The 113,072-nt window shown below is 68.3% G+C and carries 110 protein-coding genes and 2 pseudogenes (2 of these 112 cut by a window edge); 59 read left to right on the top strand and 53 right to left on the bottom strand.

Annotated elements, in window-relative coordinates:
- Positions 1 to 4: the end of an iron chaperone gene (locus tag GVY39_RS05480; RefSeq protein ID WP_159920534.1), read on the top strand. The gene continues 488 nt to the left of window position 1, outside the view; only the last 4 of its 492 coding nucleotides appear in the window; its start codon lies off the left edge, out of view; the stop codon is at positions 2 to 4.
- 28 nt (positions 5 to 32) lie between these two features.
- Here GVY39_RS05480 and GVY39_RS05475 read toward each other — a convergent pair whose 3' ends face one another.
- The 4 genes from GVY39_RS05475 to GVY39_RS05460 all read right to left on the bottom strand — a co-directional run bounded on the left by GVY39_RS05475 (position 33) and on the right by GVY39_RS05460 (position 7,681).
- A complete protein-coding gene (locus GVY39_RS05475) occupies positions 33 to 1,190 on the bottom strand; it encodes a VWA domain-containing protein (RefSeq protein WP_159920536.1) in 1,158 nt (385 codons plus the stop codon).
- Positions 1,191 to 1,389: 199 nt separating this feature from the next.
- Complete coding sequence (locus GVY39_RS05470) at positions 1,390 to 3,717, bottom strand: DUF5682 family protein (RefSeq protein WP_159920538.1); 2,328 nt, start codon at positions 3,715 to 3,717, stop codon at positions 1,390 to 1,392.
- On the bottom strand, positions 3,714 to 4,814 hold the full coding sequence (locus GVY39_RS05465; RefSeq protein WP_159920540.1) for an AAA family ATPase: 1,101 nt from the start codon (positions 4,812 to 4,814) through the stop codon (positions 3,714 to 3,716). The genes GVY39_RS05470 and GVY39_RS05465 overlap by 4 nt, the downstream gene beginning before the upstream one ends.
- The gene (locus GVY39_RS05460) at positions 4,811 to 7,681 is read right to left on the bottom strand and encodes an SWIM zinc finger family protein (protein ID WP_159920542.1); all 2,871 of its coding nucleotides are present in this window, start codon (positions 7,679 to 7,681) and stop codon (positions 4,811 to 4,813) included. The genes GVY39_RS05465 and GVY39_RS05460 overlap by 4 nt, the downstream gene beginning before the upstream one ends.
- Positions 7,682 to 8,116: 435 nt before the next feature.
- Here GVY39_RS05460 and GVY39_RS35105 point away from each other — a divergent pair, with 435 nt between their 5' ends.
- The 4 genes from GVY39_RS35105 to GVY39_RS05440 all read left to right on the top strand — a co-directional run bounded on the left by GVY39_RS35105 (position 8,117) and on the right by GVY39_RS05440 (position 12,020).
- Positions 8,117 to 10,561 (top strand): AAA family ATPase, encoded by a 2,445-nt coding sequence (locus GVY39_RS35105; RefSeq protein ID WP_159920544.1) that lies wholly within the window; start codon positions 8,117 to 8,119, stop codon positions 10,559 to 10,561.
- Positions 10,562 to 10,568: 7 nt separating this feature from the next.
- Positions 10,569 to 11,057: a hypothetical protein gene (locus tag GVY39_RS05450; protein WP_159920546.1), complete on the top strand. Its 489-nt coding sequence runs from the start codon at positions 10,569 to 10,571 to the stop codon at positions 11,055 to 11,057.
- A 279-nt stretch (positions 11,058 to 11,336) separates the two neighbouring features.
- Positions 11,337 to 11,726: a YchJ family protein gene (locus GVY39_RS05445; protein WP_159920548.1), complete on the top strand. Its 390-nt coding sequence runs from the start codon at positions 11,337 to 11,339 to the stop codon at positions 11,724 to 11,726.
- Positions 11,727 to 11,744: 18 nt separating this feature from the next.
- The gene (locus GVY39_RS05440) at positions 11,745 to 12,020 is read left to right on the top strand and encodes a SelT/SelW/SelH family protein (protein WP_159920550.1); all 276 of its coding nucleotides are present in this window, start codon (positions 11,745 to 11,747) and stop codon (positions 12,018 to 12,020) included.
- A 22-nt stretch (positions 12,021 to 12,042) separates the two neighbouring features.
- Here the strand turns inward: GVY39_RS05440 and GVY39_RS05435 are convergent, their stop codons facing one another.
- Complete coding sequence (locus tag GVY39_RS05435) at positions 12,043 to 12,270, bottom strand: zinc ribbon domain-containing protein (RefSeq protein ID WP_159920552.1); 228 nt, start codon at positions 12,268 to 12,270, stop codon at positions 12,043 to 12,045.
- Positions 12,271 to 12,688: 418 nt separating this feature from the next.
- Between GVY39_RS05435 and GVY39_RS05430 the strand changes: the two genes are divergently transcribed.
- Entirely contained in the window at positions 12,689 to 14,284 is a 1,596-nt protein-coding gene (locus tag GVY39_RS05430) for a carboxylesterase/lipase family protein (protein ID WP_159920554.1), read from the top strand.
- 149 nt (positions 14,285 to 14,433) lie between these two features.
- Here GVY39_RS05430 and GVY39_RS05425 read toward each other — a convergent pair whose 3' ends face one another.
- From GVY39_RS05425 to rfbD, 3 genes are read right to left on the bottom strand one after another with little or no spacing between them, the layout of a single operon-like run.
- Positions 14,434 to 15,513 carry a sugar phosphate nucleotidyltransferase gene (locus GVY39_RS05425; RefSeq protein ID WP_159920556.1) on the bottom strand — a complete coding sequence of 360 codons (1,080 nt, stop codon included), beginning with the start codon at positions 15,511 to 15,513 and terminating at the stop codon, positions 14,434 to 14,436.
- A 46-nt stretch (positions 15,514 to 15,559) separates the two neighbouring features.
- Positions 15,560 to 16,456: a glycosyltransferase family 2 protein gene (locus GVY39_RS05420; protein ID WP_159920558.1), complete on the bottom strand. Its 897-nt coding sequence runs from the start codon at positions 16,454 to 16,456 to the stop codon at positions 15,560 to 15,562.
- An 11-nt stretch (positions 16,457 to 16,467) separates the two neighbouring features.
- The gene (gene rfbD, locus GVY39_RS05415; protein WP_223521058.1) at positions 16,468 to 17,337 is read right to left on the bottom strand and encodes a dTDP-4-dehydrorhamnose reductase; all 870 of its coding nucleotides are present in this window, start codon (positions 17,335 to 17,337) and stop codon (positions 16,468 to 16,470) included.
- 175 nt (positions 17,338 to 17,512) lie between these two features.
- Here rfbD and GVY39_RS05410 point away from each other — a divergent pair, with 175 nt between their 5' ends.
- The 3 genes from GVY39_RS05410 to GVY39_RS05400 all read left to right on the top strand — a co-directional run bounded on the left by GVY39_RS05410 (position 17,513) and on the right by GVY39_RS05400 (position 21,169).
- On the top strand, positions 17,513 to 19,006 hold the full coding sequence (locus tag GVY39_RS05410; protein ID WP_159920562.1) for an LCP family protein: 1,494 nt from the start codon (positions 17,513 to 17,515) through the stop codon (positions 19,004 to 19,006).
- Positions 19,007 to 19,009: 3 nt separating this feature from the next.
- Positions 19,010 to 19,732, top strand: a complete 723-nt coding sequence (locus GVY39_RS05405; protein WP_159920564.1) for a TIGR03089 family protein — start codon at positions 19,010 to 19,012, stop codon at positions 19,730 to 19,732.
- Between the two features lie 135 nt (positions 19,733 to 19,867).
- Positions 19,868 to 21,169, top strand: a complete 1,302-nt coding sequence (locus GVY39_RS05400) for a cytochrome P450 (protein WP_159920566.1) — start codon at positions 19,868 to 19,870, stop codon at positions 21,167 to 21,169.
- Here GVY39_RS05400 and GVY39_RS05395 read toward each other — a convergent pair whose 3' ends face one another.
- Together GVY39_RS05395 and GVY39_RS05390 are read right to left on the bottom strand one after the other, a co-directional pair.
- Positions 21,170 to 21,874, bottom strand: a complete 705-nt coding sequence (locus tag GVY39_RS05395; protein ID WP_159920568.1) for a response regulator — start codon at positions 21,872 to 21,874, stop codon at positions 21,170 to 21,172. It lies immediately after the preceding gene.
- Positions 21,871 to 23,442, bottom strand: a complete 1,572-nt coding sequence (locus tag GVY39_RS05390; RefSeq protein ID WP_321210095.1) for an ATP-binding protein — start codon at positions 23,440 to 23,442, stop codon at positions 21,871 to 21,873. Before GVY39_RS05390 ends, GVY39_RS05395 begins: the two co-directional genes overlap by 4 nt.
- 122 nt (positions 23,443 to 23,564) lie before the next feature.
- On the opposite strand from GVY39_RS05390, the pseudogene GVY39_RS05385 reads away from it, so the two are divergent.
- Positions 23,565 to 24,930, top strand: a pseudogene (locus GVY39_RS05385) (cation:dicarboxylate symporter family transporter).
- A 114-nt stretch (positions 24,931 to 25,044) separates the two neighbouring features.
- Here GVY39_RS05385 and GVY39_RS05380 read toward each other — a convergent pair.
- Positions 25,045 to 25,260 carry a DUF4287 domain-containing protein gene (locus GVY39_RS05380; RefSeq protein WP_159920572.1) on the bottom strand — a complete coding sequence of 72 codons (216 nt, stop codon included), beginning with the start codon at positions 25,258 to 25,260 and terminating at the stop codon, positions 25,045 to 25,047.
- A gap of 192 nt (positions 25,261 to 25,452) precedes the next feature.
- Here GVY39_RS05380 and GVY39_RS05375 point away from each other — a divergent pair, with 192 nt between their 5' ends.
- A complete protein-coding gene (locus GVY39_RS05375) occupies positions 25,453 to 26,922 on the top strand; it encodes an NAD(P)/FAD-dependent oxidoreductase (RefSeq protein ID WP_159920574.1) in 1,470 nt (489 codons plus the stop codon).
- Positions 26,923 to 26,969: 47 nt separating this feature from the next.
- Here the strand turns inward: GVY39_RS05375 and GVY39_RS05370 are convergent, their stop codons facing one another.
- The 7 genes from GVY39_RS05370 to GVY39_RS05340 form a co-directional block, all read right to left on the bottom strand.
- Complete coding sequence (locus GVY39_RS05370; RefSeq protein WP_159920576.1) at positions 26,970 to 27,896, bottom strand: cation diffusion facilitator family transporter; 927 nt, start codon at positions 27,894 to 27,896, stop codon at positions 26,970 to 26,972.
- Positions 27,897 to 27,971: 75 nt separating this feature from the next.
- Positions 27,972 to 29,192 (bottom strand): mannose-6-phosphate isomerase, class I, encoded by a 1,221-nt coding sequence (gene manA, locus GVY39_RS05365; RefSeq protein ID WP_159920578.1) that lies wholly within the window; start codon positions 29,190 to 29,192, stop codon positions 27,972 to 27,974.
- Positions 29,192 to 30,394: a tobH protein gene (locus GVY39_RS05360; RefSeq protein WP_159920580.1), complete on the bottom strand. Its 1,203-nt coding sequence runs from the start codon at positions 30,392 to 30,394 to the stop codon at positions 29,192 to 29,194. Before GVY39_RS05360 ends, manA begins: the two co-directional genes overlap by 1 nt.
- 118 nt (positions 30,395 to 30,512) lie before the next feature.
- Entirely contained in the window at positions 30,513 to 31,889 is a 1,377-nt protein-coding gene (locus tag GVY39_RS05355; protein WP_159920582.1) for a phosphomannomutase/phosphoglucomutase, read from the bottom strand.
- Between the two features lie 51 nt (positions 31,890 to 31,940).
- Positions 31,941 to 32,321, bottom strand: coding sequence for a DUF3499 domain-containing protein (locus GVY39_RS05350; protein WP_159921259.1), 381 nt, complete (start codon positions 32,319 to 32,321; stop codon positions 31,941 to 31,943).
- 322 nt (positions 32,322 to 32,643) lie between these two features.
- Positions 32,644 to 33,123 carry a metallopeptidase family protein gene (locus tag GVY39_RS05345; protein ID WP_167477524.1) on the bottom strand — a complete coding sequence of 160 codons (480 nt, stop codon included), beginning with the start codon at positions 33,121 to 33,123 and terminating at the stop codon, positions 32,644 to 32,646.
- Between the two features lie 140 nt (positions 33,124 to 33,263).
- Positions 33,264 to 33,497: a WhiB family transcriptional regulator gene (locus tag GVY39_RS05340; protein WP_195069580.1), complete on the bottom strand. Its 234-nt coding sequence runs from the start codon at positions 33,495 to 33,497 to the stop codon at positions 33,264 to 33,266.
- Between the two features lie 491 nt (positions 33,498 to 33,988).
- On the opposite strand from GVY39_RS05340, the gene cofD reads away from it, so the two are divergent.
- The 13 genes from cofD (at position 33,989) to lpqB (ending at position 47,600) form a co-directional block, all read left to right on the top strand.
- Complete coding sequence (gene cofD, locus GVY39_RS05335; protein WP_159920584.1) at positions 33,989 to 34,987, top strand: 2-phospho-L-lactate transferase; 999 nt, start codon at positions 33,989 to 33,991, stop codon at positions 34,985 to 34,987.
- Positions 34,984 to 36,330: a coenzyme F420-0:L-glutamate ligase gene (locus GVY39_RS05330; protein WP_159920586.1), complete on the top strand. Its 1,347-nt coding sequence runs from the start codon at positions 34,984 to 34,986 to the stop codon at positions 36,328 to 36,330. Before cofD ends, GVY39_RS05330 begins: the two co-directional genes overlap by 4 nt.
- A gap of 37 nt (positions 36,331 to 36,367) precedes the next feature.
- Positions 36,368 to 36,886, top strand: coding sequence for an NUDIX hydrolase (locus tag GVY39_RS05325; protein WP_159920588.1), 519 nt, complete (start codon positions 36,368 to 36,370; stop codon positions 36,884 to 36,886).
- 195 nt (positions 36,887 to 37,081) lie between these two features.
- The gene (locus tag GVY39_RS05320) at positions 37,082 to 38,329 is read left to right on the top strand and encodes an alkane 1-monooxygenase (RefSeq protein ID WP_159921263.1); all 1,248 of its coding nucleotides are present in this window, start codon (positions 37,082 to 37,084) and stop codon (positions 38,327 to 38,329) included.
- On the top strand, positions 38,326 to 38,499 hold the full coding sequence (locus tag GVY39_RS05315) for a rubredoxin (RefSeq protein ID WP_159920590.1): 174 nt from the start codon (positions 38,326 to 38,328) through the stop codon (positions 38,497 to 38,499). Before GVY39_RS05320 ends, GVY39_RS05315 begins: the two co-directional genes overlap by 4 nt.
- Positions 38,496 to 38,678 (top strand): rubredoxin, encoded by a 183-nt coding sequence (locus tag GVY39_RS05310; protein ID WP_043730863.1) that lies wholly within the window; start codon positions 38,496 to 38,498, stop codon positions 38,676 to 38,678. The genes GVY39_RS05315 and GVY39_RS05310 overlap by 4 nt, the downstream gene beginning before the upstream one ends.
- Positions 38,679 to 38,718: 40 nt before the next feature.
- Complete coding sequence (locus tag GVY39_RS05305) at positions 38,719 to 39,339, top strand: TetR/AcrR family transcriptional regulator (protein ID WP_159920592.1); 621 nt, start codon at positions 38,719 to 38,721, stop codon at positions 39,337 to 39,339.
- Positions 39,340 to 39,611: 272 nt separating this feature from the next.
- A complete protein-coding gene (locus GVY39_RS05300) occupies positions 39,612 to 40,667 on the top strand; it encodes an alkane 1-monooxygenase (protein WP_236565303.1) in 1,056 nt (351 codons plus the stop codon).
- A gap of 55 nt (positions 40,668 to 40,722) precedes the next feature.
- Entirely contained in the window at positions 40,723 to 42,207 is a 1,485-nt protein-coding gene (gene ahcY / locus GVY39_RS05295; protein ID WP_159920596.1) for an adenosylhomocysteinase, read from the top strand.
- 145 nt (positions 42,208 to 42,352) lie between these two features.
- The gene (locus GVY39_RS05290) at positions 42,353 to 43,000 is read left to right on the top strand and encodes a dTMP kinase (RefSeq protein ID WP_159920598.1); all 648 of its coding nucleotides are present in this window, start codon (positions 42,353 to 42,355) and stop codon (positions 42,998 to 43,000) included.
- Positions 43,001 to 43,078: 78 nt separating this feature from the next.
- Complete coding sequence (mtrA, locus tag GVY39_RS05285) at positions 43,079 to 43,756, top strand: MtrAB system response regulator MtrA (protein ID WP_159920600.1); 678 nt, start codon at positions 43,079 to 43,081, stop codon at positions 43,754 to 43,756.
- A complete protein-coding gene (gene mtrB / locus GVY39_RS05280; RefSeq protein WP_321210097.1) occupies positions 43,753 to 45,780 on the top strand; it encodes an MtrAB system histidine kinase MtrB in 2,028 nt (675 codons plus the stop codon). The genes mtrA and mtrB overlap by 4 nt, the downstream gene beginning before the upstream one ends.
- A complete protein-coding gene (gene lpqB / locus GVY39_RS05275) occupies positions 45,777 to 47,600 on the top strand; it encodes an MtrAB system accessory lipoprotein LpqB (RefSeq protein ID WP_159920602.1) in 1,824 nt (607 codons plus the stop codon). Before mtrB ends, lpqB begins: the two co-directional genes overlap by 4 nt.
- Before the next feature lie 108 nt (positions 47,601 to 47,708).
- On the opposite strand, the gene GVY39_RS05270 is transcribed toward lpqB, so the two are convergent.
- Positions 47,709 to 48,095 carry a VOC family protein gene (locus tag GVY39_RS05270; RefSeq protein ID WP_195069577.1) on the bottom strand — a complete coding sequence of 129 codons (387 nt, stop codon included), beginning with the start codon at positions 48,093 to 48,095 and terminating at the stop codon, positions 47,709 to 47,711.
- Positions 48,095 to 48,391 (bottom strand): helix-turn-helix transcriptional regulator, encoded by a 297-nt coding sequence (locus GVY39_RS05265; RefSeq protein ID WP_159920606.1) that lies wholly within the window; start codon positions 48,389 to 48,391, stop codon positions 48,095 to 48,097. Before GVY39_RS05265 ends, GVY39_RS05270 begins: the two co-directional genes overlap by 1 nt.
- 163 nt (positions 48,392 to 48,554) lie before the next feature.
- Between GVY39_RS05265 and GVY39_RS05260 the strand changes: the two genes are divergently transcribed.
- A complete protein-coding gene (locus GVY39_RS05260; RefSeq protein WP_201295149.1) occupies positions 48,555 to 49,199 on the top strand; it encodes a ComF family protein in 645 nt (214 codons plus the stop codon).
- A gap of 182 nt (positions 49,200 to 49,381) precedes the next feature.
- Positions 49,382 to 50,113 carry a ribosome hibernation-promoting factor, HPF/YfiA family gene (gene hpf / locus GVY39_RS05255; protein ID WP_370523772.1) on the top strand — a complete coding sequence of 244 codons (732 nt, stop codon included), beginning with the start codon at positions 49,382 to 49,384 and terminating at the stop codon, positions 50,111 to 50,113.
- A 163-nt stretch (positions 50,114 to 50,276) separates the two neighbouring features.
- Here hpf and GVY39_RS05250 read toward each other — a convergent pair whose 3' ends face one another.
- From GVY39_RS05250 to GVY39_RS05240, 3 genes are read right to left on the bottom strand one after another with little or no spacing between them, the layout of a single operon-like run.
- Positions 50,277 to 50,801 carry a hypothetical protein gene (locus GVY39_RS05250; protein WP_159920610.1) on the bottom strand — a complete coding sequence of 175 codons (525 nt, stop codon included), beginning with the start codon at positions 50,799 to 50,801 and terminating at the stop codon, positions 50,277 to 50,279.
- Between the two features lie 47 nt (positions 50,802 to 50,848).
- On the bottom strand, positions 50,849 to 51,286 hold the full coding sequence (locus GVY39_RS05245; RefSeq protein ID WP_159920612.1) for a hypothetical protein: 438 nt from the start codon (positions 51,284 to 51,286) through the stop codon (positions 50,849 to 50,851).
- A gap of 10 nt (positions 51,287 to 51,296) precedes the next feature.
- Entirely contained in the window at positions 51,297 to 51,998 is a 702-nt protein-coding gene (locus GVY39_RS05240; RefSeq protein WP_159920614.1) for a helix-turn-helix transcriptional regulator, read from the bottom strand.
- A gap of 307 nt (positions 51,999 to 52,305) precedes the next feature.
- Here GVY39_RS05240 and GVY39_RS05235 point away from each other — a divergent pair, with 307 nt between their 5' ends.
- Positions 52,306 to 53,598 carry an acetyl-CoA C-acyltransferase gene (locus GVY39_RS05235; protein ID WP_159920616.1) on the top strand — a complete coding sequence of 431 codons (1,293 nt, stop codon included), beginning with the start codon at positions 52,306 to 52,308 and terminating at the stop codon, positions 53,596 to 53,598.
- A gap of 64 nt (positions 53,599 to 53,662) precedes the next feature.
- Here GVY39_RS05235 and GVY39_RS05230 read toward each other — a convergent pair whose 3' ends face one another.
- The 7 genes from GVY39_RS05230 to GVY39_RS05200 all read right to left on the bottom strand — a co-directional run bounded on the left by GVY39_RS05230 (position 53,663) and on the right by GVY39_RS05200 (position 60,833).
- The gene (locus GVY39_RS05230; RefSeq protein WP_159920618.1) at positions 53,663 to 53,833 is read right to left on the bottom strand and encodes a hypothetical protein; all 171 of its coding nucleotides are present in this window, start codon (positions 53,831 to 53,833) and stop codon (positions 53,663 to 53,665) included.
- Positions 53,834 to 53,978: 145 nt separating this feature from the next.
- On the bottom strand, positions 53,979 to 54,599 hold the full coding sequence (gene bluB, locus GVY39_RS05225; RefSeq protein ID WP_201295161.1) for a 5,6-dimethylbenzimidazole synthase: 621 nt from the start codon (positions 54,597 to 54,599) through the stop codon (positions 53,979 to 53,981).
- Between the two features lie 115 nt (positions 54,600 to 54,714).
- The gene (locus tag GVY39_RS05220; RefSeq protein WP_159920622.1) at positions 54,715 to 55,971 is read right to left on the bottom strand and encodes a fatty acid desaturase; all 1,257 of its coding nucleotides are present in this window, start codon (positions 55,969 to 55,971) and stop codon (positions 54,715 to 54,717) included.
- Between the two features lie 99 nt (positions 55,972 to 56,070).
- Positions 56,071 to 57,507 carry a fatty acid desaturase gene (locus GVY39_RS05215; protein ID WP_159920624.1) on the bottom strand — a complete coding sequence of 479 codons (1,437 nt, stop codon included), beginning with the start codon at positions 57,505 to 57,507 and terminating at the stop codon, positions 56,071 to 56,073.
- A gap of 45 nt (positions 57,508 to 57,552) precedes the next feature.
- Positions 57,553 to 58,710, bottom strand: coding sequence for a ferredoxin reductase (locus GVY39_RS05210; RefSeq protein ID WP_159920626.1), 1,158 nt, complete (start codon positions 58,708 to 58,710; stop codon positions 57,553 to 57,555).
- A 124-nt stretch (positions 58,711 to 58,834) separates the two neighbouring features.
- Positions 58,835 to 59,374, bottom strand: coding sequence for a hypothetical protein (locus GVY39_RS05205; protein WP_201295162.1), 540 nt, complete (start codon positions 59,372 to 59,374; stop codon positions 58,835 to 58,837).
- 40 nt (positions 59,375 to 59,414) lie between these two features.
- The gene (locus GVY39_RS05200) at positions 59,415 to 60,833 is read right to left on the bottom strand and encodes a wax ester/triacylglycerol synthase family O-acyltransferase (protein WP_159920629.1); all 1,419 of its coding nucleotides are present in this window, start codon (positions 60,831 to 60,833) and stop codon (positions 59,415 to 59,417) included.
- A 953-nt stretch (positions 60,834 to 61,786) separates the two neighbouring features.
- Here GVY39_RS05200 and secA point away from each other — a divergent pair.
- Together secA and GVY39_RS05190 are read left to right on the top strand one after the other, a co-directional pair.
- Positions 61,787 to 64,651: a preprotein translocase subunit SecA gene (gene secA, locus GVY39_RS05195; RefSeq protein ID WP_159920631.1), complete on the top strand. Its 2,865-nt coding sequence runs from the start codon at positions 61,787 to 61,789 to the stop codon at positions 64,649 to 64,651.
- 115 nt (positions 64,652 to 64,766) lie between these two features.
- Complete coding sequence (locus GVY39_RS05190) at positions 64,767 to 65,144, top strand: nuclear transport factor 2 family protein (protein WP_159920633.1); 378 nt, start codon at positions 64,767 to 64,769, stop codon at positions 65,142 to 65,144.
- 6 nt (positions 65,145 to 65,150) lie between these two features.
- On the opposite strand, the gene rsgA is transcribed toward GVY39_RS05190, so the two are convergent.
- The 3 genes from rsgA to GVY39_RS05175 form a co-directional block, all read right to left on the bottom strand.
- Positions 65,151 to 66,032: a ribosome small subunit-dependent GTPase A gene (gene rsgA, locus GVY39_RS05185; protein ID WP_195069498.1), complete on the bottom strand. Its 882-nt coding sequence runs from the start codon at positions 66,030 to 66,032 to the stop codon at positions 65,151 to 65,153.
- A 116-nt stretch (positions 66,033 to 66,148) separates the two neighbouring features.
- Positions 66,149 to 67,441: a 3-phosphoshikimate 1-carboxyvinyltransferase gene (gene aroA, locus GVY39_RS05180; protein WP_159920635.1), complete on the bottom strand. Its 1,293-nt coding sequence runs from the start codon at positions 67,439 to 67,441 to the stop codon at positions 66,149 to 66,151.
- Positions 67,442 to 67,659: 218 nt separating this feature from the next.
- Positions 67,660 to 69,168, bottom strand: a complete 1,509-nt coding sequence (locus GVY39_RS05175; RefSeq protein ID WP_159920637.1) for an aldehyde dehydrogenase family protein — start codon at positions 69,166 to 69,168, stop codon at positions 67,660 to 67,662.
- A gap of 166 nt (positions 69,169 to 69,334) precedes the next feature.
- On the opposite strand from GVY39_RS05175, the gene GVY39_RS05170 reads away from it, so the two are divergent.
- Positions 69,335 to 70,135, top strand: a complete 801-nt coding sequence (locus tag GVY39_RS05170) for an SOS response-associated peptidase (RefSeq protein ID WP_159920639.1) — start codon at positions 69,335 to 69,337, stop codon at positions 70,133 to 70,135.
- Positions 70,136 to 70,306: 171 nt separating this feature from the next.
- Here GVY39_RS05170 and GVY39_RS05165 read toward each other — a convergent pair whose 3' ends face one another.
- Entirely contained in the window at positions 70,307 to 70,621 is a 315-nt protein-coding gene (locus GVY39_RS05165) for a hypothetical protein (RefSeq protein WP_159920641.1), read from the bottom strand.
- Between the two features lie 73 nt (positions 70,622 to 70,694).
- Entirely contained in the window at positions 70,695 to 71,189 is a 495-nt protein-coding gene (ybaK, locus tag GVY39_RS05160; protein WP_159920643.1) for a Cys-tRNA(Pro) deacylase, read from the bottom strand.
- Positions 71,190 to 71,485: 296 nt separating this feature from the next.
- Here ybaK and GVY39_RS05155 point away from each other — a divergent pair, with 296 nt between their 5' ends.
- Both GVY39_RS05155 and rsrA read left to right on the top strand, forming a co-directional pair.
- Complete coding sequence (locus tag GVY39_RS05155) at positions 71,486 to 72,118, top strand: sigma-70 family RNA polymerase sigma factor (protein WP_195069574.1); 633 nt, start codon at positions 71,486 to 71,488, stop codon at positions 72,116 to 72,118.
- A 20-nt stretch (positions 72,119 to 72,138) separates the two neighbouring features.
- Positions 72,139 to 72,405: a mycothiol system anti-sigma-R factor gene (gene rsrA / locus GVY39_RS05150; protein WP_159921271.1), complete on the top strand. Its 267-nt coding sequence runs from the start codon at positions 72,139 to 72,141 to the stop codon at positions 72,403 to 72,405.
- A 77-nt stretch (positions 72,406 to 72,482) separates the two neighbouring features.
- Here the strand turns inward: rsrA and GVY39_RS35200 are convergent, their stop codons facing one another.
- Positions 72,483 to 72,557 carry a 50S ribosomal protein bL37 gene (locus GVY39_RS35200; protein ID WP_022597109.1) on the bottom strand — a complete coding sequence of 25 codons (75 nt, stop codon included), beginning with the start codon at positions 72,555 to 72,557 and terminating at the stop codon, positions 72,483 to 72,485.
- A gap of 90 nt (positions 72,558 to 72,647) precedes the next feature.
- Between GVY39_RS35200 and GVY39_RS05140 the strand changes: the two genes are divergently transcribed.
- Positions 72,648 to 72,863: a biotin/lipoyl-binding carrier protein gene (locus tag GVY39_RS05140; RefSeq protein WP_159920645.1), complete on the top strand. Its 216-nt coding sequence runs from the start codon at positions 72,648 to 72,650 to the stop codon at positions 72,861 to 72,863.
- Between the two features lie 22 nt (positions 72,864 to 72,885).
- Positions 72,886 to 74,400 carry a sensor histidine kinase gene (locus GVY39_RS05135; protein ID WP_159920647.1) on the top strand — a complete coding sequence of 505 codons (1,515 nt, stop codon included), beginning with the start codon at positions 72,886 to 72,888 and terminating at the stop codon, positions 74,398 to 74,400.
- Between the two features lie 554 nt (positions 74,401 to 74,954).
- On the opposite strand, the gene GVY39_RS05130 is transcribed toward GVY39_RS05135, so the two are convergent.
- Both GVY39_RS05130 and GVY39_RS05125 read right to left on the bottom strand, forming a co-directional pair.
- On the bottom strand, positions 74,955 to 75,209 hold the full coding sequence (locus GVY39_RS05130; protein ID WP_011211115.1) for a WhiB family transcriptional regulator: 255 nt from the start codon (positions 75,207 to 75,209) through the stop codon (positions 74,955 to 74,957).
- A gap of 253 nt (positions 75,210 to 75,462) precedes the next feature.
- Positions 75,463 to 76,407, bottom strand: coding sequence for a diacylglycerol kinase family protein (locus GVY39_RS05125; protein ID WP_159920649.1), 945 nt, complete (start codon positions 76,405 to 76,407; stop codon positions 75,463 to 75,465).
- Positions 76,408 to 76,629: 222 nt separating this feature from the next.
- Between GVY39_RS05125 and GVY39_RS05120 the strand changes: the two genes are divergently transcribed.
- On the top strand, positions 76,630 to 77,022 hold the full coding sequence (locus GVY39_RS05120) for a hypothetical protein (RefSeq protein WP_159921275.1): 393 nt from the start codon (positions 76,630 to 76,632) through the stop codon (positions 77,020 to 77,022).
- Here GVY39_RS05120 and GVY39_RS05115 read toward each other — a convergent pair.
- The 6 genes from GVY39_RS05115 to GVY39_RS05090 are packed head-to-tail and all read right to left on the bottom strand — an operon-like array spanning position 77,001 to position 82,477.
- Positions 77,001 to 77,708 (bottom strand): endonuclease V, encoded by a 708-nt coding sequence (locus tag GVY39_RS05115; RefSeq protein WP_236565279.1) that lies wholly within the window; start codon positions 77,706 to 77,708, stop codon positions 77,001 to 77,003. The genes GVY39_RS05120 and GVY39_RS05115 overlap by 22 nt on opposite strands.
- 5 nt (positions 77,709 to 77,713) lie before the next feature.
- Positions 77,714 to 78,232, bottom strand: a complete 519-nt coding sequence (locus GVY39_RS05110) for a GNAT family N-acetyltransferase (RefSeq protein ID WP_159920653.1) — start codon at positions 78,230 to 78,232, stop codon at positions 77,714 to 77,716.
- Positions 78,229 to 78,834, bottom strand: coding sequence for an acid phosphatase (locus tag GVY39_RS05105; RefSeq protein WP_159920655.1), 606 nt, complete (start codon positions 78,832 to 78,834; stop codon positions 78,229 to 78,231). The genes GVY39_RS05110 and GVY39_RS05105 overlap by 4 nt, the downstream gene beginning before the upstream one ends.
- A gap of 48 nt (positions 78,835 to 78,882) precedes the next feature.
- A complete protein-coding gene (locus tag GVY39_RS05100; protein ID WP_159920657.1) occupies positions 78,883 to 79,419 on the bottom strand; it encodes a nitroreductase/quinone reductase family protein in 537 nt (178 codons plus the stop codon).
- 40 nt (positions 79,420 to 79,459) lie between these two features.
- A complete protein-coding gene (locus tag GVY39_RS05095; protein ID WP_159920659.1) occupies positions 79,460 to 80,689 on the bottom strand; it encodes a PQQ-binding-like beta-propeller repeat protein in 1,230 nt (409 codons plus the stop codon).
- A 27-nt stretch (positions 80,690 to 80,716) separates the two neighbouring features.
- Positions 80,717 to 82,477 carry a DEAD/DEAH box helicase gene (locus GVY39_RS05090; protein ID WP_159921277.1) on the bottom strand — a complete coding sequence of 587 codons (1,761 nt, stop codon included), beginning with the start codon at positions 82,475 to 82,477 and terminating at the stop codon, positions 80,717 to 80,719.
- 461 nt (positions 82,478 to 82,938) lie between these two features.
- Between GVY39_RS05090 and GVY39_RS05085 the strand changes: the two genes are divergently transcribed.
- The 3 genes and pseudogenes from GVY39_RS05085 (at position 82,939) to GVY39_RS05075 (ending at position 85,637) form a co-directional block, all read left to right on the top strand.
- Positions 82,939 to 83,796 (top strand): hypothetical protein, encoded by an 858-nt coding sequence (locus GVY39_RS05085; RefSeq protein WP_159920661.1) that lies wholly within the window; start codon positions 82,939 to 82,941, stop codon positions 83,794 to 83,796.
- A 57-nt stretch (positions 83,797 to 83,853) separates the two neighbouring features.
- Positions 83,854 to 84,908, top strand: a pseudogene (locus GVY39_RS05080) (alpha/beta hydrolase).
- A 27-nt stretch (positions 84,909 to 84,935) separates the two neighbouring features.
- The gene (locus tag GVY39_RS05075; protein ID WP_159920663.1) at positions 84,936 to 85,637 is read left to right on the top strand and encodes a ferritin-like fold-containing protein; all 702 of its coding nucleotides are present in this window, start codon (positions 84,936 to 84,938) and stop codon (positions 85,635 to 85,637) included.
- Between the two features lie 6 nt (positions 85,638 to 85,643).
- Here GVY39_RS05075 and GVY39_RS05070 read toward each other — a convergent pair whose 3' ends face one another.
- Complete coding sequence (locus GVY39_RS05070) at positions 85,644 to 86,480, bottom strand: helix-turn-helix domain-containing protein (protein ID WP_159920665.1); 837 nt, start codon at positions 86,478 to 86,480, stop codon at positions 85,644 to 85,646.
- Between the two features lie 102 nt (positions 86,481 to 86,582).
- Between GVY39_RS05070 and GVY39_RS05065 the strand changes: the two genes are divergently transcribed.
- Together GVY39_RS05065 and GVY39_RS05060 are read left to right on the top strand one after the other, a co-directional pair.
- Complete coding sequence (locus GVY39_RS05065) at positions 86,583 to 87,122, top strand: YceI family protein (RefSeq protein WP_159920667.1); 540 nt, start codon at positions 86,583 to 86,585, stop codon at positions 87,120 to 87,122.
- Between the two features lie 275 nt (positions 87,123 to 87,397).
- Entirely contained in the window at positions 87,398 to 87,625 is a 228-nt protein-coding gene (locus GVY39_RS05060) for a DUF3107 domain-containing protein (protein ID WP_159920669.1), read from the top strand.
- 79 nt (positions 87,626 to 87,704) lie between these two features.
- Here the strand turns inward: GVY39_RS05060 and GVY39_RS05055 are convergent, their stop codons facing one another.
- Complete coding sequence (locus GVY39_RS05055; protein WP_159920671.1) at positions 87,705 to 88,370, bottom strand: TetR/AcrR family transcriptional regulator; 666 nt, start codon at positions 88,368 to 88,370, stop codon at positions 87,705 to 87,707.
- Between the two features lie 464 nt (positions 88,371 to 88,834).
- Here GVY39_RS05055 and GVY39_RS05050 point away from each other — a divergent pair, with 464 nt between their 5' ends.
- The 4 genes from GVY39_RS05050 to GVY39_RS05035 all read left to right on the top strand — a co-directional run bounded on the left by GVY39_RS05050 (position 88,835) and on the right by GVY39_RS05035 (position 93,686).
- A complete protein-coding gene (locus GVY39_RS05050) occupies positions 88,835 to 89,824 on the top strand; it encodes a DUF3152 domain-containing protein (protein ID WP_236565305.1) in 990 nt (329 codons plus the stop codon).
- A 226-nt stretch (positions 89,825 to 90,050) separates the two neighbouring features.
- Complete coding sequence (gene moeZ, locus GVY39_RS05045; RefSeq protein ID WP_159920675.1) at positions 90,051 to 91,235, top strand: adenylyltransferase/sulfurtransferase MoeZ; 1,185 nt, start codon at positions 90,051 to 90,053, stop codon at positions 91,233 to 91,235.
- A gap of 91 nt (positions 91,236 to 91,326) precedes the next feature.
- Positions 91,327 to 92,178 (top strand): TIGR02569 family protein, encoded by an 852-nt coding sequence (locus GVY39_RS05040; protein WP_159920677.1) that lies wholly within the window; start codon positions 91,327 to 91,329, stop codon positions 92,176 to 92,178.
- Positions 92,179 to 92,519: 341 nt separating this feature from the next.
- Entirely contained in the window at positions 92,520 to 93,686 is a 1,167-nt protein-coding gene (locus tag GVY39_RS05035) for a CHAP domain-containing protein (protein ID WP_159920679.1), read from the top strand.
- Between the two features lie 290 nt (positions 93,687 to 93,976).
- Here GVY39_RS05035 and GVY39_RS05030 read toward each other — a convergent pair whose 3' ends face one another.
- From GVY39_RS05030 to GVY39_RS05015, 4 genes are all read right to left on the bottom strand, one after another.
- A complete protein-coding gene (locus GVY39_RS05030) occupies positions 93,977 to 95,176 on the bottom strand; it encodes a Cmx/CmrA family chloramphenicol efflux MFS transporter (RefSeq protein ID WP_159920681.1) in 1,200 nt (399 codons plus the stop codon).
- A 279-nt stretch (positions 95,177 to 95,455) separates the two neighbouring features.
- Complete coding sequence (locus GVY39_RS05025) at positions 95,456 to 95,998, bottom strand: hypothetical protein (protein WP_159920683.1); 543 nt, start codon at positions 95,996 to 95,998, stop codon at positions 95,456 to 95,458.
- A gap of 152 nt (positions 95,999 to 96,150) precedes the next feature.
- Complete coding sequence (locus GVY39_RS05020; RefSeq protein ID WP_159920685.1) at positions 96,151 to 96,480, bottom strand: hypothetical protein; 330 nt, start codon at positions 96,478 to 96,480, stop codon at positions 96,151 to 96,153.
- A gap of 5 nt (positions 96,481 to 96,485) precedes the next feature.
- On the bottom strand, positions 96,486 to 96,902 hold the full coding sequence (locus tag GVY39_RS05015) for a hypothetical protein (RefSeq protein WP_159920687.1): 417 nt from the start codon (positions 96,900 to 96,902) through the stop codon (positions 96,486 to 96,488).
- A 163-nt stretch (positions 96,903 to 97,065) separates the two neighbouring features.
- On the opposite strand from GVY39_RS05015, the gene GVY39_RS05010 reads away from it, so the two are divergent.
- Together GVY39_RS05010 and GVY39_RS05005 are read left to right on the top strand one after the other, a co-directional pair.
- Positions 97,066 to 97,941, top strand: coding sequence for a helix-turn-helix transcriptional regulator (locus GVY39_RS05010; protein ID WP_159920689.1), 876 nt, complete (start codon positions 97,066 to 97,068; stop codon positions 97,939 to 97,941).
- Positions 97,938 to 98,144, top strand: coding sequence for a DUF397 domain-containing protein (locus GVY39_RS05005; protein ID WP_159920691.1), 207 nt, complete (start codon positions 97,938 to 97,940; stop codon positions 98,142 to 98,144). The genes GVY39_RS05010 and GVY39_RS05005 overlap by 4 nt, the downstream gene beginning before the upstream one ends.
- Before the next feature lie 123 nt (positions 98,145 to 98,267).
- Here GVY39_RS05005 and GVY39_RS05000 read toward each other — a convergent pair whose 3' ends face one another.
- Positions 98,268 to 98,687 carry a hypothetical protein gene (locus GVY39_RS05000; protein WP_159920693.1) on the bottom strand — a complete coding sequence of 140 codons (420 nt, stop codon included), beginning with the start codon at positions 98,685 to 98,687 and terminating at the stop codon, positions 98,268 to 98,270.
- A 145-nt stretch (positions 98,688 to 98,832) separates the two neighbouring features.
- Here GVY39_RS05000 and GVY39_RS04995 point away from each other — a divergent pair, with 145 nt between their 5' ends.
- The 10 genes from GVY39_RS04995 to GVY39_RS04950 all read left to right on the top strand — a co-directional run bounded on the left by GVY39_RS04995 (position 98,833) and on the right by GVY39_RS04950 (position 105,471).
- Positions 98,833 to 99,432: a DUF3558 domain-containing protein gene (locus GVY39_RS04995; RefSeq protein ID WP_370523771.1), complete on the top strand. Its 600-nt coding sequence runs from the start codon at positions 98,833 to 98,835 to the stop codon at positions 99,430 to 99,432.
- A gap of 15 nt (positions 99,433 to 99,447) precedes the next feature.
- Entirely contained in the window at positions 99,448 to 99,831 is a 384-nt protein-coding gene (locus GVY39_RS04990) for a hypothetical protein (protein ID WP_159920695.1), read from the top strand.
- Between the two features lie 51 nt (positions 99,832 to 99,882).
- Complete coding sequence (locus tag GVY39_RS04985; RefSeq protein ID WP_159920697.1) at positions 99,883 to 100,611, top strand: hypothetical protein; 729 nt, start codon at positions 99,883 to 99,885, stop codon at positions 100,609 to 100,611.
- Entirely contained in the window at positions 100,608 to 100,913 is a 306-nt protein-coding gene (locus GVY39_RS04980; protein ID WP_159920699.1) for a hypothetical protein, read from the top strand. The genes GVY39_RS04985 and GVY39_RS04980 overlap by 4 nt, the downstream gene beginning before the upstream one ends.
- 15 nt (positions 100,914 to 100,928) lie before the next feature.
- Positions 100,929 to 101,723 carry a hypothetical protein gene (locus GVY39_RS04975; RefSeq protein WP_159920701.1) on the top strand — a complete coding sequence of 265 codons (795 nt, stop codon included), beginning with the start codon at positions 100,929 to 100,931 and terminating at the stop codon, positions 101,721 to 101,723.
- Entirely contained in the window at positions 101,708 to 102,190 is a 483-nt protein-coding gene (locus tag GVY39_RS04970; RefSeq protein WP_159920703.1) for a hypothetical protein, read from the top strand. Before GVY39_RS04975 ends, GVY39_RS04970 begins: the two co-directional genes overlap by 16 nt.
- A 259-nt stretch (positions 102,191 to 102,449) precedes the next feature.
- On the top strand, positions 102,450 to 102,977 hold the full coding sequence (locus GVY39_RS04965; protein WP_159921281.1) for a DUF3558 domain-containing protein: 528 nt from the start codon (positions 102,450 to 102,452) through the stop codon (positions 102,975 to 102,977).
- Positions 102,978 to 102,989: 12 nt separating this feature from the next.
- Positions 102,990 to 103,373 (top strand): hypothetical protein, encoded by a 384-nt coding sequence (locus tag GVY39_RS04960; RefSeq protein ID WP_159920705.1) that lies wholly within the window; start codon positions 102,990 to 102,992, stop codon positions 103,371 to 103,373.
- Positions 103,373 to 104,692, top strand: coding sequence for a hypothetical protein (locus tag GVY39_RS04955; protein ID WP_159920707.1), 1,320 nt, complete (start codon positions 103,373 to 103,375; stop codon positions 104,690 to 104,692). The genes GVY39_RS04960 and GVY39_RS04955 overlap by 1 nt, the downstream gene beginning before the upstream one ends.
- A gap of 11 nt (positions 104,693 to 104,703) precedes the next feature.
- Positions 104,704 to 105,471 (top strand): ESX secretion-associated protein EspG, encoded by a 768-nt coding sequence (locus GVY39_RS04950; protein WP_159920709.1) that lies wholly within the window; start codon positions 104,704 to 104,706, stop codon positions 105,469 to 105,471.
- Between the two features lie 163 nt (positions 105,472 to 105,634).
- Here GVY39_RS04950 and GVY39_RS04945 read toward each other — a convergent pair whose 3' ends face one another.
- Both GVY39_RS04945 and GVY39_RS04940 read right to left on the bottom strand, forming a co-directional pair.
- Positions 105,635 to 107,116 carry an MFS transporter gene (locus GVY39_RS04945; RefSeq protein WP_159920711.1) on the bottom strand — a complete coding sequence of 494 codons (1,482 nt, stop codon included), beginning with the start codon at positions 107,114 to 107,116 and terminating at the stop codon, positions 105,635 to 105,637.
- A 179-nt stretch (positions 107,117 to 107,295) separates the two neighbouring features.
- A complete protein-coding gene (locus GVY39_RS04940) occupies positions 107,296 to 107,967 on the bottom strand; it encodes a FadR/GntR family transcriptional regulator (RefSeq protein ID WP_159920713.1) in 672 nt (223 codons plus the stop codon).
- A gap of 65 nt (positions 107,968 to 108,032) precedes the next feature.
- On the opposite strand from GVY39_RS04940, the gene GVY39_RS04935 reads away from it, so the two are divergent.
- The 3 genes from GVY39_RS04935 to nirB all read left to right on the top strand — a co-directional run.
- Positions 108,033 to 109,286: an MFS transporter gene (locus GVY39_RS04935; RefSeq protein WP_236565282.1), complete on the top strand. Its 1,254-nt coding sequence runs from the start codon at positions 108,033 to 108,035 to the stop codon at positions 109,284 to 109,286.
- A gap of 353 nt (positions 109,287 to 109,639) precedes the next feature.
- Positions 109,640 to 111,103 (top strand): NarK/NasA family nitrate transporter, encoded by a 1,464-nt coding sequence (locus GVY39_RS04930; RefSeq protein WP_159921285.1) that lies wholly within the window; start codon positions 109,640 to 109,642, stop codon positions 111,101 to 111,103.
- Positions 111,104 to 111,131: 28 nt separating this feature from the next.
- Positions 111,132 to 113,072, top strand: partial view of a nitrite reductase large subunit NirB gene (gene nirB / locus GVY39_RS04925; protein ID WP_159920715.1) — the 5' portion only. It continues 585 nt past the right edge of the window; 1,941 of the gene's 2,526 nt are visible here — the first part of the coding sequence; its start codon is at positions 111,132 to 111,134; the stop codon falls past the right edge of the window.

The following is a 113,072-nucleotide window of genomic DNA, read 5'->3' as shown; positions in this document are numbered from 1 at the left end:
GTGACCTGGGAACGCGGCATGGGGCAACGCCACTAGTGGTGTGCGGCGTTGGCGTTTGCCCAGGATTGGACGTCGCCGCGATCGAGTGCCACGGCCAACAGGGTGGGGAACTTGTCGGGGGTGCAGGCGAAAGCCGGTATGCCCAACGCGGCGAGGGCCGCGGCGTTTTCGTGGTCGAAGGCGGGGGCGCCGTCGTCGGACAGGGCGAGCAGCACGACGACCTGCACACCGGACTCCTGCATCGAGCGGACGCGGCGCAGCATCTCGTCGCGGATGCCGCCCTCGTAGAGGTCGGAGATCAGGACGAACAGCGTGTCGGCCGGGCGGGTGACCAGGGACTGACAGTAGGCGAGGGCGCGGTTGATGTCGGTGCCGCCGCCGAGCTGCGTGCCGAACAGCACGTCCACCGGGTCGTCGAGTTTGTCGGTCAGGTCGACGATCTCGGTGTCGAACACCACCAGCGAGGTGCGCAGCGACCGCATCGAGGCCAGCACCGCGCCGAACACCGACGCGTACACCACGCTGGCGGCCATCGAACCCGACTGGTCGATGGCCAGCACCACGTCGCGCCGCACCGCCTGGGCCTTGCGGCCGTAGCCGACCAGGCGTTCCGGTACCACCGTGCGATGCTCGGGCAGGTAGTTGGCGAGATTCTTGCGAATAGTGCGGTCCCAGTCGATATCGCGCGATCTCGGCCGCGTGACGCGCGCGGCGCGGTTCAGCGCACCGGAGACCGCGGCGACGGTTTGCGCCGCGATGCGCTGCTCGATCTCCCGCACCACCTTCTCCACCACCATCCGCGCGGTCGCCTTGGTCGTCTCGGGCATCACCCGGTTCAGGCTCAGCAAGGTGCCGACCAGGTGGACGTCCGGCTCCACCGCTTCGAGCAGTTCCGGCTCCAGCAGCAACTGGGTGAGATCGAGGCGCTCCACGGCATCGCGCTGCATGACCTCGACGACGGTGGCGGGGAAGTAGCCGCGAATATCGCCGAGCCAGCGGGCCACGCGCGGCGCCGAACCTTGCAAACCGCCGGTGCGCTTGCCCGGCGACGTCTCGTCACCGGTGTTGTACAGCGCCGACAGCGCCCGGTCCATGGCCGCGTCCGAGCCGGAGCCCAGCGCGCCGAGCCCGTCCTCCGCGGCCGCGCCGAGCACCAGTCGCCAACGCCGGGACTGTGCTTCGTCGGTCATGCCGTGTCCTCCCCGGAACGAGCGAGAGTCTCGCCCGTGGCCTGATCGCTCGTGCTGTGTTTGATTTCGGTATGAGCGGGGCCCTGCGTGGTCACGCTGCGCTGCCGCCTCCGGGCCTGACCGCTCGTGCTGTGTTTGATTTCGGTATGAGCGGGGCCCTGCGTGGTCACGCTGCGCTGCCGCCTCCGGGCCTGACCGCTCATACCGTGACCCCCAGGATCTCGGCCGCGGTGCGCACGGCGGTCGTCGCTCGGTCCGCGTCGATGCCCGCGATCGCTGATGTGGCGGAGACGGACCCGCCGTCGCGGACCGCCTGCCCGATCGCGCGGCGCTCACCCGATTCGAACGCGCCGAAGGTCCGGCGCAGCAGCGGCAGCGTCTCGACGAACGTGTCGTCGCCGAGCCCGCGCAACCAATCGTCGATGAGCCGCAACAACTCTCGATCGTGGACCAGCAGCAGGCCGCGGCCGCCGAGGAACCCGTCGATCCACGCCGCCTTGGCCGCGGCGGTGGCGCCCACCGACAGGGCCGCGGACAGTCTGCGCGCGGATTCGGTGTCGTCGATGCGGCCCGCGTCGGCGAGCAGGCGGACGGCTCGCCCCACCAGCGCGCCGTGCACGTCGTCGCGGTCGGCGACGCGGCGCAGGGCGGCCAGCCACTCGCCGGTCGCCCAGCCGTCGTCCCTGGTGTGGATGGCGGTGTGCGCCGCGTCCAGCAGACCGCGCAGCTCGGTGGCGGCGTCGGTGTCCAAGCCGGTGACCGCCGCGGGCAGGCCCGCGCAGATGCGCACCAGCAAGCCGTCGGCGACGTGGGCCAGCGCTTTGGTGTCGGTGCCGCGCACGTCGCCGTAGCGCAGCGTCCGGATCAGGCCGGGCAGCGCGGCGAGCAGGTGGGTGACGTCGTGGTCGAGGGCGGCGGTGGATTCCAGCCGGGCGATCAATCCATCGGTGGCGCCACCGAGATCGGCGAGCAGGGCGACCTCCAGCGCGGCGGTCAATTCGCCGACGGTGCGGTCGGTGCGGTTGGCGGTGTCGAGGATCTTCGCCTCCGCCGCGGTGCGGATGGTGGTGCCCCAGCGCGAGGCCTCGATGATCGAGATGGCGTACTCGGGATGCCACCGCAGCGTCCACGTTTCCCGGAAGGTGCCGGTGCTGCGGACGTCGCTGGTGGTGAGCGTGCCCCAGTCGACCCCGAGCACCCGCAGCCGGTGCAGCAGGCGCGAGCGCTCGACCTCGCGCTCCTTGCGCAGATCCAGGTCGACGGTGCGGGCCGAGGGCTCCTGCTTCATCCGCAGCGATCGGATGGTGGCGCGCAGGTCGGCGTCCAGCGGCACGGTCGGCGTCTGCTCCGGAACGGCGCCGAGCGCCTCACCGACGACGAGTTCGCCGATCACCAATTGCAGCATCGTCTCGTCTCCGCCGCACAGGACCGACCGCGTGGCCTCGGTGACCTCCGACAAACCGGCGAGCGGTCGGCCGCGCAGCGCGGCGAGTGCGTCGGCGAGCCGAACGGCTTCGATGACGTGCGCGCTGGAAACGGGTAGGTCGTGGGCGCGCAGCACACCGGCCACCTTGGTCAGCCAGCGCGCGATCGGTCGCTCGGTCGCGGTGAACAGATGGTGATACCAACCGGGTGAGGTGACGCCCGCGCCGTAGCCGGAGGACGTGGACAGCCGCGAATGCGTCCACGGAACCCAGGTGAGCCGGGCCTTGGTCTTCGGCAGCCCCTTGAGCAACCGGGCGTCCGGAGCGGCAGGCCCGAGCGCGCCGGTGAGCGCGGGTGCATGCCAAGCACCACACACCACCGCGAGCCGTGTCGCTCCGTCCTTCAGCGCTTTGCGCATGGTCTGACGCATATAGGCTTCGCGCCGCAGGGTGTGGGCATCGATCACGAGTGGCTCGGGTGGTAATTCGCGCACGGGAGTTTCATCGACCGCCTCCGCGACCGAATCGACCTCCGGCGCCGGGTCGTCCGCAGATGGGTCGATGGCCGGCGTCGTGTGGCCTCGCCGCGCGGTGTGCTCGGCTGATTCCCGCAGCGCGCCCATCGCCTCGGTGATCGGGTCGAACGCGTCGGCGTCGGGCACGGATTCGACGACGGCGTCCCACCAGCGTTCGGCGTCGTCGTATCCGCCCGCCTCGGCCAGCGCGGCGAGAGGATCGAATCGGTCGCCGGGTTCGTCCTCCGTCGCCAGCGCGATCGTGGCGGGCAGATCGCAGAACCGCACGGGCACGTCGTTGTCCACGGCGTAGCGCAGCGCCTGCCATTCGGGGGAGAACACCGCGTAGGGCCAGAACGCGGCCTTGGCGGGCGCGTCGGGAACGTACGCCAGCAGCGCGACCGGCGGAGTCATCCCCTCGGCCGCGACGAGACCCACCAGCGGGTCGGCGTCCGCGGGCCCCTCGATGAGGATCATGTCGGGCCGGAACGCCGCCAGGGCCAGCCACAGCGAGCGCGCCGAACCGGGACCATGGTGGCGGATGCCGAAAACCTTGGTCGTGGGCGTCGTTCCGGCGCCGGAGGTCACCCGGTGACCTCGCGGCAGGCGCGGTAGAAATCCGCCCAGTCGGGCCGCTCGCGGACCACGGCCTCCAGGTACTCCGTCCACACCACCGCATCGGCCACCGGATCCTTGATCACCGAGCCGAGCACCGCGCCGGCGATGTCGGATGCGCGCAGCACGCCGTCTCCGAAGTGTGCCGAGAGCGCGATTCCGTTGGTGATCACCGAGATCGCCTCGGCGGTGGACAGCGTTCCGGACGGCGACTTGAGCTTGGTGCGGCCGTCGGCGGTGCTACCGGAGCGCAGCTCGCGGAAGACCCGCACCACCCGCCGCACCTCCTCGGCCGCCGCGGGCACGGTGGGCAGTTCCAGTGCGGAGCCGAGCTGCTCGACCCGCCTGGTGACGATGGCGACCTCCTCGTCCTCGCTGGCGGGCAGCGGCAGCACGACCGTGTTGAACCGGCGGCGCAAGGCGGAGGACAGCTCGTTCACACCGCGGTCGCGGTCGTTGGCGGTGGCGATGACGTTGAAGCCCTTGGCCGCTTGCACCTCGGTGCCCAGTTCGGGTACCGGCAACGTCTTCTCGGACAGGATGGTGATCAGCGCGTCCTGCACGTCGGAGGGGATGCGGGTGAGCTCTTCGATCCGGGCGATGGAGCCGGCTCGCATGGCGGTGAGCACCGGTGACGGCACCAGCGCCGCGTCGCTCGGTCCTTCCGCGAGCAACCGCGCGTAGTTCCAGCCATAGCGGATCGCCTCCTCGGCCGTGCCCGAGGTGCCCTGTACCAGAAGGGTCGACGCACCGCTGATGGCGGCGGAAAGATGTTCCGACACCCAGGTTTTCGCGGTGCCGGGCACACCGAGCAGCAGCAGCGCCCGGTCGGTGGCAAGCGTCGCGACCGCCACTTCCACGAGCCTGCGCGGGCCGACGTACTTCGGGGTGATCACGGTGCCGTCCGGGAGGGCGCCGCCGAGCAGGTAGGTGACCACCGCCCAGGGCGACAACCGCCAGGACGGCGGGCGGGGCCGGTCGTCGGCGGCGGCGAGGGCGCGCAACTCGTCGGCGTATGCCTGTTCGGCGTGCGGGCGCAGCAGAGCCGGTGTCGGGTCGGTGGTGGTCACTGCAACTCCTCGAGCATCATCGAGCGGTGGTTGAGGTCGTGGGCGAGCTGGTCGAAGGCACGCTCCCAGGCGGGGTCGTCGCATCGGCGGGCCATCGCGGACAGCGTGCCCGCGGCGGTGACGGGGAGGTGGACGGCCGCCGCGGCCAGCAGTGACCGGTGCGCGTTCGGCGACGCGCCGTGCGCCTCCGGGCGCCGCGCCGCGGCCCGCGCCCGCTCGAACAGCAGCCCGACCACGTGCTGGGCCAGCGCTTCCGGCCACGGATGCCCCATCGCGGGCAGCAGGGCCTCGATCTCCGAGAGCCACGAGCCGTCCAGCCGCACCAGGTGCGCGGTCCGATCCGGTAGCGGTAGCAGCGCGAACAGCTCGCGCCTGCGCAACATCGCCAAGTCGGTGGGCACACCCGCTTCGAAAAGCGCTCGCGCCCAAGCCGAATCACGTTGAGCCAGAGCGGCGTCCACCCAACCGTCGAAGACCGGCTGCCGGAACCGGTCCTCGATCGTGGCGCGCACCGCCTGCTGCGGTGTGCCGAGCACACCGGCCCAATGGGTCAGCGGCGTCGCGGCGACCACTTGCCGGAGCCGGGCGGCGTGCACGTCGGGCGCGCCGTTCCAGCGGTAGGCGAATTCGACGGTGCGGTCGGTGATCCCGTCGCGCTGTGCGGCAGCGTCGAGCGTATCCGGAAGTGTGAGAACCACGTTCGTGTGCAGCATCCGATGCTCGGCGCGGATCCACGCGCGGGCCCGGTCGCGCATCCGCCGCGTGAACGCCGATTCCGGCAGCAGCGCGAGCAGTCCTGCGGCGGTGCGGCGCACGTCCGCGCGCCGGTCGTCCAGCGCCGTCTCCAGCAGGGGCTCGTCTTCGGGGCCGAGGCCCTCGGCGAGCAGGGCCAGCAGTTCTGCCTTCAGCGGCCCGGATTCCTTCGGCCATGCCGCGGTGAGCGCCGCCCTGGCCGCGTCGGCGTCGCTGCGCCGGAGTTCGGCGAGCCAGTCGCGCCGCTCGGTCGGTCGGCCGAACAACCAGGTGTCCGTGGAGCGTTCGGATGGGCCGGACGGCTGCCGTACCAGGTCGTGCCAATCCGGATGCCGGGCCGCCAGCCAGCTGCCCCGGGCGCCCGCCAGGCGCAACAGCGGCTCACGCAAGGCGGCATTGATCTTCGCGTGCTCGAGCAGTTGCTCGCAGAGCGCATCCGGTGCCCGGTAGTCGTGCGGCTGCGCCGCGTCGATCCATTCGGGCAGGAAAGCCGAGCGCTCCCGCAGCATGCGCGCCAGGCGTGCCGCCGCGGGGCGCGGCAGCGACAGGCGGGGATCGTCCGCTGCGGGCTCGGGCGCCTCGGCGGTGGCGGGTACGACACCGCCGCGCGTGAAAAGGTCTTGTAGCGCGGCCGATTCGAGCAGCCGCGTCGCTGGGTCGCTCGGCAGCCGGCCGGCGGCACGCGCGATGGGGGGCGCCAGCACGGCGAGATCCGGCGCGCGGCGGGCGGTGCCCAGCAGTGCGACCGACGTGAGGTCCGCGCCGGCTACCGGCCCGGTGGACGGACGAGGCGCGTCCCGGGCGAAGGTTTCCGTGCGCACCAGATCGATCACCTCGCCCGCGGTGAACACCGAGATCGGCGTCAGCCCGTCGGCGCTCCACTCGCCGACCACCGTCACCGGATGACCACCGGAGACGGCCAGCAGCGTCCACGGTTGCTCACCCGGCCGGATCGGCAGCGCCGTGCCGTCGGATTCGGTGACATACCAGCCTTGTTCGGTGCGGGAGGGCGCCACGTCGACCAGCAGCATCGGCCACGAACGCAACCACGGATCGGCGCCGAGCGCGCAGGCGTGCGCAGCCAGCGCCGCGGTGATAGTGGCGGGCCTGCCTGCGTCCTCGGGTAGCGTGGTGAAGGGTTCGGAGGCGCTGTGCTGTTCGCCCCAGAGCGCGCGCAGCGGCGCCGCGCCCGGATAGAAATGCAACTGTGCGTCGGCCAGTCGCCCGAGCGCGGGAACGTCGGCGGGGAAGCCGGGGGAACCGAAGGAATGGTCGACCACCAGCGCCCAGCGCCCGGTTTCCCGTCCGTACAGCCAGGTTCGCCGGGTGTAGAGGCGCTCCTCCTCGGTGATCTGCGAACCGAACACCATCCAGCGATCCCGGACCGGAGGTTCGGCGCGCACCGTCTCGGCCGGGGTGGGGTAGCCGACATGGGTCCGGATGCTGGCGCCCAGCGCGTGCGGCACCGCGTCGAGCTGCCGGTGCGCGGCGACCAGCAGGTGCATCCGCGCGTACTCGCGCAGCACCACGTCGGGCCAGTCGGTCCGCGTGGCCACGGCGGCCGGGAGCCGGCGCAGGCTAGCGGCGATGCCGGGGGCCTGCGCGTCGACCATGCGCGCGGCCACGGCCTCGAACGCGCGATACGAGCGATCGGCCTGCGCGAGCCCGGTGCGTACCTGGTCGCCGAGCCAGACGTCGAGTTCTTCCAGCCCCGCCGTCACCCGCAGCCGCCGCTGCTCGGCGGTGACCGGGTTCGCGGTGCGGGCCCGGTCCGTGCTCGCGGCGGCGCGGGCCGCACGGCCGCCGATCCACGAGGCCGCGTAGTCTGCGGTCTCCGCGACGGCGGCGACCTCGCCCGCCGCCCAGCGCAGCAGCAGTGACAGCGCGTGTTTGCAGGGGAATTTGCGGCTCGGGCAGGAGCACCGGTACGCCGGACCGGACAGGTCGACGATCGTCTGGTACGGCGTGGCGCCGCTGCCCTGGCACCGCCCCCACAATGCCGTGCCGTGGTGCCCGCACTCATGCCAGCGGCCCATCAGCTTGCGCGCCGCGGACAGCGAATTAGCGTCCGGCGCCAACGTCGTGACCTGGTCTTCGGTCCACGGCGTCGTCATCGGGCGGCTCCAGCTCGGTGCTGCCTCATCGCCTTCCTTCGTTCCTCGGTTGAGGACGATTTCTACCCCAGCGCACCGACAAGTGCCGCCACCGGTGCCACCCCGCATACGGAACCGCTTGTCTCGGTGCCGTATTCGCCATCCGGCAAATGTTGCGCCGATCGGGGTGCTCTGGCATTCTGTCCTGTTCGGCTCGACCGAGCCACCCGAAACGGGTGTTGACACCATCGAGCTGCCCGCCGGGGTTGGCACGAGGGGTGGACATCGAGACGCGGCGCAGGCTTTCGATGACCATATCCATCCCCGCGGGCAGATTCGCATGGGAGCGGTGGGCGATTCCGGCGCCATCGGGTAGCGTTTCGCACAGCTTCGACAAGTCGCCGCGCACGGGGTCGGAGGACGTGTGGCGGCTCGATGGTGGAGGGGATTTTTCGCATGCGCCTGGATCCCGACGCTGTCCAGGCCGCCGGTTCCACGGACGCCGCGCCCCGGCTCTCGGAGGTGGTGACCAGGCGCCTCGCCGAGGACCCGGCGGTAACGCCCTCGGTCACGCGGACCGTGTTGCGCGCTCTCGGCGCCGCCGAATCGAACGACGCCGCAACGGCATTCGATCACTCCGGGATCTTCCTGAGCGCCATCCGGGTGCGCGGTTTCCGAGGCATCGGCCCGGAGACGACGCTCCAGCTGCCGCCCGGCCCCGGTCTCACGCTCGTGGCCGGGCGGAACGGTAGCGGCAAATCCAGTTTCGCCGAAGCCGCCGAAATGGCCCTGACCGGCGGGAACCGCCGGTGGGACGGTCGATCGGCGGCGTGGCGGGAAGGCTGGCGCAACCTGCACGACGGCACGGCCGCCCGTATCGAGTTGGAGTTGCTCACCGCGGGTGACGCCCCCCGGCTCACCATCACCAAGGAGTGGGCGGCTGAGGCGGATTTGCCGGACGCGCACTGGACCCAGCGGTATCCGCCCGCGCCGCCGACGGAGTTCGACATGGACCGGTGGGCGGCCCAGCTCGAGCTCTACCGCCCCTTCCTGTCCTACAGCGAACTCGGCGCGCTGGTGGACGGCAAGCCCAGCGACCTGTTCGACGCGCTGCACCAGCTGCTGGGGCTCGACGAGCTCACTCTGGCGCAGGAGCGGATCCGGATGCGCCGCCTGGAGCTGGAACGCGCCGTGCGGGATTCCCGTCAGGAGCGCCTGGAACTGCTGGACCTGCTGGCGTCGGTGGCCGACGACCGCGCGGTCCGGGTCGCCGGGTTGCTGCGGCCCGCCCAGCCGGATCTCGCCGCCGTGGGCCGTGAAGTGCTGGGCGTGGTGGACGACCCGGCCGGACCGGACGGCTTGCGCGCCATCGTGCGGCTCGCGCTGCCCGATGACACCGAAGTGGAAGCCGTGGCCGGCCGCCTCGAATCGTGGGGCGCGGCCCTCGCGGAGGGCTCCACCGCCGACGCCGAAGCCGATCTGCGCGTGCTCGAGTTACTGCGCAAGGCGCGCGAGCATCAGGCGGCGAGCGGGAGTTGCCCGTGTCCGGTGTGCGGCCGCGGCGCCTTGGACGAGGACTGGGTGCGCGAGACCGACGCCGCCATCGAGCGGCTGTCCGCCCGGGTGAACGCGCTCACCACCGCCCGCATGGAGTTCGGCAACGCCGTGCGGGCCGCGCGGGCGCTTCCCGACCTCGTTCCCGCCGAACTGGATTTCGATCCGCGCAACCCCCCGTCGGTGGACACCACGGCGGTGCGCGAGGCATGGGCCGACTGGGCGGCGCTGACCACCACCGAATACACCCCGGACCTGCCCGACCGGCTGCGCAGCGCGCACGCGCGACTGGTCGACGAACTGGACCTGTTGCAGAAGGGCACCCGCAAGGAGCTCGACCGCTTGGACGAGGTGTGGACGCCCCTGGTGCCGCGTATCGTGGCCTGGCTGGACGGCGCGCGCGAGGTGGCCGCGCACGCGGCGGAACTGCGGACGGTGAAGAAGGCCGAGGACTGGTTGAAGTCGGCCACCGCGGGCCTGCGGGGCGAGCGGATGACGCCGCTGGAGACGACGGCTCGCTGGGTGTGGCGCACGCTGCGGCAGCAGAGCAACGTCGAGCTGGGCGCGATCCGCTTGCAGGGCAACGCGGGCACCGCGCGCCGCGTGCTGCTCGACGTGACCGTCGACGAGGTCGACGGGGCCGCTCTGGGCGTGATGAGCCAAGGGGAGTTGCACGCGCTCGGTCTCTCGCTGTTCCTGCCGCGAGCCACGGTGGAGGACAGTCCCTTCCGGTTCGTCATGATCGATGACCCGGTGCAGGCGATGGACCCGGCCAAAGTGGACGGCCTGGCCCAAGTGCTCGCCACGGTCGCCTGGACCCGTCAGGTGGTGGTCTTCACCCATGACGAGCGCCTCGCAGAAGCGGTGCGGCGGATGCAGCTCGACGCGACCGTGCTCGAGGTCCAGCGCCGCGACCGCTCGGTGGTCGAGGTGCGAGTGTCCAGCGACCCGATCCGCCGCTACCTCGACGACGCCCGCGCTCTGGTGCGCACCCCGCAGTTGCCCGCGGCGATCGCCGACGAACTGGTGGCCACCTGCTGCCGTTCCGCGGTGGAGGCGGCCAGTCTGGCCAGAGCGCGCCGTACCCTGCTCGCCGCGGGCATGAACCACCGCGAGATGGAACGCCACATCGATGCCGCGCAATCCACCAGGGCGAAGGTGGCGCTGGCGGTGTTCGGGGCCGGCAGCAAGGTCGACGACCTGAACAAGAACCTCATCGCGTTGGAAGGACGGTGGGTGGTGGACGCACTGCGCGACGCGACGGCGGGCGCGCACGTGCCGATCGGGCGTGACATGCGCGAGCTGATCGGTGAGACCGAGAGATTCGTCGCGTGGCTGGCCCGGTGAAGCGCCGATGAGCGGGCGGCGCCGGCCGGTCGGCGCACGCCGCGGGCCCCAGGGTGGCGAGGGCGCGCCCCGGCACGGGCAACACGGGCGCAAGAACGGCGCGCACCGCTCACGAGCGAATCGGCCGTCGGTCGCCGAACGGCTGGAAACCGTCGACCTGCTGCTCGCCGGATCGGTGACCGACGCGGGCGGGTTGTGGTCCAGAGCGACCGCCTGGATTCTACGGATCGCCCTGGAACAGGCCGTGGACGAGTTGTGGCTGCGACTGGCGCCCGCGCTGGTCCGCTGTCCGATGCGGGCGCAGCTGATCGCGCTGCGCGCGTTCGCGGGACCGGAGGAGGCGGCTCGGGTGGCTGTGCTCTGGGCGGCGCTGTCGCGCGCCGCTCACCACCACGACTACGAACTCGCGCCGAGCGTCACCGATCTGCGGCGCTGGCGGGAGCAGACCGTCGCCCTGGCCGCGGACTTGGCGGCGGTGGCCGCGCACCGGGAATGACGCCAAGCGATCGGCGGCACCTGGCCCCTCGATCTACTCGATGACGGGAGGGCGCTGCATGAGCGACCAGGACTCTGCGGCGCGGCGTGACCACGGCGGGCTGCGCTCCGGGCCGAAGCCGTGACGGCGTGAGTTCTCGGGTTTGCCGGAGGCACTGCGACACGGCGATCATGAGGGACCCGGCCGAGCACGGACGGGAGATGGCATGACCGGCTCCCACCGAGGTGGTCGCACCGGCACGACCACGACGGGTCGCGCTCGTACCGGAGAGGAGACAGCGTGAGCGGAGCACAGCGGTGCCCGTGCGGGCGCGGTGACGCATACGACGAGTGCTGTGGTCCGGTGCTGCGCGGTGAGCGCCCGGCGGCGACCGCCGAAGCGCTGATGCGGTCGCGCTACACCGCGTTCGCGGTGGGTGACGCCGAGTATCTGCTGCGTTCCTGGCATCCGCGCACCCGCCCGCGCGAGGTGGTCCTGGATCCGGCGCAACGTTGGCTGTTCCTCGAGATCACCCGCACCGAGCGCGGTGGACCGTTCGACGACACCGGCACGGTGGCGTTCGTCGCGCACTACCGGGACACGGATGGTCGCGGCGCGCTGCACGAGATCAGCAGGTTCGCCCGGTCCGACGGCGCGTGGGTCTACCTGGACGGCGCGCACGACGCCTGACCGGTAGCGTCAGCGGGCATGGCACGCGTCGCGATCGAGTACTGCACCCAATGTCGCTGGCTGCTGCGGGCGGGCTGGATGGCGCAGGAATTGCTCAGCACGTTCGCCACCGATCTGGATGAAGTCGCGCTCATCCCGGGTTCGGGCGGGGTCTTCCGAATCACCGTCGACGGCGAACAGATCTGGGAGCGCAAGGCCGACGGCGGATTCCCCGACATCGCGGTGCTGAAGCAGCGCGTGCGCGACCGGGTCGCACCGGAGCGTGACCTCGGTCACGTCGACCGGCGCGACTGAACCGCACCGGCCGGACCCGCAGTCATCCGCAGCAGCCGCCACCGCAGCAGCCGCCGCCCGCCGGGGGCGCGGCGGGGCTCGGCGCGGGAGCCTTCCCGCCGCCCCGGGAGACGGTGGCGAAGGTGGTCAGCAGTTTGACCGTGTCGTCGTGGCCGATCGGGCAGGTCGCCGGCGCCGACGACTCCGCCATCGGACGGGAAACCTCGAACGTGTCGCCGCAGCTGCGGCACCGATAGCTGTAACTCGGCATCCGCTCAGTTTAGGGCCTCCGCCGCCGAAGTGTCCGCATCGGACTCCGGCGAGATGTCGCGGCCCGTCAGGTTGGCGCGGCGATGAAGGGCAACGGGCACGCACGTCGATGCTCGCCCAGGGTCGGCCGTACTCCGAGTCGCGGGCCGCGTAGCTCGGCGGGGACCGGCTCCGGTCGCGGAGCGGTATCGGGATCGCGACCTGGCGAACGGCCCTTGTCCGGGCCGCGGCGGCACCCTTTCGGCAATCGGGGCAGCAAAGGGCTGGTCGCGGCCACCGTGACCGATTCGACACCGCACCCGTGGGCACGGGCCTGAACAGCGGATGAACAGCGTCCGACGCAGCAATGTCTCGGCATCGAAACGTTGCCGTACTGATCTTCGACGTACTCTCGAAAAAGAAGTATGAGGAGGTCTGCGATGCGCGCTCAGTTCTCCGAGGCGGTGCCCGGTCCCGACGGTTTCGCCGAGCCCATCGCGCGGACGGCGCACGGCGACGTGCGGGGCGTGCGCGAGGGTTCGATTTCCGTCTGGCGCAGCATTCCCTACGCGGCCGCCCCCGCAGGCCCGGCCCGATTCGCCCCGCCGGAGCCCCCGCAGCCTTGGGAGGGAGTGCGCGACTGCACCTCTTTCGGGCAGATCGCGCCGCAGACGATGGGCACCATGGTCCCCATCGACTCCGGCCTGACCATGGGCGAGGACTGTCTTTGGCTCAACGTGTGGTCACCTCGGCCCGAGCGCGCCGATGCCGCCCGCGCCTCGGGAACCGAACCCCGCCCGGTGCTGGTCTGGCTGCACGGCGGCGCGTACTGCCTCGGCACCGCCGCGCAGCAGATCTACGACGGGCGCAGGCTGGCCGCGGCCGGTGACGTCGTGGTCGTCGGGGTCAATTATCGGCTCGGCGCACTGGGCTTTCTCGACCTCTCCTCGCTCGGCGACGACTTCGCGCCGAATCTCGGCCTGCACGATCAGATCGCCGCGCTGGAGTGGGTGCGCGACAACATCGCCGCGTTCGGCGGCGATCCCGGCAACGTCACGCTGTTCGGCGAGTCCTCCGGCGCGGGTTGCGTCACCGCGCTGCTCACCGCACCGCGCGCCGCGGGCCTGTTTCATCAGGCGATCGCGCAGAGCCCGCCCGCGACCACGGTGTTCGGACCGGAACGGGCGGCCACGGTGGCGCAGCGGTTCCTCGAGCTGATCGAACTGCCCGCGACCCGGGCGAAAGAACTGCTGGAATGTCCCATCGAGCGGATCGTCGCGGCGGCGGGCGTCCTGCTCGACGAGATCCCGCTGAAGGAGCCGGGCAGGCTGGCGGCCGCGCCGGTGGTCGACGGGGACCTGCTGCCGACCTACCCGATCGACCGGTTCCAGCGCGGGGGATCGCACCGGGTGCCGTTGATCATCGGCACCAACAAGGACGAGGCGTCGCTGTTCCGGCTGCTGCGCTCGCCGATCATGCCGGTGACGCCGGACGCGGTGAACGCGATGCTGCGCGACGTCGCGGCCGGCCACCCGGAGATGTCGGCGGAGCGGATCGCCGAGATCACCTCGGCTTACCCGGATCTGAACAAGCCCCGCGGTGCGTTGGCGATGTCCACCGACGCGGCGTTCCGGATGCCGGCGCACTGGGTGGCCAACGGTCACGCCCAGCACTCGCCGACCTGGATGTACCGCTTCGACTACGCCACCCCGATGCTGCGGGCGGCCCGGGTCGGCGCGGGGCACGCCACCGAACTGCCCTATGTCTTCGGCAATTTCGGCACGCTCAACCTCGACCCCACCTTCTGGCTCGGCGGTCGCAAAGCGGCGATGGAGGTCTCCGGCCGCATGATGCGCCGCTGGCTGGCCTTCGCCGCCCACGGCGTTCCCGCCGCACTCGACGGCTCCAAACACTGGCCGCCGTATCGCCTCGCGGCCCGCGCCACGCTGCTCATCGACAGCGTCGATCGGGTGGTCGACGACCCGGACCGGGACCTGCACACCGCCTGGGGCCAGCAAGCCGTCGGCTTCTCCTAGGGGCGCAGTTCGACCCGCCGGTGCCGCCACCGACTTGAACGCTGGTGACGGCGCGGTCGGTGGCGCCGGAACCAAGTTCCCCCACGCCGACCCTGCGGATTTGTCGATGACCTCCGGATCTTCGTGCGCGGGGGCGAGCGGAACGCGCCTCAGACGTCGGTCGAGAAGCGAATGCCGCCGTCGGGGATCTCCACGCCCGGCCACACCCGCGCCCCGCGCAGGAGTTCGCAGCGGGCGCCGATGTGCGCGCCGTCGCCGATGACGCCGTCGCGGACGAGTGCGCGCGGGCCGATGCGCGCGCCGAAGCCGATGATGGTGCGCTCGACCGTGGCGCCTGCCTCGATCACCGCGCCGTCGAAGACGACCGCGCCGTCCAGCCGCGCGCCCGCGCCGATCTCGGCGCCGCGCCCGACGACCGTACCGCCGATGAGCACCGCTCCCGGGGCGACGCCCGCGCCGGGGTGCACCAGCGATTCACCGCGCTGACCGGGCAGTGCGGGGGAGGGGGCGATACCGCGGACCAGGTCGGCGGAGCCGCGGACGAAGTCCTCGGGAGTGCCCATGTCGCGCCAGTAGGAAGCGTCGACGTGCCCCTGGAGGCGGGCGCCCTCGGTCAGCAGCGCGGGGAACACCTCGCGCTCCACCGAGACCGGACGACCGGCCGGAATCTTCTCGATGTACTCGCGGCGGAAGACGTAGCATCCGGCGTTGATCTGGTCGGTCGGCGGGTCCTGGGTCTTCTCCAGGAACGCCGTGACCCGGCCGTCCTCGTCGGTGGGCACACAACCGAACGCGCGCGGGTCGCTGACCCGGACCAGATGCAGCGTCACGTCGGCGCGGGTCGACTCGTGGGTGTCGAGCACCGCGCCGAGGTCGGTGCCGCCGAGCACGTCGCCGTTGAACACCATCACGTTGTCCGCGCGCAGCTTGGGCAGCACGTTGCGGATGGCGCCGCCGGTGCCCAGCGGCTCGGTCTCGGTGACGTACTCGATCTCCAGGCCGAGGTCGGAGCCGTCGCCGAAGTGCTCCTCGAACACTTCGGCCTTGAACGACGTGCCCAGCACCACATGGGTGATCCCAGCCTCCGCGATGCGGGCGAGCAGGTGGGTCAGGAACGGCAGTCCGGCCGTCGGCAGCATCGGCTTGGGCGCCGAAAGGGTCAGCGGACGCAACCGCGTGCCCTGTCCGCCGACCAGGATCACCGCGTCGGTGCCTGCATTTCCTGCCATCAAGCTCCCCTGTTCACAAGGTTCGTTTCTCGCCTTGCGCCGCCGGCTACCCGGCGTCGCGCGCCTGTCGGCGCAGGGCAGATCGAACCGCAATCCGCGAGCGGACCGCAAGTCCGGCCCGCAACGCCAGCCGCAGCGGAGCCTGCCACCAGTGCGGATGCCGGTCGGCCTGGAACCGGTAGGCGCTGGCGTGATGGGCGGGCAGCATCACTTCGGGGTGGCGGCCTGCCGCGTGTCCCTTGGCATGGGTCACCTCGGCGTCGGGGACGAACACGTTGTGCCAGCCCGCCTTGCCCATCCGGTCGCCGAAGTCGACGTCCTCCATGTACATGAAGTACCGCGAGTCGAAACCGTCGATCGAGTCGAACGCCGCGCGCCGCACCAGCAGGCACGACCCCGACAGCCAGCCGACGGCCCGCTCGGAGATCTCCTCGTTCTCCTGCCGGTACCGGCGGGTCCACGGGTTGGACTTCCACACCGTGCCCAGGACCGCGTGCCCGGCGCCGTCGAGGAGGCCGGGGACCCGGCGGGCCGACGGGTACACGCTGCCGTCCGGTTCGAGCACCAGGGGCCCGAGCGCACCGGCGCGCGGCCAGCGCTTGGCCGCGGCGAGCAGTTTGTCGATGGAATCGGTGCCCCAGCGGATGTCCGGGTTGGCGATCACGACGAACTCGATGCCCGGATCGAGCTCCGCGACCGCCCGGTTGATCGCGCCGCCGTAGCCGATGTTGCCGCCGGTGCGTAGCAGCCGCACGTGCGAATCGGCCTCGGCGACCAGCTCGGGCACACCGTCCACCGACCCGTTGTCGGCGAGGATCACCCGCGGTTTCTCCGCGGTGGCCCCGGCGAGGGTGGAGATGAAGTGCTCGAGGTGCTCACCCGGCGAGTAGGTCACCGTGACGACGGCCAGGCCCGCGGGCGCGGCGGAATCGGAATCACTCACGGCAGTCAACCCTAGTCGGACCGCCGAGCCAGCGCGTCCCCCAGTGCGGTCCGCCAATCCCGCAGCGGTCTCAGCCCGGCGTCGTTCCAGGCCCGCGGCGACAACACCGAATATCCCGGTCGCCGTGCGGGTCTGGGAAACGCCGACGAGTCACACGGCCGGACGCGCCCGGGATCCGCCCCGACACCCGCGAACACCGCGCGCGCGAGCTCGAACCGACTGGCCCGGCCCGCATTGGTGACGTGCAGCAGCCGCGGCGCGTCCGGCCGTCCCGCGAGTTCCAGCAACGCGGCGGCCAGATCGGCGGCGTAGGTGGGCGAGCCGACCTCGTCCTCGACCACGTCCACGGTGTCGCGTTCCCGCTCCAGCCGCAGCATCGTCGCGACGAAATCGCCACCGCGCCCGGTATATACCCATGCGGTGCGCACCACGTGCGCGTCCGGGCAGCGGCTGAGCACCGCCTGCTCGCCCGCGAGCTTGGACTCGCCGTAGACGGACGTCGGCCCGGTCACATCGGTGGTGTCGTACGGCCGATCCTGGGTACCTGGAAAGACGTAATCGGTGGACAGATGGATCAGCCGGGCACCGATGTCAGCGCAGACTTCGGCGAGCACGGCCGGTCCTGTGGCGTTGCCCGCGTATGCCGCCTCGGTCTCGGCTTCGGCCTGGTCCACGGCGGTATAGGCGGCGCAGTTGAGCACCACGTCGCCGGGTGCGAGTACCGCGCGCACGGCGAGGGGGTCGGTGATGTCGAGTTCGGCGCGCCCGTAGCCGCTGGCGGCCGGAGCGAGACGCCGCAGTTCCCGGCCCACCTGTCCGTGCGCCCCGGTGACGACGAGGCGGGCGGGCGCGGTGGGTTCGGGCGCGGTGGGGTCGGTCACGGGCGCAAGTCTGGCACGCCGCCACATCCACGGTTGCGGCCGTTCGCAATAACCGTTCGTTAGCCTTGAGTCATCGGGGGATCCCGAAACCGGGCGGGGCGAGCAGGAACCGTGGTGGCGGATCGGTTGCGCACGTGTCGCCAGGAGAGGCGAGTTTCGGCGAGAGGATGCACACTTGTCGCGTTGGAGGGGCACATCGGCGTCGCCGCGTCCGGCCGGGTCCGGCGACCGGTCGTTCGGGCCGCTGCGTTCGCTGGCCGCGGCCGCCGCCGTGATCGTGCTGGCGCTCACCGGTTTCGCCTGGCACAGCGTCGACTCGCTGGTCGCCGACATCGAGCGCATCGGCGATCTCGGTCTCGGCGGCAGCCGGGACGGCGCGGTGGACATCCTGCTGGTCGGTGTGGACAGCCGCACCGACGCGCACGGCAATCCCCTGTCGAACGCCGAGCGAGCCATGTTGCACGCCGGCGACGAGATCGGCACCAACACCGACACCATCGTGCTGCTGCGCGTGCCCAACGACGGACGCTCCGCGACCGCGATCTCGATCCCGCGCGACTCCTACGTCAGCATTCCCGGCCTGGGCATGGGCAAGATCAACTCGGCCTACGGCGCGACGAAGGCCAACCAGTTCCAGAAACTCGTCGACCAAGGCGTCGCGCACGCCGACGCGGAGCGGCAGTCCACCCAAGCGGGCAGGCAGGCGCTGATCAAGACGGTCGCCAACCTCACCGGCCTCACCGTCGACCACTACGCCGAGGTGAGCCTGCTCGGCTTCGCGCTGCTCACCGATGCCGTCGGCGGGGTCGAGGTGTGCCTGAAGAATCCGGTCGACGAGTGGATGTCCGGCGCCCGGTTTCCCGCGGGCCGCCAACGCCTGGACGGGCCGCGCGCGCTGAGTTTCGTCCGTCAGCGCCATGATCTGCCCCGCGGCGACCTCGACCGCATCGTGCGCCAGCAGGTGTTCATGGCGCAACTGGTGCAGCAGCTGCTCAGCGCGAAGACGCTGGCCAATCCGGCCAAGTTGCAACAGCTCAGCGAGGCGGTCGGGCGGACGGTCGTGCTCGACGAGGACTGGGACGCGCTGGCGTTCCTGCAACGGCTGAAGGACCTGTCCGGTGGCCAGGTGAAGTTCGAGACCATTCCGGTCGCCGACCTCAACGGTGAGACCAGCAGCGGGGAATCCGTGGTCGAGGTCGAGCCGAAGGCCGTCAAGTCCTATATCGCCTCGCTGGTGGGCGACGCGACGGTCACGCGGAACGCCGAGCCGGGCTTCGATCCGGCGACGGTCACCGTCAGCGTCTACAACGCAGGCGGCATCGGCGGACTCGCGGCCGAGGTGGCGCAGACGCTGAGCGCCAAGGGATTCCGGCAGGGCGTGGTGACCAACTACACCGGCAACCGCGTCACCAGCAGTCGCGTGCTCGCCGCGGACACCTCGAGCCCGAAGGCGCAGGCGGTGGCCAAGGCGCTGGGCGGGCTGTCGGTACTCGCGGATCCGGCGCTGTCCCCGGATTCGGTGAGCGTCGTGCTGGCGAGCGACTATTCTGGTCCGGGCTCGTCGGCGAGCCGGGTGTTCGCCCTGTCCGGAACGTCGACTTCCGCCACACCAGTCCCACCCGCTCCACCGATCGACGCAGGCCAGAACGGACCGAAATGCGTGAACTGAACCATGCGTGACATCGACCAGGTACACACTCTCACCGAATCGGTACTCGATCCCATCCTCGCCCGCGAACCCGCGGGTCCGCGCGTCACCTATTACGACGACGCCACCGGGGCGCGGATCGAACTGTCCGGCGCGACGCTGGCGAACTGGGCGGCCAAGACCGCCAATCTGATTCGCGACGAGTTCGGTCTGAGTCCCGGCGCCCGTGTCGCCGTCCTGCTCCCGGCGCACTGGCAGACCGCCGCTGTGCTGCTGGGCTGCTGGTGGGCGGGCACCGAGGTGGTGCTGCACCCGGACGAGGACGCCGATCTGGCGCTGGTGACCCCGGATCGCCTGGACGACGCCGACGGCGGGGGTGAGATCGCCGCGCTGTCGCTGGACGCCATGGGCGCCCCGGTGCGCGACCTGCCGGTGGGCGTCACCGATTTCGCCACCTCGGTGCGCGTGCACGGCGACCAGTTCCTGCCCCGCGGCGCCGGTGTCGCGCTGGATGGCATGCCGGTCGCCGAAGTGCTCGCCGAGGCGCGGAAATCGGCTATGCGCCAGGGCTTCGCCGAGGGTGACCGGGTGCTGTCCAGCACGCCGTGGGACACGCCTGCCGAACTGATCGACGGATATCTCGCGGTGCTCGCCGCGGGCGCCTCGCTGGTGCAGGTGGTCAACCCCGATCCGGCGCTGCGCGACCGGCGCATCGCGTCGGAACGGGTGACCGCGCAGCGCGGATGAGGGATGTCCGAAAGCCGCGGCCACCATTCGGAGGGGCTCCTACCACGGTATAAGCGCCGCATCCGACCTGAGGACGTTCCAGAAGCCCGCGGCGTTCCGTACGGTGGTGTCATCGCACGACGACGGGGTTGCACTATGAAGCCGCATTATTGGTTCCGCTGGTTGTCGGTGCAGGGCGCGCCTCGTCTCGCCCTGCGTCTGCAGGCACGCCGCGGTGACCCGTTCGCCGAATTGATGGGCGGTCCCGCAGGCTTCGACGATCCCTACCCGCTGATCGAGCGGTTGCGCGGGCAGGGCAGGCTGCTGCGCACCTCGATCGCCTGGGCGACCTTCGATCACGAGCTGTGCCGTTCCATCCTGCGCGACAGCCGTTTCGGCGTGCGCACCACCGAGAGCTTCAACATCCCCAAGCCGCTGCAGAAGCTGGCCGAGCGGTTTCCGTTGCCGCCGAATCCGGTCGAGCCGCCGTCGATGCTGGTGATCGATCCGCCCGAACACACGCGGATGCGCAAACCGGTCGCCTCGGCGTTCACCCCGCGCGCGATCCGCAGACTGCGCGACCGCGTCGAGTCGGTCACCGAGGAACTGCTGGTCGCCCTGCCCGCCCACGGTTCGGCGGATCTGATCGAGCAGTTCGCCGCCCAGGTGCCGATCGCGATCATCTCCGAGATGCTCGGCTTCCCCGACGAGGACAAGGCGATGTTCCTCGACTGGGGCGATCAGATGACACCGCTGCTCGACGTCGGCATCCCTTGGCGCGCACACCGTAGGGCACTGCTCGCGATGGAGCTGATGAACGACTATCTCGGGCGGCACATCGAGCGGTTGCGCCGCGAACCGGGCGAGGACATTCTCAGCAGCCTGGTCACCGCGGGCGAACTGGACACCGACGCGCTCAAGGCCACCGCGAGCCTGCTCATGGGGGCGGGCTTCGAGACGACCGTCAACCTGATCGGCAACGGCGTCGCGCAACTACTGGCCCATCCGGATCAGCTGGAGCGGCTGCGCGAGGAGCCGCAGCTGTGGCCCAACGCCGTCGAGGAGATCCTGCGCTTCGACTCCCCGGTGCAGACCACCGCGCGGACCGCGCTCACCGATGTGGAGATCGACGGCATCCGGTTGCGCCAGGGCAGCACGGTGGTGCTGTCGCTGGCAGGCGCGAACCGCGACCCCGCCGTGTTCGCCGATCCACAACGGTTCGACATCGGCCGCGACAACGCCAAGGACCATCTGTCCTTCAGCAGCGGCGTGCACGTCTGCCTCGGAGCCAGCCTGGCCAGGATGGAAGGCGTCTACGCGCTGCAGGCCCTGTTCGAGCGGTTCCCCGGTCTGCGGCTGGACGGTACGCCGAAGCGGCGCGCGCTGTTCACCCTGCACGGCTACGAGCGGATGCCGGTGCGCCTCGATCAGCGCGCGCCCGCGCCGGAGCCGGTCTGATCAGCTGGTCGTGGACTTCCACACATAGCGGGTCTTCGGCCGCCCTGCCCTGCCGTAGTCCGAGCGCCGCAGGACCAAACCGTCGTCGGCCAGTTTCTCCAGATAGCGCCAGGCGGTGATACGCGAGACGCCGATCGAGGTCGCGGTGTCCGCGGCCGTCACGCCCTCGGCCTCGGCGGCGCGCACGGCGCGGGAGATCTCGTCGAGGGTTTGCGGCGCGACGCCCTTGGGTGTCGCGGCGCGCTGGTCGGGAGTGCGCAGCGCGCTCAACGCACGGTCGATGTCGTGCTGGGAGATGGCGCTTTCGCCGGCGGGAAGCGCGGTGCGGAACTCGCGGTACCGGTCCAGCTTGTCGCGGAACGCCGCGAAGGTGAACGGCTTCAGTAGATACAACACCACGCCGTGCGACACGGCGGTGCGCACCATGGCCAGATCCCGCGCGGAGGTGATGGCGATGACGTCCGGGCGCGGCGCCAACCCGGTCAGCGCGGCGGCGACGTCGAGGCCGCTCGCGTCGGGCAGGCCGATGTCCATCAGCACCAGGTCGATCGGCGTGCCCTCCGCCGCGGCGTCGGCCGCCGCGCGCATCGCCTCACGTCCGGTATGGGCGACACCGACGGGCGTGAATCCGGCGATGCGCTCCACGTAGGCGCGGTGCGCCTCGGCGATCAGCGGCTCGTCCTCGACGATAAGCACACGGATCATCGTGCTTCCTTTCGTGGAATCGTCACGGTCACCGCGCTTTCGGGATCCCGTTGCGTGCGGATGCTTCCCCCGTGGCGGGCCACCAGACGGTGGACCAGTGCGAGACCCAGCCCGTGGTGGTCGGCTTTGGTCGAATAGCCGCGCTGGGACGCGCGCGCGAACATCTCCGCCGACATGCCCGGGCCGCTGTCGGCGATCCGGATGTAGAGCACCGACTCCTCCCGGGCGTCCACCCGCTGGTGGCGCAGGGTGACTTCCACCCAGCCGGACACGCTGCCCGCCGCGGCATCGATCGCGTTGTCGACGAGATTGCCGACGAGCGTGACCGTTTCGTGCGGAGACAGCGGGTCCACCGAGTCCAGCGCGGTGTCGTCGGTGATCGTCAGCTCGATGCCGCGTTCGGCCGCCTGGTTCACCTTGCCCAGCAGCAAGGCGGCCAGGGCGGGCGCGCCCACCGCGGCGAACAGCCGATCGATCAGCGCCTGCGACAGCTCGAGCTCCGCCGTGGCGAACTCGACGGCCTCCTGGTGGCGGCCCAGTTCGACCATGGTGACCACGGTGTGCAGCCGGTTGGCGGACTCGTGCGCGTGTGCCTGCAACGACTCGGCGAAGCCGCGCACGGAATCGAGTTCGCCCATCACCGACTGCAATTCGGTGTGATCGCGGATGGTCATCACCGTGCCGATCGGCCGGCCCTCCCACTCCACGGTGTCCTGGTTGACCAGCAGGATCCGGTCGGTGGTCACGTGCATCTCGTCGCGCACGGTGCCCCAGCTCATCCGCTGCAGCGACAGCGGGAGGTCGCTGCGGCGCACCTCGCCGGGGGGCAGGTCGAGCAGGCGGCGCGCTTCGTCGTTGACCACCTCGGCATCCTCGCCGGAGGCCCCGAACACGACCAGTCCCTCGCGCACCGAGTGCAGCACGGCGTCGTGATGTTCGTACATCGCGCGCAGCTCGTCGGGCGCCAAGCCGTGGGTCTGCCGTCGCAGTCTGCGGCTGAGCAGGAACGATCCTCCGGCGGCAAGCAGGAGACCGGCTCCCGCGACGCCGAAGATCACCGAGAGCTGAGTGGCCACCTGGTCACTGATCTTCGCGCGGGTCACGCCCGCGGAGACCAGAGCCACGATCCGTCCGTTGTCGTGGACGGGGGTGACCGCCCGGATGGAGGGGCCGAGGGTGCCGGTGAAGGTCTCGGTGAAGGTCTCACCGGCCAGCGCGCGATCGATGGTGCCGCTGAACGGCCGCCCGATCATCGCCGGATTGGGGTGGGTGTAGCGCGTCCGGTCCGGCGCCATCACCACGATGAAATCCATGCCGGTCTCGAGCCGGATCTCCTCGGTCACCGGCTGCAACAGCGCCGTCGGGTCCGCGCTGCGGACCGCCTCGATGGTGGAGGGCGCGTCGGCCACGCTCACCGCGACGTCGGTGACCTCCCTGGTGGTGGTGACGTCGCTGTCGTGCCTGGCGTCCAGCACCGCGAGCACCACGCCGATCGCGATCATCACCGCGAGTACGACCAACTGGAAGACGAATGCCTGACCGGCGAGGGAGAGCCGACCGCGTCTCACAAGCTCTTCCTCCGCTGAACGTAATGCACCAAACAGTGACCGGCATCACCCGGCCGACCATCATTCTGCCTGGGGTGCGTGAGCCACCTCACTTCGGTACCTCTCGAAGGGAAATCCTCGCAATGAGCGACTCGACTCGAACGCGGCGCGACCGCACCCATTGGCTGTATCTGGCCGTCATCGTGGCGGTGGTCGCGGGCGTCCTCGTCGGCTGGCTGGCGCCCGGCGTCGCGCAGTCGTTCGCCCCATTGGGGACCATCTTCGTCAACCTCATCAAGATGATGATCGCTCCCGTCATCTTCTGCACCATCGTGCTCGGGATCGGCTCGGTGCGCGCGGCGGCCACCGTCGGCAAGGTCGGCGGGCTGGCCATCGGCTACTTCCTGGTCATGTCGACGATCGCGCTCGGGATCGGCCTCGTCGTCGGCAATCTGCTGCAACCGGGCACGGGACTGAACATCGCCAAGTCGACCAAAGCCGGTCACGACCTGGCCGACACCGCGCACAGCGCGGGCGGCACCTGGGAATTCCTCCAGAACATCGTCCCGTCGACGCTGCTGTCCTCGCTCACCACCGGCAATGTGCTGCAGGCGCTGTTCGTCGCGCTGCTGGTCGGTTTCGCGGTCCAGGCCATGGGCACGGCGGGTGAGCCGATCGTGCGCGGCGTGGCGCTGCTGCAGAAACTGGTGTTCCGGATCCTGGTGATGATCCTGTGGCTGGCGCCGATCGGCGCGTTCGGCGCGATCGCGAACGTGGTCGGCAAGACCGGCCTGGACGCGGTGGTGAAGCTGGGCACGCTGATGCTCGCGTTCTACCTCACCTGCCTGGTGTTCGTTTTCGGCGTGCTCGGCGTGCTGCTGTGGAGCGTCTCACGCGTGTCGATCTTCAAGCTGGTCCGCTACCTGGCGCGGGAGTACCTGCTGATCGTCGCGACCTCGTCGTCGGAATCGGCGCTGCCACGGCTGATCGCCAAGATGGACCATCTGGGCGTGGAGCGCACCACCGTGGGCGTCGTCGTGCCGACCGGATACTCGTTCAACCTCGACGGCACCGCCATCTACCTGACCATGGCGTCGTTGTTCATCGCCGAGGCCATGGGCAAGCCGCTGTCCATCGGCGAACAGCTGGGACTGCTGCTGTTCATGATCGTCGCGTCCAAGGGCGCGGCGGGCGTCACCGGCGCGGGCCTGGCCACCCTGGCGGGCGGGTTGCAGAGCCATCGGCCCCGAACTCCTCGACGGCGTCGGCTTGATCGTCGGCATCGACCGCTTCATGTCCGAGGCGCGGGCGCTGACCAATTTCTCCGGCAACGCGGTCGCCACGGTGCTGATCGGCACCTGGACCAAGACGGTCGACGTGGACCGGGTGCGCGAGGTGCTCGATCGCGAGTTGCCCTTCGACGAGCGGACCATGGTCGACGACGACCATGGGACGCAGGGCGTACCGCTGACGCAGGAGGCCGAGACCATAGACCTGGTCAAGGCATAAAGCGCAGCCGGACGAAGCCCGTCCGCGCCGGGCGGAACTCCGCCTGGGGCAGCGGGCCGGACGGTGAACGACGAAGGGCCCGCAAGATCTGCGGGCCCTTCGTGGCGCCCGGGCTCAGGCTGCCCACTTCTCCGGGTGGAGGTGGTGCTGGGTGAGGGCGGTCGCGTGGCCGTGCCCGAAGCCGTGCTCGGTCTTCAGCCACTCGACGAGTTCTTTGTGCGAGGTCAGTCCGCTGTCGCGCATGGCGGTTTTCCACTCCTCGATTGCGCGGCCGTACTTGGCCTCGATGGAGGGGAAGTAGGACGCGGGGCCGTGCGGCTTGGTCGCCATGGTCGATCTCCTTGCTGGTCGTGCGTTCCATGGAGATGACGAAGCGAACCTCCGAAACTCGTCGGCGGTCCCGCCCATGGGTTCCGGATCACCGATCGGCCGGGTTCCGGTACGGCTCCGCTCGGCGTGTCGGCGGCGCGGTGGTGGTGTCGGCGAGCAAGTCGGAGGTCGGTCGGGCGGTAGCGTGGGGATATGGCTGATGTGGTGGTGGTCGGCTCCGGACCGAACGGGCTCGCCGCAGCGGTGATCCTGGCAAGGGCAGGGCTCGCGGTGGAGGTCTACGAGGCCGAGGCGACGGCTGGGGGTGGGTCTCGCACGGCCGAGCTGACCTTGCCCGGCTACCGGCACGACGTGTGCGCTGGCGCGCATCCGATGGCGGTGGCCTCACCGTTGTTCCGGGCGTTCGACCTGTCCGCGCACGGCGTGGAACTGCTCGCGCCGGAGGTCTCCTACGCACATCCGCTCGACGGGGGTGTGGCCGGACTGGCCTGGCGGGACCTGGAACGGACGGTCGAATCCCTCGGTCCCGACGGCCGGGCGTGGCGCAAGTTGTTCGCGCCGCTGGTGCGGCACTGGGCGGACGTGGTCGACGTCGCGATGTCGGATCTGCGGCGCATCCCCTCCGGGCTCGCGACCGCGATCCGTTTCGGCATGCGCACCTTGGAGCAGGGCTCGCCGCTGTGGGATATCAGGTTTCGCGAACAGGTCGCGCCGGCCCTGCTGACCGGCATCGCCACCCATGCGATCATCCCGCCGCGCGCCATCACGGCCGCGGGCGCTGCGTTGATGCTCGGCACGCTGGCCCATGTCGACGGCTGGGTGATTCCGCGCGGCGGCAGTCAGGCGATTCCCGACGCGCTCATCGCCGAACTCGAACGTCTCGGCGGCCGGGTGCACACCGGGCGCCGGATCGACTCGCTCGAGGAGTTCACAGGCGCTCGCGCCGTTCTGCTCGACCTCGCCCCTGCCGAACTGCTGCGTATCGCCGAGCACCGGTTGCCCGCGCGATACGCGAAGCGGCTGCGCCGTTTCCGTTACGGCGGCGCGGCCTGCAAGATCGACTTCGCGCTCTCCGGACCGGTGCCGTGGCAGGCCCAGGGCTGCGCGCTGGCCGGGACGGTGCACGTCATCGGCACCCGCGCCGAGGCCATGGCGGCCGAGCACGCCGTGGCCATGGGGCGGCACGCCGAACGGCCCTACGTGTTGTCCATCCAGCCCGGCGTGGTCGACCCCACCCGCGCGCCCGCGGGCGGCCACACCTTCTACACCTACGCCCACGTGCCCAACGGCTCCACCCGCGACGTCAGCGCGGAAGTGATCGCTCAGGTGGAGCGATTCGCACCGGGCTTCCGGGATCTGATCGTCGCCGAGAACGTGATCACCGCCGCCGAAATGCCCGCGCACAACGCCAACTACATCGGCGGCGACATCTCCGCGGGCGCGATGACGCTGCGCCAGTTCGCCTTCCGTCCCGCACCGCGCTGGAATCCCTACGCCACACCGATTCCCGGTGTCTATCTGTGCTCGTCGGCCACCCCGCCCGGCCCCGGTGTGCACGGCATGAGCGGGCTGCACGCGGCCCGCCACGTCTTGCGCGACCGCTTCGACATCCGCACCGATCCCCTCGACCTCCTACGCACCCCCGCTGTCCAGCGCCGCTGAGTACGTGCGCCTCGCACGGCTCGCGAGCCGTGCGAGGCAACGCCGGACTAGCCCTTGGCGGGTTCGGTGCGGTAGAGGTCGGGTTCGAGGTAGATGACGCGCGCCGCCGGGACCGCCGCGCGGACGCGGGACTCGGCGTCATCGATGGCGCCCGCGATCGCCGCGAGGTCCAGACCGGGAACTACGCCGATCTTTGCCGCCACGAGCAGTTCCTCCGGGCCTAGGTACTGGGTCTTCAGATGGATCACTCGGTCGATGCGGGTGTCATCGACCAGGTTGGCGCGGATCTTCCGGTTCTCCTCCGGAGTGGCACCCTCACCGATCAAAAGGCTTTGCATCTCGATGATCAACACGACGGCGATGACGCCGAGCAGCCCACCGATGGCCAGCGTGCCGACGCCGTCCCAGATCGGGTCGTGGGTGATCATGGTCAGGCCGACGCCCGAGAGCGCCAGGATCAGGCCGACCAGCGCGCCGGTGTCCTCCAGCAGCACCACCGGAAGTTCCGGGCTGCGCGAATTGCGGATGAACTGCCACCAGCTTGCGTCACCTTTCAGCGGCGTGGACTCGCGCACCGCCGTGGTGAAGCTGTAGACCTCCAAGGCGATCGCGATCACCAGGATGACGACCGCCACGATCGGCGAGGTCAGCTCCTCCGGGTGCTGGATCTTGTGGATGCCCTCGTAGATGGCGTAACCGGAGCCGAGGGTGAACAGCACCAGCGCCACGATGAACGAGTAGAAGTAGCGGTTGCGTGCGTACCCGAACGGGTGCAGCTCGGTCGCTTCCTTCGCGGCGCGGCGCTGCCCCAGCAGCAGCAGTCCCTGGTTGCCCGTGTCGGCCACGGAGTGCACGGCCTCGGCGAGCATCGACCCCGAGCCGGTGATCGCCGCACCGACGAACTTCGCCGCGGCGATCCCCGCATTCGCGGTCAACGCCGCGATGATCGCCTTCTTGCCACCGCCAGCAGACATGGAAGCATGTCCTCTCTGTTTTCAGTGATACTCGCGAACAGCCTAGGGCACCTACGGCCGGGTGTTCCGGATCGGTCAGCAGCCGGCGCCCACGCACGCGCAGAACAGCTGGACCTGCCCGTCCACCGCCTGCGCGCGGATATCGGTGTCGGCGGCGGAAATCCACGCCGCGCCACCCCGGCCGAGTTCCAGCGACGAGCCGTTCTGGAACAGGCGCACCGTACCCGCCGTGCACAGCACGATCCCGGGCCCCGCCGCGGTCAGCGGCACTCGCGCGGAACCGGCGACCAAGTCGAATCGGCGCAGCGCGAACTCGGGGGCGGGCGTGCGATAGCGCACCGATCCGTCGCCGCCGGGTTCCGGCAGCACGACGGGCAGGTCGATCGGCTCGAAATCCAGTACGCGCAACAGTTCCGGCACGTCGACGTGTTTGGGGGTGAGACCGCCGCGCAGCACGTTGTCGGAGTTGGCCATGATCTCCACGCCCAGCCCGCGCAGGTAGGCGTGCAGATTCCCGGCCGCGAGGAACAACCCCTGACCCGGCTCCAAGGTCACCCGGTTCAGCAGCAGCGCCGCCAGCACGCCCGCGTCGCCGGGGTATGCCTCGGCCAGTTCGAGGGTGGTGCGCGCCTCGTTCGTGAACTCGCGTGTGCCTTTGCCGGACAGGTACCGCACGCAGCCGTCGAGCACCGCGGGCAGCAACGTGTGCAGCACGTGCTGCGGCAGCGTGATCCAGGTGGTGAACAAGGTGCGCAGGCCCGCCGAATCCGGCTGGGCGGCGAGGAGTTCGCAGTAGGAGCGCAACTCCTCCACCGCGAGCGCGCGCAGCAACGCGACCGTGCGGTGCGGCTCGCGGAAGCCGGCCAGCGCCTCGAACCGCTCCAGCGCGACGACCAGCTCGGGCTTGTGGCTCTCGTCGCGGTAGTTGCGCAGCGGGGAGTCCAAGGGCACCTTCGCCCGGTTCTCCCGGTCGAAGCCCGCGCGCGCCTGCTCCGTACTCGGGTGCGCCTGCAGCGACAGCGGCTCCTCGGCGGCGAGGATCTTGAGCAGGAACGGCAGCCGTCCGTCGAAATCCGCGGCGGCGGAGCCCAGTTCCCGGTCCGGGTCGGCGGCGACCAGCTCCAGCAGCGAGGTGCTGCGGTCACCGATCTTCACGTACGCCGGGTCGGCGGGGTGGGCGCCGAACCACAATTCGGCCTCCGGATGCGCCGAGGGGACCGGTCTTCCGCACAGCTGAGCCAGCGCGGTGCGCGAGCCCCAGGCATACGAGCGCAGCGCACCAACGAGTTCGTGCACTAGAAGCTTCCCCCGTACTGCCCCTGGCTGTCGGAAGCGGTGGTGCGCGAACCGATCAGCCGCAGGTAGGCGGCGGCCATCTCCAGTCGCAGCGCGAGCACCGCGAGCTGTTCGAGTTCGGTGCTGTCGGCCTGCGCGGATTCTTCGGCCCTCGACTGCGCGGGCGCGGCGGGATCGGTCATGCCGGTGTGCAGCAGGTCGACGTCGGCGTTCACCAGATCGGCGTCCACCAGGTTCGATCCCTCGGCGCCGAAGACCGCGATGCGGCGGCGCGCTGCCGCTCGATCGCGATCGGCGCTGAGCACGAACACCCGGATGCGTTCCACCGGCGCGGGGCCGTCGAGTTCCTCGTCGTGGAACAGTGGATCGAAGTCTGGCGCGGATTCGCCTGCCGCCTCGGCCATCCGGGTCCGCGCGGCGACGGCCTCGGCCAGATCCACCGCGGTGGCCACCTTGCCCGCGGATTGCAGCAGCACTTCGGCGCCGTGCTCGGCCAGCTCGGCGGCGGCCGGTGAATCGCCCGCGAGCACGATTCCCCGCTGCTGCATGCGCGCGGCCAGCGTCTTGGCGGGGTTGTGGAAGACCTCGTTGTGCGGGCCGTCGCGCAGCGCCTCCGCGTCCAGCACGTCGGCAAGGTGGGTGAGCTCGGGTACGGCGGCGCCGGTGCGCTGGGGGTCGACCGCGCGCAGCACCGCGATTCCGGCGGCCAGGAAGCGCAGCAGGCGGTTGTGCCCGAGGACTTGGACCCTGGGCTCCAGCACGGCGGCGCGTCCGGCGGCGGCGGCGCGCAGCGGCCCTTCGTGCGGCGCGGCGACGACCACCTCGGCGCCGCGGCGCAGGGCTCGATCGACGGCGTCGGTGAGGCGCGGATCACCCGCGTCGTCGCCGGAGACCAGGACGACGTCCAGCGGCCCCACCCACGGGGGAAGGGCGGCGGCAGGCACGACGGGTAGGCCCGCACGGTCGCCGAGCGCGGCCACGAGCAGTCCGGCGGCCCGTGCGGCACGTCCGGCGCCGGCTACCAGCACCACGCTGCGTGGTCGCAGATCGGCTAGTCGAGCGAGCGCCTCCTCACCGACGGCCGCCGCGGTAGCGCGCACCTGGGCGCCGCCGGAAGCGGCCGAGCGAAGGGCGCCGCCTGCGTCGGCGGCCTCGAGTGAAGCGGCATCGTCGAGGTCGAGCACCGGTGTTCCAGCGATCATCGGGCGTCCCACCTCCCCTCATCGCGCTGTGTCTTTTCCGCCCCCGCGCCCATTCGGTCCAGCTGCCACACCGAGACCGAGTCGGGCGAATCCAAGGCCTGTGATTCCACTATTCCAGTCAGGAGCGCACGATGCTCAGGATCTCGGTCACGAGTGCGTCTACTTCCTCCGCCGACCGGGCCTCCACGTTCAGCCGGAGCAATGGCTCGGTATTCGACGCGCGCAGGTTGAACCAGGCGTTGTCGGCCAGCTGCACGGTCACCCCGTCCAGCCGGTCCACCGAGTGCGCCCGGCCCGCGAAGGCCTCTACCACGGCCATCGTGCGCTCCTTCGCGTCGGCGACGGTGGAATTGATCTCGCCGGAGGCCGCGTAACTGGCGTACGAGGCCATCAGATCCGACATCGGCCGGTCTTTCTCGCCGAGCGCGGCCAGCACGTGCAGCGCCGCGAGCATCCCGGAGTCGGCGCCCCAGAAGTCGCGGAAGTAGTAGTGCGCGGAGTGCTCGCCGCCGAATACCGCTCCGGTGGCGGCCATCTCCTGCTTGATGAACGAGTGACCGACCCGGGTGCGCACCGGCGTTCCGCCCAGCTCGTGCACCAGTTCCGGCACCGCGCGGGAGGTGATCAGGTTGTGGATGATCACCGCGCCCGGCTCTTTGGCCAGCTCGCGCTCGGCGACCAGGGCGGTGATCGCCGACGGCGACACCGGGTCGCCGTGCTCGTCGACCACGAAGCAGCGATCGGCGTCGCCGTCGAAGGCCAGGCCGATGTCCGCGCCGGATTCGCGGACCAGCTTCTGCAGGTCCACCACGTTCGCGGGGTCGAGCGGGTTGGCCTCGTGGTTCGGGAAGCTGCCGTCCAGCTCGAAATACAGCGGCACGACCGTCACCTGGGGCAGGGTGCCCAGCACCGCGGGCACCGTGTGCCCGCCCATGCCGTTGCCCGCGTCCACCGCGATCGTGAGCGGGCGCATGCCACCGAGATCGACCAACCCGCGCAAGAAGTCCGCGTACTCGGCGAGCAGGTCCAGTTCGGTCGCCGCTCCGCGCGAGCCTCCGTACACGGGCACGCCCTCGATCAGCTCGCTCTTGATGGTGGCCAGACCGGTGTCCTGCCCGACCGGAAGGGCTTTGGCGCGGCACAGCTTGATGCCGTTGTAGCGGGCCGGGTTGTGGCTGGCGGTGAACATGGCGCCCGGGCAGTCCAGGTGGCCGGAGGCGAAGTACAGCTGGTCGGTCGAGGCCAAGCCGATGTGCACCACGTCGAGGCCCTGGCCGAGCGCGCCGTCGGCGAAGGCGGCCGACAGCTCGGGCGAGGAGTCCCGCATGTCGTGTCCGATGACGATCCGGCTCGCGCCCTCGGCGCGCATCAGCCGGGCGAAGGACGCGCCGACATCCCTGACGAATTCCGCGTCGATCTGATCACCGACCACGCCGCGAACGTCGTAAGCCTTGATCACCGCGTTCACGAATTCGGCAGAGCGGGCGACTGTCATGCCCAACACCCTAGTGGTTGTGCCGGACGGGTCCGACATCGTCCCGGTCGATCAGGACGGTGGGTCGGGCAGGACGCGCAGATGGCCCCGGCGGCCCGTTCGCGTGGTTCGCGGCGGCGGGGGAGCGTAGTCGTGGTAGCCGCGCTGCTCGCGCTCCGGGGGGCGGCGGCGCAGCCCGGCTTCCCGCACCGCCTCGGCGAGCGCGGTCAGATCATCGTCGTCCGGTGTGCTGGAGGAGAATCCACCTTCGTGGCGAACCAGCTCCCAGCCCTTCGGAGCGGTGATTCGTGAGCCGTGCGTTTCGCAGAGATCCCAGGAGTGCGGTTCGGCGACCGTCGCGAGTGGCCCGACCACCGCCGTGGAGTCCGAGTACACATAGGTGAGCGTCGCGACGGCCGGATTCTTGCAGCCTGGTCGGCAGCAACGACGCATGGGAATCACGCCGATGAGAGTAACCCCCCTGGCGCGCCGATGGGGACAGACACGCTTGAAGAATCTCGGTCCGTGCGTCGCGAAACGAGGGCAGCACGCGATGCCGCCGGGTGCGCGGAGCCTCCGGCGGTGTTCTGGACGACCTACCCGGACGCGCGGACAACGGTCTCCCACGGGCAGGCCCGGGGGACGTGTGCGGCGCGAACGGTTCGTCGCGAAGTGGGAGTAGCGGGATACCCAGCCGGGAGCGACCTACACGCGCTCTCCGGCGTCCTGCCCCGCAACGGCATTCGAGGACCGCCGCCGCGTGGATGGGTGCGACTTACTCGGCTTCCGGATCGATCACGTCCGGGTCGACGCCGAGATAGGTCGCGACCTGTTGGACCAGCACTTCGCGTAGGAGATCCACCAGATCGTCGGGATCGCTGGCGCGCAGCTCGAGCGGCTTGCGGAACAGCACCACCCGCGCCCGGGTCGCCGCGCCGTGCCGGTCAACGCCCGCCGGGATGAGCCTGGAGAGGGGAACCGGGCCGTCGGCGACCACCTCGTCCGGCCAGGTGACCGAATCCGGGTGCAGCGGACGGATCTTCGGGACGTCGTCGACCGCGATGTCGAGTTTGGTGAGCCGGTCGTGCCAGCGGGTGTCCAGTGGTGCGAACGCCTCCAGCACCAGCCGGTCGAATTTCTGACCTCGGGTCCGCCAGGCGGGCACGGTGGGCGGCAGCATCGGCCCGCGGACCCCGCGGCCGCGGCGTATCACCGACCGTGCGGTCGGCGGTCGACGCTTACGGGAACGTGCCATGACACAAAATCTAGGCCAGCCGGCTCCGGCGGTCCGCATCGAGGCGGTGGAGAACTGTCCGGTCGTGTCGCGCGTGCCCGGAGCGCCCTGGTGGCGGGCCGCTCCGGGCACGGCTGGGTCTATCAGGTCTATCGGGTCTGTCAGCCGATGCCGCGCTTGAGGCGGCGGCGCTCCCGCTCGGAGAGGCCGCCCCAGATGCCGAAGCGCTCATCGTGCGCGAGCGCGTAATCCAAGCACTCGTCACGTACCTCGCAGCCCATGCAGATCCGTTTGGCCTCACGGGTGGAGCCGCCCTTCTCGGGGAAGAACGCCTCCGGATCGGTTTGCGCGCACAGTGCGCGCTCCTGCCACTGCTCCTCGATGGACTCGAACATCTCGTCGAAGCCGGTCACGACCAGGTTGAGCCGGGGCGCCGTGACTCCGTCACCCCCCTCTTGGTCGTTCCAGCCGCCGTTGTCTGCGCAGACGCCACGTGCTGCGCCTGCTGTGGAATCGGTCGGCGAGACCATCTCGTTGGCCACGCTCCGCCTCCTCACTGTGTGTTAGCGCAGAATGATTCTTTCCGTCGGACCAACACTCGCACCGACGGCCATACCCCGCGACGTTGTCCCGCGGACGTCCCCGAGCTTGTCATACCGATGCGAACATCTGTTCGAAAAGCGGTTCGCGCGTGGAACTCTCGCGCGAACCCGGAATGACATGTCTGTGATTAGACACGCCGGACGCGGCGATGGTCAAGCCGCCGTCGCTATTCCGTTACTATCCGCAGCCCCATTCCGAGCTGATCTTGTGATGTGCAATAGCAAATAAACAGCAAATTTGCCGCGAACGGGAGCCGCCACGCCAGCGCATAGGCTGTGCGGATGTGACTGGACAACAAGCGGACGCCACGCCCGCCAACGGGCCCCGCATCGCCGTGCTGGTCGGCGGGGTCGGTGGCGCGCGTTTCCTACAGGGCGTCCGGGAACTGCTGCCCGAGGCGGACGTTTCCGCGATCGTGAACGTCGGTGACGACGTGTGGATGCACGGCCTCCGGATCTGCCCCGACCTCGATACCTGCATGTATACCCTCGGCGGCGGAATCGATACCGAGCGGGGGTGGGGCCGGGTCGGCGAAACCTGGCACGCCAAGGAGGAGCTCGCGAAATATCACGCACAGCCGGACTGGTTCGGCTTGGGTGACCGGGATATCGCCACGCATCTGATCCGCACCGAAATGTTGCGTGCCGGGTACCGGCTCTCGGCGGTCACCGAGGCGCTGTGCAACCGGTGGCAGCCGGGCGTGAAACTGATCCCGGCAACCGACGATCGCTGTGAAACGCATGTCGTTGTGACCGATCCGGACAACCCTGGCGAACGGCGCGCGATCCATTTTCAAGAGTGGTGGGTTCGCTACCGGGCGAACATCGACACCCACGGATTCGCCACAATTGGCGCCGATGAAGCCAAACCGGCGCCAAATGTGATCGATCTCATAGAATCCGCCGATGTGGTTCTCCTCGCGCCGTCGAACCCCGTTGTGAGCATCGGCGCCATCCTGGCCGTGCCCGGAATCCGCGGCGCGCTGCGCACCACCGCGGCCAAGGTGATCGGCGTTTCCGGCGTGATCGACGGCAAGCCGCTGCGCGGTATGGCCGACGAGTGCCTGTCGGTGATCGGAGTGGAGACCACGGCCGAGGCGATCGGCCGGTACTACGGCGCCCGCTCGGCCACCGGCATCCTGGATGGCTGGCTGATCCACAGCACCGACACCGCCGACGTGCCCGGGGTGGAAGTGCGTAGCGTGCCCTTGCTGATGACCGATCCGCCGACCACCGCCGAAATGGTGCGTCAGGCGCTGGATCTCGCCGGAGTCGCCCTGTGACCACACCGACCGATCACGCGGCCGACGAGCTGCGCATCCTGCCCGTCACCGGGCTGCCCGAATTCCGCCCGGGCGACGACCTCGCCGAGCACATCGCGCGGTGCGCGCCGTGGCTGGCCGACGGTGACGTGCTCGTGGTCACCAGCAAGATCGTCGCCAAGGTCGAGGGGCGCATCGTGGAAGCGCCGCTGGACCCCGAGGAGCGCGACGCCGCCCGGCGCAGGCTCATCGATCAGGAGGCGGTGCGGGTGCTCGCCCGTAAAGGCCGCACCTTGATCACCGAGAACAAACTCGGGATCGTGCAGGCTGCCTCCGGTGTCGACGGCTCGAACGTCGAGCGAGGCGAGCTCGTCCTGCTGCCCACCGACCCGGATGCCAGCGCCAAGGCGCTGCGCGCCGCGCTCGCCGAACGCTTGGGCGTGACGGTCGCGGTGGTCGTCACCGACACGATGGGCCGGGCTTGGCGCAACGGGCAGATCGACGCGGCGATCGGCGCCGCGGGCTTGCGGGTGCTGCACGACTACGCGGGTGCGGTCGACGGCCAGGGCAACGAGTTGTTCGTCACCCAGGTGGCCGTGGCCGACGAGCTGGCCGCCGCCGCGGACCTGGTCAAGGGCAAACTCGGCGGCGTCCCGGTCGCCGTCGTGCGCGGGCTGCCGATCGCCGACGACGGCTCCGGGGCCGCCGATCTGCTCCGCGGCGGCACCGATGACCTGTTCTGGCTGGGCACCGCGGAGGCGATCGAGCGCGGCCGCAAGGAGGCGATCCTCCTGCGTCGTTCGATCCGCCAGTTCTCCGACGCGCCGGTCGACCCGGAACGCATCCGCTCGGCGGTCTCGGTCGCGCTGACCGCGCCCGCTCCACACCACACGCGCCCCGTGCGGTTCGTGTGGCTGCGCAAACGGGATCTGCGCGCTCGGCTGCTGGAAGCGATGGCGCAGAAGTGGCGCGCGGATCTGACCGCCGACGGCCTCCCGCCGGAACGGATCGAGCGCCGGATCGCGCGCGGGCGCATCCTGTTCGACGCGCCCGAGGTGATCATTCCGTTCTGCGTGCCGGACGGTGCGCACGACTATCCGGACGAGCGCAGGCGAGCCCACGAGCGCACGATGTTCACCGTCGCGGTGGGCGCCGCCGTACAGGGTCTGCTGGTCGCCCTGGCCACCGAGGGCATCGGCAGCTGCTGGATCGGGTCGACGATCTTCGCCCCTGAGGTCACCCGCGACGTGCTCGGCCTGGCCGAGGACTGGAGCCCGCTGGGCGCCGTCGCCATCGGCCATCCGCTCGAGGAGCTGACCCCGCGGCAGCAGGCAGGCGCGGGCTCCGGGCTGGTCGAGCTGTGAGCGGACCGAGCGCCGCCGCCGTCCGGGCGGGTCGCCGGTGAGCGCGGAGTCGTTGCGCGCTTCGGCCACCGAGTTGCTCGAAACGTGGTGTCCGGCCACCGATCCCGAGCGATCACTGCGCGAGGCGATGCTCGCCTTCCTCGGTTCGGCCCCGCGTGGCTGTCTGCGCGAGCACGCGCCAGGGCACATCACCGCCTCCGCGGTCGTCTTCTCCCACGACGGCCGCGAGGTGCTGCTCACCTTGCATCCGCGCGTCGGCCGCTGGATCCAGCTCGGCGGCCATTGCGAAGAGCGGGACGACACGGTCGCGGGCGCCGCGTTGCGCGAAGCGATCGAGGAGTCCGGCATCGTGGACCTGCGGCTGCTACCGGGGCTCTACGGCGCGCAGGCGCATCCCATCACCTGTTCACTCGGCGTGCCCACCAGGCACCTGGACCTCCTGTTCCGCATCACCGCTCCCGTGGGCGCGATCCCGGTGCGCAGTCACGAATCCACCGACCTGCGCTGGTGGCCGGTGGACGATCTGCCCGCAGACGCCGACGTTCTGCTGCGTTGAGTCAACCGGTTCGCTGACCCTTGCCGAGGCCGAGCCCCGGCCGGATGCCACATCCGGCCGGGGCTTTCCTCGTTCGATTCCGGGGATCTTTACAAATTAGGCTATTTGTATAGACAAGCGACAAAGAGCGCTATATCGTCCACCATTGAGGTAATGCGCGTCACACCTGGCGTGCCGTTCGGAATGGAGACGACGATGTCGACGTACGCCGACATGCCCGCGCAGCCGGTCGAGGTGCCGGCTTGGCGGGACCGCAAGCGTTATATGTGGCTGTGGGGGTTGTTCGCCCCGACCGGTCTGTTCACCATCGGGTTGCCGCTGATCTGGGCGTTGAACGAACTCGGCTGGCACGGCCTCGCGCAGGTGCCGTTCTGGCTCGGGCCGATCCTGGTCTACGTGCTGATCCCGATCGCGGACGTCTTCTTCGGCCCGGACGGCGACAACCCGCCCGACGAGGTGATGGAGTACCTGGAGAACGACAAGTACTACCGCTACCTCACCTACCTGTACCTGCCGTTCCAGTACGCAACCCTGATGATCGCGGCCTATCTCATCACCGCCGACGAGGTGAGCTGGCTCGGCTTCGACGGCGGGCTGCACGTGGTGGACAAGATCGGGCTGGCGATCACCGTCGGCATGATCGGCGGCATCGGCATCAACACCGCGCACGAGCTCGGCCACAAGAAAGTCGACCTGGAGCGCTGGCTGTCGCGCATCGCGCTGGCCCAGTCCTTCTACGGGCACTTCTACATCGAGCACAACCGCGGCCACCACGTGCGCGTCGCGACGCCCGAGGATCCGGCCAGTTCTCGGGTGGGGGAGACGTTCTGGGCCTTCTGGCCACGCACGGTGTGGGGCAGCCTGAAGTCGTCCTGGAAGCTGGAGAAGGCTCGGCTGGACCGGCTCGGCAAGAAACCGTGGAACCTGCGCAACGAAGTGCTCAGTGCGTGGCTGATGTCAGCGGTGCTGTTCGCGGGATTGGTCGCGGTGTTCGGCGTCGAGTTGCTGCCGTACCTGGTTCTGCAGGCCGTGGTCGGCTTCAGCTTGCTCGAGGCGGTCAACTACCTGGAGCACTACGGCCTGGTGCGGCAGCGCACCGCGAGCGGGCGGTACGAGCGGCCCGCGCCGGTGCACAGCTGGAACAGCGACCACATCGTCACCAACATCTTCCTGTACCACCTGCAGCGGCACAGTGATCACCACGCCTACCCGACCCGGCGTTACCAGACGTTGCGCAGCTGGGACGGCGCGCCGAACCTGCCCAGTGGCTACGCCAGCATGATCCTGCTCGCGTATTTCCCCCCGCTGTGGCGCCGCGTCATGGACAAACGGGTGCTCGCGCACTACGACGGCGACATCACCCGCGCGAACATCGATCCGGCGAAGCGAGAGAAGGTGCTGGCGCGCTACGGCTCCGCTCAGGCCGCGAAGGGCACAGCGTGAGCGCGTATCGCTGCCCCGTCTGCGACTACGTCTTCGACGAGGCGAAAGGGGCGCCGCACGAGGGTTTCCCGCCGGGCACGTCGTGGGAGACGGTGCCGGACGACTGGTGCTGCCCGGACTGCGGCGTACGGGAAAAGATCGATTTCGAGCCGATGGGAGCTGGAAAATGACGGAGTACAAGCTGTATCAATGCATCCAGTGCGGCTTCGAATACGACGAGGCCGAGGGCTGGCCGGAGGACGGCATCGCGCCGGGGACACGCTGGGACGACATCCCCGACGACTGGACCTGCCCGGACTGTGGCGCCGCCAAGGCGGACTTCTACATGGTCGAAATCGAACGGTCGTGAGATTTTGACTGCGGCAGGCGCCCGTGACAGTGTCGCGGGTATGCCGCGCAACGGAACCAGGATTCCCTACCAGGAGGCCGCGCGGGAACTGCTGCGGACGTCGGTCCTGGACGCGATGCGCGAACTGCTCACCGAGCGTGACTGGTCCAAGATCACGCTCGGTGACGTCGCGGCCAGGGCCGGCGTGAGCAGGCAGACGCTGTACAACGAATTCGGCTCGCGCAGCGGACTCACCCAGGCCTACGCCCTGCGCCTGGCCGACTTCCTGGTCGACCACGTCGACGCCGCGATCAACGGCAACGTCGGCGACGTCCGCGCGGCCTTCCGCGACGGGGTGGCCAACTTCTTCTTCGACGCCGCGTCCGACCCGCTGGTGCAGTCGCTGGTCGCGGGCGAGGTGAAGCTGGATCTGCTGCGCCTGATCACCCTCGACGCCGGGCCGTTGCTCGAGCACGCGACCGAGCGGCTGTCGCGCGCCTTCCAGCACAGCTGGGTGGCGGCGTCGCCCGCGGAATCGGACGTGATCGCGCACGCGCTGGTGCGAATCGCGCTCAGCTACATCCCCACTCCGCCCGGCCCCGGCCGAGACGCGCCCGCGGAGTTGAGCGCCCTGCTGAGTCCCTACGTCGAAGCGATCCTCGCCCAACGAGTGCAGAGCTGAGCTCGTGCGGGCAACCGATTCGCGACCCGGCGTACCTGTAGCACATTGAAAACAGACTGCCCGGCTTCTGATAGCGATCACATCTCAACCGACCGCAGGGGTGTAACGGACACCAAGTCGCCAAGTATTCTCATGCGACGATGTTCGGGTCTTCTTTGAGTGGGGCAAAAGTGCAAACGGTTGGCAAACCAGTGGGATCACCTGATCCCAAACGCCATCTGTGGGTTCTCGGCTTGCTCGCGCCTTCGTCCGCCTTGCTGCCGTCGCAGCTGGTGCTGCACACCGGCGCCGAGGTCTTCTGGTGGATCGGGCCGATCATCGTGCTGATCGTCATCCCGGTGCTGGACTGGGCGATCGGCGTGGACGGTACCAATCCGAGGGACGAGGATTACGAGCTGCTGTCCAACGACCGGTACTACCGGTGGTGCACCTACCTGATGCTCCCGGTCCTGCTGATCGGCCTGGTGATCGCGAGCCGCATGTGGGCCGGTGACGAACTGAGCGTGGTCGACAAGCTCGGTTTGGCCGCCACTCTCGGATTCGTCAGCGGTATCGGCATCAATGCCGCCCACGAACTCGGGCACCGGGTCGAACGTTCGGAGCGCTGGCTGGCGAAGATCGCGCTCGCCCAGTCCGGCTACGGGCACTTCTTCGTCGAGCACAATCGCGGCCACCATGTGCGGGTGGCGACGCCGGAGGATCCGGCCAGTGGCCGACTAGGCGAGTCGCTGTGGGAATTCCTCCCCCGCAGCGTTTCCGGGAGTTTCCGTTCCGCGCTCGTCCTCGAGCGCGAGCGGCTCGCGCGCAAGGGCAAGGGCTGGTGGAGTGTGCACAACCACATCCTGCAAGCCTGGTCGATGACGCTCGTCCTGTTCGGCGCCCTGGTCGCGGCGTTCGGTTACCAGGTGCTGCCCTGGCTGCTGCTGCAAGCCGTCATCGGCATCGGCCTGCTGGAGACGGTGAACTACGTCGAGCACTACGGACTGCTGCGGGCGCGCCGCCCGAACGGCACGTACGCCCGCTGCTCGCCGCGCGACAGCTGGAACAGCGACCATCTGGTCACCAACATCTTCCTGTTCCACCTGCAGCGCCATAGCGATCACCACGCCAACCCGGGCCGCCGCTACCAGACGCTGCGCAGCTCGGATCAGGCTCCGCAACTGCCCGCGGGCTACGCCGCCATGATCGTGATCGCGGCCATCCCGCCGTTGTGGCGCCGGGTGATGGACGGGCGCGTGCTCGCCCACTACGGCGGCGACCTCACACTGGCGAACATCCAACCGCGCAAGCGGCGGCGCATCCTGGCGGCCCGCGGGGTGACCGCCTGAAAGCGTTCGGGAGCGACTAGCCTTGCCTCGGTACTTGCCGAACCAGGAGAGGCCGATGACCACCTCAGAACTTCCCGCACGCACGTCGTTGACCGCCGATGTCCGCAACGGCATCGACTACAAGGTGGCGGATCTGTCGCTGGCCGATTTCGGCCGCAAGGAGATCCGTCTGGCCGAACACGAGATGCCCGGTCTGATGGCGCTGCGCCGCGAGTACGCCGAGGTGCGGCCGTTGCAGGGCGCGCGCATCTCCGGCTCGCTGCACATGACCGTGCAGACCGCGGTGCTGATCGAGACCCTGACCAGCCTCGGCGCCGAGGTCCGCTGGGCCTCGTGCAACATCTTCTCCACCCAGGACCACGCGGCCGCCGCCGTGGTCGTCGGCCCGCACGGCACCGTCGACGAGCCCCAGGGCACCCCGGTGTTCGCCTGGAAGGGCGAGACCCTGGAGGAGTACTGGTGGGCCGCCGAGCAGATGCTCACCTGGCCGGGCGAGCCGGCCAACATGATCCTCGACGACGGCGGGGACGCCACCATGCTCGTGCTGCGCGGCGCGCAGTTCGAGAAGGCGGGCGTGGTGCCGCCGGAGGACGAGGACCACTCGGCCGAGTACAAGGTGTTCCTGAACCTGCTGCGTGAGCGGTTCGAGACCGACCGGGGCAAGTGGAGCAGGATCGCCGAATCGGTCCGCGGCGTCACCGAGGAGACCACCACCGGCGTGTTGCGGCTCTACCAGTTCGCCGCGGCGGGCGAGCTGGTGTTCCCCGCGATCAACGTCAACGACTCGGTCACCAAGAGCAAGTTCGACAACAAGTACGGCACCCGGCACTCGCTGATCGACGGCATCAACCGCGGCACCGACGTGCTGATCGGCGGCAAGAAGATATTGATCTGCGGCTACGGCGATGTCGGCAAGGGCTGCGCGGAATCGCTTGCCGGACAGGGCGCCCGGGTGCAGGTCACCGAGATCGACCCGATCAACGCGCTGCAGGCGCTGATGGACGGCTACGACGTGGTGACTGTGGAGAAGGCGATCGGCGATGCCGACATCGTCATCACCGCGACCGGCAACAAGGACATCATCACCCTCGATCACATGAAGGCGATGAAGGACCAGGCCATCCTCGGCAACATCGGTCATTTCGACAACGAGATCGACATGGCCGCGCTGGAGCGTTCCGGTGCAACGAAATTGAACATCAAGCCGCAGGTCGACCTGTGGACGTTCAAGGAGAGCGGCCGCTCGATCCTGGTGCTGTCGGAGGGGCGGCTGCTCAACCTCGGCAACGCGACCGGCCATCCGTCCTTCGTGATGTCGAACAGCTTCTCCAACCAGGTGATCGCGCAGATCGAGCTGTGGACCAAGCCGGAGGAATACGACAACGAGGTCTACCGGCTGCCGAAGCACCTGGACGAGAAGGTGGCCCGCATCCACGTCGAAGCGCTCGGCGGCGAGCTGACCAAGCTCACCAAGGACCAGGCCGAGTACATCGGCGTCGACGTCGAGGGCCCGTTCAAGCCCGACCACTACCGCTACTGAGCGCACCGCCGCGTGTCCCGCCGCCGTTCGCGGGCGGGACCGCGGCCCTTCGGGCACGTCGTCCGCGCACCCGGCGGTAGGCGCGGTATCCGCGCTGGTCAGCCGGTGTGAGCGCGGGGCAGGAGGCGGAGTATTCTCCCTGGTCATGGGAGTGCTGATAGCGGTCGAGGGCCTCGACGGCGCGGGCAAGCGGACGCTGATCGATCGAGTCGTCGCCGATCTGCGTGACCGTGGGCTGCGCGTCGCGACGACGGCTTTCCCGCGCTACCGCGTCTCGGTGCACGCCGACCTGGCCGCCGAGGCGCTGCGCGGCGCGCACGGCGACCTCGCCGAGTCGGTCAACGGCATGGCGCTGTTGTTCGCGCTGGACCGCGCGGGCGCCGCCGACGAGCTGTCGAAGCTGTTGGCCGACAACGACGTCCTGCTTCTGGACCGCTACGTCGCCTCCAACGCCGCCTACTCGGCCGCCCGGCTCGGGCAGTCGGCCGACGGCGAAATCGTGGACTGGGTGGGCGAATTGGAATTCGGCAGATTCGCCCTGCCGACGCCCGCGCTGCAAGTGTTGCTGGACGTGCCCACCGAGCTCGCGGCCGAGCGTGCCCGCAGGCGTGGCGAACTCGACGCCGAACGCGCGCTCGACGCCTACGAGCGTGACGGCGGCCTGCAACACCGCACCGGAGCGGTGTACCGTGAGCTGGCCGAACGCGACTGGCGCGGGCCCTGGTGGACACACCGATCCGACGACGGCCCGGCTACGCTGGCCGCGCGGATCGCCGAAATCGTTGGTCGATAAGGTTGGCTGTGCCGTGGGTTCGCACCAGTGTTGGCGTGGCGGCCCGATCCTGGCCTGGGAGATGACAACATAGTAGTTATGAAGCCGAAGATTCTGGTCGTCGACGACGATATGGCACTCGCTGAGATGCTCACGATCGTCTTGCGCGGGGAAGGGTTCGACCCGCATGTGGTCGGCGACGGCACGCAGGCCCTGGCGGCGGTGCGCGAACTCCGCCCCGACTTGGTGCTGCTGGACCTGATGCTGCCCGGCATGAACGGCATCGATGTGTGCCGTGTGCTGCGGGCCGATTCCGGGGTCCCGATCGTGATGCTCACGGCGAAGACCGACACGGTCGACGTCGTGCTGGGTCTGGAATCGGGCGCCGACGATTACATCGTCAAGCCCTTCAAACCGAAGGAGCTCGTGGCTCGCGTGCGGGCCCGGCTGCGCCGCACCGAGGAGGAGCCCGCCGAGCTGCTGTCGATCGCCGATATCGTGATCGATGTGCCCGCGCACAAGGTCAGCCGCGGTGGCGCGCAGATTTCCCTGACGCCCCTGGAGTTCGACCTGCTCGTCGCCCTGGCCCGCAAGCCGCGCCAGGTGTTCACCCGTGAGGTCCTGCTCGAGCAGGTCTGGGGCTACCGGCACGCCGCCGACACCCGCCTGGTGAACGTGCACGTGCAGCGGTTGCGGGCGAAAGTGGAGAAGGATCCCGAGAACCCGGAGATCGTGCTGACCGTCCGCGGTGTGGGTTACAAGGCCGGACCGCCGTGATCCATGGCGTCTTCGCGCGTCTGGAACGATCGCTGGCTCCGGTGGTGGCCTGGTTCCAAGCGGTCGGCATTGCCTTAGGTCACCTCTGGCGCCGCTCGCTGCAATTGCGCGTCATCGTGTCGACGCTGACGCTGTCGCTGATCGTCATCACGATCCTCGGCGTGGTGCTGACCAGCCAGATCACCGACCGGCTGTTGGACGCCAAGATCAACGCCGCGGTCGAGGAGATGGAGCGGGCGCGCAACACGGTGGAGAGCCAGCTGGCCGGTGTGCACGACATCGGCGCCCAGCCGCAGCGACTGGAAGAGGCGCGCAACGCGCTGTCCAACCGCGGCGGCACCGGCCGGTCCACCGGCGCGGCAGGAAGTTTCGATTCGGCGCTGAGCGTCATCGGCGGGATGCCGCCGCAGCAGATCGCCTCCGGCCCGATCCAGGAGGTGCCCGACGAACTGCGGCGGTTCGTGCAGCGCAACCAGGTCAGCTACCAGTTCGCCACGGTCGGCGACGCGGATGGATACCGCGGTCGCGCGCTGATCATCGGCAGTCCGAGCGCGGAGATCCCCACCCTGGAGACCTACCTGATCTTCCCGCTGGCCAACGAGGAGCGCAGCCTGTCGCTGATGCGCGGCACCATGCTGGTCGGCGGCATCGTGCTGCTGGTGTTGCTGGCCGCGATCACCGCGCTGGTCACCAGGCAGGTGGTCCTGCCGATTCGCTCCGCGGCCCGGATCGCGGGCCGGTTCGCCGACGGCAGGCTCAAGGAACGCATGCTGGTGCGCGGTGAGGACGACATGGCCCGGCTGGCCCAGGCGTTCAACGAGATGGCCGAGAGCCTGTCCAACCAGATCACCCAGTTGGAGGAATTCGGCAATCTGCAGCGCCGGTTCACCTCCGATGTCAGCCACGAGTTGCGTACCCCGCTCACCACCGTGCGCATGGCCGCCGACCTCATCCACGGCAGCAGCGACGACCTCGATCCCGCCCTGGCCCGCAGCGCCGAATTGCTGGTCAACGAGCTGGACCGGTTCGAAGGCCTGCTCAACGACCTGCTGGAGATCAGCAGGCACGACGCGGGCGTCGCCGAACTGCAAGTCGAATCGCTGGACGTGCGGATGTGCGCGCGGGCCGCGATCTCGACCGTGCGGCACCTGGCCAAGGACGCCGGTGTCGAGGTGATCAGCGACATGCCCGACGAGCCGCTGGTCGCCGAGGTCGATCCGCGCCGCGTGGAGCGCGTGCTGCGTAATCTGCTCGCCAACGCGATCGACCACAGCGAGGGCAAGCCGGTGCTGATCCGGATGCGCGGCGACGTCGAGGCCAACGCCGTCGCCGTCGTCGTGCGGGACCAGGGGATCGGCCTGCGGCCCGGCGAGGAGAAGCTGGTCTTCAACCGGTTCTGGCGCTCGGATCCGTCCCGTATGCGCCGCTCCGGCGGCACCGGCCTCGGTCTGTCGATCAGCGTGGAGGACGCGAACCTGCACGAAGGCAGGCTCGAAGCCTGGGGTGAGGTCGGGATCGGCGCCAGCTTCCGCCTGACGCTGCCGCTGGTGCGCGGCAAGAAGCTCGGGCCGAGCCCGCTGCCGCTGGAACCGGGGCGCAAATCGTTGCGCGTGGTCGAGCCGGAGCTGCCCGCCGAGTCCGGACCGGATATGGCCGCCGCGGAGGGGCGCGAAGTGCTGGAGCGGGCGGCCGGACAAGACGGCTTCGAACCGGGCGGCGACAGGGCGGAAGCCGTGGACGCGGAAGGCATCGGTACGACACCGGTGCGAGACGAGGTCACGGCGTCCGAAGCCACGCCGGCGCACAAGGACGCCGCCGAGCCCGCCCACGAATCCGAGGCGACATCAGCGCCGGGCTCGGAGCCGAGCGGCGATGATTCGCACGAAGTGGCCGATGGCACGACGCCGACGGACGGCGCCTCGACAGAGGAAGCGCATGCGTCGGGAGCGAACGGATCGCGAGCGTCCGAGTCGGCGCAGACCGGGGGCGGCGAGTCGCGCGAATCGGGGGACGTACAGTCATGAGAATGCGTGTCGGGTCCGGGCGAATGCCGCGACTGACCGTGCTGTCGGCGGCGGTCCTTGCGGTCGTGGTGCCGCTCACCGCGTGCGCCAGCCTGCCCGAATCCTCCGCGCCGGAGGCGCTGGGCACCATCAACCGGGAGCCGACCACCGAGGGGCCGCCGCCACCGGTCGCCAACCGCGATCCCGATCTGCTGCTGCGTGACTTCCTCCAGGCCACCGCCGATCCGGCGAACCGGCATCTCGCCGCCCGGCAGTACATGACCCCCGCGGCCTCCACCCAGTGGGACGACGCGGCGGGCACCGTCATCCTCGAGAAGCCGGACACCCTGCGGGAATCGCGCTCGGGTGACAAAGCCAACTACTTGATCCGCGCGCGCAAGGTAGGCGAGCTGTCCGCCGATGGCGGGTATCGGCCCAGCGACGATATCCCCATCGTCGAGAACAAGATCGAGCTGACCAAGGTCGACGGCGAGTGGCGCATCGACGAATTGCCCGACGGCGTGGTCATGGACTCCACCGCGTTCTTCAAGTCCTACCGCCGCTACGCGCTGTACTTCATCGATCCCGGCGGCAATACCGCCGTGCCGGATCTGCGCTGGTTCTCGGTGCCGAAGGCGCAGCTGACCCAGCGGCTGCTCAGCTCGCTGATCGAAGGGCCGCAGCCCGCGCTGGCATCGGTCCTGCGCAATGAGCTGACGCCGCCGATCGCGCTGCGCGGGACGATCACCAAGGCCAACGGCGACCCCGACGGCGTCGGCATCGGGCTCGGTGGCGTCAGGATCGACTTCGCGGGAGCGTCTGTGCTGAATCCGCGCGAGCGCGAACTACTGGCCGCACAGGTGGTGCTCACCTTGTCCAGCGCCGACATCCTCGGGCCCTACCAACTGCTCGCCGACGGCAAGCCGTTGGACGAGCGGTTCGCCGCGGACGGATGGAACGTGGCCGACGTACAGCAGTTCAATCCGGCTGCCGCCGCGCGCAACCAGGCCGGACTGCACGCGTTGCGCGGCGGCGGGCTGGTGCAGATCGCGGGCAACGGCGGCATCACCCCCGCACCCGGCTACTTCGGCGGGGTGAGCAACCTCCAGTCGGCGACGCTGTCGCCGGACGGTCAGCTCGTCGCCGCCGTGGCGCAGGCGGGACGTCCCTCGGGAGAGCCATCGAACACCTTGATGGTCGGGACTTACGGGGGCAACGCTTTTCCGGTGGCCGAGGGCGTCACCGTCACCCGGCCTTCGTGGACTTCCGACGGCAGCGCCGCATGGGCGGTGGTCGACGGGGCGCGGGTCATCCGCGCGGTCACCGATCGGGGCACCGGCAACGTGTCGGTGCAGAACGTCGACATCTCGGCGTTGACGGCCGCCTCCTCGGCCACCGCGCCCCGGCTGCCGATCACCGAACTCCGGATCTCCCGGTCCGGGGTACGGGCCGCGATGATCGCCAACGGCAAGGTGTACGTCGCGGTGGTGGTACCGCAGCCGGACGGGAAGCTGACCCTGACTTCGGCGCTGCCCGTGGCCGTCGACCTCAGCACGGCCGCGGTGTCGGTGGACTGGCTGGACGCCGACACGATCATCATCGCCCGCGAGGGCAATGTCGACCCGGTGAGCACCGTGTCGGTCGACGGCTCCGAACCCACCCCGCTGACCTCGCAGAATCTGACGGCGCCGGTGCGCTCGGTGAGCGCAAGCGCCGATCATCAGTACGTCGCCGACTCGCGCGCGGTGCTCGAGCTGACCACAGCTCCGGGGCAGGGCCAGCCCTACTGGCGTGAGGTCCCCGGTCTGGGCGCGAACGCGATACCCGTTCTTCCCGGCTGAGATCAGCCTTCCGCCCGCGCCCCGGTGTCGGGTGCGGGATGGGCTCGGCTGGAGTCGCTCACCGGCACGCGCAGGCGGCGTCGAACCAACTGGTCCGATGGCGACCGACTACTTCATGGCGGCGATCTGGATCAGGTTGCCGCAGGTGTCGTCGAAGACGGCTGTGACCACCGGTCCCAAATCCGTCGCGTCCTGCGTGAATTCGACGCCCACCCCTTTGAGCCGCTCGACCTCGGCGTACACGTCCTCGACGGCGAACTGCGTGAACGGGATGCCGTCGGTGACCAGTGCCTTCTTGAACGGGCCTGCCGCGGGATGGCCGTCCGGCTCCAGCAGCAGCTCCACGCCGTCCGGGTCGGCGGGGGAGACCACGGTGAGCCAGCGGGCCTCGCCCGCGGGCACGTCGGTCTTCTTGATGAACCCCAGCTTCTCGGTGTAGAAGGCAAGCGCCTTGGCTTGGTCGTCGACGAACACGCTGGTGATGTTGATGCGGATCACGGGTTTGGTTCCTCTCGGTCGATGGGCCACCGCTCGACGATCGAGCGCAGCGGGCTCGTGTCGATGTGGTGGAACTTGTACCGGCCCTGCCGCCGGGTGTGCACCAGGCCGGCCTGTTCGAGCACCGCGAGGTGCTGCGAGATGGCTTGGCGCGAGGAGGCCAGGCCGTGCTTCATGGTCAGCCGACCGCAGATCTCGAACAGCGTCTGACCGTCCTTGTCGGTCAGCTCGTCCAGGATGATGCGTCGCGTCGCGTCGCCGATGGCCTTGAACAGGGCGGGGTCTGCCTCCACGGACCTAGTTATATGCAAGTCGCCACTTGCCTGTCAAGAGTGGGAGACCGCGGCCGCACCGCCGGAGTGGCGCAAACAGTTCCGCGGCAACGAAACCGGCGTTCTGCCGCGATCGCCGTAGCGGTCGAGCGAACTTGTCGGCCGGTGGACGCACACTCGGTTGATGCGAACCCTGCTCGATCTGGTGCTGCCCGCCGCCTGTGCGGGTTGCGGACGTCCTGGAGCCGGTTGGTGCGCCGAATGCGCACTCGCTCTGGCCGGTCCGCCGGTGCGGGTGTGGCCGCGCACCGACCCGGGCGTCCCGTGCTGGGCGCTCGGGCCGTACGCGGGTCCAGCGCGCCGCGCGGTGCTCGCCGTCAAGGAGCGAGGACGGCGGGATCTGGCGGAACCACTCGGAGTGGGGCTCGCGGGAGCGCTCGCCGAGCTGCGCTCGCCACGTCTTCCGCTGGTCCTGGTGCCCGCGCCGAGCAGGGGGGTGGCGGCGCGGCGCAGAGGCGGCGATCCGGTGCTGCGTGCGGCCTCGGTAGCTGTGCGATGGCTGCCGAACAGCCGGATGTTGCCCTTGTTGCGAGTGCGGCGCGGAGTGCGTGATTCGGTGGGCTTGACACCCGCACAGCGGACTCGCAACCTGGCTGGGCGGGTGACCACGATTCCCGGTCGCGCCGCCGACTGGGGAGTACCGGCCGATGCCGAGGTAGTGCTGGTCGACGACGTGCTGACCACCGGTGCGACGGCCCGCGAGTCGATGCTCGCGCTCGAGCGGGCAGGGTTGCCGACACATGGCGTTCTCGTTACGTGTGCTGCTTGACTCCGGGAAATTTGCGTGAACACTGGCGATCAGCCCGTTGGCGGACTAGCGTCGCGGACACACACCCGAACCGCAAGTTTGGAGGTGGCGCCTCGGACAACTCGTGCCGGGTAATTGTCGCTCGGCACTGCTCATCCCGCCGCACTGGAATCGGTCGGTGCGGCCAGATCCGGGAGGTACGCGTGACGACTTCTTCACGACCTTCAGTGAATGATCCCGCTACTTCGGTGCTGGATTCCGGCACCCAGGAAGCATCAGAGCAACCCGCAGCGGAACGACCACGGGCGCCACGCGGCGACATCGTGGTGAAAGGCCGCAACGTCGAGGTGCCCGACCACTTTCGTGTTTACGTCGCGGAAAAACTCTCCCGATTAGAACGCTTCGATCCGTCGATCTTCCTGTTCGACGTGGAGCTGTTCCACGAGCGCAACCGTCGGCAGCGCAAGAACTGCCAGCGCGTCGAAATCACCGCGCGCGGAAAGGGTCCCGTCGTGCGGGCCGAGGCCTGCGCGGACAGTTTCTATGCCGCCTTCGAATCGGTGACCGCGAAGATGGAGAGCCGGTTGCGCCGCACCAAGGATCGGCGCAAGGTGCATTACGGCGACAAGACGCCGGTCTCCGTCGCCCAGGCTACAGCCGCCCTGGTGGACGACTCCCTGTTCGAGCGGCTCGGGGAGTCCGGCGCCGCGCACGCGCACCCGGAGGAAGCCCCGGAGCCGGACTACGAAGCGGGTCCAGGTCATATCGTGCGCACGAAGGTGCACGCGGCGACTCCGATGTCCGTCGACGACGCCCTCTATCAGATGGAGCTCGTCGGCCACGACTTCTTCCTGTTCCACGACAAGGAGACCGACCGGCCCTCGGTGGTCTACCGCCGTCACGCCTTCGACTACGGTCTGATCCGTCTGGCCTGACGTAAACGAACCGCACTGCTCGTCTCCACTTCTCCGGGCATTCAGCTCACCGGCTGGATGCCCGGAGATCTGCGTCGAACGGCCCCGTGGCCATCGGCGTGCCGGCGCGACCAGCAGCCGCCGATCCGAGCCGAAATCCCGACGGCGCCGGGAATCGGCGACGTCACCGCCGCCGGTCGCGGAAGAACGTGCGGTGCAGCAGTGAGTCGCGGCGCGGCGGACGCATGGCGTGCAGCATCACCATGTCGGCGAAGGTCTCCGCGTCGCGCTCGCGGATGGTGCCGTAGTCGGTGCGGCCGAGCACGTGGGCGATCGACTCGGGCGAGATCGAGGGCAGCAGGTCGGCCACGGCGGCCACGGTCGGTGTGCTCGAGGACGGGTCACCGGGTTCGGACTGTTCCGGGCCGTGTCCGAGCAGCATGTGGCCGAGTTCGTGCGCGATGATGTGCTCGGCGTGCCATTCGGTGGTGTCGGCGCCGTAGACGATGACGTCGCTGTCCTGTTTCGCGATCCACAGGCCGCTGCCCGTGCCGCATCCGGTGCCCGCGAGCAGCGCGGTATCGATCGGCAACAGGCTGATGCTGCGGCCACGGTAGGCCGCGATGTCGTCGAGATAGGTCTGCAAATCCCATGGGTGGGGTATCGGGAGGTCCCGGGTCAAGCTCCGGAACCGGGCCTGGATGGCCATGCGATCGGTCTCCTACAAAAGCTCGGTGGCCCATGTAGGGAAGCATGCTACCGACTCGGCGGCATCGACCTTCCCGTGCTCCGGATGATGTCGGCCAGTATCGACCGATCGATGTTGGACCCGCGCAGCGCGATGCTGGCGACGTTCGCATCCCGCATGGTGGCGAGCAATTCGAGTTCCCGGTCGATCGCGTTCGCGGCGGGTCCACTGGTCAGCAGGTAATCGGCGGCCACGCCGAAGCCGTGCGCCACCGCGGCCAGGATCTCGACATCGACTGACGCCGCGGCGTTCTCGTCGTCGAACGCGCCGTCGCGCAGACGGGTCAGGTAGTCGGCGGGCACCGTGCGGCCGAGGAATTCGCTGACCTGCGCGGCGACGGATTCGGTGCTGCGCTCCGGCGCGGATCGCGGATGCACCACGGCGAACAGCCGATTGATCTTGTGACTCAATGCCGGGGCCGTGCCGTGCGGTCCGTCGTCGATCATTCCTGCCCCTTCACTCACCGCTTCGTGGCGCTGTCGTCGCCACGTTGGCCGCTAGCCAGCGTGCGCGGAATCGGGCTTCGGTCGCTGCATCGATATCCTCCGATCGACCGGCCAGCCAGCGGCGGTACCGGCGTTCCTGTAGCTCGCCGGAATCGCTCACCTCCGCGGGAACCGCGAGCAGATGCGCGAAGGCCATTTCCACCAGCGGGTGCAATTGCCTGCCAGGTCCGCCGTTGCGTTCGAGCATGGCGGTCGCGTACCGCGCGGACAGTTTGGAGACCACCCGGTTGAGTTCCGCGATCGCGGAGACCACCTGCGGGTCGGCGGTGCGACCGTTCTCGACGGCATCGGTGAGCCGCCCCGATGCCGCGAGAAGGCCGGTGAGGTCGGAGATCTCGAACCGGATCGCGTCCGGCCCGGCCACCACCGAGTCACCCGCGCCGCGTTCGCCGTTCGCGGGTTCGTCGGCGGCGGGGACGCCTCCCGCATAGGTGCGTGCGGCGCTGCCCGGAAGCCATCGCAGCGGGGCGTCGAGTTTGTTCAGCGTCTGCATGCTGATCGTCGCCTCGCCGTCTTCGATCTTCCGGATGGTCGGCGCCGAAGGTCCCCCGAGGTCGCCGATCTGTAGCTGGGTGAGGCCGAGCTCGTCCCGGCGTTCTTTGATGATTCGCCCGAATCTCTTCTGCCGCGACAGCTCCGAAGGGCTATGCATAGTGGGTTCATGGTAAGTCGCCGATAGCTCGGAGGCAAATGAATAGAAACTATTTGAAAACTGCGTCGAAAGTTTGTTACCGTTCTTTGCGTCGGATGGCAGCGGAGTCATGCGGTGGTTCCGGAGCGCGCAGGGGCGTCCGCCGGGACGGGCGTCTCCGGTCTGCCGCGCAACGGCGCGTGGCAGACCGGATCAGCGGCGGTGGAGGGGATCGTCGCTGGTCGGGTTCACCGTCGGCGAAGGGGGTCGACGGTGAACCTTACTTTGCAGTAAGTTTGGTGGTCCGAAGCTTTCGAAAGGAAATCGCATGGCCACCAGAGCTGCTCGCCGTGCTGTGATCGTGTCCGGTGCCCGAACGCCGTTCCTGCGAGCGTTCACCGGATACACCACCATGGACTCCATCGCGCTGGCCGACGCCGCGGTGCGCGGCTTGCTGGAGCGTACGGGGCTGCCCGGCGCGCAAGTGGAGGCGATCGTGTGGGGCGGCGTCATCCTGCCGAGCGCGGCGCCCAACATCGCGCGGGAGATCGCGCTGGACCTGCGGTTGGACCCGGGCTGTGAGGGCTACACGGTGACCAGGGCCTGCGCCTCGGGTCTGCAGGCGGTCACCTCGGCCGTGGCCGCCATCGAGCGGGGCGAATACGACGTCATGATCGCGGGCGGCAGTGATTCCACTTCGAACGCCGAGGTGAAGCTGCCACAGAAGGTCGTGCACGCGGCAGCGCCGCTGGCACTGGGCAAGCCGAAGCCGAAGGACTACCTGTCCGCGGTCGCGCGCCTCGCGCCGTTCACCGACCTGCTGCCGAGCCGTCCCAGGATCGCCGAGCGCACCACCGGCGAGGTGATGGGGGAGTCGGCCGAGAAGATGGCGCGCATCCACGGCGTGAGCCGCGCCGATCAGGACGAGTTCGCCGCCCGCTCGCACCACCGCGCGGCGGCTGCCATCGAGTCGGGCCGATTCGACGACGAGGTGCTGCGAGTCCGCACGCCCGAAGAGGAGGACATCGCGCGCGACGGTCTGGTGCGCGCCGACACCAGCGTCGCGAAACTAGCCGCTCTGAAACCGGTTTTCGCCGCCGACGGCAGCGTGACCGCAGGCAACGCCAGCCCGCTCACCGACGGGGCCGCCGCGGTGCTGCTGATGAGCGAGGAGAAAGCGCATGCTCTCGGCTACCGGCCCCTGGCGGCGTTCCGGTCGTGGAGCTACGTGAGCGTCGATCCGGCCGATCAAGTGCTGATCGGCCCCGCCATCTCGATGCCGCGCGCGCTGGAGAAGGCCGGAATGTCGCTGGGCGACGCCGATCTCGTCGATATCCACGAGGCCTTCGCAGCCCAGACCTTGGCAGTGCTGACCGCGCTCGCCAGCGACGAGTGGGCCAAGACCCGGCTCGATCGCGACACCGCCGTCGGCGAAGTGGACGTCGACAAACTGAACGTGCACGGAGGCTCGATCTCGCTCGGTCACCCGTTCGGCGCCACCGGTGCGCGCATGGTGACCAGCATGGCCAACGAGCTGGCGCGCACGGGCAAGAGCACGGCGTTGCTGGGTATCTGCGCCGCGGGCGGTATCGGCGCGTCGGCGGTGCTCGAACGCGTCTGACGCGGTGCCCCGCCGACCGGCTCCGAGTTCCGCGTCGGTCGGCGGGTCGCTACCGGCGGCGGCCTCAGGCCTTGCCCGTGGCGCCCCGCCGCTTGCGTCCCTCGTCGGCGATCAGCCGAAGACAGGTCTGGTGCTTGGTCTCGCCGGGGATGCCCTCCCGACGCAGGCGCAACATCGCCTGTGCCAGATCGATGCCCAGCTCGCTCGACAGCCGAACAGCATCGACATTGGCCATTGCACAAACCTCCTGGAACCGACGAACTAACGATCAAGCGCACTGCGTGCGAAGCAGTTTCGCCCTTGTCGTACCCGATCGGCATTCGATTGAACCATGAACGATCCACACATTTGGGTAACGATGCGCGGCCGGGCGAAGGAATTCAGCCGCGATAGGTTTCGCGGTGCACCGCGTCGGTCAACGGTCTCCCGGCGCGCCAGCCGAAGCGCTCGAGGTCTGGGACGCGCTGGAATTCGTGCACCGGCCCGACGCACAGCCAAGCGACCGGGCGGACGCCCTCCGGGAGGTCGATCAGGTCGGCCAGGAACCCGGGATCGTAGAACGACACCCAGCCGACGCCGATGCCTTCGGCGGTGGCGGCCAGCCACAGGTTCTGGATGGCGAGAACCGCGGAATAGATGCCGGTTTCGGGCACCGTGGCCCGGCCCAGTACCTGCGGCCCGCCGCGATCGTGGTCGTAGCAGACCACGATTCCGGTGCCGCTCTCGAGAATGCCCTCGATCTTGATCGGCTCGAAGGTCGCGGCACGCTCGGCTGGCAGCGCGTCCCGGAACTCGACGCGTTTGCCTGCCACGTGGTCGGCGAACTTGCGCAGTGTCACCGATTCGCGGACCACCACGAAATCCCACGGCTGCGAATTCCCTACGCTGGGCGCCCGATGCGCGGCCTCCAGCAGCCGCCACAGTGTCGCATCGTCCACGAGTTCACCGGTGAACTCCGCGCGGACGTCGCGGCGGCGCCGGATGGCCTCGTAGACGCTCAGAACCTCAGCATGCACCGCCCGAGTCAATCAAACCCGGCGAGTCCACCGCGCACGGCGTCGGCGTCCGCGTTCCGATGTCCGTCGGCCCGGATCGCGAGATCCGAGCCGACGAGACTCAGCGGGCGGCGGGGGCGCTGCGCCGGGCGAGCCGCCGGCGTCCCTGGGCGAGCGCGGTGCGCAGACCGCGGCGCCGACCGGTCACCGGATCGATCGTGGCGGCGGTGCGGCCGCCGAACCTGCGTTCCGACGCGGTTTCGGGAGCATCGTCGGGGGTGGCCCGCAGGTACTTGTTCGGCAGCGCCAGCTTGAGGATGGTGCGCCACGCCTTGAAGTACTGCACCGGCAGCGAACCGGTGGTGTAGGGCAGGTCGTACTTGTCGGCCAGCTCGCGCACTCGCACCGCGATATCGGCGTACCGGTTGCTGGGCAGATCGGGGAACAGATGATGTTCGATCTGGTGGCTCAGGTTGCCGGTCATGAAGTGCATGACCGGGCCGCCGGAGATGTTGGCGCTGCCCAGCATCTGGCGCAGGTACCACTGGCCCTTGGTCTCGCCGTCGATATCGTCCCTGGTGAATTTCTCCGCGCCGTCCGGGAAATGCCCGCAGAAGATCACCGCGTTGGACCAGACGTTGCGGACCGCGTTGGCGGCCAGGTTGGCCGTCAGCGTGGAGAAGAACGCGGGGCCGGTGAGCGCGGGGAAGACCACGTAGTCCTTCAGGACCTGCTTGCCCATCTTGGTGAGCGCCTCGCTGCGCTTGCGCTCGAACTCGGCCCGCTCAGGGGAGCCCGGCTTGTACCGGCCCGCCGCCAATTTGCCCAGCTCCAAGTGCTGGATGGCAACGCCGTACTCGAAGAACAGCTGCAACACCAGGTTGTAGACCGGGTTGCCCAGGTTGAACGGCTTCCAGCGCTGGTCGCGCGTCACCCGCAGCAGGCCGTAGCCGATGTCGTCGTCCATGCCGAGCACGTTGGTGTACTTGTGGTGCAGGTAGTTGTGGGTGTGCTTCCAGTGCTTGGCCGCGCCGGTGTTGTCCCATTCCCATGAGCTGGAGTGGATTTCCGGATCGTTCATCCAGTCCCACTGCCCGTGCATGACGTTGTGCCCGATCTCCATGTTCTCGATGATCTTGGCCGTACCGAGCAGGGCGATGCCTGCCAGCCACGCGGCGCGCACCGGGCTGGCGAACAGCACCGCACGGCCGCTGATCTCGAGGACTCGCTGCAAGCGGATGACATTGCGGATGTACTTCGCGTCGCGCTCGCCGCGCGAGGCCTCGATTTCTCGCCGGATCGCATCGAATTCCGCGCCGAGCGCTTCCACGTCGGCCTCGGTGAGGTGGGCGTATTCCTTGACATCCGAGATCGCCATATGGGTTACCTTACCGTAAGTTACGAGAGCGTAGGTTACGAAGTTCACCGCGTGGCTGTGTCAAATACCCTATTGCGACTGGAGATGTGGGCTGGTAGTTTACCGTGCCTTTCGGCGGAAGCTGAAACGCCTGTCACGCATCGCCTTCTCGCGCAGCGCCGCTTGTTCGTGCCGGGCTCGCTCCTGAAGCGCGACCTTGGCGCCCCGCAGTACCTCTCGCTCGTGTTCGGCCTTCTCCTTCAGCGCCGCCTTGGCCTCACGCAGCATCTCCTTCTCCTGTCGCGCCTTGTCCTGCAGCACGACCTTCGCCTCGTGCAGCGCCGAACGCAGGCCCCGCCGCTTGCCGGTCTCCGGATCGACGCGCAGCCAATGCGTGGACTCCGTGCCGAGCGTCGGCAGCGTGATACCGGCGAACTTGCGTTCCGACGAGGTCTCCGGCGCGTTGTCGGCGGTCGCCTTGAGGAACCGGTCCGGCAGTGCCAGCTTGTGGATGGTGCGGAAGGCGAGCAGATACTGCTTGGCCAGCGACCCGGTGGTGTAGGGCAGGTCGTACTTGTCGCACAGCTCGCGCACCCGCACCGCGATCTCCGGGTACCGGTTGCTCGGCAGATCGGGGAACAGATGATGCTCGATCTGGTAGCAGAGGTTGCCGCTCATGAACGCCATGGCGGGCCCCGCCTTGAAGTTCGCGCTGCCGAGCATCTGGCGCAGGTACCACTCGCCGCTGGTCTCGTTCTCGAGCTGCTCGACGGTGAACTTCTCCGCGCCGTCGGGGAAATGACCGCAGAAGATCACCGCGTACGCCCACAGGTTGCGGACCAGATTCGCCGTCGCGTTCGCCTTCAAGGTCTGCTTGAACGCCGGACCGGTGAGCGCGGGATAGAACAGGAAGTCCTTGGCCACCTGACGGCGGATCTTGCGGCCGAACGCCACATTCGGCTCCGACATCAGCTGCCAGGGCGGGGTGCCCGCCAGCTCCTTCTCGATGCTCCAGTCGTGCAGGGCGATGCCCCACTCGAAGGTCGCGGCGAGCAGCAGGTTCGCCAGCGGTTGCACCAAATGGATCGGCCGCCACGGCTCGTCGCGGGTCATACGGAGGATACCGAAGCCGAGATCCTCGTCCTTGCCCAGGACATTGGTGTAGGTGTGGTGGGAATAGTTGTGCGCGCGGCGCCACTGCGCGGAAGGGCCGGTCATGTCCCACTCCCACGATGTGGAGTGGATCTCCGGGTCGTTCATCCAGTCCCATTGCCCGTGGCTGACATTGTGCCCGAGCTCCATGTTCTCGATGATCTTGGCGACCGAGAGCAGCGCGGTGCCGGTCAACCAGGCCCAGCGGTTACGGCTGCCGAACAGCACGGCGCGGCCCGCTACTTCGAGGCCGCGTTGCGCCGCGATCGCGCGCCGGATGTACTTGGCATCACGCTCGCCACGGGACAGCTCCACCGAACGCCGGATGGAATCGAGTTCCTGCCCCAGCGTCTCGATATCGGTCGTGGTGAGGTGGGCAAACGCCTTGATGTCGGTGATGGCCACCGGGGTCCTTTCCCTACTCGATTCACATCGAGGGTACCTGCCGGACTACACGTCCAGGGTGCAGTCGCCCGCCGCTACCGAGATGCAGGTCTGCACTTTGTCGCCTTCCCGGTGCTCCTCGCCGTTGCGCAGATCGCGCACGTGGCCGGAACTCAAGGTGACGACGCAGGTCTGGCAGATGCCCATCCGGCAGCCGAACGGCATCTGCACCCCGGCGGACTCGCCGGCTTCGAGCAGGCTGGTCGCACCGTCCGCCTCGACGGTGCGGCCGGTCTTGCCGAAGGTGACCGTGCCGCCCTCGCCGACCGCCGAGCGCTCGATCTCGAAACGTTCCACGTGCAGCCGGTCCGACAGGCCCGCCTCGCGCCAGTGGTTCTCGATCTCGTCGAGCATCGCGGCCGGTCCGCACGCCCAGGTGTCGCGTTCGCGCCAATCCGGGAACTCGGTGTCGAGATCGGCGAGAACGAACTTGCCCTGCTCGGCGGTGAGACGCAGGCGGGTGTCGAAGCCCGGGTTGCGCTCGTGCAGTTCGTGCAGCTCCGCACCGAACATCACGTCGTCGGCGGTGCGCGCCGAGTGCAGGTGCGCCACGTCCGTGAACGACTCGCGGCGGTCCATCGCGCGCAGCATGGACATCACGGGTGTGATGCCGCTGCCCGCGGTGAGGAACAGCACCTTCTCCGGCGGCGGGTACGGCAACACGAACCCGCCCTGTGGCGCGGCGAGCCGGACGACGGTGCCGACCGGCACGCCGCCGACCAGGTGGCTGGACAGGAAGCCTTCGGGCATGGCCTTCACGGCGATGGAGATCAGCCGCTTACCGCCGTGGCCGGGCACGGACCAATCCGGCGGACAGGTCAGCGAGTACGAGCGCCAGTGCCAGCGTCCGTCGACCAGGAGGCCGATGCCGATGTACTGGCCGGGCAGGTATTTGAAGTCGAAACCCCACCCCGGCTGGATCACCAGCGTCGCGGCGTCGGCGGTCTCCTTGCGTACCTCCACGATGCGTCCGCGCAGCTCGCGGGCCGACCACAACGGGTTGGCCAGATGCAAGTAGTCGTCCGGCAGCAACGGCGTGGTCACTCGCGCCACGGCGCCGCGCAACACGTTCAACTTGCCGCCGCGCTCGGCGACGCTCGCGGCGGGCGCCTCCAGCCACGCACGGACGCCTCGCACGGAGAAGCTCCCTATTTTCGAACCCATCGCTGCCGTTGGTCTCCCTGTCGTCGGATGCGCAAGGCCGCCGTCTCCCCGATCGGATGCCTCGCCGCAAGGTTACGGCATCGTAGGTTATGGCGGGGGACGAGTCCGCGCACGGCGGCGCGGGTCAGAGCAGTTCGAGCAGGAACGGCAATTCCTGTGCGGCGTACCAGGCCAGTTGATGATCTTCGGCGTCCCCGAGCACGAACTCGGCGTCGGTGTCGCCGAGATCGGCCGCGTCGACCACATCGACGGCCTTGGCCACCTGCGGTTCGGCGTCGGCCAGATCGACGTGCACAGAGGCGATCTGCTGGTAGCCGATCGGACCCGTCAGCCGGACCACCGCGTCGTCGAGGTCGGGTCGCAATTTCGCGCCGGTCACGTCGGCGGCGATCACCGCGCGGCGGTACACCGGCCCGCCGCCGGTGACCGGCGCGGCCTCGTCGGGGTCGGGGTCCGAGTCGGGGTCGGAGTCCTCCGACGACCCGATCGCCTCGCGTTCGGCGGCGAGCAGTCGCAGCGAGGCGCGGGCGGCCTCGTTCATGGCGACCTCGCCGAGCTCTTCCTCGTCACCGGAGGCGTAGGCCTCGCGCAGCGCGGGCGTCACCGCGAAGGCGGTCCCGCTGACCGGCGTCAGTTCCCTGCGCTCGACCAGCTCGCGCAGCATCGGCACCGTAGCCGGGATGTAGACCCGCAGCTTCTTCTGATCAGACGCAGGCACCGAGCATCTCCTCCATGGAATCGCGCACCGCCGTGGCGAGCACGCCGATGTCGGCCATCGCGTCGCGGTCGGCGTTGAGCCCGTAGAACACGCGCCCGTCGTAGGACGTGATCCCGATACTCGACGCTTGATTGCGCAGCAGTGGCGACACCGGGTACATCTCCAGCATCCGCGCGCCGCCGATGTACATCGGCGCTTGCGGACCCGGCGCGTTGGTGATCACCAGATTGAACGTGTGTTCTGCGAAGGTACTCGCCGCGCGCACACTCATCGCGTGCAGGCTGGCCGGAGCGAATCCGGCCAGGTGCACGAGGGTACGCGCGCGGACGCCGCGCCGCTGCCGCCCGTTGGATTCGGTGGCGTGCGCGATGTGCGATAGCCGCATCACCGGATTCGGCTCGCCGACCGGCAGATCGATCAGGAACGAGGACACCTCGCTCGCCGATTGCGCCTGGCCGTCGGTCCCCTCGACATACACCGACATCGGCACCACCGCCCGCAGCGTGGTCGACTCGCTGAGCGCTTCGCCGCGCGACAGCAGCCAGTTGCGCAGGGCGCCGGTGACCACCGCGAGGATCGCGTCGTTGATCGAACAGCCGAAACGCTTGCGGATCGTGCGGTAGTCGGCCAAGTCGGTGCGCACCACGGCGAAGCGCCGATTGCGCGAAGTGCGGGTGTTCAGCGGGCTGTCGGGTGCGCCGGTCGCGGCGGTGCGCACGGCGGCGACCACCGACTCCACCGCCTTGCCCGCCGTTCCGAGCACCGCGAACGCGTTGGCGCTCGCGTCGCGGGCCACTTCCAGCGCCCGGCGCGGCTGCGCGGCGAGCTGGCCCAGCGCGCTCACCAGCAGTTCCACTTCGCCGGGTTCGCGTGGCGCGATCCAGTCGTCGCCCGCGAACTCGCGTGGCGCCGGCCCGGCGTCGAGGATCACGTGACCGATCTCGAGTGCGGTGTCCCCGTCCACCAGCGCGGAATGGGTCTTTGTGAAGATCGCGCAGCGGCCCTCGGACAGCCGTTCGATCAGGTACATCTCCCACAGCGGCCGGGCCGGGTCCAAGGGGTGGGAGGCGAGCCGGGCGACCAGGTCGTGTAGTTGTTCGTCGGTGCCCGGACCGGGCAGCGCCGAGCGCCGGATGTGATAGGTGATGTCGAACCGGCTGTCCTCGACCCAGACCGGCCGCCCCAGCGACAGCGGGATCTCCCGCACTTTGCGCCGGTACCTCGGCACCAGCGCGAGCCTGCTCTCGACCAGGTCGATCAGCCGGTCGTAGTCCAGGATCGGCAGGCCGGAGCCGTCGCCCGATTCGGTGTTCTGCACGATCGCGAGAGAGCCGATGTGGATCGGATTGCTGCTCGACTCGAGCCGGTAGAACGCCGTGTCCTGCGGCGTCAGTCTCGTGATCACGCTGCCCGGTACTCCTTTTCCCGATGCCGCCCCCGCTTATTGTGCTGCCGCACCAACCGTTACCCCGGCCTTTGCGGCATTTTCCGACGAATTCGACGCACCACCCGAACCCCGAGGCCGCGACACGCCGCCCCTACGAGCTCGGCAACCTCGATTCGATCACAGCGCGAACCGCGATGCACGGCCGCAGCGTCCGGCCGCCCACGTGTCGAAGCATCACCGCGCCACGCTGCCGGACCCGGGCGGGTAGTCGCGCATGTGACGAAGTCGCCAGCGGCTCCGCCGGCGACCCTCCCTTCGCGACGAGTCGAGCGCCGAGTAGCGCGGGGACCACATACGACCCGTTTCGACCCGGCCACCGGTTCAGCGTGAGGTGAAGCACTACCGTTGTGCTCGGTCCGCGTCCGGGCCGCGTGCCGTGCATGTGCCGAGGTCACTACGGGCCACGTTGGACCTGCCACCTACGTGTTCAGCATCTTCAGGTGGTGCCGTACCCACTGCGAGACCACGGAGGCCCGCCACCGGTTCGGCGTGAGATGATGCATCAAGTTGGGCTGGCCCGTGCGCGGGCGATAGTCCCACATGTGACCAAGTCGCTACTGCTCCCGCTGGAGCTGCCACCTGGCGTGTCGAGCATTTTCAGGTGGTGCCGTGCCCACTTTGCGTGACCACACAGGCCCGACCACCGGTTTCGAGCGAAGCGAGACCGAGCATTGTCCGTTCGCGGCCCGGCTCGCGTCCGAGTGGCCGCCGCGTCCGCGACGAAGTCGCCAGCGGCGGTCGCGCGGACGCGAGCCACCAGGGGGCCGCGAACACGCAGCGCCGCAGGCGCTGCAAATCAGACAGAGCATTACCATGAAGCATGCAGCGGATTCCGCGCAACCGCGTGGGCCCGCACCGGCCCGGGGGCCGACGACAGATTTGACACACCGACCAGAGGACTGACGAGACCCGTGCCTGCGCTGACACTGACGAGGTTGCTTCGGATTGGTGAGGGTCGCATAGTCAAGCGGCTCTCGAATTTCGCCGACCAGGTCCTCGCCCTCGAGCCGGATTACGAGGACCTCAGCGACGCCGAGTTGCGGGCCAAGACCGACGAGTTCCGCGAGCGTTACGCCGAGATGGTCGAAGAGGGCGAGAGCGATCCGCTCGGCCAGCTGATGGCCGAGGCGTTCGCGGTCGCGCGGGAGGCGTCCTGGCGGGTGCTCAGCCAGAAGCACTACAAGGTGCAGGTCATGGGTGGCGCCGCGCTGCACACCGGCAATATCGCCGAGATGAAGACCGGTGAGGGCAAGACCCTCACCTGTGTGCTGCCGGCCTACCTGAACGCGATCAGCGGTGATGGTGTGCACGTCGTCACGGTGAACGACTACCTGGCCAAGCGTGACGCCGAGTGGATGGGCCGCGTGCACCGCTTCCTCGGTCTCGAGGTCGGCGTGATCCTGTCCGGCATGAGTCCCGCGCAGCGGCGGGTGGCCTACAACGCCGACATCACCTACGGCACGAACAACGAGTTCGGCTTCGACTATCTGCGCGACAACATGACCCACTCGCTGGACGACCTGGTGCAGCGCGGGCACAACTTCGCCATCGTCGACGAGGTCGACTCCATCCTGATCGACGAGGCCCGCACCCCGCTGATCATCTCCGGCCCGGCGGATGCCTCGTCGAAGTGGTACGCCGAGTTCGCGCGCATCGCGCCGCTGCTGAAGAAGGATCTCCACTACGAGGTCGACATCAAGAAGCGCACCATCGGCGTGCACGAGGCGGGCGTGGAGTTCGTCGAGGATCAGCTCGGCATCGACAATCTTTACGAGGCCGCGAACTCGCCGCTGGTGAGCTACCTGAACAACGCCATCAAGGCCAAGGAGCTCTACACCCGCGACAAGGACTACATCGTCCGCGACGGCGAGGTGATCATCGTCGACGAGTTCACCGGCCGCATCCTGGTCGGCCGCCGCTACAACGAGGGCATGCACCAGGCGATCGAGGCCAAGGAGGGGGTGGAGATCCAGCCGGAGAACCAGACCCTGGCCACGATCACGCTGCAGAACTACTTCCGCCTCTACGACAAGCTGTCGGGCATGACCGGCACCGCCGAGACCGAGGCCGCCGAACTGCACCAGATCTACAACCTCGGCGTGGTCCCGATCCCGACGAACAAGCCGATGATCCGGGCCGACCAGTCCGACTTGATCTACAAGACCGAGGAGGCCAAGTTCTCCGCAGTGGTCGACGACGTCACCGAGCGGCACGAGCGGGGGCAGCCGGTGCTGATCGGCACGACCAGCGTCGAGCGTTCGGAGTACCTGTCCAAGCAGTTCACCAAGCGCGGTATTCCGCACAACGTCCTGAACGCGAAGTTCCACGAGAAGGAAGCCGAGATCATCGCCGAGGCCGGCCGGCCGGGCGCGGTGACCGTCGCGACGAACATGGCGGGCCGCGGTACCGACATCGTGCTCGGCGGCAACCCCGACATCATCGCCGATATCCTGCTGCGCAAGCAGGGTTTCGACCCGGTGGAGACGCCGGAGGAGTACGAGCGCGCCTGGCTGCCCACGCTCGATCAGGTCAAGGCCCAGACCGCCGAGGACGCCGACGCGGTGCGTGACGCGGGCGGCCTCTACGTGCTCGGCACCGAGCGGCACGAGTCGCGTCGCATCGACAACCAGCTGCGCGGCCGCTCCGGTCGTCAGGGTGACCCGGGCGAGTCCCGCTTCTACCTGTCGCTGGGCGACGAGCTGATGCGGCGGTTCAACGGCGCCGCGCTGGAAGCGATCATGACGCGGCTGAACCTGCCCGACGACGTGCCGATCGAGGCGAAGATGGTGTCCAAGGCCATCAAGAGCGCGCAGACGCAGGTCGAGCAGCAGAACTTCGAGATCCGCAAGAACGTCCTCAAGTACGACGAGGTGATGAACCAGCAGCGCACCGTCATCTACGGCGAGCGCAACCGGATCCTGCGCGGTGAGGACATGGAGGGCCAGGTCCAGGAGATGATCACCGACGTGATCACCGCCTACGTGGACGGCGCCACCGCCGAGGGCTACGTCGAGGACTGGGATCTGGACAAGCTGTGGTCGGCGCTGAAGACGTTGTACCCGGTGAGCCTGGACTACCGGGACCTGACCGGCGAGACCGAGGTCGGCGAGGCGGGCGAGCTGACGCGCGAGGAGCTGCTCGAAGCGCTGCTGGACGACGCGCACGACGCCTACGCGCGGCGCGAGTCCGAGATCGATGGCCTCGCGGGCGAGGGCAGCATGCGCAATCTGGAGCGGCAGGTGCTGCTGTCGGTGCTCGACCGCAAGTGGCGCGAGCATCTCTACGAGATGGACTATCTCAAGGAGGGCATCGGCCTGCGCGCGATGGCGCAGCGCGACCCGCTGGTGGAGTACCAGCGCGAGGGCTTCGACATGTTCACCGCGATGCTCGACGGTCTCAAGGAGGAGTCGGTCGGCTTCCTGTTCAACCTGCAGGTCGAGGTGCAGCAGCCGCAGCCGGAAGGCGTCGCCGTCAGCCCCGGTCTGCGTTCCCCGGTCGGTACGGGGGCCGCGCCGCGTCCCCTTCCCACCGAGGAGGCTCCCGTCGCGAACGGGCACGGTGCGCCCGCGGCTCTGCGCGCGCGGGGCATCGATGACACCGCCCCGCGTGGTTTCAGCTACTCCGGCCCCGACGAGGGCGGCCGGGCCGCGGTGCACAGCGACGCCGAGGAGTACGGCGCCGACGGTGGTCCGCAGCCCACCCGCCGTGAGCGCCGCGAGACGGCCCGGGCGGAGGCGAAGGGCCGGCGCGGCCCGAAGTCCCGCCGCCGCCACTGATCCGCTGAACCGCGAAGGCGCTCAGGGTTTTCCTGGGCGCCTTCGTCGTGTTCGGACAGCCGGCAGCCGCGCCGAACTCGCACATCAGCCGGGTGAACCGGAGTATCTTCCTGGCGTGGACCGCGCAGCTGTCGAAGCATGGGTCGCCGGATACGAGCGAGCCTGGCGGTCGGCGGGCACGCGGCAGCTCGCCGACTTGTTCACCGCGGACGCCGGGTACCTCGTCTCGCCGTGGGCCCAGCCACTGACCGGTCTCGGCGCGCTCGCGGACTTCTGGGAAGCCGGCCGGGACGGGCCCGGCGAGCCGTTCACCATGCGATCGACGATCGTCGCGGTGGAGGGGGACACCGCGGTGGTCCGGGTGGAGGTGGAATATGCGCGAGACACGCCGGCACGGTGGCGAGACCTGTGGATCCTGCGCTTCGACGATGCGGGCCGCTGCGAGTGGTTCGAAGAATGGCCGTTCGCGCCCGGACAGCCGGACGGGCACTGATCCGGGCTACCAGGAATCGTTGGAGTTCAGGGCGACGAGCAGGCGGCGAATGGCGGCCACCCGGTGTTCCTTGCCGGTGATCTGGTCCAACGCGCACTCGGGGTCGGCGGGCGGACCGAGATGGGTACAGCCGCGCGGACAGTCCTCGATGGCTTCGGCGAGATCGGTGAAAGCGGCGATGACGTCGTCCGGGGTGATGTGGGCCAAGCCGAACGAGCGCACGCCCGGTGTGTCGACGACCCAGCCGCCGCCCGGCAGCGGCAGCGCGACCGACTGGGTGGAGGTGTGCTTGCCCTTGCCCACCCCGGAGACCTCGCCCACCGCCCGCTCCGCATCCGGCACGAGACGATTGACCAGCGTGGATTTACCGACGCCGGAGTGGCCGATCAACGCGGTGAGGTGATCGGTGAGCAGATCCAGCACCGGATCGAGCGGGTCATCGATGCCGCCGTAGACGATGGTGAGGTCGAGATCCTCGAAGGCGGCGGCGAATTCGGATTCGGCGGCCAGATCGTGCTTGGTCAGGCACAGAACCGGTTGCAGCCCACCGGCATACGCGGCGACCATGGCGCGCTCCACGAAGCCGGTGCGCGGGGGCGGATCGGCGAGCGCGACCACGATGAAGAGTCGTTCCGCGTTGCCGACGACGATTCGCTCGAACGGATCGGTGTCGTCGGCGGTGCGGCGCAACACCGTTCGGCGGTCGGTGACCCGAACGATGCGGGCCAGGCTGTCCGGTCGCCCGGACAGGTCGCCGACCACATCCACCCGGTCGCCGACCACGATCGGGGTGCGGCCCAGCTCCCGCGCCCGCATCGCGACGATCCGGCGTTCCGGATCGCCGCCGAGGACACACCCCCAGCGGCCCCGGTCGACCGCGACCACCATGGCCGACTCGGCGTCGCTGTGCTGCGGCCGGGTCTTGGTGCGGGGACGGGAACTACGCCCCGGACGAACCCGGACGTCGGATTCGTCGTAGCTGGCCGTGGATCGTCGCCCCTTCGTCAGCGCGCCGCTCCTTCGTCGGATAGCGCGGGTTCGAGCATCCGCTCCCACAGGGCGACGAAGTTCGGCAGGGTCTTGGCCGTGGTCCCGATGTCCTCGATCTCGATGCCGGGTACCCGGAGGCCGAGAATGGCTCCGGCCGTGGCCATCCGGTGGTCGGCGTAGGAATGCCACTTGCCGCCGTGCAGTTCGGTGGGCACGATCTCCAGTCCGTCCTCCGTCTCGGTCACCTTGCCGCCGAGACGGTTGATCTCGGTGGACAGCGCGGCCAGCCGGTCGGTCTCGTGCCCGCGCAGGTGGGAGATGCCCCGCAGCACGGAGGGGGAGTCGGCCAGCGCGGCCAGCGCGGCGACGGTGGGGGTCAGCTCGCCCACGTCGTGCAGGTCGATGTCGATGCCCGCCAAGCGGTCGGGGCCGTGCACGGTGAGTACGCCGTCGAAGATGCGCGCTTCCGCGCCCATCCGCACCAGGATCTCGCGGATCACGTCACCAGGCTGGGTGGTCAGCCGCGGCCAGTGCGGGATGCTGACCTCGCCGCCCGTGATCGCGGCCGCGGCCAGGAACGGGGTGGCGTTGGACAGGTCCGGCTCGATCTCCCAGTCCACCGCGCGAATCGGGCCGGGCTCGACGGTCCAGGTCTGTGCTGTGAAGCTGTCCGCGGGCGCCTGCACCCGCACGTCGGCGCGGCGCAGCATCTCCACGGTCATCTCGATGTGCGGCATCGAGGGCAGCGCCTTGCCGTCGTGGCGCACCACCAGGCCCTCGTCGAAGCGCGCGGCCGACAGCAGCAGGCCGGAGACGAACTGCGAGGAGCCGGAGGCGTCGATCGTCACGCTGCCGCCGCGCAGCGCGCCCGTGCCGTGCACGGTGAACGGCAGCGCGTCGCCGTCGATATCGGCGCCGAGCGCGCGAAGTGCGTCCAGGATGGTGCGCAGCGGGCGGATCCTGGCCTGTTCGTCCCCGTCGAAGGCGACCTCGCCTGCCGCGAGCGCGGCGACCGGCGGCAGGAAGCGCATCACCGTGCCCGCGAGCCCGCAGTCGACCGTGCCGCCGCCCAGCGGCGCCGGGGTGACGGTCAACGTGTCGCCTTCGCCCTCGATGTTCGCGCCGAGCGCGCACAGCGCCGCGATCATCAGGTCGGTGTCCCGGCTGCGCAGCGCGCCGGTGATCGTGGAAGGGCCGTCGGCCAGGGCAGCCAGGATGAGTGCCCGGTTGGTGATCGATTTCGACCCGGGCAGGGTCACGGTCGCGTGTACGGGGACTTCGACATGGGGCGCTGGCCAGAAGTTCACTCGTCCATCATCACACGCGGGGAAGTAACCGCCGGATCGGATGCCGCGGCGCGGCCGCGTGGTTGTGCGCCCGAGTCCTGTTTGCGCGGTTCGGGCGCGGACCATGTCCTCGCGATCAGCGTCGCGGAGTCCGTTCGCCGGGGCCGGATCGCTCTACTACCACCTGATATGGGGCCGGGTAGTCGACCAAGTCGAGTGTCCGGCCCCACGCGGGTTCCTTACTTGTTCCGCCCGTGCAGGAACGGAACGAGCTTGCGCAGCAGCTTCATCGTGGCGTCGGTGCGGCTGTAGCTCAGCAGCGCCATGCCGGGAACGGTGAAGCGCTGCACCGCGATCGAGTGCGGGCGGGCGAACTCGCGCAGACCCGGTTCGCCGTGGATGCGACCGATGCCGGAATCGCCGACGCCGCCGAAGGGCAGGCCGGGGATGGCGGCGAAGGCCAGCACGGAGTTCACCGAAGTCGCGCCGACGCGCAGCCTGCGTGCGATGTCCAGGCCGTTCTTCTTCGAGTAGACCGCCGAGGACAGCCCGTACTTGGAGTTGTTGGCCAGCTTCACCGCCTCGTCCACGCCGTCGACGGTGCGGATGGTGATGGTCGGGCCGAAGGTCTCCTCGGCCACCGCCTCGGAATTCTCGTCGGTGTCGACCAGCACGACCGGTTCGATGAACGGCGCCTTGACCGATTCGGGCCCGCCGAGCACCGCGGTGCCGCCGTTCTTCAGCGCGTCGTCGATGTGGCGGCGCACGATGTCCACCTGGCTCGGCATGGTCATCGGGCCGTAGGCGGCCTTGTCGTCGGAACCGGGCTTGATGTCGCTGAGGATGCGCTTGACCTCGGCGACGAACTCCTCGCGCACCGAGCGGTCCACATAGACCCGTTCGACGCCCGCGCAGGTCTGGCCGCTGTTGGCGGTGGCGCCCCAGGCGACCGCGTCGGCCGCGGCTTTGACGTCGGCGTCGGCGGCGACGATCACCGCGTCCTTGCCGCCGCATTCCAGCAGCACGGGGGTGAGCCGCTCCGCGGCGGCCGCCATGATCCGCTTGCCGGTGGCGGTGGAGCCGGTGAACGCGATCTTGTCGACCTCCGAACGCACCAGCGCCGCGCCGGTGGCGCCGTAGCCGTTGATCGTGATGAAGACGCCCTCGGGCAGTTCTGGATTGGCCTCGGCGAAGGCATCGGCGAGGAAGTTGCCGATGCCGGTGGAGAATTCGCTCGGCTTGAACACCACGGTGTTACCCGCGGCCAACGCGTAGGCGATGGAGCCGTTGGGCGTGTAGACCGGGTAGTTCCACGGTCCGATCACGCCGACGACGCCGAGCGGGCGCTGCTCGAGCCGGGCGCTGAAGTTCGACATGAGCGCGCCGGGGGAGACGCGCTTGGGGCCGAGCACCTTCTTGGCGTTCTTGGCCGCCCAGGAGATGTGCTCGAGCGCGAGCATCAGTTCCAGGAAGGCGTCGTCGCGCGGTTTGCCGTTCTCGGCGTGGATCAGCTCGCAGAACTCTTCCGATTTCTGCACCAGCTTGCTCGACCAGCGCAGCAGGTGCGTGCGCCGCTCGTCGAAACTCAGCGCGCCCCAGGTGGCGGCCGCGGCGCGGGCCTTGGCGACCGCGGCGGCCACCGCGGCCTCGTCGGCGATGACGTGCGTGCCGATCACCTCGCCTGTCGCCGGATTGACCGACGTCAGTGCCGTGTCGTGGTCGGCCGGTTTGGTGTCGGTTGATGTCACAGTGGGTCTCCTCTTGCCGTCTGCGGTGGACGGTCGATGCGGCGCGTCTGGGTGGACGGGCGACCGCCCTTCCGATGAGAGAATGCTATGCCACAACTCTCAACAGGTCATCAGCTATGCGTCAATTGTCTCCGACACTGTCGGTGGCGGGTGGGACTATCGGGATATGTGCGGACGATATGCGACCACGACCAACCCTGGCAGGCTGGCGGTCGAGTTGGATGCGATCGACGAGACCGAGACCGAGACCGAGACCGCTGAGGAGAGCTCTTTCGCCAACTACAACGTCGCTCCGACCACCCAGGTCCTGACCGTCGTCGAGCGGCACGACCAGGGCCACACCGACGACGACCCGAAGCGGCGTATCAGGCGCATGCGCTGGGGATTGATCCCGGTGTGGACCAAGGCCGCCGAGCCCGGCGTCCCGGTCAAGGGCAAACCGCTGTTCAACGCGCGCGCCGACAAGGCCGCCACCACGCCGTCCTTCCGCGACGCGGTGAAGTACCGGCGCTGCCTGGTGCCGATGGACGGCTGGTACGAGTGGATCGTCGAGCCGAACGCCGAGAAGGGCGGCAAAGGCAAGGTAGCCAAGCATCCGTACTACATGGCCAACGCGGATGGTTCCCGTCTCTACATGGCCGGACTGTGGTCGGTCTGGCGCGACCGGTCCCAGCCCGAGAGCGAGCCGCTGCTGTCGTGCACCATCCTGACCACCGACGCGGTCGGCGACCTGACCCGCATCCACGACCGGATGCCGCTACCCATGCCGCGGGAGCACTGGGACGCGTGGCTGGACCCGGACCATCCCGCGCCGGCGAGCCTGCTGGAGACCCCGTCCGAGGACGTGGTCGCCGCGATCGTGCCCAGGCCGGTACCACCGCTGGTCAACAGCGTGCGCAACAACGGGCCGGAACTGCTTGCCCGAGTGGACGAGCGAGAACAAGCCGAGCAGATCAGTCTTCTGTGACCGTCCGCGCGCATCGCCCATCTCGAGCGAGACCGGTGCGCGGCCCGGCTCGCGTCCGAACGGCCGCCCGTCGGCGACCGAGCAAAGTGGCGACCGCCCGGACGCGAGATCGTTGTGAACAACCAGCGCCGCATGCGCTGGAGAATCAATACAGCGGCGAATTCGACTCGCCTACAGTGAGCACTTCACGCTCGGCGAGGCGATATTCAGCCCGCACTTGATGATTCCGGCGACGAGGTCGATCAGTTTGGTGGTGACGTTGCCGCTGAGTTTCTCGGCTTTCTCGGCCCTGTCGTCGTCGTCATCGTCGTCGCTTCCGCCGTTGCCGTCGAAGTCGAAGACGCTGTCGTCGTCGACGTGGGTCACAGGCGGGGTGCCCGGTGCGGCGGCGGCGACGGGGGCTAGCAGGGTTACCGAACCGAGAGCCAAGACGAGAGCTCCGAACAACGCGACGATCATGGTGCGCATACGCTGGTGCGCGGACATTCGCATCACATCCTCGAGTCCGATGGATCTGGCACGTTCAAGTTACGCACAGATCGCGGTGGCAGTGGCTGAATTACGCGGATGTCACGGGTGCGGTCACCGCAGCGGTCAGCCGGATCAGGTCGGCGGGCGCCAACTCGATCTCCAGGCCGCGCCGTCCCGCGCTGCACAGCATCCGGTCCCAGGTCAACGCGGAGTCGTCGATCACGGTGGGCAGCGGTTTGCGCTGCCCGAGCGGGGAGATGCCGCCGAGCACGTACCCGGTCGTCTTCTCCGCCCGCGTCCTGTCCGCCATGCTCGCCTTCGACGCGCCGAGTGCCGCGGCGGCGGCCTTGAGCGACAACGTGTTCGGCACCGGGAGCACGGCCACCGCGAGCGAACCGGTGGCCAGCTCGATGACCAGCGTCTTGAAGATCTGCTCGGCCGCGACGCCGAGTTCGGCGCCCAGCGCGTCGACCGCCTCGGTGCCGTAGGAGTCGGCGCGCGGATCGTGCTTGTAGGTGTGCACGCGATGGGGCACTTTCGCTTGGGTCAACGCGCGGATCGCCGGTGTCGCACCTGCTGCCATGGGCCGAACTCTAACGGCGGCCGCGGCGCGATCCGCAAGTGATTTCCCCGTGGACTCGCCGCGAGCCCCAGGAGGCGGGAACACCGGGAGGGCCGGGCATGTTGTAGCCGGTACACAGCGCTCGGATTGATTTCCACCGCGTGAGCAGGCCCTATGAAGACGTGAAGGAGATGCCTGTGCCCGTGCTGCTCGACGACCGTCCGGTAGGGACCGAGGTGTCCCCGACCGAAGGCGGATTCTTCTTCGATATGCCGAAGCCGGTAGATTTGGCAGGTACGGCGATCGAAGGGACAGGTGTGACGAGCGACGATGACGTGGCGGCCGACGATGTCGGCACCGTCGACGATGCCGAGCTGGCACAGCGGTTCGAACGGGACGCGCTCCCGTTGCTCGACCAGCTCTACGGCGCCGCGCTGCGCATGACCAGGAATCCGGCGGACGCCGAGGACTTGGTCCAGGAGACCTATGTCAAGGCCTATCAGGGATTCAAGTCGTTCCGGGAGGGCACCAACCTGCGTGCCTGGCTGTACCGGATCCTGACGAACACCTACATCAACTCCTACCGCAAGAAGCAGCGCCAGCCCGCGCAGTACCCGACCGACGAGATCACCGACTGGCAGCTGGCCGCGACCGCCGAGCACACCTCGCAAGGACTGCGTTCGGCCGAGGTCGAGGCGCTGGACGCGTTACCGGACGACGACATCAAGGCCGCGCTGCAGGAACTCCCCGAAGAGTTCCGTATGGCGGTGTACTACGCCGACGTCGAGGGCTTCCCGTACAAGGAGATCGCCGACATCATGGGCACCCCCATCGGTACGGTGATGTCCCGGCTGCACCGCGGCCGGAAACAACTGAAGGGTCTGCTCGCCGATGTCGCGCGCGAGCGTGGTTTCAACCGTTCGGGGGAACGCCAGGAGGTCAAGCAGTGAGTACCGAACGGGACCCCGACATGGAGCTCGACTGCACGGCGGTGCTCGCCGACGTGTGGTTGATGCTGGACGGGGAATGCGACGAGGCGACCAGGGCCCGGTTGCAGCACCACATGGAGCATTGCAGTCCTTGTATCGAGGCCTACGGCATCGAGGAGAAGGTCAAGAGCCTGCTCAGCCGCAAGTGCGGCGGCGACCGCGCGCCCGAGTCGCTGCGGGAGCGGCTGACCATCGAAATCCGCCGGGCGGTCGTCACCAAGGAGACCTCGGTCGAGACCTCGGAGTGACCGGTTCGTGAAACGCGAGCGGCACGCCTTCCTACGGGAAGTGCGTGCCGCTTCGTGCTTGCGGGCCGAGCGTCGCCTCAGGCGTTGGGCCGCTTGCCGTGGTTGGCCGCATTGCCCTTGCGGCTACGCTTCTTACGTCCGCGCTTACCCATGAGTAGTCTCCCTTCTGGTTGAAGGCCATTCTTTCACGTGTGGTTGGCTGTACCGTCAGCGGATACAGGGCAACGAGTGAATGGGGTGCCATGGCTGAGGAAGTGCTCGCCGAGTTGGTGTCGGTCGTCTACCAGGTGGTCGTGCAAGAGGGCGACGCGGTGCGGGAAGGCGACACCTTGGTGATCCTCGAGTCGATGAAGATGGAGATCCCGGTGCTCGCGGAGTCCAGTGGCACGGTGACTTCGATCGGTGTCAAGGAAGGCGACGCGATCAAGGCGGGCCACCTGATCGCCGTCATCTCCTGATCGATTACGGCGGTAGATCTGCATGGCGACCCTGAGCGAGCTGCTGGCCGAGCACACCGACCTACCCGGCGTCGCCGTGGATCATCTGCAGCGGGTGGTCGGGGATTGGCAGCTGCTGGCCGATCTGTCCTTCGCCGATCTGCTGTTGTGGGTCGGTGCGGGCCCGGTGACGGAAGGCGCGGACATCGTGTGTGTCGCGCAGTGCCGTCCCACCACCGCGCCCACCGTGCACCAGGAGGACATGGTCGGCACCCTGGCTCTCCGGGCCGACCATCCGCAGGTGTTCGAGGCCCTGATGTCCGGCGACATCGTGCGAGCCGACAGCGACGTCGAGACATCCGGCGTCTACCACCCGCGCCCGGTGCACGCGATTCGTGAGGCCGTCCCGGTGCGCTGCGGCGACGACGTGATCGCGGTGCTGAGCCGGGACACCGAAGGGCAACGTTCCCGGGTACGCAGCCAGTTGGAGAGCGCCTACGTGGCGTGCGCGGACGATCTGTGCCAGATGATCGCCGACGGCACCTTTCCGACCACCGAGGATCGCGCGGCCACCCATTCCAGCCCACGCGCGGGGGACGGCTTCATCCGGCTCGACACCGAGGGCATAGTCGTCTACGCCAGTCCGAACGCGCTGTCGGCCTACCATCGGATGGGCTTGCAGGCCGACTTGGCCGGGCAGGATCTCGCGGTCACCACCCGCTCCTTGATCACAGACCCGTTCGACGCCCAGGAAGTGGTCGGCGACATCCAAGCCGCGCTGGCCGGGCGGACCGGGCGGCGGATGGAGGTCGAGGCGCGCGGCGCCACCGTGCTGCTGCGCACCCTCGTGCTGCGCCCGCACGGGGAACTGGCAGGCGCCGCCGTGCTCGTCCGCGACGTCACCGAGGTCAAGCGCCGCGATCGCGCGCTGCTGAGCAAGGACGCCACCATCCGGGAGATCCACCACCGGGTCAAGAACAACCTGCAGACCGTCGCCGCGCTGCTGCGCCTGCAAGCCCGCCGCACCGAGAACGAGGAGGCGCAGGTGGCGCTCACCGAGTCGGTGCGCAGGGTCACCTCCATCGCGTCGGTGCACGAGATGCTGTCCATGTCGGTGGACGAAGAGGTCGATCTGGACGAGGTGGTCGACCGGCTGCTGCCGATCATGGCTGACGTGGCTACGGTGCACACCGCGCGGATCAAGGTCCGCCGGGCGGGCTCGCTCGGCGTCTTCTCCGCCGAACGCGCCACCCCGCTGGTGATGGTGCTCACCGAACTGGTGCAGAACGCCATCGAGCACGCCTTCGATTCGGGCGAAAACGGCACGGTGACAATACGTTCCGAGCGTTCGGCCCGCTGGCTGGACGTGATTATCAGCGACGACGGCCGCGGTCTGCCGCCCGGTTTCAGCCTGGAATCCTCTGATCGGCTCGGCCTCCAGATCGTCCGCACCCTGGTCACCGCCGAACTCGGGGGCTCCATCGGGCTGCATCCCGGCGCCGATATCGGCACCGACGCCGTCCTGCGCGTCCCGCTGGGCCGTCGTTCAGGTCGCTGACCGTTCTCGGACCCGGTCGGCATCGTCGGAGGACCGGCGCGCACTGCCTCCGCCCCGGGCTCGGGAGCAGGTCGGCTCCGGCGGCGGTTTCGTTCCACTTCGCGCTATCGACAGTGGTGTCGCATCCACCGGTTCGATCGCGCGGGACCTCCGACGACCTGTTGCTGGGATGTCACCAGCGGCTGCGACGGGACGCGGTTTCCGGCTTGTGGCGGAATGGCCGCCGGAATGTCCGAATCGAGCGGAATGCGAGGTGTCAACCGGATTTGCGGCCGTCTCGACCTGCTCGGCAACCAATCTTTTTCCCATGCCTCGCGATCATCCGCAAGTCGAGACCGCATCGCGGGGACAGCCTGATGCGCGCTGCCGTTATTGCCGTCCCACGCAAGCCCATTGGCCTCGTTCCCGTTTCCCGGCGAAGCGAGACCGGCCATTTCCAGTTCGCGTCGGAGGTGCGAGAACTACGAAAACAACACAGCCCGGCACCTTTGGGTGCCGGGCTGAAATGCGTTACCGGGCCGGGCTGAATGGCCCGGTAAAGCCGGTCGTCTCGATCAGACGACGGTGCGGGTGCGGGTGCGTGCGTTACGACGCTTGAGCGCCCGGCGCTCGTCCTCGCTCATACCTCCCCACACGCCGGCGTCTTGTCCGGACTTCAGGGCCCAGGACAGGCAGTCGGCGGTTACGGGGCAGCGAGCGCAGACCAGCTTGGCATCGGCAATCTGTGCGAGCGCCGGACCACTGTTACCCACCGGGAAAAACAGCTCGGGGTCCTCATCGCGACAGATGGCCTTGTGGCGCCAGTCCATTCCTCTGCTCCTTTGCTGGGCGCCGCGCAGTGGCGCCTTTGGTTTGTGGATCGTTCACTTGTGCGACTCGAATGTTTCCGCACGGTTGCTTGTGAATGCTTTCACGAACACCGTAGATGTCAATAGGCACGCGGTGCACCGTGGGGAAGCTCACGCTCTGAAGGCCCCCGCATGGGGAGCCTGCCCGGTCCTTTGTACTCGCTCCACCTGCTTTTCGCAGCACAACCGCGATGTTTTCCGCGGCGTTTCGCCCTCAGAGCGGCCGTGGCGCCACGACCGCGAGGACGTCGGGCACCGCCGTGAAATCCACCACGTTGCGCTTGCCGATGAAGTCGCCATCGATTTGCAGGCCGATGGGTTCTTTGGACTCGATTCGTACGGTGGGAACGTCGTCTGCTCGAAATAAATTGCGCGACTTGGGGTTTCCGTTGGACGCCAGAAGTTGCCGCGCGAGTAGGAGTGTCGGGAGCACGGCCATGGAGCGCACCGCGAACACCCCGAGGCCCGTTTCGAACCGGGTGCCGGGGTTGGTGTGCACCGGCGTGGCGTTCAGATAGGTCCAAGGTGTGGTGTTCGTAACGAACGCGTAGTGCACCCCGTCCACGGGCTTGCGGCCCGGGATCTCCACCTGAACGCCGGGTTCCTTGCGCTTGGCCCGGAAGAATTGTCGCACGGTTGTTCGAACGTAGCGTGCCGGGGTCGCGGTGCGGCCGCGCGCGCGACTGGCATCGATCGCCTCGCACACGTCGGCGTCCAGTCCGACGCCCGCGCTGAAGCAGAACCAGCGGTCGTCGGCGAGCCCGAGGCCGATGCGGCGGTCGGAGTCCCGCGTGAGCAGGTCGATGAGCTGGTTGGTGGCGGTCACCGGGTCGGAGGAGATCCCCAGCGCCCTGGCGAAGACGTTCGCCGAGCCGCCCGGGATCACGCCCAGGCGCGGCAGCCAGGCCAGGCCGTCGTCCAGGACCGGCAGCGGCAGGAACCCGTTGATGGTCTCGTTGACCGTCCCGTCGCCGCCGTGCACGACGATCAGGTCCATCTCGTTGGTCGCGGCCCACTGGGCCAGTTCCGCGGCGTGACCGCGGTGCTGGGTGTGCGCAACGGTCAGCTGGGTGCGGCTCTCCAGAGCGTGCGCGAGTAGGTCCCGGGTCGCCGGCGTTGTGGAGGTGGCATTCGGGTTCACGATCAGCAGCGTCCGCACGAGGGCAGCCTAGTTGGCGGCCGGCCCGCGCCGGAAAAGCGGCGAGCGTGGCCTGTGCGTCGTTCTCCCGGCACAAGCCAGGGCGATGGCGCGGTCGGGTGAGTCGTAGGCTTGCCGCGTGAACGAGCGTCATCGAGGGAACCGGGGACACCATGCGCTGGCGCGCACGACGGAGCCGAGTGCGGGCGAGGCGCGGTCGTGAGCGACAAGGGTGCGACGGGAATGGCGCCGACGACGGTGCGGGTGGCCGGCGCTCTGGTGACGCTCGAAGGCGTCGTCGCCGTGGGTGTCGCGATCGTGCTGGTGGTGCGCGGGCTGCTGGGTCACGACCAGTCCGCGGCGAGCGGCTACGGCACGGCCGCCTGGTTCGGCATCCTCGGCGGCGCGGTGCTGGCCGCGGGCGTCGGGCTGCTGCTGGGGAAACGCTGGGGGCGCGCCATCGCCGTCATCGCTCAGCTGCTGCTGCTCCCGGTCACCTGGTCGCTGCTCACCGACTCGCATCAGCCGGTCTACGGCGCTGCGCTCGGGGTGGTCGCGGTCGCGGCGCTGGTGCTGTTGTTCGCGCCGCCGTCGACGCGCTGGATGGCGCAGGACTACGGGGTCGAGCCGGAATAGTCCCCGGTCGCCGTGCGCAGCGCCGACCGGCACAGGTGGTCGGCGTGCCGGGTGGTTTCCGGTAGCCGGTAGTTCGGGGTCAGGGCGAGCACCTGGGCGCAGGCGGTGTCGAGGTCGATGCGGTGCCCCACGGAGACGAAGACCGGTTTGACGCCGGTTCTGGTGCGCAGCGCACGCCCGACCACCGCTGCGTCGATGGTGATGTCGGTGGCCGCGCCGCGTTGCGGACCCGGCTCGGTGTAGTCGCCCCACACTGTCTTCGCGACGCCGATCGTCGGCACCCCGGTGAGCAGCCCGAGGTGGCAGGCGAGGCCGAAGCGCCGTGGATGGGCGAGTCCTTGCCCGTCGCAGACCAGCAGATCCGGTGCCGCGTCGAGCTTTTCGAGCGCGGCGAGGGTTGCCGGGATCTCACGGAAAGCGAGCAGTCCGGGCACGTAGGGGAAGGCGGCGGTCGCGTGCGCGACGGCCGAAGCGACCGGGCGGAGGGTGTCTGCAGCCAGGACGACTACCGCGGCGGCTACGGCGCTGTTGTCGCCATAGGCGGAGTCGAGTCCGGCGACGGTGCGGAACCGGGTGCCCGGTGGGGTGACCGGGGAAACCAGCGGCCGCAATTCGTCCTGCATCGCCATGGCCGATTCGGCGGTGGTGGGCCAGGACTCGCGATCGAGCGGCGGGAACCAGGGCACGCGCGCTACCGTGTTTCGGCGGCCAGCTTGCCGAGCGCGTCGCCTGCCAGCCGATAGCCCGCCCATTCGTCCTGGGCTACGGCGCCGATCGACTCGTAGAAGTCGATCGAAGGCTGGTTCCAGGTCAGCACCGACCAGGCCACGCGGCTGTAGCCGTGGTCGACCGCCTCCTTCGCCAGGGCCGTGAGCAGCGCCTTGCCGTAGCCCTTGCCCCTGGTTTCCGGTTTGACGTACAGATCCTCCAGGTAGATGCCGTGCACGCCGTCCCAGGTGGAGAAGTTGAGGAACCAGATGGCGCAGCCGAGCAGACCCGACTCGTCCGCGACCACGTGCGCGAACAACTTGGGCTCCGGCCCGAACAGCGCGGAGTGCAGCTGTGCGGTGGTGACCGTGCACTCGTGCCGCGCCTTCTCGTACTCGGCCAGGTCGTAGATCAGATCGACCAAGGCGGGCACGTCCGATGCGACGGCGCGGCGCAGGACGGCGTCGCCGAGGTCGACGACGGGGGAGTCGGTTCGGGTCACAGTGACGCTCCGTTGGGTACCAGATTGTGCGCGCGGATCGCGCGCACGTCGTGTTCGTAGCCGAGGACGGTCAGCGCGCCGGTCGACATGGCGAATCGGCGGCCCTCCCGGACGTCGAATTCGGCCCAGCGGGCGATCAGCGCGCGGGAGAAGTGGCCGTGCCCCACCAGCACGATATCCCGCTCCGGCAGCACCGGCGCCACGGCGGCCAGTACCCGGTCGGCGCGTTCGCGAACCTGCCGCGCGGTCTCGCCGTCCGGGACCGGGCCGGTCCAGACGGTCCAGCCGGGCACGGACTCGCGGATCTGCGGGGTGGTCAGGCCCTCGTAGGCGCCGTAATCCCATTCGGCGAGGTCGTCGTCGACCACGGCGTCGGTGAGTTCGGCCAGCTCCGCCGTGCGCATCGCGCGTAGCCGAGGGCTGGTGCGCACCAAAGGGTTTCGCAGTCCCAGCGTGGCGAGCAAGACGCCCGCGGCCCTGGCCTGCTGCTCGCCGCGCTCGGTGAGCGGGAGGTCGGTGCGGCCGGTGTGCCGCCGCTGTGTGGACCAGCTGGTCTCGCCGTGGCGAAGCAGCACAACGCGGGCGTCGTCGAGTGCGGACATGTCTCCATGATGGTGCACCGATGATCATGGTGCGCCACGCGCCGTGGATCAGGCGTTCGACGCCGTGCCCGCGACCGGGCCGAGCGGTTCACCGATCTCGAGCACCACCAGCGGCAGCGGTCGCGAAACCTTGGCCTGGTATTCCGCGAGCAGCGGATTGTTCGCTGCCACCCAGCTCGCGAATTCGTCGTACTCGGCGCCCTCGAGTGCCCGCGCCGTGCCTCGGTACACGGTTTGCCCGAACTCGATGGTGACGTTCGGATCGGCTTTCACGTTGTGGTACCAAGCCGGATATCTGTCCTCGATGAACGAACTCACATACAGGGTTTCGCCGCGGCGCAACACGCCCAGTGGTACGAGGTGGCGCTTGCCGCTCTTGGCGCCGGTGGTGGTGAGCAGCACCAGTTCACCGCCTTCGTAGGCGCCGCCGACCTTGCCCGCGTTGTCGCGGAACTCCTGGATCACGCCGTCGTTCCACCTGGCGATCTCTTCTTCGGAGTACTCCCGGTTCCACGGCGCGTCCGGATCGTCGTAGGACGCGGTCGCGGGCTTCGATCCGTCCGCGGTGGCTTCGATTTCGCTCATTCCCTCAGTCTGCCTCGAGGCACCGACAGATTCGGCGGCGTCACCCCAACGCGTGCAGTTGTGCGTCGCGAAGTTCGAGCACGGTGTTCCCGACCACGGTGAGGGAGATCGGACTGCCGGTGTAGCCGGGCCGCTCCACCGGGATGCGCCCTGCTTCGGCTCCGGTGGCCGGGTCGAGGACAGTGAACGCGCCCGCGGTGGGCAGCAGCAGTTTTCCTGCCATGAGCGCCGGTGATCCGAGGGCTCGGCCCGCGGTCCACAGCGGGTCGAACGTGCTGCCGTTCAACGCGATCACGCTGTTCCCGGTGAAGACCAGATAAGCGGACCCGATGCGGGTGGTGGTCGCCGCGCTGCTCAGCGGCGCCGAAAGCTGATGCGTCACAATCGGATTGCCGTTGCCGTCGTAGACGGCCAGGCGCGGCGGAAGCGGTTCGGCGCCTGCCGCGATACCGGGGAAGTAGAGCACGATCCGGCTGTCGGACACCGCGACCACCCTGGCCTCGGCGGAATCCGCTCCGGGACCGGTCAATACGTGCGAGCCGTGCTCCTCGGGCACCGTATTGTCCTTGGGCGCCGGGTTGAGCACGGTGAGCCGGGCGGCCGGGTCGGCGGGGCAGCGCTCCAGCACGGCGAGCCGAGACGGGCTGGAGCCGGACGACAGCAGTGTGCAGCCTTTGCGTGGCTGGGTCTTGACGTTCACCGGTGCGTCGACGAAGCCGTACTCCACGGTGCGCACCAGGTCCGAGCGCCACATCTCCAGCCGCTGCGCTCCCTGCGCGAGGAGGTAGGTGCCGTCGACCGACAGCCGCACGTCCTGGTCCATGTAGCTGCTACGAGCTGTGCGACGGGCGCCGCTGTCGCCGGCCAGCATCGTGGCCTGGCTGCAGCCGCGCTCGTCGCGGTAGACCGCGATCACCATGCCGTATTGGCCTTCGACGCCGCACAGCGGCAGGTCGCGCCGGTATTTCCAGAGCTGGTCGCCGGTGCGCGGATCGCGGCCGGTGACCGTGTGCTCGTCGCCGGTCACCGCGACGCCGCCGGACACGAGCGCTCGCGCGCTCGCGCCGTCCGGCGCCCGCCACAGTTCACGCAGCGAGGTCGGCAGCTGATCGGCCGCCGCCGGAGTCGGCACCGTGGACGACGCGGTCACCGATTCGGTGCCGTGCGCGTCCCCGCGCACCCAGACCACGAGCCCCGCGATCACGACGAGAACCGCGATCGCGACTGCGGAGATGATGTCGGCGCGCGTCCGCCGCTCGGGTGCGAGCACGAGTGCGAGACTAGCCGATCCGGGCGATCAGGCCGATGCGGCCGTCGCGGGCTCGGCCGCGCTCCCGGTGTCCTCGGCCGCCGCTTCACCTTCGCCGGAGCGACGGCGCCTGCGCCGACGGCGAGCGGGCCGGTCGGCCGATCCGGTCTCGTCCGCGTCGTTGTGGTCCTCGTTGTTGCCGCCGGCGTTGTTGCCGCCGGCGTTGTTGCCGCTGGAGTCGTTCCTGTCGGCGTCGTTGTCGCCCGAGGCGTCGGTGCTCGACTCGTCGTCGGCGGTGTTGTCCGTCGCGTCGCCGGTCGTCTTGCGCCGCCTGCGCCTGCGGCGGGCGGGCTTGTCGGCCTCGTCGGCTGTCTGCTCCGGGCCCGTCGCCTCGTCACCGGCGGGAGTCTCGGTGTCGGCCGTGTCGGTGGCGTTCACCGCGCCGTCGATCGGCTGACCGCCACGGGTGCGCCTGCGATTGCGCTTGCGCGGAGTGCGGGCGGGGCGTTCGACGACGACCGCCTCCGGGTCGCGTTCCGGCTTCGCCGTGCGCACGACACCGGTCACGCCCTCGGGAATACCGAGATCCGAGTACAGGTGCGGCGAGCGCGAGTACGTCTCGACCGGCTCGGGGATGCCGAGTCCGAGCGCGCTGTTGATCGCCGACCAGCGGTTGAGCTCGTCCCAGTCGATCAAGGTCACCGCGACGCCGGTGCGTCCGGCCCGGCCAGTCCGCCCGATCCGGTGCACGTAGGTCTTCTCGTCCTCCGGGCACTGGTAATTGACGACGTGCGTGACGTCATCGATGTCGATGCCGCGCGCCGCGACGTCGGTCGCGACCAGCACGTCGATGGCGCCCTTGCGGAACTTGGTCAGCGCCTTCTCACGGGCGATCTGCCCGAGGTCGCCGTGCACCGCGCCGACCGCGAACCCGCGCTCGGCGAGATCGTCGGCCACTTTCTGCGCGGTGCGCTTGGTGCGCGTGAAGATCATCGTGGCGCCGCGGCTCTCGGCCTGAAGTATCCGGGCGATCAGCTCGCTCTTGTCCAGGGCGTGTGCGCGATAGACGAACTGCGCGGTGCGGTCGTGCACCGCCGAATCGTGCGGCTCCTCGGCCCGGATATGCGTCGGGCGGGACAGGAAGGTGCGCGCCAAGGTGATGATCGGACCCGGCATGGTCGCCGAGAAGAGCATGGTCTGGCGCTTGTCCGGGACCATGCCGAGGATGCGTTCGATATCCGGGAGGAAGCCCAGGTCGAGCATCTCGTCGGCCTCGTCCAGCACGAGCACGCCGACCTTGCCGAGGATCAGGTGCTGCTGATCGGCCAGATCCAGGAGGCGGCCGGGCGTGCCGACCACCACGTCGACACCGGAGCGCAGCGCCGCGATCTGCGCCTCGTAGGGGCGGCCGCCGTAGATGGAGGCGACGCGCAGCGGTCCCTGGTGGTTGGTCAGGTACTTGCTCGCGTTCTCCAGATCCTTGGTGACCTGGATGCACAGCTCGCGCGTCGGCACGATGATCAGCGCTCGCGGCGTGCCGTCCAGCGGTGTGGTGCCGGTATCCGCGGTCGCGATCCGGTGCAGCAGCGGCACGCCGAATCCGAAGGTCTTACCCATGCCGGTGCGGGCCTGACCGATGAGATCCTCCCCCGCGAGCGCCAGCGGGAGGGTCAGTTCTTGAATGGCGAAAGTACGTTCGATTCCCATCTCGCCGAGTGCGCGGACGATTTCCGCGCGCACGCCCAATTCGGCGAAAGTCGGGGCGGTATGCGTTGCGTCCAGTTCGGCCGTCAACAGGGTCTCCGCCAGTCCCGGTTCCTGATCGACTGTGATCTTGCTCAGGTTCGTGCCTTCCTCGTAATCACGTCCCGCGCGCACGAGGTGGGGCGGACCGGGCGGTCCACGACGACCACGACTCCGCAGGCGATACTCCACCCGGCCACGCTCCGGATGCCGGGCGCCTGCCCCGAAAAGCGGCGGCTACCTCGCAAAACATCGGCGCGGCGCACTGGTGACGCGGATCTGGTGCGCGCACATTTTCCTGTCCAACGAAAACTTCGCACTCGAAACCGGTCGGCGGTCGTAGCGGCGTCCCCGCGGTGTGCGTGAGCGCGACGTCCGGCAACTCCGTCGAGCGAAACTTTCGTTGTCCGAGGTGATTGTAGCGTGATATTGTTCCTCGCTCGAATTGCCACCGCGGCGCGCTGTGGAAAATCGTGATTCCCGCACCTCGCTTTCGCCGCGCCGGGCGCCGACGTACGCTGCGCGACATGGCAATTCATCCGGCGCGTCAAATCTGGGCGACGCTCGAACCGTTACACGATGTCGTCTATTTCGGAACCGGCGTCAAGGAGGCGGGCCTCGGCATCGGCTTGCGCGGCTACTGGCAGACCTACTTCGCGTTCCGCGCCGCGCCGCTGGGAGCGGTGACGCCCGCGACGGTGCGGGCGGCCTTCGCCGGATTCCACCCCGACATGGTGCATCGCGCGCTGCCGGAGGCGTGGCAGCGGGCGACGCCGCAACAGTGTCTGGACGCCCGGCTCGGGCTGGCCACCGGGTTGCTGCGTGGCGTCGGCGCGGGTGAGGCGGTGTGCGCTCGGGCGGTCGAACTGCTCGCGCCGGCGCAGCGTGCCGCCGATCCCACCGGGCGGGTGCTGTTCGCCGCGAACGCGGACCTGCCGCTGCCCGCCGATCCGGTGGCCGCGCTGTGGCAGCTCGCCACCTCGCTGCGCGAACATCGCGGTGACGGTCATGTCGCGGCTCTGGTCACCCACGGCCTGACCGGGCGTCAAGCGCTGGTCGCGCAGGTGGCCGCGGGCAAGGCGCCGGAATCGGTGATGCGGCCCGCGCGCGGGGTGTCGGAGGCGGAGTGGGCGGATGCTTTCGACGAGCTGCGCGCTCGGGGCGCGGTCGGCGGAGAGCCGGTCACCCCGACTCTCACCAGCAGCGGGGCCGCATTGCTGGCCCAAGTGGAGGCCGAGACCGACGAAGCGGCGTGGACCGGCGCGCTCGCGACGCTGTCGGCCGACGCGATCACGGAGCTGACCACATCGCTCGAGCCCCTGGTGCGCAGAGTGCAGGAGGCGGTGGTGCCGCCGCTCAACCCGGTCGGCATGGGGCCACGGTAGCGCGATCGGCGGATTTGCCTGTTACCGGCGGTACCGGAATGTGAGACTCTCTTCGGTGTGAGCCTTGCCGACACTGTCACCCTCGCCGCACGCAACGCGTGGGCACTGACCTTCGGCTCCGGCATCGAGGCGCCGGACCCGACTCCCACGACGGTGCTGTGGGACCAGCCGCACCGGCAACTGCGACGGTTCGAGCGAGCGGACGCGCACGCACCGCACGACGATTCGGCCGTCCTGCTGGTTCCGCCGCTCGCCGCGCCCGCCACCTGTTTCGATCTGCGGCCCGATCAAAGCCTGGCACGTTTCCTGCTGGAGATCGGCCGCCGCCCGTACGTGGTCGACTACGGCGAGATCACCTTCGCCGACCGGCGCATGGGCTTCGAGGACTGGACCGACGACATCCTGCCGGAGGCGGTGCTGCGCACCAGCGCCGATCGCGACGGAGGTCCGGTCGATCTGGTCGGCTGGTCGCTCGGCGGCACGCTGTCCCTGCTGACCGCGGCGGCCCACCCGGAGCTGCCGATCGATCCATCACGGCCGTCGGCTCGCCGCTGGACTACGACCGGATGACCGGCGTTCCGCAGTTGCGCGCGGTCGCGAAGCTCACGGGCGGCCGGGCCACCTCGACGGTCGTCCGCGCGGCCGGTGGCGTTCCTGCGACACTGACTCGAATCGGCTACAAAGTCACCGCCTGGGATCGCGAACTGACCCGGCCGTGGTTCGTCGCGAGCAATATCGCGCGCACCGAGGCGCTGGCGAAGATGGAGACGATCGACCGGTTCATGGCCGCGATGCCCGGGTATCCCGGCCGTTTCTACGGGCAGTTGTGGGGACGGTTCATCCTCGCCAACGACATCGGGCGCGGGGTCGTCCAACTGGGCGGACGCCGGATCGAGCTGGCGAAAGTGACCGCGCCGGTCCTGCTGGTCGGCGGACCCTCCGACGTGATCACCCCGGCTCCGGCCGTCGAAGCGGGCGCCGGTGTGCTCACCGGAGCGGCGGCCGTTCGCTACGAGACCGCGCCCGGCAGCCACCTGGGCATCCTGGCCGGACCGACCGCGCGTGACACGACATGGAGTTACCTGGAGAAGTTCCTGGCCGAGCCCGCCTGAGCCACGGCGAGTATTACGCTGGGGCCCATGGGAGCACAGTCACCTGCCGCGTTAGGTGTTTCGTCGACCGACCCAGCAAGCCTCTCCATCCCCGCGAGCCATCCCGGTGTGACCGATCTGTTCGCTGTGCTCGCGTACGGCGAGATCTCCGCGTTCTATCGGCTGGCGGAGGAGGCCAAGCTGTCGCCGACCCTGCGGGGCAAAGTGGCGGTCGCAACCATGGCCGCGGCCGAGATGGAGCATTTCAAGACGCTGGAGTCCGCGCTCGCCGCGCGCGGCGCCGATGTCTTCGACGCCATGGCGCCGTTCGTGCGGGCGCTGGACGACTACCACGCCTCCACCGACCCCTCCACGTGGCTCGAGTCGATGGTGAAGTTCTACGTCGGTGACGGCATCGCCGCGGACTTCTACACCGAGATCGCGGGCGCGCTGACGCCCGACGTCGCGGCGGTGGTGCGCGACGTGCTCGCCGAGACCAGCCACTCGGAGTTCGTCGTCGAGGAGGTCCGCCGAGCGGTCACCGAGAGCCGCTCCGAACGCGACCGGCTCACCCTCTGGGGAAGGCGGCTGCTGGGCGAGGCGATCACGCAAGCCCAGTTCGTGATGGCGCAGCGCGACGAACTCACCGATCTGGTCCTCACCGCCACCGGTGATCTCAACGGGATCGCGGCGCTGTTCGAGCGGATGCAGGACAGTCACGCCGAGCGCATGGCGGTACTCGGCATCTGAGCGCGGCTACGCGTTCGCCGCGCGATCGGTGACCAGCCGCAGGCCGGGCGCGTGCATGTTCGCCTTGTCGGCCAGCCAGACGATGATGCTCTGATCCCGGTCGGCTTCCAGGGTCTCGAACGACACCTCGACCATGCCGTGCGCGGGATGGTCGAGGTGCAGCGTGCCCGAACCGGGAGCGCCGACCCGGTGCGGTTTCCAGCGGTCCGCGAAATCCGGGAGGCCGCGCAGCGCCTCGATCGTGGCCCGTAGCGAATCGTCGCCCGGCCAGTGCAGCTTGGCGCGGCAGAGCGCGGCCGTGAAAGTATCGGCGGCCTGCTCCCAGTTGCGCACGACCCGCCGGGCGGCCGGGTGCGTGAACGTGTACCAGGCGAGGTTGGGCTGATCGGGTCCGTCCAGTAGTCCCAGCGGAGCGACGAAATCGGCCCAAGCCCGGTTCCAGCCCAGCACGTTCAGCCGTCGGCCGACCACGAAGGCCGGCGTGGGCTGCAAGGCGTGCAGGATGGTCTCGATCGTCGGGGCGAGCCGCTCCTCGGCGGATTCGTTACCGGGGCAGCGGGATTCGTTGCCGGAGGCCAAGGCGAGCATGCTGAAGTACTGCCGATCGTCGCCGCGCAACAGCAGCGCGTCGGCCAAAGCCTCGATCACCGCGACCGACGGGTTGGTGTCGCGCCCCTGCTCCAGCCGGGCCAGGTAGTCGGCGCTCACTCCGGCGCGGACGGCCACCTCTTCACGGCGCAGGCCCGGTGTGCGGCGGCGTCCGCCCTCGGGCATGCCGACGTCCGACGGCCGCAACTCGGCGCGCCGGGCGATGAGGAACTCCGCGAATCCGTTACGAGCCATGCTTCCCATCGTGCCCGGTCCGGGCACGATTATCCGCGCCCTGTCAGGTCCAGGATAACGGCGGTCTGGCTACCGGACCGAGGTCCGGTCATTGTCGGAGGTATGACATCCACCTCGGAATCCACCACGCTGAAAACCGGTTCGTGGGCGCTCGACGCCGCGCACTCCTCGGTCTCGTTCTCCATTCGTCATCTCGGCATCTCCAAGGTGCGCGGCGGATTCACCCGGTTCGAGACCGAATTCGTGGTCGACGAATCGGGCGCCGCCACCATCGGCGCGACGATCTACCTCGACTCCTTCGACACCGGCAACCCGGACCGGGACGCGCACATCCGCACCGCCGACTTCCTCGACGTCGCCAACCGCCCCACGCTGACCTTCCGCGCCACCGAACCGGTGGTCGTCGCGGAGTCCTTCGAGGTGCAGGGCGAGGCCACGCTCGGCGCGATCACCAAGCCCGTCACGCTGGAGGTCGAGTGGGGCGGCGTGCAGGACTTCGGTCCGACGGGTGATCGGCACGCGGGCTTCTCCGCCACGGGCACCATCAAGCGCACCGACTTCGGCGTCGGCGGCGCACTGCCCGGCATGCTCAGCGACACGGTGAAGATCGAACTGGAAATCCAGCTCATCGAACCCAAGTAAGCGGCGCCAGACGGTGTTCGCGGAAGGCGAACATCGTCCCCGCCGCACGCTTCTACAGCGAACGCACCGACTGATATCGCAAGTACATGGGTAACTCCTCGGGTACGCCCAGACCAGGAGAGGTGCGAGAACGCAGGACCTGAACGAATCCCGCGCGTCACCTGACTGGTATGGCCTGAAGATGCGGAGAGGCGGGGGAGCCTGAAAACTCGGAGAGGCGGGGGAGCACTAGCCTGGACTCGACAGCACAGGACTCTCAGGTTCGGAGGTTGGCCGTGGAGGTCAAGATCGGTATTTCGGATAGCCCGCGCGAGCTGGTGATCAACAGCGCGCAGACCCAGGACGAGGTCGAGAAGCTGGTGTCCGGTGCGCTCGGCAGCGACGGTGGCGTCTTGGCGCTCTCCGACGAGAAAGGCCGCAAGTTCCTGATCCAGGCGTCGAAGGTCGCATATGTCGAGATCGGCTCGACCACCGGCGGCCGCGTCGGTTTCGCCGCGGTCTGATCCGGCTCCGGCCACCTACGCATCGAGCCCCCGCCCCCGATCACTCGGGGGCAGGGGCTCGTTTCGCGTTGTGCCGCGTTCAGTCGATCGGGTGCAGCGGGACGTGCTTCAGGCCGCCCCACGCGAGCGAGACGGTGGTGTCGACCGCCTCCTCCTTCGGGATCGGCCGATCGGCCTCCAGCCAGTAGCGCGCGGTGAACTGGCTCGCGCCGACCAAGCCGACGGCCAGGATGCGGGCGCGGTAGGGGTCCAGGCCCGAGTCGTGCGCGACCAGATCGAAGACCGCGTCCACGCAGGCCTCGGTGGCTTGCTCGACCCGGCGCTGCACCTGCGGCTCACTGGTGAGGTCGGACTCGAAGACCAGCCGGAAGCCCTGCATTTCGTTGTCCACGAAATCGAAGTACGCCTGCACCGCCGCGCGCACGCGCTGCTTGTTGTCGGTGGTGGAGCGCAGCGCCTGGCGCACGCTGGACACCAGCATGTCCACGTAGTTCTGCAGCACCGCGAGGTAGAGCTCCAGCTTGCTGCTGAAGTGCTGGTACAGCACCGGCTTGCTCACTCCGGCGCACTGTGAGATCTCGTCCATGCCCGCGGCGTGATAGCCGCGCTGCACGAAGACCTCGCTTGCTGCCGCGAGTAGCTGAAGACGTCGCTCGTCGCGTGGAAGCCGCGTACCGCGTTTGGCGGGCGCCACGGCCTCGGACGACGATCGACGGGACGTCATCCGGTCCACGAGGTCAGTCATTTTCGGCTCTCCCAGTCGATTCCCCGGCGAAGGGGTGTGCACCGGGTCATCTCATGAACGATACCCGGTTGTCGCCCGCCCGCGGATCGCGGCCGGACAACTGGTGCCACCCGCGCAGAATTGTCGCACTTCCGGGACCGCGCATGTGCCCGTGAGTGGGGAATCGCGGCTGTGAGACGCTGGTGAACGTGACCGACCGACCGGAAAGACCACCCGGTGGGCGGCGTGGTGCGCGGTACCCGGCTGGCTCCGGCGCGCCCGGTTCCGTAGGGTCGGACGACGTGGCGAGAACCTGGCCAGTGGCGCAATCCGGTGGTGCGGCTCGGACCGGCGCAGCCAAGCGGTCCGGGGCAGGCGGCGGGTCACCCGGTCGCGGGCGGAAGAAGCGCAAGAACGCCGAAGCGTCCGAAGCCCCTGCGCGACAACCCGATTCCGACCAGCAGCATGACCGGGACGGTGTCGAGATATACGATCCGCTCGGGCTCTACTCCCACAAGGCCGACCGGTCCCACCAACCGCTGCGCGCTCGCTGGGATCCCACCGCCCCCGACGAGGGCAGGGCCAGGGCCCGCCCGGAGCGGGACGCCAAGAAGCAGAGCGCGCTCGGCAGATTCGTTTCGACCTATGGCTGGCGGGCGTATGCCTTGCCGGTCTTGGCCGTGATCACCGTTCTGGTCGTCGTCGACGCGATCCGCGCCACCCGCACCGGCGATATCGTGGGTCTCGATCCGGCGCTGGGGCGACTCAGTACGGCCACCGCGACCGCGGGCATCATCGGCGCTCCACCGGGCGACGGGCACTTCCCCACCGATCTACCCACCGGGGCACTGCCGGAGGGCGGCGCGTTCGCCGAGACCGGCGGCGGCGCGTGGCACGTGGTACCCGGCACGACGGCTCAGGTCGGCGCCGGAACCGGCACCGTCTTCCGCTACACCGTGGAGATCGAGAACGGCGTGGACACCTCCGGCTTGGGCGGTGACGAGGCCGTCGCCAAGATGATCGACTCCACCCTCGCCAACCCCAAGAGCTGGGCACACGACCCCAAGTTCGCGTTTCGCCGGGTCGACCAGGGTGACGCCGACTTCCGCATCTCGCTCACCGCACGCGGAACCAGCCGCAAGGAATGCGGTTTCGACATCCCGATCGATACGTCCTGCTACAACGCCGACAGTCGCCGCGTGGTGCTGTCGGAAGTCCGCTGGGTGCGCGGAGCGCTGGCCTTCGACGGCGACATCGGGTCCTACCGGCAGTATCTGATCAACCACGAGGTCGGCCACGCCATCGGCTACCACCAGCATCAGGCTTGCGAGAACGACGGCGGGCTGGCGCCGGTGATGATGCAGCAGACCTTCGGAACCAAGAACGACGACATCGCGGCCCTCGATCCGCACGGCGTGGTGCCGATGGACGGCAAGCGCTGCCGGTTCAATCCCTGGCCCTACCCGCGCGGCTGAAGGGTCGTATTTGTGGCGGGTGGCGCTCGATCCGGGCGGTTGCCGGTGCGGTCGTGTGGGAGGGGCAGCGGTCGCCGGACGGCAGGGCGGTTGTCGCGGTGGGGCGGTGATACGGAACGATGGGCCGGGAAGAACGGTCCGATTGTCGGTGTTGCACAGGTGAGCAGCCCGCGAAGGGCGCCATACCGCCGCAGCGATCGGCCTAGCGATTCGAGGAGTCCTGGACGTGTCATCACCCAAGTCCCTGCCGCCACTTGTCGAGCCGGCCGCGGAGCTGACCAGGGATGAGGTAGCCCGCTACAGCCGACACCTGATCATCCCCGATCTCGGCGTGGACGGGCAGAAACGTCTGAAGAACGCCAAAGTGCTGGTGATCGGCGCCGGTGGTCTCGGCTCGCCCGCGCTGCTGTACCTGGCCGCCGCGGGTGTCGGCACGCTCGGCATCGTCGAGTTCGACGAGGTCGACGCCTCGAACCTGCAGCGTCAGATCATCCACGGCGAATCCGACATCGGCCGCCCGAAGGCCGACAGCGCCCGTGACTCGATCCTGGACATCAACTCCGGCATCGACGTCCGGCTGCACAAGATCCGGTTGGAACCGGAGAACGCCGTCGAACTGTTCGGCGAGTACGACCTGATCGTCGACGGCACCGACAACTTCGCCACCCGCTACCTGGTCAACGACGCCGCGGTGCTCGCGGGCAAGCCGTACGTGTGGGGTTCGATCTACCGCTTCGAGGGCCAGGTCTCGGTGTTCTGGGAGGACGCTCCCGACGGGCGCGGCATCAACTACCGCGACCTGTACCCGGAGGCCCCGCCGCCCGGCATGGTCCCGTCCTGCGCCGAGGGCGGCGTGCTCGGCGTGCTGTGCGCGTCCATCGGCTCGGTGATGGTGACCGAGGCCATCAAACTGATCACCGGCATCGGCGAGCCGCTGCTGGGCCGGCTCATGGTGTACGACGCACTGGACATGAACTACCGGACCATCAAGCTGCGCCGGGATCCGGAGCGTCAGCCGATCACCGAGCTGATCGACTACGAGGCGTTCTGCGGCGTGGTGTCCGACGAGGGCCAGGCCGCCGCGGCCGGGTCCACCATCACCGCGCGTGAACTCGAGGAACTGCTGGCATCGGGCAAGGAGATCGAACTGATCGACGTGCGCGAGCCGGTGGAGTGGGACATCGTGCACATCGAGGGCGCCAAGCTGATTCCCAAGGACCGCATCCTGTCCGGCGAAGCACTGGCCGAGCTCCCGCAGAACCGCCCCATCGTGCTGCACTGCAAGACCGGGGTGCGCTCCGCCGAGGCCCTGGCCGCCCTCAAACGCGCCGGTTTCGCCGACGCCACTCACCTGCAAGGCGGCGTGATCGCCTGGGCCAACCAGGTGGATCAGTCGCTGCCGGTGTACTGATCCGGTCGACTGATCGTATTTTCCGTCCGAGAGGGCTGCGAACACGGCGCGCCGAAGGCGCGCCAAAACAGACACGACGTACCGTACGGCCGTGACTTCTGTGGAACCTCCCGAGCATGTGCGTGCCACGTTCGGTCTGCGCGAAGTGACCCCGGTTCCGCTCGGTGACTGGGAAGGCGGCTGGCGCTTCGGCGACGTGGTGCTCAGTCCGGTCGCCGATCACGCGCGCGCGGCGTGGTCGGCGAAGATCCGTGAGACGTTGAAGGTGGACGGACTGCGGCTGGCCCGCCCGGTGCGGGCGACCGATGGCCGTTATGTGGTGTCGGGCTGGCGTGCGGACACCTATTTGGAGGGTGCTCCCGAACCACGGCACGACGAGGTGGTCTCGGTGTCCTTGCGCCTGCACCAGGCGACGGCCGACGTGGAGCGGCCGCGCTTCCTCTCACAGCCGCCGGTCGTGCCGTGGGTGGACGTGGACGTGTTCGTCGCCGCCGATCGCGCCGCGTGGGAGCCGGTGCCGCTGCGCAGTCTCCGTGCCGGCGGAGCGTCGCTGTCGACCTCGCCGGACGGGCAGCGCAGCATCGAGCTGATCGGTCAGCTTGCCACGCTGCGCAAACCGGTACAGACGCCTCCGCAGCTGGTGCACGGTGATCTGTTCGGCACCGTGTTGTTCGCGGGTGCGCAGATCCCCGGCCTCACCGACATCACCCCTTACTGGCGGCCCGCTCCCTGGGCGGCCGGAGTGATCGTGGTGGATGCGCTGGCCTGGGGTGGCGCGGACGACGGGTTGCTCGAACGCTGGGCGGACCTGCCGGAGTGGCCGCAGATGTTGTTGCGTGCGGTCATGTTCCGCCTCGCGGTGCACGCTCTGCATCCGCGCTCGACGCCCCAGGCGTTTCCCGGTCTGGCGCGCACGGCGGACATGGTGCGCCTTACCCTCTGATTCGGAAGTCGTGCAGTGTGATTCGGCGCGACGAATTCGGCTCGGTCGGTCAGGGGTTGTTCGCCCCGCGTTCGGAAGGACTCACCATCAATTGCCAATGTCGGGAATGCCCGATACTCGGCGTTAGAGATGGGTGTGCCGCCGTACGTCCGGCGGTCTCTGCCGAGTGAGGTTTCGGATGGTGCTCGTTACGCCTGCCGGCATGCGTGCCCTGGGTCGGAGGAGGGTGCGCGCGTGGTGACGACTTGTTACGAGCTGATCGAGTTGGTCGGCGATCTGTCCATGCTGTGTACCGGCCTGCGAGGACCGGCTGCGTGCACCGTGCCGGGTGGAGGGCGTGCATGACGACCACGTTCCAAGACATAAAGATCGAGCCTTTTCCGCATCCCGCTCATGCCAGCCCCGGCCTCAACGCGATCATCGACGCGGCGCACGGGCATATCCAGAGTTCGATCGTGCTGTTCGCCTCCGGTTATGACGGCGGACAGCCGGACATGATCGGTCGGCTGGCAGATAAAGGACTGCTCAGCGAGCAAGGGCTCGAGTTCGACCAGCCCGGTGCCCAAAAGCTCGACCCGGCCTCGTCGGTGATGACCGGCAACTACGGGGATAGACGCGGTGAGATCCTGAACATGGCATCCGACCTGCGCATGCGGACCGACAATGTGAATGAGCGCGCCTTCGCAAGCTTCGACACCTCGAACAAAGCGTTCCAGGATGTGAAACGGATCGCGGACGGGCTGAGAGCCGAGTTGAGTGGCCAGCACGAGCTGACTCGGCTGCCCGACGGCAATTTGCACCTGACTCCCGCCGCGGAGAATCGGTTGCTGGTGCTGATCCTGGAGGCCGTGGACCGGGTGCACGACACGATCGAGGATTCCGACAGTGGTATGCGCAGGAACGCGGGCAACATCTACGAGATGATGCCGAACCTTCCCCGCAACCCGTACGGCAATGCGCCGGATGTCGGGTCTCGGAGTCCGTGGACGCCGACCGCGAGCAGCGCTACGTGGACCCGCGGGACCGGAACCCCGGATGACATCGTCACGAAGGCCCGGGAGCAGCTGGGACTCGGTGTTTCCGAGAGCGGCGGAAATAATGTCCCGATGTTCCGCGGCGCGGATGGCAAGCTCTACAAGGCCCCGTACAACATCAATGACGCATGGTGCGCGGCGTTCTCTACCTGGGCGTGGGATCAGGCCGGTTACAACGTCGACTGGACCAACAAGAATTACGTGCCGGCCATCTGGAACGACGCCAAGCACATGGGATTGGCGGCGAATATCTCGAGTGCCCAAAAAGGTGACATGATCATCTTCGACTGGGAGGGTGACGGAACCCCGGACCATGTGGGCATCGTGGAATCCGTGGATCCCAGAACCGGCCGGATCAACACCATCGAAGGCAATTCCAGCGATCGCTTGCAAACACAAAGCTATGCAATGAACGCTGGATCGCTCGTCGGTGTCGTCAAACCGCCACCCTCCGACAGCTCGACGAGAGTCTGAGGGTGCCGCTCACGGTATCTGTCGATCATCGGTCCGGACCGGCGTGGTGAGCTGGGGCAGAGCTCGCTCGATGCCGACAGTGGGCCTTGCATCGACCAACGCATAAGGCGACGTGGCCGAAGTGATTGCTTTTCAACTATTCGGCGTGCGCCGCAACCACCCGAACCCGCGAAAGCGGATGCAATGTGGCGGCTTCCCGTTGGGCAACGGAGGTGAAGGTCGCCCGGCGAGAAGCCGCCGACTCGGCAGGCAGAACGCGCAACCCGCTGCGTTTTTCTGTTGCGCGAGGATTACCTGATCGGATCCTGTGCCATGGATTCTTCGGCCGACGTCTGGGATACGACCGAATTCCTGGATGTCCACACGACAGCCACCGCGGCGATGGTGAAGACCGCGCTGCACCACAACGCTTTCGCCGGCTGCCCGGTGTGATCGACCACCACAGCGGCGGCGACAGGACCGAGAACAGCGCCGAAATTGAACGCGGTGGTCGCCAACGCGCCCGCGATACGTGGTGCGGCGGTCGCGGCGGTTTGCACGATCGTGGCGATCAGTGTCGACCCGACGCCGAACGCGACCGCGCCGGTCACCGCCGCCATGATCGACACACCGGCCGATGTGTGTGCGGTCAGAGCGGCCAGCAACCACACCGCGACGAGTCCGGTCGTTCCGATTTTGACGATTCGATGACGGTCGCTGTAGCGGCCCGTGAACGTCACGCCGAGGAACGAGCCGATGCCGAAGAAGGCCAGCACGACCGGAACCCAACCGCTACCCGCACCGGCGACAGCGGCGGTGATCGAGCCGAGGAAAGTGAAGCCCGCGAACGTCGCCGCGTTGACCAGGACCGCCACCACGACGGCGGTGCGGACCGGCCGCCTGCCGAGCACCCTCCATTCGCTCGACAGCGACAGCTCCTGTGCGCCGGGCCGATCACCGGCACGCACATCCCGAGGGACCATCGTCCACAGCGGGATAAGTACTGCCCCGCTGACTATCGCGACGGCCCAGAACGCCGCACGCCAACCCCAGACCTGTCCCAGCAGAGTCCCGGCGGGTACACCGGCGATGCAGGCCACTGTCACCCCGGATATCACCACCAAGGTGGCGCGCCCCACCACGGCCGGGCCGACCAATCGTGGCAGAGCGGCCAGCACGACAGCGAGGAATCCGGCGTTGGCGACCGCCGCGACGACCCGAGTCGCCAGCAACACCGGGAAATCGATGGTCACCGCACCGACGACGTGAGCCGCGCAGAACACCGCCAAGAACGCCGCCGCCGAATGCCTGACCGGCAATCGGCCCGCCGCCACCGCCATCGCGGGCGCGCCGAGCACCATGCCCGCCGCGAACAGCGAGGTCAGCAGACCGGCGGAACCCAGCGAGGCTCCGACGTCGACGGCGATCCGCTCCAGCAACCCCGACACCATGAATTCGGATGTGCCCTGCGCGAAAACCGCGACAGCAAGCACGAACACCACAATGGGCATAGAAGGACAACTCCCCGGATACAGGGCGCCAGGTTCACGACGCCCGAGATGGTCGCGGAATCGGGCGAACCATCGCCCGACCGCAGGGAAAAACCAACATCGTCCGGCGTTGCGAAGAACCCACCAGCCACTCGACGACCGGCGGTTCAGTCAGCTCACAACGCCGCCCAGCACATATGCCGGGCGGCTACCGTCTGGACGACTCCGGAGAACTCACGCCCACACCATAACAACGGACGCGGGCTCGGCCAACGCACTTACACCCGCGCCGAAAGGCTTTCAGTGCGACCGCAAGCGAGCTATGGCGACGTGGTTGGCGTGCGGATCCAGCGTTATCGCCGCCGCCCACACATGCGCCGCGACGGCACGCCGGTCGAAAAGGGTGACCCAGGTGTCGATGGATTCGCGGGTGTCCTTCACCCAGGTGGGCGTCGCTCCGAGTTCAGGCAGGTGGGTGTATGTCAGTGCCGTGTAGGCCTGGCCTCGGGCATCGAAGATAGTCGCCGCGCACATCGTGTCGGCAGTGGATCGTTCGCTCATTCGGCCCGCCGCCGCGGCCTGTAGCGCGTCCCGTGGGACCCCCTCGGCTCCGGTGAACACCTCGCCCACCGTCAGATAGGCGAGCCCGAAACCCCACATGCGGCCTGCGAATCGCCGGATCAGCCATTCGGCCGAATCCAGGACGGGGGAGCGTTCGGCGTGGGGATCGAGAACTATCGCGATGTGGGCCGCGTCCTGTGCGGTGGGGTTCTCGGTGCGGGCGAATCCCCAGAAGTGAATGGTGTCGGCGTCGGCGGCGTCTGCGCGGCGTTCGGACATCATCGCCGTGAGTATCGCGTCGATCGTGGCGGGGGGTGGGTATCGGATGGTGGAGTTCGTCGGCTTCCGCGACTCGTGCCGCGGTCGATTGCGTCGCTTGGACATTTCCCTTTTCGGTTGCTGCCTGTACGGGTCGTGGATGCGGCCGGGTGTATTCACGGGCGCGGTGATCGCGGCGGGACGGGAAGATCGGTGGTGCGTGCCCCGCCTGCGGGCAGCAACACCTCCCAGAACTGGGCGCGCACCGCGTCCCACAACCGGAAATGGCGTGGGAACCATTCGCGAACCTGCGCCAAATCGGGGAGTGCGCGTTCATCGAACGCGACAAACCCGTTCTGTCCCAATGGAATCGGCACAGTACCGCCGTTGTTGCGCAGCCGGTAGGCGGGTGTGGGATCGGAGTCGTCACGCAAGAACACGATCTCGATGCGACTTCCCACTACCTGCCATCCGGCCTGCACGGCTCCGATTGTGGTTCGATGCAACCGTTTCACCCCCGCATCGGTTCCGGTGGCACGGCCAAAGCCGACAGCCGTTCCAGTACTTCCTGAAGCGTGTGCACATCGGGGCCGTGCCCGGCGCTACCGGGCTCGTCAGGAGACGGGAAGCGCATGCCACGCGCGGCGGCGCGCTCGCGGTGGCTCACCGCCTGCGGCGTCAGCCGACCCGAGGACACCAGCGTGCGGTAGGCCGCCGCCTTCCACGCGCACCGCTCGATGCGGCAGGTCAGGTGCACCCGCATCTGCTCGTGAGCCAGTCGCACGTCGGCGTGCCCGCAGACGTCGGGCAGCACGAGCAGGGCATGTGTCGCGCTGTGACGCCCGTCGGTGCTCGATCCACCCGTATCTCTGTCCGCCACTTCGTGGTTCGCTACGAACCCGAGTTCTGTTCCGTGTTCTTCGGCCATGTGCATATGCTGCGCAGCGTGCCCACGATGGGACGCGCGAAACGTCCGGTGCCGAGCAACCGGTGCGTCTGCGCTGAGCGTCTCCCGAGTCGGGCGCACATTGATTCTCGCCGTGGGAAAAACCAGGCCACACCGTGGGAAAGTAAGGGGAGGACACAGCGGAATGGTGGGTACCAAGTCGGACCCCAGCCGGACGACGCTCCCGCGTCGCCAGCTGGGTCGCGCACTGCGCGACGCGCGCCAGGCCAACGGCTACACGCTCGAGCAGGTGGCCGAGGTCCTGGAGATCAGCCGATCTTCGCTCGGACGGCTGGAGCTGGGGCAGAACGAGAAGGTGAAGGTTCGGGATATCGAGTTCGTCTGCCAGTACTACGGGTTACCGGAGGAGCGGACCGAGTACCTGAAGTCGCTTGCCGAGCGGGCTCAGGCGAAACCGTGGTGGGAAGATTTTCGAGACCTGGTTCGACCGGGGTTCAATACATACCTTCAACTGGAAGCCGTGGCTACCGGATTCCGCTTCTTCCAATCACTGGTGATGCCAGGGCTTCTACAAACTGCGGACTACGCACGGGTGGCGGTGGCGTCTCCTCCGCGCATGACACCGGAAGAGGTCGAGCGACGCGTCGCATTGCGGATGCAGAGGCAGAAGATCCTGACGCGTCAACACAAGCCGTTGCCCGCCGAGTTTCTACTGCACGAGACGGTGTTGCGTACTGCTGTCGTATCCGAACGTGACATGTCTTCTCAGCTTCGCCATGTGGCCGACATGGGGACACGGGACAATGTGTCGATCCGAATCGTCCCATTCGCTGCTGGGCTACCGGCCGGTATTGCTCTGCCGCCCTACATCATCCTCGACATGCCTCATGACGAGCCATCTGTCGTGTACTGCGAAGGCGCGATAGGGACAATGATTTTCGAGGATCGTATGGATGTGGAGCGGTATCAAGCCTTCTACGAGGATGTGCGGCACAGCGCACTAGGGGAACAGGCATCGCGAGACTTGCTGAGGACTATGGCACGGAGGTACGAACAGTGACCATCGGGACTTTCGGCGTCCACTGGTTCAAATCGCAACACAGTCAGGAGGAAGCATGTGTGGAAGTTGCGTGGCTCGACGCAGGTAAGGTCGGCGTCCGTGATTCAAAAAACTCGACCGGTCCGGCGTTGGTCTTCACGCCGGGCGGATGGGATGCCTTCACCGCGTGTGTCAGAGATGGTGTGTTCACACTGTTGCCTTGATCGCTAGAACAGCGGATTGGCGGACGAGGCCCGGACTCCGGCACCCCAGCCGGAGCCCGGACCGGAGCCTTTTAGACATCACCGGGCGTCACGCCGGATCGTGCAACGCCGGGCGGGTCCGGTTCACCGGCGGCTGAGCCAGACCGCTGCCAGCGGGTACGGAACGATGATCGGTGTCCCAGCGATGTTCACCGTTCCGGTCCAGAGTCCCTGGCGTGGGTCGATGTCACGCAGATCCAGGCCGAAGGGCACGTAGTCGAACGTCACGTAGGTCTCGTCCGGCCCGACCGGCGTCTGATGCCCGCCCCGGCTCGAGGTCCCACAGACCAGGGCCACAGACCGGCCATCCGGGAAGACTTGCAGATCGCAGTTCTCGATAGGCGACCCGACGACATTGGAAGGCCCCCGCCCGATGTGATAGGTCCCAGCCGGGATGGCACCGTTGCGCGGAAACTCGGGATCATCAGCAGAAGCAACAGCGGGAGCAACACTGACTGCGGCGGCGGCCAACGCCGCACCGACCGCGATCTTGCCGAACTTCATGATTCCAGCTCCTTCGCTCATCAATCGAACTCAGTCGTATGTCCTAGCTTTCGTCCAGCTCGTTACTGCACCGCCACCCTAGTTGCGACCCCAAACCCGCGACGACACAACGCAAGAGCCCAGCCTTTCGCCCGGCCGTCCTTGCATGGATACCGGCAGGTCTTCTGCTAGTGTGGGCGAACCTGAGTCGTCGTCACAGGTCGAGAGGGTGGGGATGAGCCGTCGAATCATGTTGACGCTGCTCGTTGGCGCGTTGGCGACCGGAGTCGTCGGGTGCGGGGACACAACGAACGGAACTCCCACGACAGGTTCGAGTACCTCTGCGACACAGGCCTTGTTCGACCCGTGCACAAGAATTCCCGATGATGCACTGCGAGCGGCGGGCGTCGATCCGAAGACCGAGGAGTCCGGCATCGCTGGAGTACATCAGTCCGGTTGGGAGATCTGTACGTGGGATGGACCCAAGTACTTCATTACGGTGTTCTCAACCAGGCGCACCGTGTCGGAGTTCGAACGGAAGCCTGGGAACGTCGACTTCCAGGACGTTACGGTCGCGGGTCGTCAAGGTCGGCAATTCAGAGTCGAGGGCGCGTCCAAGAATCTTGATTGCGACGTTCTGTTCCCAGTGTCCCAGGGCGTCGTGCAATTGAGAGTTCAGGGCCGAGCAGGTCGCGACGATCTCGAAGATCCGTGCACGGTTCTGTACCGCGCCGGCGAATCAATCGTGCCTGCTCTGCCGCGTTGACCGGGGAGGGAACGCATGAGTGAAGACAATGCATCGGTTTGGAGTCGGCTCGCTGGTCAAGCCAAGGCTGGAGAGCTGTACCTAGACGACCAGAACGCCGCATTTCTCTGCGCGAAAGCTTGTGACTCGCGCATCGCCGAGCTCGAATCATTGCGTAGATTGACGGGAAATGCTCAAAACGTGTCCGGCTTCGGTGATTTCGAGATGGCTGCTGACTTGGTTAAAAAGTTCCTGAAGCAGGCTCTGGGTGACCCCAATTCGATCGACCAGGTCATCCTCGAACACATCGAGACCGTGAAGAACATGCGTGAGGTCATGGCCATCTCCTTCAAACGCATCACCGGCCAAGACATCGAGAACGCGACCCAAATCGCTGATACCACCGGCCAAGTGGGCTGATGAGCAACCACCGTCAGCGGTGGTGTCCCTTAGATCCGAATTCTGTCTCGAGTGACCGGGGTGATTGTGAACGACGAACTACTGGAAGAAATCGCTCGGTTCCACGCCTACACCAAGGCGATTTCCGGCCTGATGCAGGAAGTCCTCTCCGGCGCGCCGCGCCGAACCACCGGGCGTGACAGCACGGGAGCGGTCGAGACCACCCTCGCCGAGACAGGCGAGTTGGTCGACATTGTCATTTCCGACAACTGGTCGCGGCACGTCGACCGAGATGAGATCGGCCGAGCTGTCCTCGATGCGGTCAAAGATGCCGAGCAGCAACGTTTCGAAGCAACGATGACCATCGCGGTCGGCAACGGAACCATCGATCGCCTCGAAGCGCTCGACATGAACGAGGTCGTGCCGACGAGATTCGATCCACCGGAACCATCGCGGTACCCCACAGCCGGCACTCCGCAGTTGGTGGAGGAGACCCTTCAAGCCATGAGCGGACAAATCGGAGCAAAGGCTGTGGAATTCGTCGGAACGGTCGAAACGGAAGATGACCTCTATACGTCGGTCACCTTGAGTCGAAGCGGTCTCGTCGACTGCGTCGTCCGCATCCCGTGGGGGATGGACGCCGGAGGCGTCACAATCGCCTGCGCTGTCAAACAAGCCTACGATGAGGCACATCGCCTGCTCGTTACCGGAACCGGCAGTTCCACAGACACATTCAGCCGGTTGATGAACGCTGCTATCCAGGCCCTTACATCGATCCACTCGCAGAGGGGGGAAAGGTGAGTTCAGAACAACTCAGGGTCGCTGTCGACTCATTGCGCGCTGACGCGGGCGTCTGGAATCGGGGGTCGACGACGATGTCGGACCTGAGGGAAAAGATCGACGCGCTGAGCTTCAATCGCCTTCAGGCCGGATTGTTTCAGCTCATCGTTGATGCCAACGACGAACTCGTCACCACAATGTCCGACCGATCGGGCGAGGCATCCCATCGCTTCTCCGAGATAGCCGACACCCTCCGCTTCTGTGCTGACACGTACGAGGCCGAGGATGCTGCGGGCAAGCATCGAATCGACAACCTCTGGTAATGGATAGGGTCGCGAATGACTTTTGACGTCGCTTCATACGACTCGGTGGTGCGCGAGCTCGAAAGCTTCCTGAAAAAAATCTACAGTTCGATCAAGGTTGATGTTCCCGACGCCGAGAGTGCGGCACTGGATCTTCCTTATGTCCGTCTGATTCCGGCGGTCCAACGGGCGGTCAGAGTATGCGCGGACAAGATCGTCGAGGTGTGCAGGTGGATCTGGGAAAAGATCTACGAGATCATGCAAGGGATTCGCGCGCCATACGAAATGTATATGCGCAGTAACGAGTGGACGACCGTACGCGACGTTGTGACGAGTATTCAGGGGGAGATCGACCCCAATAACCTCCAGGGCAACCGGACGTGGAAAGGTACGGCGCAGCTTTCGTACCTCAAGACGAATACGTCACAGAACGCTGCGGCCGGAAAGATGGGAGACGTCTCCGATAAGGCCAGAAGTGCGATGATGGAATGTGCCATCGGAGGCCTGGCCTTCTATAGTGGGATTTTGGTCATCTGTGGGAATTTTCTCCTCGGCCTAGCCAGGGCTATCGGGGAATTGGCGAGCGGTATCGGGGCGCCGATCAGCATTGCTGATATCGCTGCAACGTCGGGTTTGTCCGCCGCGCAGCTTTGGGCTGCGGTCGCGGCGGTGACCAGCTTTATCGGACTGCAAGCCAAGGCATTCAGTGATCTGAACTCTGCCCTCTCCGATAACAGCACCTTCCCCGGGGGATGGCCCGACTCGCAGGCGTCGACATTCGCTGACGCCTCAGTAGAGGGGGATGGCGAATCCAAATGGCGGCTGAGCTGAACGAGTCCGAGGCCGGACGTAGGCGGGTGGCGATGTGGGAACAAGGGGTCCGTTTGTTCGGCCTCATCGTTGCAGCCACCCCGCCCACCGTGATCGGATGGGCGCTCATATGCACGGTCGTGGGCGAGATGGTCGGCGTCGGGCCCGCGCAGCGCGTGGCGATCGTATTCGCGCTGATAGTGCAGCTGTTTGCGATTGCGGTCAGTCGACGGCGGCCGCCTGAGGGGCGGTTGCGGGCGGTGGTCCGCGGTGCCTTTGTCAGCGCGTATGCGGTGGTAACGGTAGCGGCGGCTGTTGCGGTGGTGAAGGGCTTGATGGGCAAGGTCGAGAACTGGGAAATATGGGTAACCCCGTTCTATTTGATGTTCATCTTCAGCCTCGCCGCTCTCGTCGAACAGTGCTCGAAACCGTCACGTCCATTCGGCGCACCACGAGATGACGAGGAGGGCACGGGCGAGTCACGTTGACCCTGCTCAGCGTGTGCCGCTGACCGCAATTGATGCAGCTTACCTATCGACCCGGATTGCCCACCGAAGATCGCTGACACGGCATTGGCTTCCGTCGGGCTCGCTACTGCACTGCACCCTGGTTGCGGCCGAAACCTCCCATCGCACAACGCATGAGCCCGGTCTCACCGGCCAGTGACGCGGCCTTCTCCAGGGGGATACCGACAGCTTGTCTGCTAGGGTGGGCGAACCTGAGTCATCACAGGTCGAGAGGGTGGGGATGAGTCGTCGAATCATGTTGCCGCTGCTCGTAAGTGCGTTGGCGACCGGAGTCGTCGGGTGTGGGGATACCACGAACGGATCGCCTGCGACGGCTACCGGCACAAGTGCACAGTCTCTGTTCAATCCGTGTACGGGAATTCCGGACGATGCGTTGCAGTCGGCGGGGGTGGATCCGGCGACCGAGGAGCCCGGAATCGCGGGGGTGCACCAGTCCGGCTGGGAGATCTGCACCTGGAAGAATCGCAGGTACCACTTCACGGTGTTCTCGACCGGTCGCTCGGTGTCAGATTTCGAGAAAAAGCCCGGTAACGTCGACTTTCAGGACGTCACAATCGGAGGCCGTGCGGGACGGCAGTTCCGTGTCGAGGGAGCCTCAAAGGATTTGGACTGTGATGTGATCTTCCCTGCGTCGCAGGGTGTCCTGCAACTTCGGATCCTGAACAATGCCGTGCTGGATGATCTCGAGAACCCGTGCACGATTCTCTCCCGAGTCGGAGAGGCGATCGTGCCGGTGCTACCTGACTGACTAGGGGGAGTAATGGTCGATGACAACGCAGCTCAGTGGCGGCGACTCGCTGACCAAGCTCGCTCCGGCGAGCTCTATCTCGATAACGAGCAGGCAGCGCTCCAATGTTTCTCTGCCTGTGACCAACGCTTAACGGAAATCAATGAATTACGTGTATTCGCGCGAAACGCGCAGAATGTTTCCGGTTTTGGGGATTTCGATATGGTAGATAAGCTGGTTGGTAAGTTCTTGAAGCAGGCTACCGGCGATCCCAATTCGATTGATCAGATCATTCAAGAACACATCGAGACCGTGAAAAACATGCGTGAGGTCATGGCGATTTCCTTCAAACGCATCACCGGCAAAGACATCGAGAACGCGGCCCCGATCGCGAACGCGACGGAGCAGGTGCGCTGATGGGAAACCCGTTTGTCGGCCTGGGATTCCCCAACTACCCCCAGTTCGGTTCGACTGTGCTTCGCACTATCACCAACTGGATGTCCGGTGAAGAGTTGCAGCCCGATATCGATCCGGCCGCGGTGCAGGACAAGTACAACCAGCAGCGCGACGGTGTGCGCAGCCGGGCTGCCGGTGTCGGTTTCCAGGGCGAGTTCCGGCCGAGGGAAGTTCTCGACGCGGATGAGTTCGAGCGGCACGGCGTCGCGACGCTGCGAGAAAAGGTCGATCAGATCGACCTGAAGGCGGTCGGAGACTTGGTGTTCGCGTGGAACACGATCGCCGATCGGCACCAGACTTCGTTGGACAACTTCACGAAGGCGATGGCTCTGGCCACCGACGAGGGGGTGTGGCGGGGCGAGGCGCGCAACGCCGCCGCGACCGCGGTGGGCGACTACGCCGCCCAGGGGGCGCAGGTCTCGAACGCCGCTCGACTGACCAGCAGCAAGCTGTCCGAATTGTTGACGGGGTTGGAGCCGACCAAGCAACTCGTCCCGCATGCGCCGGAACATCGCAGCGGAATCGGCAACGCGCTCGCGTGGGCGGCGGGGCGCGGATGGCGCAATGACGACGTCGCCGAGTACAACGCGAAGACAGAGGCGTTGCGGGTACTGCGAACCGTCTACGCCCCGGTGGTGATGGAGTCCGACACAAACGTGCCCGTGATTCCTCGTCCGAACCCTGCTGCGAATCCGAATGGCGTCGACAACGGAAGCAATCCGCAGGGGACGAACAGCGGGAACCCGTCGGGCACACCGTCGTCGCCCAACTCGAATCCCACCGGTACGAATCCCACCGACGATTCGACCACCCCGTCGAGCACGCAGCCCTCGGACACCACCTCTGGAACACCGGAGTCGACCAGTACCGATCCGTCGTCCACTACGCAGGATTCGACCACACCGGCGTCGACCACGCCCGCCTCGACGACGCCTGCTCCGAGCACAGTGCCGAGTACTCCTGGAAGCCCGGGAAGCCCACATCCCGGCAGTCCCAACGGGCCAGGTGCGCCGGGCGTATCGGTGTCGCCGCGAGCCACGTCGAACAACCCCAACGCGTCCCCGGCTGCTGCCGCACGAACCGGCGCATCTCCCGGTCGCGCCGGTATGAGCGGGATGCCGGGCGGAATGGCCCCTGGTGCGCGCGGCGGCAAATCCGATGACGAGACTGCCAAGGGCATTCCGGACTACCTGATCACTCAGGAACACGGCAACGAGCTCACCGGGCTCGACGACCTGCCGGGGACGGTGCCGCCGGTCATCGGTGACAACCCGCGATAAGGACCGCACACATGTCTGAAGTGCAGAGCTGGCGGTTCACCGCGCTCGAATTCCGGACCCTATGGGAGTCCACCGGCCGCGACGTACTGCCCTATCCCTTGCGGCACCAGTTCACGACGGAGTTCCGGTCGGAGAGTTTGCGGTTGCGGCAAGCGGCGGCGCAGACGCTGCGCCCGCGCATCGATGAAGATCTGTTGCGTGCGGTGGAAGTACTGCTCGCTCCGGAGGCACGGGTGGAAGTGGCCGGAGTGGCCGGCCGGACCCGCAAGCTGCGGGCGCACGCGGGGGTGCACTACCAGCACGGGGCGGTCGCGGTGCAGGAACCGGGACCCGCCCCGGAGCAAGGCGGCGATGTGGTGCTGACGTTGCTGCCCGCCGGTGAGGTGGCGCGAGCCGTGGTCGACGTGTTCCCCGCCTGCGCCCCCGGGCAGGGCAAGCAATTGCAGGCTTCGGCGGAGGAGCTGGCGCGGCCGAGACCGCCGGTCCGGGACGCCTGGCGGCCGACACCGCGAGAGGAATTCGAGCGGTTCTTCACTCGAGCGATGACGTTGATCGGTCACGTCGGGGTCTACGCGATGGGCAGCGTGGACAATCGACATATCAACGGCCGTAAGGACTTCCAGCTCAACGATGTGGAAAACGACGGCCGTTACGTCACCTTCGGCACCGACGTGGTGACGGTCAAACCCACCACTGCCGACCGAATCGCAGGCACGTTGCAACAGATGATGGCCCGCACCGTCACGGAAGTGCGCGACGGCGTCCACCTACCGTACTGAACGATCGAACGTCCGCCCGTCGTCCCGGTGCGGGCCGAGACCCGTTGCCGGGCCTCGGTTTCACCCAGGCGAGGGGCGGACGTTCGGTGGGCGGCTCCGCCGGAGGGGGACGGCGGCCGTCGCGCCCGTGTCCCGCGGCGTCCGGACCGCGGGACGTCGAGGGTCAGACGTTCGCGTACGCCAGCGACGGAACGCGCTGGATGGCGAACGAGGACCGCAGGTAGAACCACCAGGTGACGGTGGCCATCACCAGGAAGGTCGCGGCGTAGGCCCAGAACGCGGGAGCCATGCTGTGCAGGTGGGTGTTGGACAACCGCAGCGCCTGCTGCAACAGCCAGCCGCCGGAGGCGCCCACCGCGCCGATGACGCCGATCGCCGCGCCCGCCTGGCGCTTGGCCGAGGCGACGGCCTCTGTCATGTCGAGGCCGTGCTCGGCGGCGTACTTCTTGGACTCCGCGCTGAAGATGGTCGGGATCATCCGGTAGGTCGAGCCGTTGCCGATGCCGGTCAGCACGAACAGCAGCAGGAACGCCAGGAGGTAGAGCGGGAAGCTCTTCATCTCGAGTCCGACCATGATGAGCGCGACCGCGATCGCCATGCCGCCGAACACGTACAGGGTGATCTTCGCGCCGCCGACCTTGTCGGAGATCCAGCCGCCGAAGGGCCGGCTGAACGACCCGACCAGTGCCCCGAGGAACGCGAGGTTACCGAGCGTGGTGATCCAGCCGATCTTCGTCAGCTCCGGGAAGTTGGCCTTGATCAGCGTCGGGAAGGCGAAGGAGAAGCCGATGAACGAGCCGAAGGTACCGATGTAGAGGACGGCCATCACCCAGGTGTGGCGGTTGGTGAGGGCGCGGCGGTAGGACTTCCCGTCGGACTTGGCGGTGCTGATGCTGTCCATGTACCGCAGTGCGCCGAACGCGGCGGCCAGGATGAACGGCACCCAGACCAGGACCGACAGCGTGATGCCGAAGCGGTAACCGGCCGGGTCCTTCGCCATGAGGTGCGTGCCGAAGGTGATCAGCAACGGGAGCACCAACTGCGTCTGGGCGACGCCGAGGTTGCCGCCCGCGGCGTTGATGCCCAGCGCCGCGCCCTTCTTGCCCTCGGGGAAGAAGAAGTTGATGTTGGCCATGGAGGAGGAGAAATTGCCGCCGCCGACTCCGGCCAGCGCCGCCAGCAGCAGGAACACCCACATCGGCGTGCCGGGCTGGTTGACGAAGTAGGCCAGGCCGAGGGTCGGGATCAGCAGCATGGCCGCGCTGAAGGCGGTGAAGGCCCGCCCCCCGAACCGGGGGATGGCGAAGGTGTAGGGGATGCGCAGTGCGGCGCCGACCAGGGTGGGGGTCGAGGTCAGCAGCAGCGCGTTGCTCACCGCGGTCGGATTTCCTTGGCCGAGACCGGCGAGGAAGCCGAATCCGGCGGCGCCCATGCTGGTCACCACCGTGCCCCAGATGACCCAGACGCTGAAGCCGAGATTCTCGGCGAACACGGAGAAAAGCAGGTTCTTGCGCGCGGTTTTCGCACCGCCGGATTCCCAGAACTTCACATTGTCCGGATCCCAGTGGTCGAGCCAGCGTCCACGTTTCCGGTGTTCGAAAGTCGTTGTCGGCGACTGCTGGCCGGTGGCTGCTACGGCGGTCATCGGCTTCCTCTCGATTCGGCTCGACCGGCCCTCATCGCGGCGGTGTCGAGTGCCAAGCTACGGTCGAGACAAAGGTATGAGCCGCTTGTTGCGTCCCCGTGGCCCGCGGTGACGTTCCCGGCAATTCCGACTCACATCGCGTAAGTGCGGATGGTGACCACTCGGTTACCTCACGGCTTTCAGCGCGCGTCGGGATATTCCGCGATAAGAGAATTGAGGAAGCATCGCGTGGCCGAGGCGGCCCGTTCGGGATCGCCGTCGATCACCGCGTGCACCAAGGCGGCATGCTCCTCGGCATAGGACTCGTCGGACTTCGATGTCCGTGCGTGAATGACCTGCTCGATGATGGGCAGTAGCGAATCGTAGAACTCGAGATACACCGCGTTGTGGCTCGCGACGACGATCGCGCGGTGCAGCTGGACGTCGGCCTCGATCGCGGCGGCCCGGTCCTCGTCCCACCCCTTGTCTCGTTCGGCTAGCAAGCGCACCAAGTTCGCGATGTCGGTGTCGTCGCGGCGGCGGGCGGCCAGGGCGGCGGCGGTGGTGTCCAGCGCGAGGCGCAGTTCCAAGACATCGCGTTGCTCGGCGTCGGCGAAGTACTTGCCGAGGGTGCCACCGAGGTCGGATGCCGCGATGACATAGGTTCCGGAGCCTTGGCGACGTTCCAGCATGCCCGCGTGCACGAGAGCCTGGACGGCTTCGCGCACGGTGTTGCGGCCGGTGCCGGTGAGTTCTGTGAGCTCCGGCTCGGTCGGGATGCGGGAGCCGATGGACCAACGGCCGGAACGGATTTCGGCACGCAGCTGCTCGGTGACCTGGGCGATGAGGCTGGTTCGCCGGACGGGTTGCACCTCGACAGAGTACCGCCCATCACAAATCGTTGCCGCGCATCATCCGGTCATCCTATGATTTCTCGGTGACTGCGACTATTCCGGAAACAGCGCCCGGCCGGGAATCCGTCCTGGTCGAGCGCCGTCGACGTGCGTTGACCGAGGGCCGTCTGCTGGTTCTCACCGCCATCGTGATGTCGGCGCTCACCCTGCGGGTCGCGGTCACCGCGTACAGTCCGCTGGCCGAGCGGATCGGCGCCGAGATCGGTTACGGCGCTGCGGTCGTCGGCGTCTTCGGCATGATCCCCACCGCGATGTTCGCGTTGTCGGGACTGCTCACGCCGATCTTGGCGGTCCGGCTCGGGCTGGAGCGCACGGCGCTGACGGCCATGCTGATGGCCGGCGCGGGCATGCTGATCCGGGTGCTGATGTCGGGCACCGCCGAACTGCTCGTCTTCTCGGCCCTCGCGCTGGCGGGCATGGGCATCGGCAACGTGGTGATCCCGCCTCTGGTCAAGCGGTACTTCCCGGATCGACTCGCGGTGATCAGCTCGCTGTACATCGTGATGGTGCAACTCGGCACGGTCGTGCCCGCCTTCGCCGCGGTCCCGCTCGCGGATGCGCACGGCTGGCGCGTCTCGCTCGGTGTGTGGGGCCTGCTCGGCTTCGCCGCCGCGGTGCCTTGGCTGGCGGTGCTGCGCGGCAGACGCGGACATGACGGCGCGGACATGACCGCGCTGCCGGGACAAGCGCCGGATACCGGGCGCGTGTGGCGCTCACCGATCGCCTGGGGGATGGCGGGCATGTTCGGCATGACCTCGCTCACGACCTATGCGATGTTCACCTGGTTGCCGAAGATCCTGACCGAGGCGGGCGCGAGCGCCGCGTACGGCGGAGCCATGGTGGGGCTGTTCGCCGTGGTCGGCTTGGTCGCCGCCCTCACCGCGCCGACCCTTGTCGCCCGGTTCGGTAATCCGTTCCCGGTGGTGGTCGTGTGCGCCGTGCTGTTCTTCGTGGCGTTCGCCGGGCTGCTCACCGCGCCGATGGCCGCCCCCATCCTGTGGGTCGTCGTGCTCGGCCTCGGCCCGAGCACCTTCCCGATGGCGCTGACCCTGATCAACTTGCGCACCCGTACGCCCGCCGGGTCGGCGGCGCTGTCCGGCTTCACTCAGGGCGTCGGCTACGCGGTGGCCTGTGTGGGGCCGCTGCTGTTCGGGGTGCTGCGCACGGCCACCGGCGGGTGGCTCATCCCGTTCGGGATGCTCGGCGTCGCGGTGCTGGTGTTGCTCGCGGGCGCCTGGCAGGCGTGCAAGCCGCGCCTGCTCGAAGACACGTGGTGACATCCCGGCGCGATCGCGATGCGCGGGAATCTCACAACTCGGGTTGCGGGACTGTGCGAACCGGGTGAGGATGTGCGCATGAATTCGCGCCGCCAGTAGCGCGCGTCACACCTCACCGATCGCATTATTCGATATCGGCCTTTTTGTGACGGACGGAAACCGTTGTGTCACATGCCTGAAACATTCGATAGAAACTCACCCCGGTGCGGCGGTAATCGTGAGCAACCGTTGATTTCACGGTCATTTCACGCAGCATTTCGGCAATACCCATTTCCTACCGTGGGGCCAACCGACTTTGGGAGGCCCCGTTGAGCACGCTGACGCGTAACCGTCTGGAAGCGCTGGGACGGACTATGTTCCGCAGGCCGCGCATCGAGCACTGGGACGCCGAGGATGTCGCCGCCTGGGAAGCAGGCGGCAAGGACATCGCCAGGCGCAACCTGATCTGGTCGGTCTTCGCCGAGCACGTCGGGTTCTCGGTCTGGTCGATCTGGTCGGTGATGGTGCTGTTCATGCCCACCGACAAGTTCGGCATCGATCCGGCGGGCAAGTTCTTCCTGGTCGCGATGCCGACGCTGGTCGGCGCGTTCCTGCGGATTCCCTACACCGTGGCGACCGCGCGCTTCGGCGGGCGCAACTGGACGGTCTTCAGCGCGCTGATGCTGCTGATCCCGACCCTGCTCACGCTGTATTTCGTCAACCAGCCCGGCACCTCGTACACGACGTTCCTCGTGGTCGCGGCCTTCGCCGGCTTCGGTGGCGGCAACTTCGCCTCCTCGATGACCAACATCAACGCGTTCTACCCCCAGCGGCTCAAGGGCTGGGCGCTGGGCCTGAACGCGGGCGGCGGCAACATCGGCGTCCCGGTGATCCAGCTGATCGGCCTGTTCGTCATCGCGACCCTCGGCAACGAGTACGCCTCGTTGATCTGCGCGATCTACCTGGTGTTCATCGCGATCGCCGGCGTGGGCGCCGCGCTGTACATGGACAACCTGCCCAACCAGAAGGCCGACCTGTCCTACATGATCACGGCTTTGAAGGTGCCGCAGTCCTGGGCGATCGCGTTCCTCTACATCGGCACCTTCGGCTCGTTCATCGGCTACAGCTTCGCCTTCGGGCAGATCCTGCAGATCAGCTTCCGGGCGGGCGGCGACAGCGTCGCGCAGGCCACGCTGCACGCCGCGCAGATCGCCTTCCTCGGCCCGCTGCTCGGTTCGCTGGCCAGGCCCTACGGCGGCAAGTGGGCCGACCGTATCGGCGGCAGCCGGGTCACCCTCTACGTCTTCGGCGCCATGATGGCGGCGGCCGTGCTGGTCACCGGGGCCAGCATGATGGCCGACAACAACAACGGCGTGGCCAGCGGCGCGGTGATGACCGCCCTCGTGGTCGGCTTCATCGCCCTGTTCGTGCTCTCCGGCATCGGCAACGGGTCGGTCACCAAGATCATCCCGTCGGTGTTCGAGGCCAAGTCCAGGAGCCTGGACGCCACCCCGGACGCGCGGGCGGCCTGGTCGCAGAACACCTCCGGCGCGCTGATCGGATTCGTCGGCGCCATCGGCGCGCTCGGCGGCGTGGCCATCAACTTGGTGCTGCGTTCCTCATACGCCTCGACCCAGTCGGCCACCACCGCGTTCTGGGTGTTCATGGCCTTCTACGTGGTCTGCGCCCTCGTGGTCTGGGCGGTCTTCCTGCGCCGTCCCGGCGTGCGCGGCGTCGCCACCGAGTCCGATGTCGTCACCGAAGCCGAGACGTTCGTCCTCGAAGCAGAAGCAGGCCGCTCCCAGTCCCCGTCCGCCGGCTCGTCGGCCCGCGCCTGACCCCCGATCCAGTCCAGGAGGACCCCAGATGAACCCCACAGTCGCTCGCAAGACCGCGGTGGTCGTCGGCCATGGCATGGTCGGGCACCGGTTCGTGGAGGCGCTGCGCTCGCGCGACACCGAAGGCCACTGGCAGGTGATCGTGCTCAGCGAGGAGCAGCTGCCCGCCTACGACCGCGTCGGCCTGTCGTCCTACGTCGGCGCCTGGGACGCGAGCGCGCTCGCGCTGCCCGGCAACGAGTACGCCGGTGACGAGCTGGTCGAGCTGCGACTGGGCCAGCGCGCCGAGTCGATCGACCGGGCGGCGCGCAAGGTGACCACGTCGGCAGGCGACATCCTCGCCTACGACGCGCTCGTGCTGGCCACCGGCTCCTACCCGTTCGTGCCTCCGGTGCCCGGTCACGACCGACCGGAGTGCTTCGTCTACCGCACCCTCGAGGACCTGGACGGCATCCGCGCCGCCGCCGAGGCCGCCGGACCCGGCGCGGCCGGCGTGGTGGTCGGTGGCGGACTGCTCGGCCTGGAGGCCGCGAACGCGCTGCGTCTGCTCGGGCTGACCCCGCACGTGGTCGAGTACAACACCCGGCTGATGCCCGCGCAGGTCGACGAGGGCGGCGGCGCCATCCTGGAGCGGCTGGTCACCGACCTCGGCCTGCACGTGCACACCGGCGTCGGCACCTCCTCGATCGAGGGGGCGGGCACGGGCGTGAAGGTCACCCTCTCCGACGAGACGGTGATCGAGGCCGGGCTGGTGGTGTTCTCCGCCGGTGTCCGCCCGCGCGACCAGATCGCCCGCGACGCGGGGCTGGAAGTCGGCCCGCGCGGCGGCATCATCACCGACCTCGGCTTGCAGACCTCCGACCCGAACATCTGGGCCATCGGTGAATGCGCCGCCGTTGAGGGCGTGTGCTACGGCTTGGTCGCGCCGGGCTACAGCACCGCCGAGATCGTGGCCGACCGCCTCGTGGGCGGCGCGGGCGAGTTCCCTGGTGCGGACATGTCGACCAAGCTCAAGCTGCTGGGTGTCGACGTGGCCAGCTTCGGCGACGCGCACGGCGTCACCGAGGGCGCGCTGTCGGTCGTGCTGCACGACGCGGCGAAGGGCACCTACGCCAAGCTGGTCGTCTCCGATGACGCGAAGATCCTGCTCGGCGGCATCCTGGTCGGCGACGCCACCGCCTATTCGGCGCTGCGCCCGCTGGTCGGCCGTCCGCTGCCCGCCGAACCGGCCGCGCTGATCTCGCCCGCCGGCGCGGAACTGGGCGCCGACGCGCTGCCCGACGACGCGCAGATCTGCTCGTGCAACAACGTCTCGAAGGGCGCGATCTGCGGGGCGATCGCGGACGGCGCCTGCGACGTCCCGGCGATCAAGAGCTGCACCTCCGCCGGAACCTCCTGCGGCGGTTGCGTTCCCATGCTCAAGAAGCTGCTCGAGCAGTCCGGCGTGGAGATGTCGAAGGCGCTGTGCGAGCACTTCGAGCAGTCGCGCGCCGAGCTGTTCCAGATCGTCCAGGTCACCGGCATCCGCACCTTCTCCGGCCTGCTCGCCAAGTACGGCAAGGGCGCGGGTTGCGACATCTGCAAGCCGACCGTCGCCTCCATCCTCGCCTCCACCTCGAGCGATCACATCCTCGACGGCGAGCAGGCCGCGCTGCAGGACACCAACGACCACTTCCTGGCCAACCTGCAGAAGAACGGCACCTACTCGGTGGTGCCCAGGATGCCCGGCGGCGAGGTGACCGCCGAGCAGCTGATCACCATCGGTGAGGTGGCCAAGGAATTCGGCCTGTATGTGAAGGTCACCGGCGGCCAGCGCATCGACCTGTTCGGCGCGCGCGTCGAGCAGTTGCCGCTGATCTGGAAGCGGCTGGTCGAGGCGGGCATGGAATCCGGGCACGCGTACGGCAAGTCGCTGCGCACCGTGAAGAGCTGCGTCGGCTCCACGTGGTGCCGCTACGGTCAGCAGGAC

This window comes from Nocardia sp. CY15, from assembly GCF_009829295.1.
GTDB classification, from domain to species: domain Bacteria; phylum Actinomycetota; class Actinomycetes; order Mycobacteriales; family Mycobacteriaceae; genus Nocardia; species Nocardia sputi.
Note: the sequence above shows the minus strand (reverse complement) of the source record. Positions and strands in the feature narration are given on the sequence as shown.

Bases quoted from the DNA above. Each gene is read 5' to 3' on its own strand.
- GVY39_RS05375 (WP_159920574.1), top strand. From the start codon at position 25,453: ATGGCTGATGTGGTGGTGGTCGGCTCCGGACCGAACGGGCTCGCCGCA.
- GVY39_RS05290 (WP_159920598.1), top strand. From the start codon at position 42,353: ATGGGAGTGCTGATAGCGGTCGAGGGCCTCGACGGCGCGGGCAAGCGG.
- GVY39_RS05340 (WP_195069580.1), bottom strand. From the start codon at position 33,497: ATGTTCGAGTCCATCGAGGAGCAGTGGCAGGAGCGCGCACTGTGCGCG.
- GVY39_RS05030 (WP_159920681.1), bottom strand. From the start codon at position 95,176: ATGCCCATTGTGGTGTTCGTGCTTGCTGTCGCGGTTTTCGCGCAGGGC.
- GVY39_RS05370 (WP_159920576.1), bottom strand. From the start codon at position 27,896: ATGTCTGCTGGCGGTGGCAAGAAGGCGATCATCGCGGCGTTGACCGCG.
- GVY39_RS05085 (WP_159920661.1), top strand. From the start codon at position 82,939: ATGGCAATTCATCCGGCGCGTCAAATCTGGGCGACGCTCGAACCGTTA.
- GVY39_RS05405 (WP_159920564.1), top strand. From the start codon at position 19,010: ATGCGTGACATCGACCAGGTACACACTCTCACCGAATCGGTACTCGAT.
- GVY39_RS05475 (WP_159920536.1), bottom strand. From the start codon at position 1,190: ATGACCGACGAAGCACAGTCCCGGCGTTGGCGACTGGTGCTCGGCGCG.
- GVY39_RS35105 (WP_159920544.1), top strand. From the start codon at position 8,117: ATGCGCCTGGATCCCGACGCTGTCCAGGCCGCCGGTTCCACGGACGCC.
- lpqB (WP_159920602.1), top strand. From the start codon at position 45,777: ATGAGAATGCGTGTCGGGTCCGGGCGAATGCCGCGACTGACCGTGCTG.
- GVY39_RS05010 (WP_159920689.1), top strand. From the start codon at position 97,066: ATGGTGGGTACCAAGTCGGACCCCAGCCGGACGACGCTCCCGCGTCGC.
- GVY39_RS05460 (WP_159920542.1), bottom strand. From the start codon at position 7,681: ATGACGACGCCGTGGACCGAAGACCAGGTCACGACGTTGGCGCCGGAC.
- GVY39_RS05380 (WP_159920572.1), bottom strand. From the start codon at position 25,260: ATGGCGACCAAGCCGCACGGCCCCGCGTCCTACTTCCCCTCCATCGAG.
- GVY39_RS04975 (WP_159920701.1), top strand. From the start codon at position 100,929: ATGACTTTTGACGTCGCTTCATACGACTCGGTGGTGCGCGAGCTCGAA.
- GVY39_RS04945 (WP_159920711.1), bottom strand. From the start codon at position 107,116: ATGACCGCCGTAGCAGCCACCGGCCAGCAGTCGCCGACAACGACTTTC.
- GVY39_RS05260 (WP_201295149.1), top strand. From the start codon at position 48,555: ATGCGAACCCTGCTCGATCTGGTGCTGCCCGCCGCCTGTGCGGGTTGC.
- ahcY (WP_159920596.1), top strand. From the start codon at position 40,723: ATGACCACCTCAGAACTTCCCGCACGCACGTCGTTGACCGCCGATGTC.
- GVY39_RS05035 (WP_159920679.1), top strand. From the start codon at position 92,520: ATGACGACCACGTTCCAAGACATAAAGATCGAGCCTTTTCCGCATCCC.
- GVY39_RS05350 (WP_159921259.1), bottom strand. From the start codon at position 32,321: ATGCGTCGTTGCTGCCGACCAGGCTGCAAGAATCCGGCCGTCGCGACG.
- GVY39_RS05235 (WP_159920616.1), top strand. From the start codon at position 52,306: ATGGCCACCAGAGCTGCTCGCCGTGCTGTGATCGTGTCCGGTGCCCGA.
- GVY39_RS05205 (WP_201295162.1), bottom strand. From the start codon at position 59,374: ATGCTGCGCGAGCTGGTCGAGCGCAGGGAACTGACGCCGGTCAGCGGG.
- GVY39_RS05240 (WP_159920614.1), bottom strand. From the start codon at position 51,998: ATGCATAGCCCTTCGGAGCTGTCGCGGCAGAAGAGATTCGGGCGAATC.
- GVY39_RS05220 (WP_159920622.1), bottom strand. From the start codon at position 55,971: ATGGCGATCTCGGATGTCAAGGAATACGCCCACCTCACCGAGGCCGAC.
- GVY39_RS05015 (WP_159920687.1), bottom strand. From the start codon at position 96,902: ATGGCCGAAGAACACGGAACAGAACTCGGGTTCGTAGCGAACCACGAA.
- GVY39_RS04990 (WP_159920695.1), top strand. From the start codon at position 99,448: ATGAGTGAAGACAATGCATCGGTTTGGAGTCGGCTCGCTGGTCAAGCC.
- GVY39_RS04950 (WP_159920709.1), top strand. From the start codon at position 104,704: ATGTCTGAAGTGCAGAGCTGGCGGTTCACCGCGCTCGAATTCCGGACC.
- GVY39_RS05305 (WP_159920592.1), top strand. From the start codon at position 38,719: ATGCCGCGCAACGGAACCAGGATTCCCTACCAGGAGGCCGCGCGGGAA.
- GVY39_RS05400 (WP_159920566.1), top strand. From the start codon at position 19,868: ATGAAGCCGCATTATTGGTTCCGCTGGTTGTCGGTGCAGGGCGCGCCT.
- GVY39_RS04995 (WP_370523771.1), top strand. From the start codon at position 98,833: ATGGATACCGGCAGGTCTTCTGCTAGTGTGGGCGAACCTGAGTCGTCG.
- GVY39_RS05395 (WP_159920568.1), bottom strand. From the start codon at position 21,874: ATGATCCGTGTGCTTATCGTCGAGGACGAGCCGCTGATCGCCGAGGCG.
- GVY39_RS05355 (WP_159920582.1), bottom strand. From the start codon at position 31,889: ATGACAGTCGCCCGCTCTGCCGAATTCGTGAACGCGGTGATCAAGGCT.
- GVY39_RS05055 (WP_159920671.1), bottom strand. From the start codon at position 88,370: ATGACTGACCTCGTGGACCGGATGACGTCCCGTCGATCGTCGTCCGAG.
- GVY39_RS05000 (WP_159920693.1), bottom strand. From the start codon at position 98,687: ATGAAGTTCGGCAAGATCGCGGTCGGTGCGGCGTTGGCCGCCGCCGCA.
- GVY39_RS05025 (WP_159920683.1), bottom strand. From the start codon at position 95,998: ATGATGTCCGAACGCCGCGCAGACGCCGCCGACGCCGACACCATTCAC.
- GVY39_RS05360 (WP_159920580.1), bottom strand. From the start codon at position 30,394: ATGATCGCTGGAACACCGGTGCTCGACCTCGACGATGCCGCTTCACTC.
- GVY39_RS05100 (WP_159920657.1), bottom strand. From the start codon at position 79,419: ATGAGCGAAATCGAAGCCACCGCGGACGGATCGAAGCCCGCGACCGCG.
- GVY39_RS05130 (WP_011211115.1), bottom strand. From the start codon at position 75,209: ATGGACTGGCGCCACAAGGCCATCTGTCGCGATGAGGACCCCGAGCTG.
- rsrA (WP_159921271.1), top strand. From the start codon at position 72,139: ATGGAGCTCGACTGCACGGCGGTGCTCGCCGACGTGTGGTTGATGCTG.
- GVY39_RS05450 (WP_159920546.1), top strand. From the start codon at position 10,569: ATGAGCGGGCGGCGCCGGCCGGTCGGCGCACGCCGCGGGCCCCAGGGT.
- GVY39_RS04930 (WP_159921285.1), top strand. From the start codon at position 109,640: ATGTTCCGCAGGCCGCGCATCGAGCACTGGGACGCCGAGGATGTCGCC.
- GVY39_RS05170 (WP_159920639.1), top strand. From the start codon at position 69,335: ATGTGCGGACGATATGCGACCACGACCAACCCTGGCAGGCTGGCGGTC.
- GVY39_RS05320 (WP_159921263.1), top strand. From the start codon at position 37,082: ATGTCGACGTACGCCGACATGCCCGCGCAGCCGGTCGAGGTGCCGGCT.
- GVY39_RS05140 (WP_159920645.1), top strand. From the start codon at position 72,648: ATGGCTGAGGAAGTGCTCGCCGAGTTGGTGTCGGTCGTCTACCAGGTG.
- GVY39_RS05250 (WP_159920610.1), bottom strand. From the start codon at position 50,801: ATGGCCATCCAGGCCCGGTTCCGGAGCTTGACCCGGGACCTCCCGATA.
- GVY39_RS05245 (WP_159920612.1), bottom strand. From the start codon at position 51,286: ATGATCGACGACGGACCGCACGGCACGGCCCCGGCATTGAGTCACAAG.
- GVY39_RS05440 (WP_159920550.1), top strand. From the start codon at position 11,745: ATGGCACGCGTCGCGATCGAGTACTGCACCCAATGTCGCTGGCTGCTG.
- GVY39_RS04960 (WP_159920705.1), top strand. From the start codon at position 102,990: ATGGTCGATGACAACGCAGCTCAGTGGCGGCGACTCGCTGACCAAGCT.
- rsgA (WP_195069498.1), bottom strand. From the start codon at position 66,032: ATGGTGGTCGCGGTCGACCGGGGCCGCTGGGGGTGTGTCCTCGGCGGC.
- GVY39_RS05345 (WP_167477524.1), bottom strand. From the start codon at position 33,123: ATGGCACGTTCCCGTAAGCGTCGACCGCCGACCGCACGGTCGGTGATA.
- mtrA (WP_159920600.1), top strand. From the start codon at position 43,079: ATGAAGCCGAAGATTCTGGTCGTCGACGACGATATGGCACTCGCTGAG.
- GVY39_RS05105 (WP_159920655.1), bottom strand. From the start codon at position 78,834: ATGTCCGCACTCGACGACGCCCGCGTTGTGCTGCTTCGCCACGGCGAG.
- GVY39_RS05430 (WP_159920554.1), top strand. From the start codon at position 12,689: ATGCGCGCTCAGTTCTCCGAGGCGGTGCCCGGTCCCGACGGTTTCGCC.
- GVY39_RS04955 (WP_159920707.1), top strand. From the start codon at position 103,373: ATGGGAAACCCGTTTGTCGGCCTGGGATTCCCCAACTACCCCCAGTTC.
- GVY39_RS05075 (WP_159920663.1), top strand. From the start codon at position 84,936: ATGGGAGCACAGTCACCTGCCGCGTTAGGTGTTTCGTCGACCGACCCA.
- GVY39_RS04965 (WP_159921281.1), top strand. From the start codon at position 102,450: ATGAGTCGTCGAATCATGTTGCCGCTGCTCGTAAGTGCGTTGGCGACC.
- GVY39_RS05310 (WP_043730863.1), top strand. From the start codon at position 38,496: ATGACGGAGTACAAGCTGTATCAATGCATCCAGTGCGGCTTCGAATAC.
- GVY39_RS04970 (WP_159920703.1), top strand. From the start codon at position 101,708: ATGGCGGCTGAGCTGAACGAGTCCGAGGCCGGACGTAGGCGGGTGGCG.
- ybaK (WP_159920643.1), bottom strand. From the start codon at position 71,189: ATGGCAGCAGGTGCGACACCGGCGATCCGCGCGTTGACCCAAGCGAAA.
- GVY39_RS05070 (WP_159920665.1), bottom strand. From the start codon at position 86,480: ATGGCTCGTAACGGATTCGCGGAGTTCCTCATCGCCCGGCGCGCCGAG.
- GVY39_RS05435 (WP_159920552.1), bottom strand. From the start codon at position 12,270: ATGCCGAGTTACAGCTATCGGTGCCGCAGCTGCGGCGACACGTTCGAG.
- GVY39_RS05065 (WP_159920667.1), top strand. From the start codon at position 86,583: ATGACATCCACCTCGGAATCCACCACGCTGAAAACCGGTTCGTGGGCG.
- GVY39_RS05135 (WP_159920647.1), top strand. From the start codon at position 72,886: ATGGCGACCCTGAGCGAGCTGCTGGCCGAGCACACCGACCTACCCGGC.
- GVY39_RS05230 (WP_159920618.1), bottom strand. From the start codon at position 53,833: ATGGCCAATGTCGATGCTGTTCGGCTGTCGAGCGAGCTGGGCATCGAT.
- GVY39_RS05120 (WP_159921275.1), top strand. From the start codon at position 76,630: ATGGCGCCGACGACGGTGCGGGTGGCCGGCGCTCTGGTGACGCTCGAA.
- GVY39_RS05165 (WP_159920641.1), bottom strand. From the start codon at position 70,621: ATGTCCGCGCACCAGCGTATGCGCACCATGATCGTCGCGTTGTTCGGA.
- GVY39_RS05425 (WP_159920556.1), bottom strand. From the start codon at position 15,513: ATGGCAGGAAATGCAGGCACCGACGCGGTGATCCTGGTCGGCGGACAG.
- GVY39_RS05210 (WP_159920626.1), bottom strand. From the start codon at position 58,710: ATGGGTTCGAAAATAGGGAGCTTCTCCGTGCGAGGCGTCCGTGCGTGG.